Raw genomic sequence first — 87,869 nt, forward strand, 5'->3', positions numbered from 1 at the left:
AAAGCGACCCGCCCAGGTGGCCGGTTCTACGTTAAGTAGTACCACCTTCTTACCCTCGATCCGATCACGCAACCAATCTGTTGCGGCCTCACCCTTCACCCGTTCAATCTCACAATCCGGGCGGAATGTCTCTGGTGCTTGGATATCTGGCACGCGAATGCGCCCGTCGACGGTCAATCCCGGCCAGGGGGTGAGCCGCACGTCGAAGGTGTCGCCATCGACCACCCGTTCGACGACGGCCGCTAACTGCGTCTCAGCGGCAAAAGCCGAGGGCGCTAGAACTGTAAACAGGATGGCTAGAACGACCGCTTTCATGGCTCGCATTACATCTATGCTGGGTTGTGTCGTCAATAGGATGCAACCTAAGAGTGTGTCGATTTATGGCCCGGAAAGGTGCGACACACGAAATCCTAAGTATCTGGTGTTTTTGCGCGTTGTCAAACGCGGTGCGACACGCTAAACAATTGAAATATATAAATAATGGCGTCCCCGGCGGGATTCGAACCCACGGCACCAGGATTAGGAATCCTGTGCTCTATCCAGCTGAGCTACGGGGACGCGTGGGGTTCAGATACACCGGATTGAGGGGTCAAGCCAATGGGCTGTCTGGCAGCAACGCCTCGATTGGCCGCAACGGCCAGCCGGGGTTGTCATGCTCCCGCCTTGCTGGTCCTATGGCCCCGTAGCTGATCAAGCTGATCCCGGTTTAACCGATGTCCCCTAACTCATCACCGCCTGTCGGGTTTCCAGAGACGCCCTTTCAGATCGTGTCCTTTGGCGGTTGTGGATCGCAGGCACTTGCCGTCGGTCTGTTCGCTGCCCTCTGCGATGCTGAGGTGGATGATGTCGCAACGATGCATGGTCATCGCCGGGTGGCACCCGATGCCATACCGGCGGGGATGCATCTGATTTACATGTTTGGTGACCCAAGGGATGCGGTTGTGTCCTTCTTTGCCAGGCGCGAACGTCGGCATGAGCGTCACCACTTCTTCCTGTTGCCCAACCGGGCGGAGCCTCGTCCCAAATGGGTGATGTGGCATCTCGCGAATTTGGAGGTCTCACCCGAGCCAGTGACCGAGGCGTGGGATCTGGCCCGCTATCTTGGTCATGATCGTGATGTGTTTAAGCTGGAAGAGCATGCCACCAATTGGCTGCTCTGCGACCGACCGTATCGGATCACCTTCATCCGCTATGAGGCGCTGTGGGAGAACCTGGACGCGCTGGCCCAACATCTTGGATTGGCGGGGATCAATCTGGCGTCAAAGGTTGAGCGTGCGTCCAGCTGGCAGTCATTGCCGGTTGAGCAACAGCAGGCCATCAATCAGATGTATGGCCCGCTCACTGAGCGCTTAGATGCGCTGCCTGACCTGTTCTATTCAGAGGCAGGGCAGCATTTTGATGTCGTGGGAAATCCAATAAGCATTTGAATTGGCTCAAATAACTACCTGGCTTGATCGCGCTGGGTGGTAAGAAAGCGGTATCAATAATACGATACACAATACGTATTGTATTTGAGGAATGAACAATGGCGCCTAGGAGCGAGTATCAGGCCGCGCAAGATATGGCAGCAGGTCTGGGCCATAAGAAGCCACCGCCAGTTGAGGCAACTGCTGACGAACCATCGGTCACTGACCTGGTTCGTGAACGCCCCATCGAAGACCCAGAGGTCACCCGCCGTGCGACCGAGAATGTGAAGCGGATGATTGCTGAACGAAGGGCGCAAAAACCGGCCGGCCGCCTTGTGCTGCGCCCCGGTCAGTCCGGCACAGGCATGGCGCCCTAGCGGACCGCATCTAGTAATTTAGGCTGCCGCAACACCGCGTGGCAGAGTTTGTTCAGGCGCTGGCTTGCGCGTTTTCTGAAGCGTTAGATCACGCGCTTTTGGTGCTGCGATACCGTTGACCGTGATGCCGTGATTATCCATCCGCTCAGGCCGACCAGTTTTGACGCCTTCACTAATCATCTTGGCCGCCGCATCGACCAAGCGACCAAAGTTCCGTTCGCCCAGATCTTGGCGGGTTAGTACCTGCTCGGGCCAATCATCAGAGTTCTGATAGTTGATGCTGTCTACCTGCCAGACGGGGGTGTCACCCTCACGCTCAACCATGGTGAAGTTAAGCGCCAGCTTCTCAAAGCCGCGGCGGCGGGGAATATCCTTGCGAACGCTGAGCTGACGATGGCCGAGATCAAGTGAGAATTGGCCGTCATTCACCTGGGGCATTGAGGCGGTGACATGGCTTGTCACCCGGCCACGGCCGAGGCCACCATAACCCATATCCATCTTCAGCAAATCAGCCGATTGACCGGGGGCAAGTTCAACGCTGTCCTTGCCACTGAACGCTTTGATCGCGGCTTCCGGGCTGGTGAACTGTTGGTCGGCGAGGCTTTGGCCTCGAAGGCCCAGGCGCTCTGGAAACGCGAGGGAGAATAAACCGTCGGTCCGCAACATCGTCGGATCCTTCTGTTGAGGGGGCAGGGCCATCAGACAGCCTGACCGGCGTCACCTATTTCCAGGGCGCAACATCTACTCAATTCGCCAGCTATCACGGGGATTGGACAGTCAGAAGCTGCGCTTTCGCGATGCAGCGTTGTGTTTGGTGCATTGATCCGACCCAAACCCCTGGTTTCTGGGGATTTTCATCTTGGCTTGCATCGCATCTGCGCCAGCTATGCATCCACAGATCGATTTTAAGCTGTGATCTCAATGCCAGCTGGGCTGGAGACTGGGGGCCATTATCGCCTACACTCCGGCACGACTCGCAATGCCGCGCTTGCCACCACGCTATGTCTGAACCACCACTGCTATCGCTGCAGGATATTCACCTGACTTTCGGCGGCCCCTCACTGCTTGAGGGGGCAACGCTATTCGTGCATCCGCGCGACCGGGTTGGGTTGGTGGGGCGCAATGGTTCTGGCAAATCCACGCTGATGAAGGTGGCCGCCGGGATGATCCAGGCGGATGAGGGTGAGCGGTTCGTCCAGCCCGGCATCAATGTCCGGTATTTGGAGCAGGCACCAAACTTCTCACGCTTCAAAACCACGCTTGAGGCGGTTGAGGATGGGCTGACAGAAATCGACCTAAAGCACCAGGCGGCCCACATGCTGGAGCGCTTGCGGCTGCGCGGTGATGAAGACCCCAGCACCCTGTCCGGTGGTGAGTCCCGACGGCTGGCCCTAGCCCGGGCGCTGGCCTCTGACCCGGACGTGCTGTTGCTGGATGAGCCAACCAACCATTTGGACCTGCCCACCATTGCCTGGCTTGAGGAGACGTTGGGGGCCAGCCGCGCTGCGCTGGTTCTGATCAGTCATGACCGACGGTTTTTGGAAACACTGACCCGGCGGATGGTCTGGCTCGACCGTGGGGCCAGCCGCACCCTGGATCAGAGCTTCAAGGCCTTTGAGGGCTGGCGTGATGAGGTGCTGGATCAAGAGGCCGAGGCGCAGCACAAGCTGAAGCGCCAGATTGAGCGGGAAGAACACTGGCTGCGCCACGGCGTCAGTGGGCGCCGCAAACGCAATGTTCGCCGCCTAGGTGAGCTAAAGCAGCTGCGGGTTGAGAAGGTCGAGCGCCGGTCGCGGCAGATCAAAGACTACAAGTTGAATGTCAGCGAGGGGGAGACCAGCGGCCATCGGGTTATCCTTGCCCGCAACATCGCTAAGAGCTTTGACGACAAGGTAATCGTCGACGGTTTCGACACCATGATCATGCGGGGTGAGAGGGTTGGCCTGCTCGGCCCCAACGGTGCGGGTAAGACAACGCTGCTTAAGATCCTGACCGGTGAGATGAGGCCCGATGATGGCCGGGTGAAGCTGGGCACCAATCTTGAAATTATCTCTCTCGACCAACAACGCCGCCTGCTCGATCACCGCCTGACCATCTATGAGACCCTGACCGAGGGGCAGGGTGAGATGCTGCAGATCGGGGCTGAGAGCCGCCATGTCTATGGCTATATGCGGGACTTCCTATTCCCGCCGCATATGGCCCGTACCCCGGTAGCCGCTCTCTCAGGGGGTGAAAAGGGGCGCCTGGCGCTGGCCGTTGCCATGACCAAGCCATCGAACCTGTTGGTCTTGGATGAGCCGACCAATGATCTGGATTTAGAAACTCTAGACCTGCTTGAGGAGATGATCGCCGCCTATCAGGGGACGGTGCTCTTGGTCAGTCACGACCGTGATTTCCTCGACCGGACGGTGACCAGCGTTATCTCGCCTGACCCAGTTGCAGCGGTGAAGGGCAAGCAGGGTATCTGGGTTGAGTATGCCGGTGGCTACACCGACATGAAGGCGCAGCAACGGCGCGCCATGGAGAAGTTTGCCCCCGACGCGGTTGAGAGTGTCGCGCCTAAGAAGGCGAAGGCAAAATCCGGCGCACCAAAGCCCAAATCATCGGATACCGGTAAGCTATCCTATAAGGACAAGTACGCCCTTGAGAACTTGCCCAAGCAGATGGCCAAGCTGGGTGAAGAGATCACCAAGCTTGAGGCTGCACTGGCTATCGCTGATGCCTATGAGAAGGACCCAGAGGGGTTCCAGAAGAAGGCTGACCGCCTTAGCGCCGCCAAGGCGGAGCTAGACGCGGCGGAAGAGCAGTGGCTTGAGCTTGAGATCAAGCGCGAAGAGCTAGCGGGTGCCAGCTGAATGGCGCCAACAACCTGACGACGGTGATGAGACGCTTCGGACCCAATATCAGTCTTCTAACCCTGATGTTCATCGGCATAAGCGTGGTCATGGTGCTGACGTCCGGGGGTAGGCCAGGGCCAACCGACGACATGACCGCTGAAACTGCGACCCCAACCGTGTTTGAGGATGTTGAACATGGGTACCGCGCGGTTTTTCCAAACACGGTGCGGGCAAACACCAATCAGGTTTTTGAGGCACAGATTGAGGATCGAAGAACGGGCCAGATGATTGACTCGCCCGATGTTACCAAGGCTGTACATGGTCGCTGTGGGTACGCGGTCGCACTGATCGCCTGCGTCACCCATTTGACCCTGCTGGATCATAAGCAACCCAATCTTGCGAGGCTTAGAACCGACCCTGACGCCCGGGTTCAGTTTATGGCCGAGCCATTTCACAACATGCTCTGGATGCCACGGTTCTGGCATGAACGCGGAACCGCGAGGCCTGATGACATTACCTTCGCCGTTGAGATGGCCGAGCATTTCAGCATGGGCGATCATCCGGCAACCCGGCTGATTGGTGAGGCTCAAGTCTACGGTGAGACATTGCCGATTGCGCTGACACTCATTCTACGCGGCAATGAGGGGCTTGTTCTTCTGGCCGTAGATCATGCGGGTCAGGGCTGGGCCACTGATGCGGCCCGTGCCTTCAATGGTGAGTTCGCCCTGCTGGATCGGTGACCAGCCTTGAGTTTAACTCAACGCTCACCCGTCGATAATGGCATGGTTCAACGATTGCCGATCTGTCAGCCTGATCAGGTTCTTAACTCTGCATGATCCCAGGCAGCCATGACCGAACACGTCGCAAACCACCCCGCTTTAGCGCCCTTAGCGTGCGTGGTGACCGTTTTGGCCTGGGCGTCGGCTTTTCCATTGATCACCCACGGGCTGGCAGTTCTGGACCCTTTGCCATTGGCCGCCTGTCGGTTCTTTGTGGCCGGTGTGGTGGTTGGGCTTTGGTTGGTTTGGGCTAAACCGAAGCGACCCACCGTGCCGGATTTGGCTCGCTTCGCCCTTTGCGGTTTGATCGGCATTGGCGTTTACAACGCCCTGTTGAACATCGGTCAGCAGACCGTTAGCGCGGGGGCCAGTAGCTTCATCATCAACACAGCGCCCGTTATGACGGCGGTTCTGGCGACCCTATTCTTGGGGGAGCGTTTCGCCCGCTGGGCCTGGGTTGGCACCCTTATCAGTCTTGGCGGCATTGCGGTGATCGCCATGGGCCAGCCTGGTGGTTTAACCCTTGGCGGGGGCGCCAGCTTGATCTTAGGCAGCGCCGGCTGTGCTGCCATCTACTTCACCATCCAGCGCCCCATGGTTGCCCGTTATGGTTTCCTGGCATGCGCCGCTTACACCTTGCTTAGCGGTGGTATCTTCCTGCTGCCTTGGCTACCGGCGGGGGTGTCGTCTTTGGCTGCTGACGCATGGTCAATCAGCATCGTTATGGCGATCGTGCATCTGGGCGTCATCTCGGCGGCGCTGGGCTATGCGACCTGGACCTACGTTTTGGGTACCTACGGTGCCGCCCGTGCTGCCAACCTGCTTTACACCGTGCCACCAACGGCGGTGCTGCTATCGATCCTGCTGCTAGGCCATCGGCCGGATGTGCTGACCCTACTGGGCGGTGCCATTGCCTTGTTTGGTGTGGTGGTGGTTCAGCGGGCGCAGGCGCGCGCCACTATAAGGTCAGCGCAGAACTAGGGGTTAGCCAATCGCCGCAATAAGCGGGCGGTAGCTGCTCTCATGACTGCCCTCATGATTATCCATGCCGGGGCGGGTCAGGATGCCTTTCGGTGGGGCGTAGGATCTGATTAGGCGCATCGGGTTTTCCCGCCAGCCAAGGTTGAAGGCGGCCAGCTTTGGGAAGAAGCAAATCTCAGAATAGGGGAGATGATCGTGCAGCCACCAGGCGAGCGGCTGCCAGTCCTTGGTCTGCTGGTAGAGGGGCAGAAAGGACGGCACGACCACCGTGACCATGGCGCCCATGTTCCCGTCCGCGTCCCGCATATCCCAGATATGGTTGGCGGCCGTTGCCTCATTTCGTGCGCAGTTATGGCCGCCGGCGTTACAAAAGGCATTAAGCGCCGCCGTGCGATAGCCGGAGCGAAGGGCCAATGGGCCTAACCGCTTTTGCAGCGGCTCCAGCAACTCTTCGCAGAGCCGGGTGCCAGCGGCGATGGCGAGGTCGGGGTCATTGGGCACATTGGCGATGCCGTTCAGGGCAGCAACTTCAGAATACAGAAAGTCCCGAAGGAAGAAGTGCTTTGAGAGCTGCACGCGGCTCAGCTCTTCAAGGCCGCGCACGGATGTTGGGGAACGTCGTTTTGCCATGGCGGGCAGTCTGACGGTGATGCCCATTCAGTGGCCACCCGTTTCCAACCATTCGCGCAAAGAAAAGGACCTTTCCCGGGTTAAAACCACAGGAAAGGCCCAAAACTGGACGACAGGCTCTCCCCTTCCTACCGCCCAACGCATAACCGGCCGTCGCCGTACCAGTTATGCGAAACTGGATATGTCTTCTGACAATGGTGACCCGGTTACCAGCAGATGCTGGAACTTAAATGCGTGGGTCGCATTGTCGGGATCGGAGAAGAAACGCATGGGGGCTGAGCAGACTGCTCACATGCATCACGTTAACGTAAGCGTCACTGATCCTAGTGAAAGGCCAAAGCCTTATTAGGGCCGGAAGCCCAGGCCAGTTGGCTCTGGCTTAAACGGTGTTCCATCCACGCCACGCTCAACGTCTGGACGTTCAGCCTGATCCTTCACATAGGCCGCCACATCCGCGAGGTGCGCAGAGAAGGACATGTTCCGAACCGGGTCTGCCATATCGTAGACGATCTGGATCTCGTCGGGTTGGCCCTCAATATTGCTCGAGACCTTAATGATGAGGGATTCCTCTGGGACTGGGCTCTCTGGCAAGCCGCGCGTCCCATCGAATTGGATCATCCGGGCACCCGGTGGCAAGTTGGCTTCTGGGCGCTCTTCCCCACCACCAAGCTGTTCCTCAATCTCTTGGATCGTGACTGGTCGTGGCTCATCATCACCGGCTTGAGCACGTGGTGCGCCATCTTTGGCCATGCCCATGATGCCGTCATCATCGTCATCTGGTGCGTAGAGCGGGTGCATGCCCGGCATCTCATCATCGTCAGCCATCATTTGCTGAACGCGCTGGCCAGGGTGGGCTTGCGCAGCTGCTGCTTGTTGCTCAGCCAACACCTTTGCTGGGTACAGCATGATCGGCTGCATGCGCTCGATGGTCATTTCCACAACCTTCTCGCCTTCATCATTGCGAAGGGCAGCGGTATCGGAATTCACCCGTTCGAAGTTGATCGGGAAACCCTGGCCTTTCAGCGCATCAATGCTGTCGGCAACTTGGTCAAAGACCATGTCGACATTTGCGCGGTGCTGGCGGTACAGCGCCAGACGGTGCTGGGTCAGGCCGACAAAATCGTCGGGACCGCCCGCATCGAGGTCATCACCGGGGTTTTCTTGGGGTACCAAATTAGTCATAAGCAGTCGCAATCACCATCGAAGACATGAATCCTCTCCGAACCAACTTGATTGCTCTGGGAGCGCCGGGGGGAGAGGCGTATATGTTCGGCGAGAGCCAGCTATGCATCTGTGGCAGGGCTGTCCCTCACTCCTTGAATACCTACAGTGAAAATGGTCAATGAAAGCGACAATCTATTTATTTCATTTTGGTGACCAAAACCGTCTCAGATCGTGCGTCATGTTACTGAAACGCGATCAATTTGATCTTTGCGGGTTATAGGTATGATTAACACTAACCAATATCGTCCCAAGCTTTTGCTAATATGCTCGCCTGAGGCCGGCGGGAACCAAGGTGACGACGTAATTCTGCATGGCAACAACGACTTACGCCGTTTGATCGACCCCAGTTATTTCGATGTCGACAGCATCATTTTGCGCCCCCATCGGATGGAAGCGATCAACGAATTAGACTTCAGTAAGCATCGAATGATCATCAATGCGATCTCTGACCCTGATCTGAACCCCAATGGCCTGAAACTGGCGAAAGAGTTTTGTAAGCGACACAAACTGCCAGTGGTGAACCCACCGGAGCGGATTGTGCCCATGACGCGCGATTGGGTGTCACAGCACCTGGCCGATACGCCGAACCTGCTCATGCCGAAGACCGTTAAGCTGACGCGTAAGAAGCTGACGGTGAAAGAGATTGAGAAAGCGGAGCTAGAGTTTCCCGTCCTAGCGCGGCCCGTTGGCCGCCACGGTGCCATTGATTTGGTGAAACACGAGGATCCGCAATCCGTCGTTGATGCCATGGCGGATTATCCGAATGACGACGCATTCTACATTACGGAGTTTGTCGACTTCCGGGATGCTGAGGGTTTGTATTGGAAAACGCGCGTCATCTATGTCGGCGGTAGTTTGGCAATTCGCCACCACCTGCCGAGTGAGCATTGGATCGTCAATGCCAGTCAGCGGGAGCAGCTGATCGATAAGCGTCCGGACCTTTGGGATAAGGAGCTAGAGATGATCGCGAAGCCGGTTCAGTACTTCACTGAGCAGGGAATTGCGACCATCCGCGATGCGATGCACCGAATGCGACTCGACTATTGCGGGATGGATTGCGCGCGCATGCAAGATGGCCGGATTGTGGTTTTTGAGGCGAACCCGGCGATGAATCTGCTGCCCATCGCGAACAAGGGTTACGAGATAGCCCGCAGAAACATTCAGGGTATCACCAGGCGGATCGGCGACATGCTGGATTATCGTCTTGCCATGGCGCGGGTCGGCAACCGAGGTTGACGAGGATGATTGCTTCACCCGTTGCTCCCGATAGGCCTAACCGATGTCGTCTGCTTCCCTGTCGTCTGAACCGCTGCTTGATGATGCCACTGACGATATGAGCCGGGATCAAGCACGCCAAGCATTTGCGGAACAGCATCTGGGGGCTGGGGTTGAGCCCGTGGCCCTGCCTGCCGATGCCTCCTTCCGCCGCTACTACCGTGTGGTCAGCGATGGCGGCACATCCTGGCTATTAATGGATGCCCCGCCCGAGCATGAGAATTTGGCCGCCTATCTGCGTGTGGCCGGTTACCTCCACACCCATGGTTTCTCTGCCCCCGCCATCAAGGCCCAGGATTTGGCCCAAGGCTTTGCCCTGATCGAGGATTTCGGCGATCAAACCTATACCCGGCTGTTGAATGCGGGTGCCGAGGAAGCGCCACTCTATGCGTTGGCCATTGATGCCCTGGCGGCGCTGCATCAGAAGCCGCTGCCTAATTCAGACGCAGGGTTCGACCTTTACAATAAGGAGCGGCTGCTGACGGAGGCATCGCTGTTTCCAGACTGGTACTGGGCTTACATTAAGGGTGAGGGCCCAACATCAGCGGAACGGTCCACCTTTATGGGCCTGGTGGAAGCGCAGCTGGATGCGGTTGCCAATCGCCAGGTCTGTGTGGTCCTGCGCGATTACCATGTCGACAATCTGATGCTACGCCCGGATCAAGCGGCGGGCAGCTTGGAAAGCTGCGGCCTGCTAGATTTCCAGGACGCGCTGATCGGGGCTAAGGCCTATGATCTGATGTCCCTCTTGGAAGATGCGCGACGTGACCTGTCCGATGATTTGGTTGCGGCGATGATCGACCGGTACTGTGCGGCCCTGCCGGGCACTGATCGCGACGTCCTCATGGCTGACTATAAGATCCTCGGGATGACCCGGCACGCGAAGATCCTGGGGATCTTTGTTCGGCTGAACGAGCGGGACGGCAAGCCAAAATACCTGAAGCATCTACCGCGGGTGGCGCGGCTCCTCGCCCGCTCACTCACCGCGCCAAGCTTGGTGCCGATGGCTCAGTTCCTGGACGATGCCTGCCCTGGTTGGCGCAACCCACCACAGGTTTAGTGTGGCTGACTGATCGCCTAACAATGCACTCACATGCCGCTGTTGGTTACGTGATTGCGATGTTATGAGCGCCTAACGATCACAATCCCAATCTGTGTCTCATGCAAGCCGGTGGTGGTTCACCGGATGCCCAAACATTGGAGACACAAGACATGACCGTTAAGGCCCTTACTATTGCCCTCGCTACCTTTGCTGCTAGCAGCGTCTTTGCCGCCTCGGCCATCGCCAGCGATACGACGACCACCCATTACGGATCAGCCCGGGCGCTGAGCTTTGAGGATGCCACCCCGCAAGCCTCAATCCGGGGCAAGACCATCATTGAGCGGGCCGTCACCAACAATGGTTCGGCTAGCAAGCTTCGGTTTGAAGGTGTTGTGGCTGATGCCGGCGGCGTCGATGACGGCAAGACCGTCCATGCCGTAACCGAGCACAGCAATAGCGGCATCAGCCCATTGCTGCGTCGTAACTATGATTGGCGCTAACTAGCTATCACGGCGGGGTGGCCTGATCGGTTAGAAGGCCACCTTGCCGCGATACTCTTCATAACGGGGGCGGATGCCGTTCTCGTCATGGGAGTGGCGCATAAACTTTATGAACTTCTTGAAGCCCGGGCAGTCCTCATCGACTTCCGGGTTCCAGTATTTGAAGATCACGCCACAGCCGGAGCGGCAGACCCGATACTCATCACAGGTCCGGCACTCTTTCTTCGGCTTCGCAGCCTCAAGCACATGGGCACGGAAGCCCGGCGATTTCGCCACCTCGGCGACAGAGCTCTGCACCACATTGCCCAGCCATTCTGGGTTTAGGCCACCGCCAGCCTCAAGGCAGGTCGCGGTCTGACCATTCCAGTCGATATCCATTGAGCCCGCGATGATTGGGCAGACGATATCGTCCAACGGCTCACCTGACGTAATACCCGACAGCATACTTTCGACCGGGTTCACAAACAGGTCGGGATCATCGTCCCGCCGTTCGAAATACCAATGGGCGGCTTCGATCAGGAAGTTCGAGGTCTCAACAAACTCAGGGAACATCTCATCCCGGTTTACGAGCCCATCGCCCGATGGAATGAAGAAGCCGAAATGGATCTGCTTAATGCCCTGGTCATAATGGAAGTCGAGCAGACTAGCCGCACCACGCTCCACCACGTGTTTGGTCATCGCTGTGGTGACACCAACATCGAGGCCATTGTCTTTCAGGAGCGCCAGATTATCGCGCCACATCTGCTCCAGCTTCGGTTTAGGGAAGCGGGTCTCTGGCTCGTACGACGTGTTGATCCGGTCGAAGAATTTAGCGATCGGGAGGATATCTCGAGACAACAGGTTCGAGACCATAATGATCTCAAAGCTGAATGGCTTATCCATCCGGCTCGCGGCTTCCTCAATGGCTGCGCGTGCAGGTGGAATATTCTCTTCAAAGAACGGTAGGCCGAGAATGGTTGGTTCCCCGCCAATCACGTGGATCTCGGCGTGGTCATAACCAATCTGGGACATGTGCTCGCCGATATCCGCGAAAATCTTGCGGAAGTTCTGCGGCGCCATTTTGCCCGACGCTTTTTTGACGTCTGAGTGGATGTAGCAATGGGTGCAACGCAGGTTGCAGTCCCGTGTGATGTTCACCTGATAAAGATAGGTTTTACGCATGTAAGGCGTTTTCCCCCGTCTAAATTCAACCGCATCCCTCGTCCTGCCATCAACGCTCGTGGTGCCATCACGGCGTTTCGGTTCGGCGTGTACTGCCAACCCAAACTGGCAGTGAAACGAAGTAGCAGCCCCCGGTTTGAAACAATCGCCAACCTGTTAACCGTACGTTAGCAATTGCTTATCCAAATCCCTGTACTGTTTTGAAATATAGCTGAAATTTAGACTGCCAGCACCCGAAATCGGACTCCATCGATTGTGCTGTTTCGCCCAATCAACGAAATTGGCTGCCAATGGCATGCCGCCACTTCAAAAGAATAATCAAAATCTGAGGCCTTAACATGATCGATCTCTATTACTGGACCACACCGAACGGGCACAAAATCACCCTGTTCTTGGAAGAGGCGGGGCTGCCTTACACGGTCCATGGGATCAACATCAGTAAGGGCGAGCAGTTTGAGCCCGACTTCCTAAAAATCGCACCAAACAACAGGATTCCGGCGATTGTGGACAGGGAGCCCATGGGTGGCGGCGGTGAGCCGATCTCAATTTTTGAGAGCGGGGCGATCCTACTTTACCTGGCTGAGAAGACGGGCAAGCTCCTCGCCGCCGATCCGGCCGGCCGTTATGAGACGCTGCAATGGCTGATGTGGCAGATGGGCGGGTTGGGTCCCATGCTCGGCCAGAATCACCATTTTGTTACCTATGCCCCAGAGCAGGTTCCCTACGCCATTGATCGCTATGTTGGTGAGACCGGGCGGCTCTACGGCGTCCTAAACAAGCGTCTTAAGGATCGTGAGTTCATCGCCGGTGAGTACTCAATCGCCGATATGGCCTGTTATCCATGGATTGTGCCCCATGAACGCCAACGCATGGATTTGGCTGAATTTCCCCATGTGAAACGTTGGTTTGAGGCGATCAAGGAGCGCCCAGCCACGATCCGCGCTTATGCCAAGGCGGATGAGATCAATCAGGCCCCAACCGTGTCTGAGGATGCGAAGAAGGTTCTGTTCGGTCAGAGCGCATCAACGGTGACGGATGATTAACGCAGGCTGAATAAAACAAATAAGCCTTAACGATAGTGTATTGACCCTTGCCAGCACTGGAATTTGCCGCAACTCTATAAGGACCAAAACGGGTGTCGGAATATCGAGCAAGGAGCGTCGATCATGAAACACTGGTTCCCCCGTTTTGCTTTTGTGAGCGTTGTAATGACGGCTGTACTTGGGTTTGGAGGACCCAGCCCGGCAATTGCCAGCGAAAGTGCAGCCCATAAAACAGAACCGCTAAAGGCAGCAGCGACAAAGCAAGCGGAGCTTGTAAGCAACCTAACCGGGGAAGACGTAATCTCCTCGGACCAGACCCCTAGCAGCGCGCAAGGGGCCCTGCCTGCGCCCGCGACCCAGGAAGATCTGGGCGCCATCGAAACCGTGATCAACAGCCAGTTGGAAGCCTTCGCCCTAGATGATGCGGAGACGGCATTTGCGTTTGCCTCACCGGGCATTCAACGCCGCTTTGGCTCGGCCAACCTGTTTATCCGGATGGTTAAGTCCAGTTATGCGCCGCTAATCTCACCATCCCAGGTGTTCTTTGGTGAGGCCCAGCCCAGCAACAATCGCGATGCGATCGTACAGCGTGTGACCTTCCAGGATGATAATGGCCTACTGGTTGAGGCGCTGTATCGCATGGTGCAGATAGATGGCGGTGAATGGCGTATCGCGGGATGTGTCCTGCGTCAGTCAGCGGAGCGCGCGCTCTAGCCACGGCAGATTTATCGGCACGGGCGTATTGCAGCGCAGCGCTGGGTGGTTATAAGCATGGTCGACATTTCGACCTGCTTAACCATGCCGAGCTTGGCTATGCCTTCAGACGATACAACTCCCCAGCCCGATAAGAGCTTTCCCGTTTCCTGGGAAGAGCTGCACCGCAATGCCAAGGCGCTCGCTTGGCGCCTGATTGATGGCCATGACGGCGAACCCTGGAAGGGTGTGGTGGCCGTGACCCGTGGTGGTCTTGTGCCGGCAGCCGTTGTCGCGCGTGAGCTTGATATCCGGATGATTGAAACGGTCTGTATCTCATCCTATTCCGGCACAAAGTCAGGTGAGGCCAATATTCTGAAAGGCTTCGATGCCCCTGATGGTGGCAAGGGCTGGCTGATCGTTGATGATCTGGTCGACACCGGTAAGACCGCCAAGGTGCTGCGCGATATGCTGCCGAACGCTCATTTCGCCACCGTCTACGCCAAGCCCCAGGGCCGCCCCTTGGTTGATACCTTCGTGACCGAGGTTAGCCAGGACACCTGGATCTTCTTCCCCTGGGATGTCGACCTGCAATTTGCCAAGCCAATCGCTAGTCTGCGCGCCGGGTAAGCCAACCCGCCCAGCGTTCGCGCACGAAAAAAGCCCTCACCGGATATCGGCGAGGGCTTTTGTTTTGGGTCACTATTTCCGGTCGCCGATTACTCAGCGGCCTGCTGGCGTGGGTCGGTCCACTCAAACGGCTTAAACGCATCATTGAGCGGCGTATGCGCGAAGTGGTTGGTGTAGTTCGACAGCACCTTAAGGCCGACGAGCGTGACCACCTCCAGAATATGCGCCTGGGTATACCCGGCATCGAGGAAGGCTTGCGTGTCCGCATCGCTGACCCAGCCACGCTGGTCGATCACCTTGAAGGCGAACTGGCGCAGAGCCTCGAGTTTCGCATCGGCGAGCGGCTCTTCATTCCGCAGTGCTTCGATCACCGCATCATCGACCTTCTGACCTTTTGAGATCGCGGTATGCGCCGCCACGCAGAAGGTGCAGCCGTGATAGGTGTTGCCGGTGAAGAAGACCACCTGTTGTTCGGTGGGGGTGAAAGTCGACTTCTCACCGATTAGGGCGCTTAAGGTTGTGTAGGCTTCAAGCGCCAGTGGTGACTCTGCCTGGGCGGCGAAAAGATTGGGGGTGAAGCCAAGCTTCTTCGTAGCGCCTTCAAGGATCTTTGTTGAGCCTTCGGGCGCGCTCTCAACCGTGTGGAAGGTGAAATCAACCATGTCATATCTCCTGTTTGTTTGGTGTGGCCGACGGTGACGCCGTGGCCAAGGACTTGAAGGATGACTTGGGAAGTCTGGTCCCACCCCACAACCGGCAATCAGTGATGATCAGCGCACAAGGGCGTCACAGTCACGTGAGCGTCCGCTCCAACAGGTCACGCAAACCCCCAGGTAATGGGACTGGGCGGCGGCTTTTGGCATCCACATAGACATGGGTAAAAAACCCAGCAGCTTTTGCCAATTCGCCGCCAGGTTGATCCGCCTGGCCAAACACGCCCAGCTCATACCGGACGGAGGAGGTGCCAAGTTTGGCCACCTTGATCCCTAGCTCCAGCCGCTCCGGAAAGCTGGCGGGGGCAAAGAACTGGCAGCCGGTTTCGACCACCAGTCCGATGACCTCGCTCTCGACCGGGTTTAGAACCCCAGCCTCAATCAGGTAACGGTTCACGGCGGTATCAAAGAACCGGTAGAAGGCCGCGTTGTTAACATGGCCATACATGTCGTTATCCGACCAGCGGGTATCCACGGTCTCAAACTGCCGGAAATCGGCACGCTTCGGTGGGGTGGGGCGTTCGGCCAATTAGAGCGCTTCCTGATAGATGGCGAGCGCCTGCTCTTGGCTTACTTCCCGTGGGTTGTTCACCAGTAGGCGGGTTTGCAGCATGGCATCCTCGGCCATGCGTGGCAGGTCGTTATGGTTGATCCCGACCTGGGTCAGCTTACGATCGATCTCTACTGCATCGGCCAGCTTATCCAGCTCATCAATGAACACTTGGGTCAGGGCCTCATCGCTGCCCTCTGCACCGGGGCGGAGGATCGGCGCCAACTCAGCATAGAGTGAGGCTGCGACTGGCGCGTTGAAGCGCAGCACATGGGGCAGCACCAGCGCGTTTGAGAGACCGTGCGGCACATGGAAGATGCCGCCAATTGGATAGGCGAGGGCATGGACAGCCCCGACCGGTGCATTGGCAAAGGCCTGTCCGGCGAGCATCGAGCCGAGCAGCATGGCCTGCCGCGCTTCCAGGTTGCTGCCATCCTTACAAACGGTAACCAGATTCCCGCTCAACAGGCGCAGGGCCTCACGGGCCAGGGCATCGCTAACCGGGTTCTTTTTGATCTTGGAGGTGTAGGACTCAATTGCATGCACCATGGCATCGATGCCGGTGGCCGCCGTATGCCGGGCCGGTAGACCGGTGGTGAGGGCGGCATCCAGGATCGCCATATCGGCATAAAGCTGTGGGGAAACGACACCCATCTTGGTGGTCTCACCCGTGGTGATGATTGAGATCGGCGTGACCTCTGATCCCGTCCCCGCCGTGGTTGGGATTTGGACCAGCGGTAGGCGCTCCCCCGTCACATTGCCCACGCCATACATCTCAGACAGTGGCTGGCTGCTAATCGCCATCAGGGCCACCAACTTCGCCACATCCATGGATGAACCGCCGCCAAGGCCGATCACCAGGCCGCTAGCCGCTTCCTGTGCTTGCTTCACTGCATCGAGGAGGATCGTTTCCGGCGGGTCGGCAACCACCTTATCGAACACGGTCACCTCAAAACCGGCGGCCTTGAGGCTGTCTAGTACGGGGACTGTCACCCCGGCCTTCACCAGGCCCTCATCGGTCACCACCATCACCCGCCGGGTGTCGAAGTGATCGGCCATCATTTGGCCCAGTTCAGCGGTGCAGCCGGTGCGGCTGATGATATGTGGAACGGTGCGGAATTCGAAACTCATGGGTCTACTCCTCGGGCGTCCTCGTATTCCTGGATCGCTTCTTAGGGTGGCAGGCGCAGTTAAATCGGTTACCAAGGACCCAATCAAGCAAACACTCACATCTTCAAGCGGCGGAAACCTCATGAGCAAAATCACCCCAATCACCAGTGACAACCTCGAACTCGAAACCCTGCTGTTTGAGCGGGATGAGGCAACCAACGGTGCTGTGGCGATCATCACCATCAACCGGCCAGAGGCAGCCAACGCCCTGAACGACGCCATGACCAAGGATTTGTTCAAGGTGGCGATTGCCTGTGATGAGGACCCGACGATCCGCGCGGTGATCCTAACCGGGTCGGGGGATAAGCTGTTTTGCGCCGGCGGTGATTTGAAGGTGTTTGCCGAGGCAGGTGAACATGGCAGCGCCCTGATCAAAGAGATGGTGACCTTCCTCCACGGCGCCATTGCCCGCTTTGCCCGTATGGGTAAGCCGGTGATTGCAGCCGTGAACGGCAATGCCGGTGGCGCCGGGGTCAGCCTGACCGCCATGGCCGATCTCGCCATTGCCGCTGACAATGTGACGTTCACCATGGCCTACACCCGGGCGGGCCTTACCCCGGATGGCAGCTCCACCTATTTCCTTGCGCGCGCGGTCGGCCTGCGCCGTGCCTATGACATGGCGCTAACCAACCGCCCGGTGCCAGCCAAGCAAGCTGAGGCGTGGGGTTTGGTGAACTATCTGGTACCAGCGGAAGCGTTGAAGGATGAGGCATTAAAGCTGGCGCGACAGCTGGCCATGGGCCCGACAAATGTCTTTGCCATGACAAAAGCCTTGTTGGTGGATAGTTCGGTCACATCTCTAGAGACGCAAATGGAGCATGAGGCCCAGGCCATTGCATCCGCTGTCACCGCCGAGGATGGTAAGGAAGGCATTTCGGCCTTCCTAGAAAAGCGGATGCCCAACTACACCGGCAGGTAACCCGATATCGCCTGCCATTAATCACAGATAGGGGTTATCACCCGAGAACTGATCGGCTAGGTGGTCGATCAATGCCCTGATCCTTGCGGTTAGGTTGCGTGTGGGTGGGTATAGTGCGAAGAGGCTAAACTCTTCACTCCTGAACGCAGGTAATAGCGGCACAAGTGCGCCGCTCTCTAGATCCTTAGCAACTTGATAGAGCGGGCATCGAGCAATGCCTAACCCGGCTCGCGCAAATGTTGCTGACGCTGCTGGCGCATTGACGGTAACCGGGCCGCTAATTGAGATGCTGGTCCTCTCGCCATTTTTTGACCAGTAAGACCAGGCGCTGGGATTGCCCATATTCCGATCAATCATGCAGCGATGGGTGGCTAGTGCCTTTGGATGGCTGGGTGTGCCATGGGCCGCGAGGTAGCTTGGCGCTGCACAGGTTACCAGCGGCATGGGGGCCAAGTGGCGGACCATCAGCGTCGAATCTCTCGGTATGCCGACCCGCACCGCCAGGTCGAAGCCTTCCTCCACCAACGCCACCTGCAAATTGGTCAAATGCAGGTCGACAGAGATGTTTGGATGCGCGGCCATAAATCCAGCGAGCGCCTCTGATAACGGTCCAGCACCAAAGCCTGTGGGGGCGGTTATTCGGATGCTGCCACTAAGGCTCGTGTGCCCTTCGGTAACCAGGGCATCCAGCTCGTCGAACTCTTCAACCAGATGGCGACATCGGTTCAGATAAGCGGTGCCGGTTGCGGTTAAGGCGACGCTTCTGGTGGTACGGTTAAGCAGTTGGACCTGATACTCACTCTCCAGCGCAGCAACTTGTTTGCTGACCAGCTTGGTTGAGCGGCCGAGTTTGCGACCGGCGGCGGTGAAAGACCCCTCCTGCGCAACCGCCATAAAGGCGCGCATCATTTCAATCCGATCCATCTTTAGGCCAGGTCATAGAGTTGGAGCATCGCCAATCAGTTTAACGCTATTATGAACAGAATGTTCATACTAATTCGTTAAATTGATAAATTATCGCCAGAACGCGGTGGGGTTATATCCGATGACAGAACCGCGGTCTAAAGCGTCAATCACGACGGGGCCGCCCACATCATCAAGAAGGAATGACCCCATGACTAATACCCCAACCAATGCCATTCGAATTCACCGCCATGCCCTTTCTGGACATAGCCACCGCGTCCAGCTGTTCGCCGCGCTTACCGGGATTGCCTATGAAACCGTGGATGTTGATCTGGCCGTCGGTGAACATAAGGCCGAGCCGTTTCTAAGCTTAAACCCAGTTGGCCAAGTACCGGTTATCGAGGATGGCAGTACCGTCATTGCCGATTCAAACGCCATCCTGGTTTACCTGGCGCAATCCTATGCGCCGGATTGGTTGCCACAGGATCCGATCTCCCAGGCAGAGGTGCAGAAGTTCCTGTCGCTCGCTGCCGGTGACATCGCCTATGGCCCAGCTGCAGCGCGACTAATCACCGTTTTTGGTGCCGACCTTGATGCCGCCCGATCAAAAGCGATCGCGGCGCAGGCCTTCGCGCGGCTTGAGGCGCATCTAGATAGTCGTGAGTGGCTGGTCGGTGAGCGGCCAAGCATCGCTGATGTGGCGATCTACTCCTACACGGCGCATGCGCCGGAGGGGAATGTTCCCCTCGAGCCCTATCCGAACCTGCGCGCACTGCTTGGTCGCATTGAGGCTCTGCCCGGCTTTGTCCCAATGGCGCCAACGGCAATTGGGTTGGCTGCATAACCGGCCCCAATGAACGCTGTCTCCAAGACTGGGAGGTATCCAATGTCGCGATCATCTGAGTGCATTAGCCGAACTGAGCAGGCCACACCATTCCATGAGGGTGAGCGGGCGGTTCAGGAACAGGCCGGGGTGCGTGATATCGAGAACTGGGCCCGTAAGATCGTGCGGGATTACTTTCCGGATCAACATCTGGAATTTCACACCAACCTTCCATTCTTGGTGGCGGCGGCCCGAGACGTCCAACGACGCCCCTGGGTAACCCTTCTAACTGGCCCTGAGGGCTTCGTCTCTGCACCTGATCAGCGTCATTTGCGCATTGATGGTGCGCTCCCAGCCGGTGATGCGTTGAGCGATGGGCTGACCGACGGCGCAGATCTTGGGTTGCTGGGCATCGAGCTCGCGACCCGTCGGCGCAATCGGGCTAATGGCCGGGTTCAGCGCCAGGATGATGGCGCATTGCTGTTCTCTCTGGATCAGAGCTTTGGCAACTGCCCGCAATATATTCGGGAACGCGCGTGGCACCGGGTGCCAAACCACCAGCAGGGTCCGGTGATCAACGGGTCGGCTCTAACAGCCCTGCAGGTCCAATGGGTCAAACAAGCGGATACCTTCTTCATCGCCTCCGGCTATCGGGGTGAGGGTGCCGATGCGCGTTTTGGCATGGATGCATCGCATCGCGGCGGCGATCCTGGCTTTGTTGAAATACTCGAAAATGGGCGGCTCCGCTTTCCCGATTTTGCGGGCAACAACCACTTCAACACGATTGGCAATCTGCTGGTCGATCCTAGGGTTGGGCTGCTCTTTGTCGATTTTGCCACCGGCAGCCTTCTGCAGCTGACCGGCACCGCCGAGATTGTATGGGACGGCCCGATACTGGACCACTATCCCGGGGCTCAGCGTTTAGTCGATATCACGATTGAGGAAGTCATAGAGATGCGCGATGCCGTTCCGCTCCGTTGGGAGCAGGAGGCAGATTCAGTACGCTCGTTGCGGGTCCTCGATAAGGTTCAAGAGAGTGCGGATGTAACCTCCTTCTATCTTGGCGCGCGTGACGACGGACCGCTGGCAGATTTCGCCCCTGGTCAGCATCTGCCAATTGAGGTTGTCGATCCCGATACCGGTGAGCGACATGCACGGACCTACTCCCTCTCAAATGCCCCGGGGGATGGGGGGTATCGGATCAGCGTGAAGCGTGAACCCCAAGGTCGCGTCTCTAGGTTGCTGCACGACAAGATTGGTGTCGGCACGGTTCTTTCGGCCAGGAAACCGTCTGGCGACTTCATCTTGGATCACGGCACATCACCGCTTCTGCTGGTTAGTGCGGGGGTCGGCATAACGCCAATGCTAAGCATGCTGGAGAGCCTAGCCATTTCAGGCTCAACTCGGCCTGCAACCTTCCTGCACGCCGCCCGTGATGGGCTGCATCATCCCTTTAAGCGGGTCGTTGATGCGTTGGTTGGGGGGGCTTCCCCAGGCGCGCCGGGTGACGGCCTATACCAAGCCTATGTCAGCGGATCGGATTGGGAAGGACTATGACGTGGCGGGTCGTCCAGACCAAGATCTATTGGCCAGTCTACAGATTGATCCTGCGACGGAAGTCTATATCTGCGGCCCGACCCGCTTCATGGCCGATATTCAGGATATGCTTGAGGGTTTGGGGCTTCCAGCCAGCCAAATTCATACAGAGACCTTCGGCCCTTCCACCGGCGGCAACAGCGCGGCAACGGCCAGTCCAGTGTGCTTGGTCTAGGTTAAGCGTGATCACAGAATCGCAACGAATTTCGCCGATCCCCTGTTAATCCTGCTTGGCCTTCCCAAGTATCACCAGCGAACCTAGGATTCAGCCTAGGAAAACGTGCGGGCCAGGAAGAAGCCAATGCGCCAAGTGATGCTATGTTTGATCGTCGGATTTTTTGCTGCCGCTTGTACGGTGGTTGAGGGCCCGCCCAACACCTATACGGTTACCACCGGACAGCCGACCTTGGCGCCCGCCAATCAGCCGCCGCCACCTTACTTCTCGGGTCAGGCACCGAATACTGGCGTTGCCTCGCCCGAGTTCCAGACACCGGGACTTGAGACCGCACCGTCCGCGCCACCATCGACGGTTGCCGATACTGGCTACGCCCCACAAACACCGCCGCGCTATCGCTATGATGGCCCGGCAGTGCCTGGCTATGAGTATGACCGCTATGGCCGCCCACCACAGCCAAGTTCGCTACTCGCCTGCGGGATCACCGATGGTGACTTTATCTTCTTCAGCCGTCGCCCAAGACAGTATCAGCCAATTAGCTTTGCCGTTGCACCCGGTGAGACCCAGCGCATCCAGGTCACCCAAGACAATAACGACCGGCGTGAGAACATCTTCGTTCAGGGTGATTTAAGCGGCGTAGGTGTTCGGATCAGCCGCAACCAGCCACCAGAGCCAGGCAGTAATGGCCTGATCTTTGGCGCCAGCGGCGGCTTTGCCTCAAGCGAGCCCCAGCTCGTGAAGGGCGTACGGCAAAAGCTGAACATCAATGATCTGTTCCGCGACGCCACCATCTCTTGCGGCTTCCGCTCACCACCAGGTGTTTTGCCAGGCAGCCGCCAGATTTATCGATACTGATCTGGCGACTATTCGGCTGCGACGGCGGCTGCGTTGGCGCTTTGGAAGCGTTGCTCAGCCACCTGGTCGGCTGCTTTGGCTGTCGCCATGCCTTGCTTGTCGGCCAGGGTGAAGATCTCGGCCAGGGTGTCGCCGACACCGGCGACCCGGCGGTCAATCTCAGCCCGGTCGATGCCGTAATAGTCACCCCAGATTTGGATGACACCACCGGCATTGATCACATAGTCGGGGGCATAGAGCACACCAGCCGCATGCAGCGCATCGCCATCAGCGTCGCTCGCCAACTGGTTATTGGCGGCACCAGCGATCACCTGGGCTTGCAGTTTGGGCCGGGTATCCTCATTGATCACGGCACCCAGGGCGCAAGGGGCGAAGACATCACAGTCCACGCCGTAGATATCAGCCGGGGCAACAACCTTGGCGCCAAAGTCACGCTCGGCGATGTCCAGGGCATCGCGGTTGATGTCGGTGACGATCAGCTTGGCGCCAGCCTCGTGCAGATGCTTGGCAAGGCCAAAGCCGACATGGCCAAGACCCTGAACCGCGACGGTCATGCCGTCGACGCTCTCTTTACCCAGCTTGTGCTTCACCGCAGCCTTTAGGCCCAGGAAGCAGCCAAGGGCGGTGGAGGGGGATGGATCACCCAGGCCACCTTCAGACGCGGAAAGTCCGGCCACATGGGCGGTCGCAGAACCGATGGAGGTCATGTCCTCCGTCGAGGTGCCGACATCCTCAGCCGTGATGTAGAGGCCGTTCAGGTTCTCAATCGCCTGGCCGAGCGCCTGCATCATGGCTGGCGTCTTTGGCCGGTCTTCGGAAACCAGCACCACAGTCTTACCGCCACCTAAGGGCAGGTTGGCGATGGCGTTTTTATAGGTCATGCCACGGGAGAGGCGGAGGACATCAGTCAGCGCAGCCTCATCACTCTCATAGCTCCAGACCCGGCAGCCGCCGAGGGCAGGGCCGCGATTGGTGTTGTGCACACCAATAAGGGCGCGCAGGCCGGTCGCTTCGTCATGGGCCATCAGCACGCGCTCATGGCCTTTGAATTCTGGATGGTCAAACAGGCTGGTAATGCTGGTCATCGAGCAGTCCTCCCGGGACACCAAAAACGGCAAAAAACCCAATGACCTTAGGGTGATACGCAGATACGAAGGGGGCAACGCAAAATCTGCGCGTTTCCTTGCGTTTTTCAGTCTCGACGCAGCGTTTCTTTGCGCGGGCTAAGCCCTTGGTTTTGCAAAGATTTCCTTCGCAGCCGCAAAAAGTCAGATAAGTCGCTGAAATCGCGATTAAATCTGGTCTAGCCCTTGAATTAGGTCCGCGACCAGGTGATCCGCATGCTCAAGCCCGACGGACAGACGCAGTAGGTCTTCCGCCGCACCATAGTCTGGCCCCTCAATCGTGAAGCGATGCTCAATCAGGGTTTCGGGCCCACCAATTGAGGTGGCGGCCATGATCACCTGCAGCTTGTCGATCAGGGCGAGTGCTGCCGCCGCCCCGCCATCCACATGAAATGACATCAGGGAGCCGAAGCCGCCCGGCATCTGCTGCTTTGCAAGGTCATGCCCAGGGTGGCTGGCGAGGCCAGGGTAGTTGACCCGGTTGACCTTAGGGTGCGCTTGCAGCGCTTCGGCCACCGCCAGGGCGCTGGCACAGCTGCGTTCAGCGCGGAGGTCGAGGGTTCGGAGGCCACGGCCCAGTAGCCAGGCGCCAAACGGGTTCAGGACCGCGCCGCCAAGCTTCCGCTCTAACCGGATGGCATCCCAAAGGCTGCTGTCTTTTGCCCGTGTGACCAGCAGGCCCGCCAAGACATCCGAATGGCCGTTCAGCGATTTGGTCGCTGAGTGAAAAATGAGATCCGCACCATGGTCCAGAGGTTGGCTCAACACCGGTGGGGCCACCGTGCTGTCGACGGCAAGCAAGGCGCCCGCTTCATGCGCAGCGTCAGCGACAGCGGCGATATCAACCACATGGAGATAGGGGTTGGATGGTGTCTCCACCCAAACCAGATCGGCTTTCTGACCCAGCGCATCGGCCAGGGTGTTTAAATCCGACGGGTCAAACCAGGTGATCTCGGCACTCTGTCCGCCTTCCAACATCTCCGCCAGTTTCACGGTGCCGAAATACATGGAGCGCTGAATGACCAGCTTTGCCTTGTGGCCCTGTTTCCCAGCCTCTGCCGTCACCGCCCGGAACAGGGCGGCAATCCCGGCCATGCCAGAGCCGAAGAGGAAGGCATCGGTGGTTTCAACCGGGCCGCCATGCAGCTTGGCCAATACCTCTTCAACCTGACCGACTGTTGGGTCCTCATCCCGGATATAGGTGCCACCATGGCCGGGTAGGGCATAATCATCGCCCCTGGCATAGGTGGTGGCCGGGTTAATCGGTGGGATCACACCGCCGGATTGTGGATCGATGAAATGGTCGAGCTGGGCCAGCAAGGTCGCCTGCTCTGCCCTGGTAATCTTGCCTGATTTGGTCATGCTGTCGCGCTCAGTGTGTTCGGGGCTTGGTACGCTATCGGGCATTTTGCTATGCATCCTGACAAATCAATCGACGCGCCCAAGGGCGCCGGTATGACCTAAACGACGTTTGCTAGTTATGACTGTCCCATCCCCCCAGGACAACAACACACCGCCCGAGGAACAGGTGCCACCGGTGCTAATCCACCCGCCGGTGCTGGTTGCCGCCTGTGTCACCATGGCGGCGCTGCTGCAATGGCGCTGGCCCCTGGCCGATGCAACGGCGGTTCTGCCGCGCGTCCCGCTCGCCGTGATTGGTGCGGTTTGTATTGGTCTTGGTGGCTATCTGGTGGTGCGTGCGATCCTGACCATGCATCGGGCTGGTACCAATGTGCCGACCTTTAAGCCGGCCACCGCCCTTGTCACCCATGATGTTTTTGCCCGGACACGTAACCCGATCTACTTGGGGCTGGTCCTTGGCCTGCTTGGTGTTGCCATTGCCTGGCCATCGATTTGGCTGGTGATGTTCACCCTGCCCATACCGTTGATCCTGAATGTTGCCGTGATCCCGCAGGAAGAACGCTACATGTCCGCCAAGTTTGGGGCTGATTACACAGCCTATCGTGAGCGCACGCCCTGCTGGTTCTGACCCATTATGCGACGACCAAAATTGCGTGATCATGGCGGGCCTGCTAGCTTGTCAGCGTTATTTCTTTCGGCCACGAGCGTTGATTGTGATTTGGGGGCGGATAAGCCCACCCAAGAGTTCACAACCATCTGACGTCAAATACTTATCAGCCACGTCGCGCCCGCTTGATCACGGCCTGGGCGGCGCTCCCCTTCCAGCTATTGAGAGCATCAAACATCATGTCTGAGAACCAGGTTTCTACCGACACCCCGATCCCAGCCGGCACTTCTGTCACCGACCTTGCCACCGCAGAGGTTCAGGCCGCTGAGTCTTCGCTGTCGCCAGATCCGGCGGTGGTGGCAAAGATCCGTGCCGATATCGACCTGCAGGACCGGGCGCAGCTGATCTCGTTCGGTGATAATGCCCAGCGCGAAGTGGCGGCGTTCGCCGACCGTATCCTGTCGCAAACCCTGACCAAAGATTCCGGGCCGGTTGGCAACCTGCTGAACGACATGATGCTTAAGGTTAAGGGCCTGGACCCTAAGAGCCTTGAGAAGCTTGGCTTCTTCGAGCGGATCTTCGGCGGGGTGAAGGCCAAGGTTGAGAAGTTCAAATCCCAGTTCACCGATGTGGCAGCACAGATTGATCGGATCGCCCTAGAGCTCACCAGCCAGCAAGAGGTGTTGAAGCGCGATATCGCCATGCTTGATGGCCTTCATGAGAAGAATATGGAGCAGATGAAGGACCTTGAGGCCTACATCGTTGCCGGTACGGAGTATCTGGAAGAGGCCCGTAAGACCCTAATCCCAGAGCTTCAGAAAGCTTTCGAGGCGGCCGGTGAAGGCGCTGAAGGCCAGCTGGCAGCACAGAAGTTAAGCGATACCCGCCAGGCATTGGAGCGGTTTGAGAAGAAGATCCACGATCTAAAATTGAGCCGGGTAATCGCCTTGCAGGCGCTGCCGCAAATCCGTTTGGTTCAAAGCGGTAACGCTACCCTGGTTGAAAAGCTGCAAAGCTCGGTCGCGACCACCATTCCAACCTGGAAGAACCAGATGACCATTGCCCTGGCGATCCATCGCCAGCGCGAGGCGTTGGAGCTTCAGAAAAATGTGTCTGAGGCGACCAATAAGATGCTGCAAGAGAATGCCGAGACACTGCGCGCTGGTACGGTTGAGATCGAGCGTGAGAGCCAACGCGGCATCGTCGATATCGAGACCCTGACCAAGGTGAATGACGAGCTGATCGGCACGATCAACGATGTGCTGCGCATCCAGGAAGAGGGCCGCCAGCAACGTGCGACCGCTGAAACTGAGATGAAGCGCATCGAGGGTGAGCTGAAAGAGACCCTGGCCCAAGCCAAGTCTCGCCAGCTTGAGGGCGGTGATGAGGCCAGCGCCTAGGGATGTCTAACCAGGATCGGAATTTAGCGCGGAAGGGCGGTCGCCGTTCCCCACGTCTCTTGGTGTTGATGACCTTGGTCGCTGGTTTGGCCATCGCTGGCCCAGTTCTGGCCGACTTATTCGCCTCCCTAACCGCGCCCGGTCCGGGCAAGCTGGGACGTTCCTTCATCATCACCTCAGGCTCTGAGAATAAGAGCCTGGAACCCATCGTCATGGAGTTCTGTGACGATGCCGGCGTGATGTGTGAGGTGCAGTATCAGGGTTCCCTCGATATTGGGATGGGTGTCTCACAAGGTCAGGCCGTTGACGCGGTTTGGCCAGCCAATGGCATTTGGATTGACCTGTTCGACCGGGCCAGGCGGGTTAAGCATCTGGCCTCAATCAGCCGTTCGCCTGTGATCCTTGGTGTGCGCCGATCCAAGGCAGAGCAGTTGGGCTGGGTCGATAACCCAGTAAAGATGGCCGACATCGTTGCCGCGGTTGAGAGTGGCGATCTCCGCTTTCTCATGACCTCGGCAACCCAGTCGAATTCGGGTGCCGGTGCGTATCTCGCCATGCTGGCGGCGATGGCCAGTGGTGACCGGGCCCTGACAGCTGACGATTTGAATGCCGATGCAATTCAAGAAGAGGTGCGTGGTCTGTTGCGGGGTGTGGCAAGGACCTCTGGCTCCTCCGGTTGGCTGCGTGATCTGTTCCTAAAATCCGATGCTGAGGGCGTCCGCTATGACGCCATGTGGAATTACGAGGCGATCCTCGCCGAGACCAATCGTGAGCTGCGGCAACGTGGGGCCGAGCTGCTGTGGGCTGTCTATCCTGAGGATGGCGTCGCCTTTGCCGATAGCCCGCTAGGGTTTGTCGACCGGGAGCAGCCGCCCGAGTTTGAAGAGTTCTTTCTCGAGCTTCAGGCCTATCTGTTGAGTGAGCGGGTGCAGAACCAACTGGTCGCTGCTGATCGCCGTGTTGCCCTGGGTCGAGCCGATGCCATCGCTCAGCCGGATGAGAGCTGGAACTTTGATCCGACGCGGTTTGTTAATGCGATCCGGATGCCGGAGCCCGATGTGGTTCGTGAGGCCCTAACGCTTTATCAGGAAGCGCTGCGCCGGCCGTCACTAACCGCCTATTGCCTGGATTTCTCCGGCAGTATGCAGGGCCAGGGAGAGGCTGACCTTAAGCAGGCGATGAGCTTGTTGCTGCGGCCCGAGCGCGCTCGTGAGGTGTTGATCCAGGCTGGGTCCCGTGACCGCTTGATGGTTATTCCGTTTGATAACAGGCCACGCCAAGTGTGGACCGGTCGTGGCACTGAGGCTGATCAGGCGCAACTCCTCTCCCGGGTAAACCGGGAGGTCTCTGGCGGTGGTACGGATATCTACGCCTGTGCCGCGCGTGCGCTGGAAGAGATGCAGCAGATCGATGATTTTGAGAACTATCTACCGGCGATTGTGCTGATGACCGATGGGGCCTCCGATGGCAGCTTGGCCAGGGTCGCAAACGTTCGAACGGGTGTGGTCAGCCGGGTGCCAATCTTTGGCATCACCTTTGGCAACGCAGAGCGGGCGCAGCTTGACCAACTCGCGGTTGAGACGAGCGGCCGGGTTTTCGATGGCACTAAGTCGCTGGTCCGTGCGTTCCGTACGGCGAGGGGCTACAACTAACCCGGCTGGATAATCCGGCTTTACTCTCCTCTTTCCAATGCCAGGGACGGCATGGCGACACGTGGACCATTAGCAGACAACCGGGATCTGATTGCCGGGATTGGCGGTGGCGGCTTTGCCCCGTTGGCGACCTTTGTCTTCGATTTGCCGCTCTATGCCACGCTACCTGGTGCGATCTTAGTTTTCATCGGCCTTCGATTAATCCTGGCGCCTAAGACATTCTTTGAGGATTTGCCGACCGGCAAGTTTGCCAAGGCACGGGTTGATCTGGCGCGCGATGTCCTGGTGAAGGCCGATCGCGCCCTATCCGAATTGGCGCAAACCGCTGAGGTAATCCGGCAGGAGCATGTGCAAGAGCAATTGCTGCACCTTCACCGGATTGCGACCGATATCTCGATTGAGGTCGAGAAAGATCCAGGGCGCCTTAACCAGGTGCAGCGCCTGCTGACCTATTACCTCCCGGCGGCGAGCCGGGTGGCGACCGGCTATGCGGCACTGGAACGGAAGTTCTCACCCAATGAAGAGCGGGTGATTGAGGCGCAAGTGATGATTGAGCGCCTGGATCAGGTGTTTAGTGAATATGCCGATCGGTTGGTGATGCCAGAGGTTGAGAATTTGGATATCGATCTGCAGTTGCTGGATGATGCCATTCGCGATGAGGGCCTGGAACGGGTGCGATCATGAAGATAACGCGTCGACATATGGGTTTCGGCCTTCTGGCCGCTGGTATTGGCGGTACGGCAGCCTACTCCGTCCTTGATCAGGGCGGCGATTTTGGCGCGCTGATCGGCACCAGCCATGGCGACCCCGTTGATCTTTGGGGTTTCATCGGTGGTGAGAAATCGGACTTTGTCCGCAATCCTGAAATCACCCGTATCCTAGATCGTACCTATGGCATCAACCTCGATGCTCGCCGGGCCGGATCGGTTGAGATGGTCCGTGATCCGGGGCTGTTCAGCCAGCGTCCAGACTTCCTGTGGCCCTCCAGCGCCGTCATGGTCCAGATGGCACGACAGAGTGGCGTCGGCGTCCGCCGGGATCAGGTGATCTTTAACTCACCGATTGTGATCTATAGCTGGCTGCCGATCGCTCAGGCTCTAGTCGCAAGCGGTATCGCGGAAGAGCGGGCGCCTGACTTCTTTGTTGTTGACCCGGCCAGCCTGATTGATGCGGTAACCGGCGGTAAGGCCTGGTCAGCACTTGGCATTGATCAGCTGTTTGGTCAGGTGATTGTCAGCTCAACCGACCCAACCAAATCCAATAGTGGCTTCATGTTCGCCGGGTTGGTTGCGAACCTGCTGTCCGGTGGTGTGGCAACGCCGGATAGCATTGGCGGCCATCTCGACACCCTGGACGATCTGTTTGAGCGCATGGGCTACAAGGAGCATTCGAGCGGTAAGCTCTGGGATAGCTTCCTGAATGAGGGGATGGGCGGCCGCCCCATGGTGGTTGGCTATGAGAACCAGCTGATTGAATTTGTCCTCGGCCAGCCCGAGGCTTGGGCGCGGATCAAGAACTCACCCATGCGTCCAGTGACGCTTTATCCAGAACCAACCGTCTACTCTGCCCATCCGTTGATCAGCTTGAATGAGCCAGCCGACCGTCTGATTGCCGCGCTTGAGGATGATGCAGTTCAATCCCTAGCGTGGTCGGCTCATGGTTTCCGGGGCAAGCTGGGTGGGGCCGGTAGTGCCGATCTCGGTATTGCGGGTGTTCCGCAGCAGCTGAACCAGATTGCGCCAATGCCCGATGCGGCGGTGATGATGACCATCCTCGAGCGCCTCTCACGCCGGGCCTAATCTAAGCTTTGATCGCATGATTGGCGGTTTTGCTTGCGTGTAACCGCTGTCACCCCGTTGTGACACCCTGGTGATTGTCGTTTGGAATCCGCGCGATATGATCCATAATGTGCCTCAATAAGAATAAGAAAAGGCAGAGGGAACACGGGAAGCGCATGGCGGTATAATGCCAACGGGACGTACGGATCAGGAATATTATGACTGACGATCACCGAGCGACTGACCAAGAGACGCCTGATGCTTCGGCTAGCAGCGACGCAGCGAATGTGCCTGCCGATAATACTTCCGATAGCGATGAACCAACCTTTGAGGTGATACCCGCCCAGGGCGATCTGAAGATGCGCATGGGCGGCCGACCCGGTCGTCGTGGCCGGATCAGCGAAGAGGTGATCGAGAATGCCGAGCGTGCCATTGGCAAGCTCGGCGACAACTATATCGAGGTTGCCCGGTCAAGCGTGGCCACCCTGATTGGCCAGTTCAACGCGGTGAAACAGCCAGAGTGCCCTGACCTGCCCGGCGCCATCATGCAGGTCGCCATGACCGCCCGCGAAGTGAAGGGCCAGGCCAAGACCTGTGGCTACGATCTCCTGACCGAGGTCGCCAACTCTCTCTATAAATTTCTGAGTGAGCGGGAAGCCCTAACCCCGCTTGAGATTAAGTTTGCCGAGGCGCATTTGGGCGTCATGCAGAACGTTGTTGCCCATGACCTTCGCGGCAATGGTGGACCCGTCGGCACCGAACTGGCCCGCTCACTGGCAGTTGCGAAGCAGAAGCTCGACGCTGGTTAACCGGTCCTAGTCGGCGCTCTCGCCCTTATCACCGTTCTTTGGAACCATCAGCGGCCCCTGCGGTGGGATTGGCTGCTCACCATGCTTTTTGTAAGTGCGTGCCAGATTGTTGATATCTGGATTTGGCAGTGCCACCAGACCTATGGTCATCTTTACCGCCTCACCCAGATCGCGCAGCAGGTGTAGGTCCTGCTCCTCCAGAGAGTCCCAGCGGCGCGCGATAGTCTGGATCTGCTGGCGTAGGGTTTTGGCTAGCTCAATCATGGCGATGTTATCGACCTGATCGCCAATCCGCTGGATGTCGCGCATCAAGCTCAGCATCACGTTGAACCAGGCACGCATCTGCATCGAGTTCGTGCCTGCCGAGTTTTTGCCGTCGAGATGCGCCTCAATCAACAGATGGCTAAGCACACCAAGGGATTGGGCGTGCTGCTCAAGGCGGGCAGCGATGATGGCCTCAACCGTCTCGCGGATATGATCATCGGCGACAACATTGCTGCCTGGGTTGCCGGTCAAATGCTGCAGCAGCGTGTTTGGTACCTCTAATTGGCTGATCGTCGAGGGACGGTCATCATCCTGCCGGCGATCGGGGCCGACATAGTTGCTGGTTACGACAAAGGGTCGCCGGTGAATGGCAACATACTCAATTCGCTCACTGAGCGTTTTTGAGGTGATGGGCTGCACCACAACATCATCAGCGCCCTGTCGGATCAAACCGGCAATATGGCGAGCATCCGCGCGGGCGGTTGTGACGATCACCACAACAAACGGGTTACGACCCACCCGGCCGTGGCGAACCGCATCGATAAATTTGATTGATTGATCGGAGAAATCATCGGCGATGACCAGCAGGTCAGGGGTGGTTAAATCCCCGTCAGCATCAGCGCGGTCCGCAAGCTCTGCGTCGCCCTGCATGGCTTTGCGTAGATCGGCCAGCTCATCAAAGGCCGTAATCCGTTCACAGCCAAGCTCACCAAATGCCCAAACAAGGGCGTTGCGGTGGCTGGCATCGGCCTCCGCGATCATTATCTGTGCATTCTGCAGATTGCCATATTCAGGGCCTATTGCCCCGTTGATGATGGCCAAGTCTTCCCCCACCCGTACCAAACAAACCAGCTAGGGTTTAATGTAGCACAAAGCCGCCCAAACTGGAGTCTCGAACCGGGCGTTAAGGTTTGGGCTAGGGGCGCGATAGGGCCCTATCGGCCAGGGCAGCCTTTAGCGAGGCGCGGTCATCGATATCTCCCGCCGGGCGAATAAGGCCAACCCGTGTACGGCTTCTGCCGTGTGTTGAGAGACGTGCGGCCGTCGCATCCCGGGTTGTTTTTGCTGACCACTGAATGCCGTCCAGCGATGGCAGCTTGGTCAAGGCGCCACCACGCCAACCGATCAGCCAGAAACCTCCATCATCAGCAGGTCCCAGCACAAAATCGTTCCGTCTAAGGCTGTCTAGCGCAGCAGAAATATCGGTTGCCCTAATCCCCGGCAGATCGCTGCCGATGATGAGGGTGGGGCGCCCCAATTCACCAAACTGGGCTAGCAAGCTGCGCATTCGGTGGCCGAGATCGCCATCGGCCTGGATCATCACCGGCAGGGCTTGGAACCGGGGGTGTGAAACCGCTGTCCGGTATTCCTTTGAGCTCGCTAACGCGATCACTAGCTGAGTTGAAGGCAGGCGCCGTAATCGATGGGTTAGGCGATCCAGGCTATGGCGTTGGACCCTAGCGGCCGTGGCTGGTGAGGTTTCAGCCGCCAATCGGCTTTTACCCTGCCCCAGCTTTGGCCAGCGGGCCATGATGACCAGCGTCGCTCTATGCCGACTAGCCACGGGCAGTCCCTTTGCCTTTGTAGCGGTTGGCGATCCTCTCTACCGGAACGCCGCGCCAATGGTCGAACAGGCAGCGCAGGTTGCGAAGCACACGCCTGGCATAGCCATCACGCTGGTAGCGATCGGCGGATGTCATAATCTCAGTTGGTAGTTGCCGGATAACCCGCCGCCCGGCCTTCTCTTTCAGCGCGTTGATGAGCATCACATCCTCCATAAGGAGCGCCGGCTGAAACCCGCCGCTGGCATGGTAGAGGCTCATCTCAATCAGTAGGCCTTGGTCGCCATAGGGCAGGCCAAACCATTTGGTTCGCCAGTTGGCCCCAGCGGCAACGAGTGCCGGGCGCCACCCCTTCGCATCAAACCGTAGCTTGGCTACGCCAGCCTGTCCTTGATGCGCCTCGGTGTGTTCTATGACAGCCGCGCCAAATCCCGCGGGCAAATGACTATCCGCATGCAAGACTAGCGTCCAATCAGTGCTGATGTCTTTCGCGCCCACCTTTAGCTGAATGCCCCGCCCCGCAGCGCTGGTGGTCAAGGTTGCGCGGCCCTCGCAAAGCGCCTGGGTGCCGTCGCTTGAGCCACCATCCACCACCATCACAGGTTGGCCTGGTAGTTCTCGCGACAGATCATCCAGCAGCCTTGGCAGCTGCTTGGCGGCATTCAGTGTCGGGATCAGAATTGTTACCTGGCTCATCAAGACCTGGTCTTCGGGGTGGTAAAGCCGTGAAGGCAACGCCATTCTATACCCATGCGCGACACCGATCTGAACCAACTTTATAGCCGCCAAATTCTTGACCTTGCGGCGTCGATCGACCGGACCGATCCATTGACGGATGCCGATGCGAGTGCGCGGGTGACGAGCCCGGTCTGTGGCTCGCGGATTGAGGTCTCCCTTAACCTCACCAATGGGCGGATATCTGATTACGGGCAGAAGTTGCAGGCCTGTGCCCTGGGGCAGGCCTCGGCCGCCATTATGGCCCGCCATGTGATCGGCAGCGACAGGGTAGCGGTGGAGGCGGCCCTGGACGATCTCGACGGTATCTTGGCCGGTAAGGCCGATGCTGATCAGATGGATTGGCCAGAGCTTGCGCTGCTCGCGCCGGTTCATGAGTTTCCGGCACGGCATGGCGCTGTTCGGCTGCCATTCCTGGCAACCCTAAAGGCGCTGGATAGCGTTACTCGCTAGCTGGCGTCTCGAGTGAGTAGCCACGACGCTCCAGGTGGTCACCGGCAACGCTGTGGATCAGTTCAATGTGGCGGGGCTCAAACGTATTGACCCAATCGCCAACCACGCCTTTGCGGAAGAAGCTGTCACGGTTCTCTTCACCGCGCTTGCGACCCTCTGACAGGCGCTCGAAAGAGCCGCCATAGACGCATTTACCGACCGCTTCCTCGCTCGTATCCACCTCGAGGAACTCAAGGACGGTCTTCATGGTCTCTTCAGGGTTTTGATGCAGATCTTCATAACGGATCTGATGCATCGTGCCGGGGTGGTTTTTGTCATAGCGAGCGCAGTCATCTTGGACTTTGACCCAGTTCTTTACGAACGGCTCAACAACCTGGTCCGGATCCTCACGCTTATTCGGGTTCAAGCCCTCGCGGTACAGGCGCTGAGCCTGGTGGAAGGTCGAGGCGCAGGCATCGCGAACGTCACGGGTGATGGTGACGAACTTGGCCTGTGGGAACACCAGTTTGAAATACTCAAGGGAGGCGGTGTAGAGCGGTGTCTTATCGCCAATCCATTTGGCGGTTGGCTTGATGTCAGCACTCAAAATCACCATGCCGATCATGGTGCGCAGAATGAACTGCATATCCCGCTGACGCAGCGCCTCGGTGTAGGTCGCATCGCCGTCCTTGTAGATGAAGCCGTTGGTCTGCTTCATCTTCGCATTATAGGCGCGCAACAGGTCGTGCAGCGGACGACCGAGCCAATCTGAGAAGTGCCCCTCACCACCACAATGGATTTCTGGATGGTGGTTCAGTGATAGCTGCAGCCAGGTGGTTCCGCTCTTCGGGGCGCCGCAGACAAACAGCATCGGTCGCTTCAGGATCTCGGCGATCTGTTCTTGATAGGCATCAAAAAAGGCTGGGAAATCTTTATTGCTGTTGGGCAGTTCTTGCATGGCGCTGGCTTGGTCTAAAGGCATGGGTTAACGGGCCTGTTTAACAAAGTTGGTCTGCTGCGACTCGGTGGCTGGGCGTGGCGTCTTGCTGGCTTATGCCTGCCGGTCAGCGGCTGACAAACATGGTTGCTGGGTGGCTTACACGGCAGAATCGTTCTAGTCGAGTGCGATTTCGTGGCGATTTATACACACCACCCTCCGCTGTTGCCGTTACCGCGGGCTCACCTATCGATGGTCCAGGGCGAATCGTATCTTGGAACCGTGCTAACAGCGGAATTGTTCCGTTTGCGTTATAATCTGACGATCAGCGCGTAATTTGGCCGGGATGGCTACGTCGATGTTGATTAGCGTCAACCAACCGAACAGGTGCGGTTATGAGTGGAACGATCGGTAACGATACCATTGCAGGAACCAGCGGTGCTGACATCCTGAACGGCCTTGCTGGCTTTGACAGCATCGTCGGCGGTGACGGCAATGACACGATTGATGGTGGCGCTGACGGCGACACGATCCGCGCTGGCGCCGACGCAGACAGCGTCAACGGTGGTTCTGGTAACGATAGTCTGGATGGCAGCACTGGCGCTGACACGATGATCGGTGGCACCGGCTCCGACATCATTGATGGCGGCGACGGCGATGACATTTTCGATCCAAACACTGGTGTCGATAATGATGGTGGTAATGACACCATCTATGGCGGTGCCGGTAATGACCTAATCACCAGCCGAGAGGGCGATGACCTCGTCTTTGGTGGCACCGGCAATGACGCCATCACCATCGGTGATAACGACACTGTCTATGGCGATGATGGTAATGACATCATTACCGAGTTTGTTGAGACCCCGGGCTTCGACAACCAGATTATCTATGGCGGCGCGGGCAACGACACGATCAACCTGGCGAATGATGCTGACACCGTTTTCGGTGACGCTGGCGCAGACCTAATCAACGGTTCCAGCGACGGTGATGTGCTTTACGGCGGCGATAATGTGACCTTCGCCGATGCCTTTGATGTCATCGTCACCGAGGGCGACACCATCTATGGCGGCGCCGGTAATGATCTAATCTTCGGCGGTGGTGGCTCTGACACCCTCTATGGTGGTGACGATATCGACACCTTCGCCGGTACGCTGGCGGAGTTTGATGGCGATCGCCTGGCCGATTATTCGGCTGCTGACGCGCCTAATTTCCTGCCCGCTGAGGTGATCCGTATTACCGATCAAACCTCTCTCAGTGCGGCGGATATTGATTTCAGTCGCTCTGGTGGTGTGACCACACTGACCATCAATGACGGGGTCGCAGATCGTGAGATCAACATTGTCGGTGATTTCAGCCTGGAATCGATCGTCAATGGCGAGATTCGCCTGCAAGGGCCGAGTGCTACCGCCAATGAGTTTTCAAACATTCTCGATGGAACCGGTGCCGCTGACACAATCAATGGTGAGGGCGGAAACGACCTGATCTATGGCTTTGATGGCAATGACTCCCTGATCGGTGGTGAGGGCAATGACGAGGCCTATGGCGGCAATGACGCCGATGTCCTTACCGGTGGTTCCGGCGATGACCGGCTGTTTGGTGATGCCGATGCCGACATTCTGATCGGTGGCACTGGCAATGACGTGCTCGACGGTGGCGCAGGTGCTGACAATCTGGATGGTGGAACCGGTGCCGACGTCCTGAATGGCGGCGGTGGTGCCGATACCATTGTGGCCGGCGATGCGGATACCCTTTCCGGTGGTGCCGGGGCTGACACCTTCGCCCCAGATGCGGCCACGGTGAACGCCACGATTGACGATTTTGCCATTGGCGATGTCATCGACTTCTCAGTCCTGGGCCAATCGGTCGAAGATGTGAATGATATCGACATCACGGTGATACCCGGGGCGGTTCAGATCTCCTTTGAATCGCTGGTGCTGACCTTGCTGTCGGCGTCCCCTTCCACATTGGCGACATCGATTGCCGCCAACGCATCGACGACCTTCCAATTGGCCCCTGATGGCCCACCGCCGAGTGGCACGCCAACCGATGGTGATGATGTCATCATCCTGCCCGATGGTACCACCTCCATTGATGGTGGCGCTGGCAATGACGACATCACCGGCGGCACCACCGCAGACAGCATTCTGGGTGGTGACGGTGAGGACACCGTGAACAGCGGTGACGGCAATGACACCGTATTCGGTCAGGAAGATAGCGACGTTATCGACGGTGGTGCGGGTGCTGATGTTGCCTATGGCAACACTGATGAGGACACGCTGAACGGCGGTGACGGCAATGACAGCCTGTTCGGTGGTCAGGATGATGACGCCATTAGTGGCGGCGTCGGCGATGATCGCCTGTTTGGTAACAAGGGCGAGGACAATATCGCCGGCCAGGACGGCAACGATGTCGCCTATGGTAACCAGGGCAATGACACCCTAGACGGCACCGTTGGGGCCGATACGCTCTTCGGTGGTCAGGGCAATGACAACCTGTTCGGTAATGTCGGCAGCGACCAACTCTTCGGCAATAAGGGCGATGACACGCTGGTCGGTGGTGACGGCAATGACTTCCTGTTCGGTCAGGTTGGCAATGACGTCCTAACCGGCAATTCCGGCGGTGATGTCTTTGTCGTCAATGGCAGCGGCGCGCAGACGGATCGGGTTACCGACTTCAATGCTGCTGAAGGTGACCGCATTGATGATGGTGGCGTCGCAATCAACGGTATCATCGAAACCGGCGGTGACACGGTCATCAACTTTGCTGGTGATGTGACTGTGATCCTTGAGGGGGTCCTCGGCTTCGACACGGCCTTCATCATCTAGTTCGGCTAACCAAGACCAGTGTTCGACGATCCCAGCTTGCCGACCCATTTACGGGTCGGTGGCATCGTTCGACGCCTGAACTCTGACGGCCAGCCAGCCTACATCCTCGCCAAGGGTGATCCCGATCGCGGCACGCTGCTTATCAAGCTGATTGGTCGTGATCGATCCTGCCGCTTAGAGCTCGAACAGCGGGATATTGAGGGGGTGCTGCGCTGGATGCCGGCACTGCCTGACGCAAGCCCTGATGAAGCCAAGGCCGACGCCTATATTGAGCGCACACGGGCCCGCGACCCCGACGTCTGGGTGATTGAGATTGAGGTGGCGGACGCCACCACCCCCAACCCGTTCGCCGACTAGTCCGCTGGCCTAGCTAGTCTCTGCTGTGGCCGGCGGTTCACTTGGCTCACCGGTGGCTGGCGCTGCAGGTTTCCGCAGATTAATCACCATAAGGCCGATTGCCAGGGCCGCACCGGCGGCATGTACTGCCAGCGTGGTTGGCCATAGGCAAAGAATCGCCGCGACCGCTAGCAGTAGCCGCTCAATCAGGTTTACCGGCTTCTCCATATGTCCGGCCAGTACGGCAGTGAAGCAGTAGAGGCCGATCAGGGCAAAGCCAGCAACGGTAATGGCGGCCCCCCAATCACCGGACAGGATCGGCGTATAGGCAAAGAGCAGGGGCACGATGTAGAGGCCCTTGGCGATCTTCCACGACATCACACCGGTTGCCATGGGCGGTGTCTTCGCAATCGCAGCCACGGTAAAGGCGGTAAGGCAGACCGGCGGTGTCACGTTACTATCCTGGCTCAACCAGAAGATGATCAGGTGTGCGGCCAGTAGCGCCGTTGCGGCTGCAGCTGGGTCCAGGGCGATATCTCGGACACTGCCTTTCAGATCAATCGGTACAGCCTCCCAAAGGGCGGCAGCCTCTGCTGCCGACATCGGCGAGGCCAGGGTTATCAGGGCGTTGGGATCAGCCAACATCATGACAGCCCGGGCCTGTTCGACCAGCGTGCCATTGGTCATCGCTTCAACGATGAGGCCATCGGCAATCAGGTTGTAGAGCGCCGGTGCTGAGAGGGTGCCCAGGACGATGTACGCTGCCGTCACCGGTAGGCCCATGCCCAAGATCAGGGAGGCAAGGGCGATCAGCGCAATCGCGATGATCAAGCTAGACCCCGCCCATTCAGTGATCATGAGGGAGAAGGTGTTACCAACCCCTGCTGTCGCAATCACATTCACGATCAGGCCGACAGAGCAGAGCAGCACCGCCGTCATCGCCATGTTGCGGGCGCCAAGGGCAAGGGCCTCAACCACCTCTTTCGGGCCCATCTTGTTCGGCGTCAGCCAAGACGCAGCGACAACTGAGATGATGGCGAGACCAGCCGCATAGGTTGGGGTGAAACCAGCGATCAGAAGGGCGATCAGCACGACAATCGGGATCAGGAAGGCAATACCGCCACGCCGCATCACATCGATGAAGCTAACAGTGTCATCGGTGTCAGCGACAACACCGGTCTTCTTCGCCTCAACCCGGACAAAGAACGCGACACTGGCAAAGTACAGAATGGCTGGCAGGACCGAGGCCGCGACGATGGTCGTGTACGGGATCTGCGTATAGCTCGCCATCACGAAGGCGCCGGCGCCCATAATCGGTGGCATCAACTGCCCGCCGGTTGAAGACGCGGCCTCAACACCGGCAGCAAACTTTGCGCGGAACCCAGCCTTCTTCATCAGCGGGATTGTGACCACGCCGGTGGATGCTGAGTTGGCGACGGCGGAGCCGGAGATCGTGCCGGTTAGGCCGGAGGCAATAACGGCCACAAGGCCGGGACCGCCAACCAGGCGACCAGCCACAGCCCTGGCCATATCAATCACAAAGTCACCACCGCCGGAGCGCATCAGGAACGCACCGAACAGGATGAACATGAAAACGAAGGTGGAGGAGATCAGGGCGATCGTGCCGAAGATGCCCTCGTCATTATAGACGCTTCGGAACAGCACGCTCTCAAGCGATAGGCCCCGGAAGCCAAAGACACCGGGCACATACTGGCCCCAGAACGCGACATAAGTCAGCGCGATGACAATCAGTGCGGGGATGATCCAGCCGGTTGTCCGGCGGGTCAGCTCAAGGGCGCAGAGGATCAGGATGATCGCAGCACCCAGCTCCGTCGTCGTCATGGTGGAGCCGCGGGCGTAGATCGCATCCTCGCTCAACACCAGGAAGATGGCGGTGCCAGCCGCTAGCACACCGATCAGCACATCGATGATGACCGTCCATCGGAAACGGCCGGCGAGAAGGTCACCCCGGGACAGGGGATAGACCATCACGCAAAGCAGGGCGAAGGTCGCAAAGTGGATGCCGTTCTGCAGAAGAGTGGACGGGATCGGCAGGGCATCGATCAGCGTCGTGAGGGTGTTGAAGTAGATATGAACCAGGGAGACGAGGGCGCCGAGGATCAGCAGGGTCATCCGCAGCCAGCCGGTCTCAACAAAGCCGGGCATGCGGGTGTCTTCCGCGGGCTCTGCATCATCCATATCGGTCACGCTTGGGTTGCTTGCCTCACTCATGCCCGTGCTCTCCCTAATCGGCGTTATCGCCTTGTTATAGATACAAAAAGGGCCGTGCCGGGATGTCCCGAACACGGCCCTTGGAAGTAGACGATTAGTTTGTGATCAGGCGCGCTGGGATGTCCAGGCCAACCTCACGGTAGTAGCGCACAGCACCGGGGTGCAGTGGCATTGGCAGGCCGGCAACCGCCTTCGAGATGTCCATCGCCTTAGTCGCGGCGTGGATCGCATTCAGGAATGGCAGGTTCTCATAAATCGTCTTGGTGATCATGTAGACGTCTTCCTCAGACATGTCCGCACGGACGGCGAGGAAGTTTGGCTGTGCGACGGTGATCACATCCTCATCCTGACCAGGATAGGTACCAGCCGCGATCACATACTCAGTCCAGAGGCCAAAGCCGCCATCGGCTTGCTTCATCTGGTCTGGGGTGAAGGACAGCATGGTGATGTCATCGCCCATGGCCGCGAAGGCGCGGGTGACGGCACCGGTTGGCACACCAGCAGGGGTGTTCATGCCAACAACTTGACCGTTCTGTAGGGCGTCAGCGCTTGGGCCATAGCCAGCATGGACCAGTTCATAGTCGCTGTTGATGTCGATGCCCAGGTTGCGCAGCAGCACCTCATTAGAACCGATGGTGCCAGAGTTCTTACGACCCAGGGCCATCCGCTCACCGGTCACGCCAGCAAGGTCAGCGACGGTGCCGGTCTTGGCATCTTCTGAGCGAACGATGAACTGCTCAACATTCTGCCAAAGCATGGAGACGGAGCGCAGACCTTCTTGTGGGCCGTCAGCCTCAACCGGGCCTTCGCCATTCCACGCGAAATAGCCATAGAGGCCCTGCATGATGGCAAACTGTGCTTCGTTCTCACGCAGTAGCTTCACATTCTCGCCGGAACCGGCGGAGTTGATCGCGGACATGCCGATCTTGTGCTTCGGCTCGAGCTTGACCTTCACCAGGGTGGAGAGGGCCACGCCCACGGGATAGTAGGTGCCGCCGGTGGAAGCAGTGGCGAGCAGGTAGCTGCCTTCGGCTTTAGCGGTCAGTGGGGCAAAGGCGGTGGCAGCGGCGAGGGCTGCGGCGCCGATAATGCCGCCCAGTGTGCGGCGTGATACGCGAGATGACATCATAATCCTCCCTTGGAAGTTGTCATGGCGGTTCCGGGGTGCCCAGAACCTGCATTGCGATGATTGTTGTTTCTTCTTCGGCACTTGCATGCCGTGTATAGCGCGGGCCACTATCCCGAAACCAACGCCGCCTGCCAAGTCTTTCCGGCATAAACTGCTGTTTTGAGTGGAATTCCCATGACGATACCTGCTTTGGCCGATCTCCACGGTGCCTTGAGGGCTGGGACGGAAGACCCGGTGCAACTGTTAGAAGCTTGCCAGGCCAAGAACAGTCACGGCGCCTATGTCACCCGATTGGACACCGCCGCCCGCGCGCAGGCGGAGGCTGCCAGTGCGGCGTTCCGGGGAAGCGTTGATTTGGGCCCGCTTCAAGGCATGCCATTCGCCGCGAAGGATTTGTTTGGCACGGGCGCTGGCCATCCGATTGCGGCTGGTAATCCGCAACCGCTACCGGCGATTTGGGATCGGGCCGGGCCGGTGATGCAGGACTTAACCGACCAGCTCTCGGTCTGTGTTGGGAAATCCCATACCGTGTGCTTTGCCTTCGGCGGCGTTGGTGCAAATACCCATATTCCCGTGCCACGCAACCCGTTCTCGAAAGATGTGCACCGTGCACCGGGTGGCTCATCCAGTGGCAGCGGCGTTAGCGTCGCTGAGGGATCTTCGCTTTTTGCCCTTGGCTCTGACACCGCCGGTTCGGTGCGCATTCCGGCCAGCGTCAATGGGATTGCCGGCTACAAATCCACTAAGGAGTTCCTGTCCACCGACGGGGTGGTGCCATTGAGTACGACCCTCGACAGCACTGGTATTCTGGCACGCTCGGTCGAGGATGTTGCCTTTGTGATGGAGGGCTTGGTGCCCGCCAACTTCCGCCTGCCATTACCCACCCAGGATCTGTGTCTGCATGTGGTCACCGGCAGCTACGCGACGGAAACCGATGACGATATCGCCGCCGCGTTTGGCAAAGCGGTGGAGGCGCTGGCCAAGGTCGTAGACCGTGTCAAAACCGGACCGCTTGACCCGGCAGAGGAGGGGCTGGAGCTATTCCGCACCGGACCTATTGCCGGGGTTGAGCTGGCCGCGCGGTTGGACAATGACTTGCCAGAGTTCTGGGAAGGGTTGGACCCGCTCGTCAGGCGGCGGATTGAGCAAACTAGGTCCATGACGGCGAGTGACTATCTGAACCGCCGCTATCAGGTGCTGGATCTTGAGCAGCGGATGAATGAGGTGATGATGACCTCTGGCATCGATCTGTTGATCCTGCCAACCGTGCCGATTAGCCCGCCCGAGATACCGCCCCTGCTCGATCCCGCCAATGCGGACACCTATAACCGGGTTAATGGCCTGATGCTGCGCAACACCTGCTTTGCCAATATCTCTGGCATGTGCGGGCTTAGCATTCCGATTGGGCTGGATGGTCATGGCATGCCAATTGGCCTGCAAGTGCTGGCCATGGGCGGTATGGATCAGGAGCTGATCGGCATTGGTATCAGTCTTGAGAGAGCCTTGTGGGATGCCGGCCTTGCGGTCGACACCCCGGTATAACCCTTAAGGCTTGGACGCCACCGCCGTTGATAGGCTGGTGCTGCCGCTCAAAGTTGGTTCTTCCGCAACGTCACTGCGTTGAGGCTCTGTCGCCCCTGGCGTTGGTAGGCCATCGCGGTCCAGTACCGCATGGGCAATTGCCGTCAGGTGCGAGTGGATGCGGCGCAGATCGCGGATGATGTCGACATGCAGGCTTGAGCTCTCAATCGTCGCACTGTTACCGGAGACGAGGCGCTGAAGGTGCGCATCATAGCTCTCCCGCTCCATCTGCCGCATGGCTGCCTTACGCTCCAATAGATCATGCGCCAGATCCCGGTCCCGGGTGGTGAACACACCAATGGCCAGATCAAGGCTTGAGCAGACATTCATGTGCAGCGCTTCAATCTCGGCGATCCCAGCATCTGAGAAATCGACCCCGGCCTTACGCTTCTTCTCAGCGAGGTCCATCAGGTTCTTATCGATGATGTCGCCAGCATGTTCGAGATTGGTGACGAAGGTGATGATCTCCATCGCCCGCTCGCTCTCTTCAGGTTCCAATTCCTCAAATGAGATTTGTGTGACGAAGAGTTTGATACGCCCATAGAGCTGATCGAGGGCGTCATCTGCCTCCCGGATGCGGTCGACGGTGGCGGCATCATTGGTGCGGATGGCGGCCATGCTTTGGTGCAGCATGCCGGATAGTTGGTCAGCCATGCGTCGGCTTTCCCGCGTGGCACCGGCAATCGCGACCACAGGCGCATCCAGCGTGCGTTCATCCAGATAGAGCGGTGTGCCAGGGGTTTCGCCAATCGGCTCATCCGGCATCATCTTGGTCAGGATGCGGGCCACGGCAAAGCACCAGGGCAGGGCGATCAGGGACAAGATCAGGTTAAAGCCAGTGTGGAAGTTCACGACCTGGCGCGCTGGGTCAGCCTCGATAAGAGGCAGGTAGTTGAGCGCGATAGGTAGCAGCGGCAGGGCGATGACAACGCCAATAATCCGAACCAGGGCGTTGGCTGCTGGCACACGGCGACCCGCTGTCTCGTAAGAGCTGCTGGCAACAATCGGGGCAATCACGCCGCCCAGATTGGCACCTAGGACCAGCATCAGGGCTGCTTCCATTGGCAGGGCACCGCCGGCACTGATCGACATAACCAGCAGCACGGTCGCCAGGCTGGAATGGGCAAGCCAGGTAACAATCGCGGCAAAGACCAGGCACAGCAGCGGCTCACCTGCCATGGCTTGCAGCAGTTGCACCATGATTGGGTGACTGCGCAGCGGATCGGTCGCCTCGGTAATCAGGCCGAGGGCGAGGATTAGAAGGCCCAGGCCAATGGCAATCCGGCCAAAGTGGCGCTTGGGGTCATGCTCATACCGGCGATAGACGATGTAGCCGACGAGAATACAAACCGGGGCCAGCCAATCGACCTTGAACGACAAAATCTGGGCAGCCAGCGTCGTGCCCACATCCGCACCCAGCATAATCGCCAGGCCAGCCGCCGTGGTAACGGCGCCCTGCCGGGCGAGGGAGGCAACGATGAGGGAGGTTGCGGTGCTGCTTTGCAGGCCACAGGTCACCACCACACCACTGAGATAGGCAGTGATGGGATTGCGGGCGGCAATGCCGACGAGATCATGCAGACGGCTGCCCATGGCGCGGGTCATGCCGGTGCGGATCATGCGGATCGACCATAGAATCAGGACGATGCCACCTAGAAGCCAGATTAGAGTCTCAGAGCCGTTCATACTTGCCCTTGTTATTGTTGCGGCGTTGGGTTTTGGAGATCAGCGGCGCCAAGTCGTTGCTTGAAAACGGAAAAGCTGACCTTCAAATCACTTCGTCAATAATAATGACCAAAAATGCAACGCATTTTTCATCTAAGTCATTGCAAAACGCGAATTTATTAGTCGCGTCAATTGACGATTTAAGATGTCAGCTTCTTATGAATGTTACAAGTTTGTGACAAGCATTTTTTTGAAAAAGTGCTGGGATAAGTGGCGAAACCGATGCTGGAAACGCGCACTGGCATCCGGCGGTGGAACGGGCTAAAACCCGCGCCATGAATGATCTAGCGACCGATAACAACCCCATCGCCAAGCGCCGGACTTTTGCGATCATCTCGCACCCCGATGCCGGTAAGACGACCCTGACTGAGAAGCTGCTGTTGTTCGGCGGTGCTATTCAGCTGGCCGGCGCCGTTAAGGCGCGGGGTGAGCAGCGACGCGCTCGCTCTGACTGGATGAAGGTTGAAAAAGAGCGCGGTATCTCGGTCGCTTCATCGGTCATGACCTATGAGTATGAGGGTTGCACCTTCAACCTGCTCGACACCCCGGGTCACGAGGACTTCTCCGAAGATACCTATCGAACCCTGACGGCGGTCGATAGCGCGGTGATGGTTATCGATGCCGCGAAGGGGATCGAGCCACAGACCCGCAAGCTGTTCGAGGTATGTCGCCTGCGCGATGTGCCGATTATGACCTTCATCAACAAGATGGACCGGGAAGCCCGTGATCCGTTTGAGTTGATCGATCAGATTGAGCAAGAGCTGGCGCTGGACGTCACGCCTGCCTCCTGGCCCATTGGCATGGGGCCCCTGTTCCGCGGCTGCTATGACCTGATCAATGACCAGCTGGTCTTGATGGAGCGTGGCGAGAAGAAGAAGGGTGGCACGGCTATCGGCGGTGTTCGTGAGACCGTCAAGGGATTGGACGACCCCCGTTTGGAGGAATTGGTCGATCCGGACCAGGTGGCCCAACTTCGTGAAGAGGTTGAGATGGCGCGCGGGCTGATGCAGCCGCTTGAGGTGCAAGGCTACCGCGAAGGGCATCTAAGCCCCTGCTACTTTGGCTCTGCCGTCAACGCCTTTGGTGTTCGGGAATTGCTGGATGGTTTGGTGGCCATGGCACCGCCGCCGCGCCCACAACCGGCCGAGGGTCGTGCCATCGAGCCGGAAGAAAAGAAGGTCTCTGGCTTCGTCTTCAAGATCCAGGCGAATATGGACCCGAAGCACCGGGACCGCATTGCCTTCATGCGCCTCTGCTCTGGCCACTTCAAACGGGGCATGAAGCTGAAGCACCCGCGATCCGGCAAAATGGTCAACATGCACAACCCTGTGCTGTTCCTGGCCCAGGACCGGGAGTTGGCCGAGGAAGCCTTCCCCGGCGACATCATCGGCCTGCCGAACCATGGCAATTTGCGTATCGGTGACGCCCTAACCGAGGGTGAGGACATCAAATTCACCGGGATCCCAAGCTTCGCCCCCGAACTACTGCAGCGGGTGCGACCAGAGGATCCGATGAAGGCTAAGCATTTGGGCCGCGCGCTACAGCAGATCGCAGAAGAGGGCGGCGCCCGGGTGTTTAAGCCACGCATGGATAGTGACTGGGTGGTCGGCGTCGTTGGTGCCCTGCAGTTTGACGTGCTCGCCGACCGTGTGCGGACGGAGTACGACATCCCGGTGAAGTTTGAGGCGACGACGCTCTACACCGCGCGGTGGGTTGAAGCTGATGATCATCAGCAACTGAAGAAATTCATCGACGCCCAACCCTCGGCCATCGCCGATGATCATGATGAGCAGCCGGTCTTCATGGCGAGGAACGCCTGGCATTTGGATGACACAACATCCAACTGGCCTGATATCCGTCTGCTTAAGACCAAGGGCTGATCGCCCGAGGGGGGATGGTTTGCTGTCAGTTTGGGATGGTGAGGATTTTGCGGGCGCTAAGCTGGCGCTGATCCTAGAGGATCAGATCCTGACATATCGTCGGGATGATAAGCCCGATATTCCGTTTCCCAATTGTTGGGACCTGCCCGGCGGCGGGCGCGAGGGGGATGAGGCGCCCACCGACTGCGCTTTACGGGAGCTGGCCGAGGAGTTCGGCCTTAATCTGCCGTACTCTCGGCTAACGCTGGGACGGCGTTATGAGCGGGCGGACCGGCTGCCAGCCTATTTCTTTATTGGCGATCTATCCGCCGATGATGTCGATGCCATCGAGTTTGGTGATGAGGGTCAGTACTGGCGCCTGATGCCGATAGGCGATTTCCTCGCAGAAACACAGGCTGTAAGCGCACTCCAAGAGCGTCTGCGCGATTGTCTCTCGTTGGAATATAATTTCTTAAAATAGATATTCTTTGTCACTTTCTTAGATACGAACGATCCTAAACATATCAGCTATTGCGTGGGGCAGTGGCTGTGTGGGGACGTTGTATACTGGGGAAGATTTATGGGGGCTTTAGCTACCTTCGAACGCACGATGGATCGCTGGACTGGCGGTTGGGTTAATCATGAGCCCACCCGGTCAACCGGTGCCGTTGACCGCAATAAACTGGTCAATCTGCGTGAGGTGCAAACCTACTGGGAAGGCCGCCAAAACGGCACGCCATTCGGCCGCGATGAAGAGAACAATCTCGACGAGCTTGGCCGCCACCAAACCATGGCTGCCCTGAACCACGCGATCGAGAATGGTCGGGTCGGAGTCTACTTCTCAACCGGCCTGCCCAACCAAACTTACAATGCCCGTATGCTGAAATTCGCCTATGTGCAGGCGGGGGACGTGATTGATGCTGCCGATGCGGCTGGCCTGGGCAGTGACCGTCGGACCGAGCGTGGGCGCTATCGCCTGGAAACTGGCTTGATTGAGAGCCGGGACGCAACCGGCCTAATCTCAGCCGGCCAAGTTAAGCTGGCTACTTAAGCTCTAATCATAATCAGCGAGTTTTGATAACAGCGTGGCTTTAACCGCCGCGCTGTCTTGCTGTGCCATCTGCATTCTTACCGGCGGCCTCGTTAGCCAGGTGGATGGCCTGCTGTTCCATGAAGGAGTTCAGCATATGCAGCTTGCCCGCCCGAATGTATTGGCGCGCCGGGTCGGCGCCGCTCGGGTTCGGGAAGATGTATGAAATCTCTGGCCCGGTGGGCGTTAAGGTTTGGTGCAGGACGGCAGAAATGCCCTCGGCCACCAGCTCTTGCGCCCGGCTGCCAATCTCTGTTTCCGCGACCTGGATCATGGCCTGGATGCCCTTCTCAACCGACCCGGCATGCAGGGTGGTGATGACCAGGTGGCCAGAGGTTGCGGCACGTAACACCTGCGCAGCGGCTGCGCCCGAGCGGATTTCGCCCACCAGCATATAGCGCGGGTGCCACCGAAGGGCCCGTTTCAATGATGGGGCCCAGGCCTCATCATCTTCCACCTCAACCTGGAAGCAATAGCCGCCATTGCCCCGTTCACCGCTCATGTTGAATTCAACCGGGTCCTCAATCGTCATGGCAACATGGCCAAGGCGGTCGAGATAATCGGCAAGGATGGCATTGGCAGTGGTTGATTTACCCTGACCCGTACCACCACAAACGATGATCAGCCCGTTGCGGCGGCCAAGGCCACGCAGCACAGGCAGCAGAAGCTCATCAACCTTTAACTCTTCCAGCGTGGGCACTTGGCCAGAAATCCGCCGCAGGCAAACCCAATGCTCGCCATTGGCCAACCGGGCGCGGGATCCACGATACCGAACCTCATCATGGGCGAGGCTGAAGTCTTCTTTTTTGATTAGGTGCAGCTGTTCGCGTAGGCGGGCGAGGTCAGCCTCATATTCCCTGGTGACATCCACATTGCCAGGTTCACCAACCCGAACATCCTTCGGGTTGTAGCGGGCAACGCCATTGGCGTGCAGTGGTACGTAGAGATCAACGAACTCAAGCTCACGAAGCCTGCTGGCCTTCGATGGGGCGGCCGCTGCCTTCTTGTTCGGTGCTGCGCCTGGAGGGCGTTGTCGACGGCGCTGCTCTGGGTTGGGGCGATCGCCCTTACCTTCTGGGCGCGCCTCATCTACTGCGGCGTTGACCACGTTACGGGCCGATAGAACCGGACCCCGTCGCTCAGCTTCGGCGGCTGGTCGCTCCCCCTCGGCAGATTGCTCACGCTGTTGGCGTTTGGCCTGCGCGGTACGGCGTTGGGCCATGGCCTGCGCTTTGGCGCGCGCCTCCGGGTCATTCGTGGCAGGCCGCATTGTGCGGGCGTCTTCACCCCCGCCAGGACCCTGTTCGTCATCGGAAGCTTTGGGTGGCCCCATAGTGTCCCGCATCTATGTCTTTTGAGTTCTTATTTGGTGTTTCGCAGTCAAATGCCGAGACCGGCACCCCCCCCAACGAACCGGCACAATATCGCATTTAGCCGTTTGAGGCCACGGGGCTGAGCCGAGCAGGCAGATTTCAGCCAATTTTCGGGGTCACGTTTTGTTGCGCGGTACTACGCAGTCGCTTTTAAGCGTCCGCGGCAGCGCTAGTGCCATCGGCGGGAATGCCGACACCAATGCCGCTTTCAACGGGCATTGAGAAGGCGATGCCGCGCCCTGGCATATCGAGGGAAACGCGCTTGCGCAGGCTGTCATAGGCCGCTTCTTGCTGGCTCTTGTTGATCACGCTCATGAAGACGATTTTCTCTGGGTTCACCCAGCGATCAACTTGCTGCCAGATACCGGTGCCGGTCCCGTGCAGACAGGTGAAGGCGGTAATGCTGGAGGCTTCCAAAGCCTCGCAAACATCCAGAAAAAAGTCCTTCTCGACGATCACTACCAGCAGCGATTGCGCCATCAAAATCCTCCGCGCGGTCTTTGGCCGCTTATTACGCGACCAACTCCAAGCCGCCAACTACATATTGGGTTATTGCTTGGTCACGTGCTCGTCTTGCGGTTGACTGATTGGTCAGCGCAAACCGAATCAGGCAGTAAATACCTGTAACTCTGTCATAAGTGAAATAGATTGCGGGCGGCAAGAGCTTCCGACCTGTTGCAAATACAAGCCGCCAACGGCGTAACATTGGCAATACAGCGCGTTTTTATGCTACTTTTGCGTCAATAGGTCGGGATGTTCACGCGTCTCCCCTGGGCAGGGCAGGTCAATTTGAGGCAGATTTGGTTGAGCGGGTTACCGCTCAGCCTACTTCGGCGTTTGGCATTTTGCTTACTAATCCGTTGAAGTGAAATGGGCCGGTGATCCGTCCGGGTACTTACCCGGGGTTAGGGCGGATTGCTTGAATTGACTGGTTGTCTTTGGGGGTAAAAATCATGGACGGTGTGCTCGACGGGATCAAAGGATCCAGCGATGGCAACACGGATACCGATGCACTGCTGAGCCAGGCGTCATCCGTCACCTCTTCCACCGATACAGAGTCGTTGAGCGCGCTTCAGCAGGTTGCCCAGGCAACTGACAGCGCTGATCCGGCAATTCAGGCCCTTATCGACCAGTATGGTGAGCCAATTGGCGTCGTCACCGAATTGACCGGTGAGGTGATTGCCCTCCAGGTTGATGACAGCGAGCGTCCCCTTAGCATCGGCAGCCCAATCTTCCTCGATGATGAGGTTGAGACCTTTGCCGATGGTGCCCTAACCATCCAATTCGCAGATGAGACGACCTTTGCCCTCGGTCCGGATGCTGCGCTGTTGGTGGACGAGTATGTCTACGACCCGACGACTAACGAAGGTCAGCACAAGTTTTCTGCCCTGAAAGGTGTATTCGTCTTCGTCAGTGGTTTGGTGGCGGAAGACACCCCAGAGAACGTCTCAATTGAGACGCCTGCCGGTACGCTCGGTATTCGCGGTACCGTCGTTGTTGGCTCGATTGAGGCCAGTGTTGGCGCCGATGGTCAGATCCAACTGACCTTCCTGCAGGGTGCAGGTGTGTTCGGTGATCAGTTTGGTGGCATCACTGAGATTAGCGGGCTTTATGCCGGTATTAGCTCATCCAACGGCCAAACCAATCAGGTCGAGCTGTCGCCCATTCAGATTGGCGCGCTGCTGAATGAGATTGGGCCAGAGATCATTAGCAGCCTGCAAGATCAGTTGCAGGATGCCGATTGGGACTCCTTCCTCGAGCCGCTGCAAGCCTTCCAGGAAGACCAAGGCAACGCGCCTGATGATGAGGGCGAGGAAGAGGATGACGGCACCTTAACGGAAACCGGTGACGGCACAACCAACCGTCAGTTCCAAGATAATGGTGAGAGTAACGAGACCGACGGTGATGGGGATGACGACACCACCAGCGGCGGTACGACTGAAGATACAACGGCCGGTGGCACCGGTGGTGGCAGCAGCAACGACACCGTGGCAGGGGCTGGCGCCGGTGACGATGATGGCAATGATGATGACGAGTTTCTTGAGATCCTGCTGGATGGCACCGGCGACGATGGCACGGGCGACGGCACCGACGGCAATGACACCCTAGGCCAAGATACCCAGGGTGAGGATACCCAAGGTGAAGACACGCTCGGTGAGGACACTAGCGGTCAGGATACCATTGGTGAGGACACGGCCGTTGTTGATCTAGGCGGTGGTGGCGGTGGCACTGACTCTGTCGGCATTGTCGGCCCAGATGGTGAGGCGATCCTCCCGGTTCCATCTGTTGAGCCACTTGGCATTCTCGCCGGAACGAACAGCGGCGACAGCAGCTCAGACTTCGATACCACCGGCAGTGATGACGAGATTTTTGGCCTCGGCTCAACTGATAACATCGATGCCGGCGGTGGTGATGACACCCTCTATGGCGGTGGCGGTTCAGATAACCTGACCGGTGGTAGTGGCGCTGATGTTTTTGCCGGGTTTGTTGGCGATTTTAACGGCGATACGATCGCGGATTTCAGCTTCTCAACCGATCAGCTGTTGGTGACTGATTTCGACCAGAGTGTCGACTCAATCGGTTTCCTGAATTCTAGCGGTGATCTCTCTGTCACCCTTACCAACACACAAGGCTCATCGACCTTCACCCTGACGGGTAATGCAGTTGCTGGTACAGCGGTTGCCACCATTACCCCAACCGCGGCACAGGTTAGTCTGGGTGGACCCAATCTGTTCCTGGGCGATGTCACGCCGAATACGTTCACCGGTTCAGCTGCCGATGAGGTGTTCTTAGGTTTCGACAACAACGACACCCTTGATGGTGCGGGCGGCAATGACCTAATCGAGGGCGGCGATGGCGACGACATTCTGTATGGCAATGGCGGGAATGACGTCATCGATGACGGTGATGGGGTGGACCTGGTCTATGGTGGCCCGGGTGACGATACGATCTATGGCAGTGATTCCGGCGATATTCTCTATGGTGGTGATGGCCTGGATTACATTGAGCTCAATGATGGCGGCATTGTCGCCTATGGCGGTGCCAATGATGATGACATCGTCTCCGCTGGCTTTAACAACATCATCTACGGTGGTGATGGCCAAGATACGGTTGTTGTAAGCTTCGGTAATACAACAATTTTTGGCGATAATGGTGATGACAGCATCTCTGGCAGCAGCGGCGCTGATCTGATCTATGGTGGCGCTGATTTCGATACCATCGACGGCAATGGCAATAACGACATCATCTATGGTGGTGATGGCGGTGATTCCATCGATGGCGGCTTCGAGAATGACCAGATCTATGGCGATGCGGGCGATGACCGCCTGTATGGCGGGTTCGGTAATGACCAGGTCTATGGTGGTGCCAATGACGATACGCTCGAGGGCGGTGACGGTGCCGATAGCCTCGATGGCGGTGCCGGTGTTAACCAGCTAACCGGTGGCGATGGCGCTGACGTATTCATCGTCGGCTCAGCAACGGGTGCAACAACCAACATCACCGATTTCGACCTGTTCGAAGACGACAAGATCTTTATTGAGGGTGGTTACGGTGGCTCTCTGGTCACCGTTACCCCTGCGGGCTCTGACTTATTCACGATTGATGTCGATCCTGGCGGTGATGGTCCTGGCGTGGATAACTTCTCGCTGACCCTCGATATCAGTGGCACAACCCCAGGGCTGGCCTTGGATACTGGCGGTATCTCCGTAACAGCTGCTGGTTCTGGCGCTTTCATCGACCTGAGTTCCCCATCAGTTCTGATCGGTACCAGCGGTGTCGACAACTTTACCGGCACCAGCGGTGGCGATCGGATAATCGGCAATGGCGGTGCTGACCAATTGGATGGCGCCGGCGGTAATGACAGCATTTACGGTGGTAATGACGCTGAGACGATCCAGGGCGGCAACGGCAATGACAGCATCGATGCCCAGGGTGGTGCCGATAGTCTTGTTGCTGGATTTGGAGAGGATACGGTTTTCTCTGGCGCGGGCAATGATACGGTGTCCGGCGGTGACGGTAATGATCGCATTACCAACAATTCAGGTGATGATTCCATTGATGGCGGTGCCGGTGATGACAGCATCTTCGGTAGCTCCGGCAATGAGACCTTCATCGGTGGAACTGGTAATGACCGCATCTCCAGCAGCTCTGGTAATGACAGCCTGAGCGGTGGCGCCGGCAACGATAACCTTCAGGCGTCCAGCGGCACCAACACCATTGATGGTGGTGCGGATAACGACACCATCTTCGGTGGTAACCAGGCTGACTCGATTGGTGGCGGCGATGGTGTTGATTCCCTGTTCGGCGGGAATGGCAACGACACCTTCTTCTTCTCTGGTACCGATAGTGGCGACATCATCAGTGATTTCAGCATCGGTTCCGACCGCATCTTCATTGCTGGCGCCAGCACCGGCTCACTGCCAACCCTGGGCAATAGCGGTAGCGACGTAACTGTCTCCTTCGGTGGCATTAGCTTTACCGTTAATAACCTCGACTTTACCCCGGGCGTCTTCGATGCCCAGGACACCATGGGTGGCCTGCTGTTCGGCATTGGTCCGGATGGCGCGATTGTTGGTACAGATGGTGCCGATGTCCTTACTGGTACGTCTGGCAATGACACCATTCTTGCCCTGGGCGGCATCGATAACATCGACGGTTTGGGCGGTGCTGATGTCCTTTACGGTGGCAGCAGTTTTGACGTCATCTATGGTGGCGATCAGGATGATGTTATCTATGGTGAGGGTAGCAGCGATTACCTTTATGGCCAGGCGGGTAGCGATACGCTCTACGGTGGCTCTGACTTCAGTTCAGATCGCTTTGTTGGCACTGTGTCTGAGCTTGATGGCGATGTTATTGCCGACTTCAGCCTGTTCAGTGAAACCATCATCGTCGATGGCGTTGACCTAACTGACAGTGATGTCTCGGTCTCCGTCAGCGGCAGTGATCTGCTGCTGCAAATCGATGAGGATGGCAACGGATCAACCGACGCAACCATCCGCCTGCTTGGTCTTGGTAGCAGCGGCGCAGTTGCCGATGTTTACGGCTATGGTGGCTCAACCGATATTGGCCTGACGTCGGAGATTGCCGTTGTTGACTCTGGTCTGCTGATCTATGGCGACAGCTCTGGCAGCCCGACCGATGACAACCTGACCGGTTCACCCGGTGATGACAGCATCTACGGCCTTGAAGGCAATGACCAACTCTACGGTGGTGCCGGTAACGACAACATCATCGGTGATGAGAGCATGAGCGGCACCGGTGCCGACTCCCTCTTCGGTCAGCAGGGTGATGACAGCATTCAGGGTTATGGCGGTCCCGACCTTATTGATGGCGGCAGCGATAACGACACCATCAGTGGCGATGACGGTTCCGATATTCTGATCGGTGGTGCCGGCAATGATTTCGTCAATGGTGGCAATGAGGGTGACACCATTTTCGGTGGCGATGGCAACGACGACCTGAATGGTGGGAACGGCAATGACATCGTCCAAGGTGATGCGGGCGATGACTTTATCACCCACAGCAATGGTGGTTTCGACACCCTGATTGGTGGCGAGGGGCAGGACTCCTTCTTCATCTCCACCGGCAGTGGCGCGCTTATCGTTGGCGGGGACGGCAATGATACCGTAAATGCCTTTGGCTCTGGTGAGATCCTTGCGGATATGGGATCCGGCAACGACAGATTCACTGGCACCAGCTTTACCGGCAAACTCGATGTGTTCGGTGGTTCTGGCACTGACACAATTCGCGGCGGCGCAGGTAACGACCTGATTGCTGGCGGTGATGGTGGTGATTTCCTAGTTGGCGGTGATGGCCGCGATACCTTTATCGGTACCGCTAGCGAGCTCTCCGGCGATTTCATTAGCGACTTCAGCCTTGACGATGGCGACGTAATCATTGTCGAGGGCGCGGATCCAAGCGTCTCTGGTCTGATTTCGGTTGTCAGCTTCTCTGGTGGTCTTCACACGCTGGGCATTGATTTGGATGGCTCCGGCGGCCCTGACTTTACCCTTACGGTGGACGGTCTGCCCGCCGAACTGGATCCGGTAATCAATGAAGCGCTCAGCGTCATCACGCTTGAGGATGATACCAATGGCGGTGCGACGTCTGGTGATGACACGTTGGAGGGTGACTCTGGTGGCAACACCATCTTTGGTCTTGCTGGCAACGACATCATTCTGGGCCTTGCTGGCAATGACAACCTGATCGGTGACGCCGATAACGACACCATTGATGGTAATGAAGGTGACGACACCATCACTGGTAGCTCGGGCAATGATCAGCTTAGTGGCGGTACTGGGAATGACAGTGTCACCGGCACGTTGGGTTCAGATACGCTGCTAGGCGGTCAGGGTAACGACACCCTTGATGGTGGTGCTGACGATGATCTCGTTGGTGGCGGCCCGGGTGATGACAGCATCATTGCTGGCAATGGTTCCGATACGATCTATGGCAACGCCGGTGACGATACTCTGGACGGTGGTAATAACAACGACATCGTCTTGGGTGCTTCAGGTGCCGACAATCTGTCGGGTGGCTCTGGGAATGACATTCTGGTTGGTGGCCTGGGCGATGAGACCATCGATGGCGGCTCTGGAAATGACATCCTTTATGATGGCGATGGCAATGCAAGGCTAACCGGTGGCAGCGGTAGCGACGTGTTCGTTCTGTCTGCCATTGTTGGGTCAAGTCATACAGTCTTCATCGATGATTTTGACAATAGTGTCGACACGCTGTTCTTAGATCCGACCTTTAATACTGAGACTGTCGGCCTGATCGAGACATCGATCAGTGTCGGCTCCTTCGACGTCACAACCATTGATATTGATCTTGAGGCTGATGGCTCGGTTGAACTGACCATTGATCTCGAGGGTGTAGCGATTGTCGGTGATGTTACCTTCGGTGGTATCACCTCGGTCGATCTCGGCTTTGACACCGTTAATGGTGAAGCACTGGTGTTCACCGCGATGGAGTTGATCGAGAGCACCTCGGGTACCAGCGCCGATGAATACCTGCTGATTGATGATACGGTCATCAATGGCGGCGGCGGTGGCGACATCGTCGATGGCCGCGATGCCGGCGGCAGTATCACCCTGAATGGTGATGCCGGTGCTGACATTCTCTATGGCAGCAGCAGCAGCGATATCCTCTATGGTGGTAACTTCAGCACGCTAACAGAGACTGAGGCCGACCTGTTCTATGGTGGCGCCGGTGGCGACATCCTCTATGGCGGCGATAACGACACCTTCTATGGCGGTGACGGCGGCGATACCGCCGTGGTTGAGCTGCTGCCGGGCGGTGGTGTTATCCGCTTAGGTGACTTTGGTACCGGTGATGCACTGGTTATCTTTGCCGGTGGCCTGGACACATCATTAATTGTTGGAACCCCGACATTTGATAGCTCGACGGGCTTCAGCACCTTCCGACTGACCGGCAATACATCTAACAACTTCATTGATGTTCAGATTGCCGGTGACCTGGTTTCGGCTGGTCTTGGGCCAACAATCGCACTGGTAGCTAGTCAAGCAACGATAGCTGGCGCCTCTCTTATCGATGTTGACAACACTCCAACAGATGGCCTCACAGCGGTTACAGCGGGCAGTAATGATGGTGACGATATTGAAGAGATGGGGCTGACCTCCATTTCTGGTGGCGACACTATCCTCGGCTTCTTCGGTGATGACACCATTGAAATTGGAGGCCTCAGCAACTTCGTCGATGCTGGTCCGGGCGATGACCGGGTGTATGGCGTGGGGACGACAGCAGGTGACGACACCATTTATGGCGGCGACGGCGATGACTCGATCTATGGTGAGTATTTCGGCTTCAGCAGTGTTGCCGGTGCCAATGGTGATGATCTGCTCTATGGCGGTGATGGTGATGATCTGATTCTTGGTGATGATAGCACCGGCTCTGGAACCGGTGCGGACACTGCCTTTGGTGAGGCCGGGGATGACCATATCGATGGCAGTGTCGGTGATGACCTACTCTACGGTAACCAGGGTCAAGATTTGCTCTATGGCGGTGACGGCCAGGACACCCTCTATGGTGGCCGAGAGGCTGACACCATCTATGGCGGCTTTGCGGAAGATACTATCTTCGGCGGTGCCGGCGCTGACCTGATCGACCTCGATGATGACGGTTTCGCCGACGATGTTACCGACATTCTGGTCAGTAACTTTGCCGGTGACACTATCGCGGGCTTCGGTCTTGCGGAGGATGAGGTCATTCTGCCTGGCGTTTATAATGTTGAGGATATCTCAATCACCGCAACATCAGATGGCGCAGTTGTTAACGTTGATACTGATGGGGATGGGGTTGGTGATGTTCAATTCCAGATTGTCACCGGCACGGGTGATGAGATCTATGGTTTCACCGTCTCCACATCGACCGACACGACGCTAACTTTCTCAACCACACTTATGACTAGCGGGTTAGGCAGCGCTAATTCGGACAGCCTGACAGGCGGTGCTTCCAATGACACGTTTGTTGGCAGCGCTCAGCAGGACACCATTTATGGCGGTGGCGGCGATGACGAGATCTTCGGTGATGATTCTGTCACCGGCGGCTTCGGCTATGATGACCTCCTCTATGGTGGCACCGAGAATGATAGTGTGGCCGGTGGCTTCGGTGATGACGCTCTCTATGGCGGCGACGATGATGATGTGATCACAGGTGGCTTCCTCTTCTCAGATGGGGAGAGTGGAAGTACTGGCAATGACATTCTCGTCGGCGGCGGTGGCCAAGATACCCTCTATGGTGGCGATGGTAATGACGTCCTTGACGGTGTGACCCATACCAGCGGTATCCGATCTGACCTTCTCTATGGTGGTTCCGGTGATGATCAGATCACGGGTGACGAAGGTGACGTCATTTATGGCGGTGCCGGTGATGATCAGATCACCATTAATCCGAGCTTCTTCTATGGCGGTATTATCGCCGGGGATGGTGAGGATACGATCACGCTAGACCTAACCTCACCTGGCCAGGTCGGCACCGGACCTGATGGTGTCTCCGGTGGCAACAACTTTGACACCGTCGTGCTGAAGAATGATGGGCTGGATTACAACTTCAGTGGCTCTTCAGAGAACGTGGCCTCTACCCTATTTGACCAGATCGAACGGATTGAGCTGGGTGAAGCGGGTAGCAGCGGCTCCGGTAGTGCGACCATTAATATTCAGGATGTCATCGATATGACGGATGGCTCGAACTCACTCGAGGTTGTCCTGCATAGCTCCAACGGCACCCTGAACCTTGATGACAACTTTGAGGATACGGGTATCGATCAGATTGGTGAGGGTGGCTACACCTTCAGCAAGTATGTCGATGATCTAAGCTCGCCGAGCGTGTCGATCTATGTCGCTAACGACACGGGTGCGACGGTCAATCTGACGACGATCGCTTAAGGCTTTTAGGGCCTTCACAGAAAAAGCCGCGGGGCCATCCGGTCGCCGCGGCTTTTTGTTTGTAAGTGGTGGTGTGCGTTACTTGGTGGTGGCCACGAATACCCCGTCCCAATCATCTCCCGGCGGTTCTGCCCGGTAAGATGAAATCCGCTCAGCGTAGAGGTCGTAAAGCACCTGGATATTCGTGCCGCGTGGTAGCCGCTCGCCTAGGGCTTCGGCTTCTGATTTCATCTGATCCAGCAGGGTTAGGGCGCCGTCCCAGTTCTGGCTGCGATAGGCAATCAGCATGTCATCAACGGTCTTGTTCAACTGTTGGAAGGCAGGGTCAGCGCCCTCGGCCTCAGCACCCAGTAGGCCATAAATCGTAACTGGCTGCAGCTTACCCTTCACCCGGATCAGGTCGAGCTCGATCGTCGCAAAGCCATCAATCTGCTCTTTCGTGGTCTCACCCACAATCATGGCCATGCCATAGGACTTGGTCTGGCCCTCAAGCCGTGCCGCCAGGTTCACCGCATCGCCGAGGACAGAGTAAGCAAAGCGCTGCTCTGACCCCATATTGCCAACACTACAAGGACCGGTGTTCATGCCGATACCGGCATTGAGTGGGATGAACTTCCGTCCCGCTTCCTTGGCCTGCCTCTCCAACTCCACATTTAGCGGGCCAAGTAGGGCGGTCATTTCAATCGCTGAGCGGCAGGCCTGTTTCGCATGTTCATCCACGTCCAGCGGGGCGTTCCAGAACGCCATCAAGGCATCGCCCATGTACTTATCAATGGTGCCACGCTTCTCTAGAACCGAGGCGGTCATAGGCGTTAGGAACGCATTGATCAGCTTGGTCAGGCTCTCAGGATCATACTGCTCTGAGATCGAGGTGAAGCCCCGAATGTCTGAGAACAGGATGGTCAGCTCGCGCATCTCACCGCCCAGCTTCAGCCGCTCTGGGTTCTCTGACAGCTCATCCACCAGTTCGGGTGAGAGGTAGAGGCCAAAGGCGCCGCGCAGCTCCGCCTTCTCAGACTGGGTGCGCCAAAGATTGAGGGCGAGGGCGGAGAGATACGACAGGGTCAGCGCCGTGATTGGCATAATCGGATCGACGAACAGCAACTCGTTCTTGAATGCCATCACCGACCCACCATAGATGCCGGCGGCGGTGCTCAACGCGATTACACCTGAGATAATTGAGCCCGCCACCTGCAACAGCAGCACGGCGCCAATCCCCAGTAACATCGCGCCCGCCCATTCAAGCAGCTGGATTTCTGCTGGTCGGGTGATGAACTTGCCCTGGAGGATCTGCTCCAACGCCTCGACATGGACCTCAACCCCCGCGATTAGGGCATTGAGGGGGGTGGATCGCAAATCCTTAAGGCCCGCGGCGCTCGTCCCGATGAACGCATATTTTCCCGCAATCTTCTCTGGATCTACCGAGCCATCAAGAATGTGGGCAGCTGACACGTATCGCTGTTCTTTATAGTTCTTGCCTGCGTCATCGGGTTTTGGGCCCAAATGACCAGCAAAATAGACAATCATCTCCCCTCGCTCGAGGAGTGAGATTTCATGTTCCCCCACCTTTGCGCTCAGATAGCCAAGGTTGTTCAGGGTGACCTGCTGCTCTTGACCCTGATCGCCGAAACTAATGGTGCGGCGGTGATTGGGGTCCTCAAAAATATTGGCGATAATCCGTCCCCGGCGCCCGCCCTCGCCGATGCGCAAGGCTTGCAGGCTTAAGCCTGGGTAATAGAGCCCGCCCTCGCCACTGATCATTCCGGCTTCTGATTCAGGGTGGAAGGCATGGATCATCGGGATCCGTCTGACCAACCCATCCACCCCTGGGTTCATATTGAAGTGGCCGGTGCCACGTGCAGCCTGTTCAATAACGTCTAGGTTCTTAACGATCCCGTTCGTCGCCCGCTGCAAGCGCCAGATGCCAAGATCATCATTTCGCTGCCCGCCCGCCGCGACGGTTGCGTTGTCAAATCGAACACCGCCGCGCTTGTCTTGGTGGGCAGGGATTTTGCCGCCCTCACTATCAAGAGTAATGCCAGCGACCACCCGGCGCGACGCCTTGATCGCCTCGCCAAACTGCTCATCATTATCCGGTAGACCGGCGACGACGGCGGCCAGGTTTTCGGTATCAACACTGCCGTCAAAACTGGCCAGCTGGGACAGCATCCGTTGCGGTGAGAGGCGATCCGGTTCTGCGAACACCATATCGAAGACGATCACTTTGGCATCAAGCTCGGTCAGGCGATCAACCAGCTCTGCCATTACCGCGCGGGACCATGGCCATTGCCCCACCTTGGCTAGGGCCTTTTCATCGATATCGATAATCTTAACCGGCCATTCGGGGTCGGGTTCACGTGGCATGGCACGCAGGTAGAAATCGAAATTGAGGCGGGTCAGGCGGTCCATGATGCCCGCACTGTCGCTATAGCCCCGTTCCCAGACTGGTAGGAAGGCGAGCAGGATCGGCAAGATCAGCTCAAGCCGCCGTTTCTTGATGAACCGCCCTGCGGCGATAAAGAAGCCCCCACGCTCTGCCATAACCCGTACCCTTACGCCTCGGTCAGGGCCCGCTCTTTGATGCGGGTCAGGGGTTTCAGCAGATAATCAAGGATGGTGCGCTTACCGGTCAGGATCTCAACCTCGGCCACCATGCCTGGTCGGATCGGCAGTTGCTCACCAGCGGTGCGGCCATCCAGATAATTGCGATCGGTACGAACCTCGATCTCGTAATACCGTTCATTGTCATCACCAAGCACGGTATCGGCGCCAATCCGCTCCAGCCGGGCGGGGAGGGAGCCATAGATGGTGAAGTCATAGGCGGTGATCTTCACCCGCACATCCTGGCCGGGGTGCAGGAACGCAATATCGGCGGGCCGGATGCGCGCCGCGATCTTCAGGTCATCTTCCTGTGGCACAATCTCGATAAAGTCGGTGGCAGAGCGGAGCACCGCGCCCTCTGTCTTAACCGCAACCGATTTGATCTCACCGGCAACCGGCGCGCGCAGCTCAGTCCGGCGGACCCGGTCATCTGCGGAGACCTGACGTTCAATCATGGCCGCCCGCTCAACCTGCCGTGCATTGAGGTTTTCCTGCGCCGTCGCCCGGAATGAGGATTCTAGCTCTGCCTGTCGGTTGCGGTTACCGCTCAGGCTGGCCTCAAGCCCCTGGATGGCCTCTCGCGCCTGGCGTAGTTCACCGGCGGTTTCTGTTAGTTTCTGACGAAGGCGAATTTCCTCAACCGCCGCCACAACACCATCGGCCACCAATTCCGCCGTGATATTGAGCTCCTGCCGGACGAGACCGGTATTGGTGCTGAGCTGGCCGATCTTGGCCTGCATCTCACTGATGTTGAAGTTGGTCTGCTGTTCTTCATCTTTAAGCACAGCGAGGGCTTTGCCCAGCTGGGCTTGGCGTTCATCGAACAGCGCCCGTTCGGCGGCCACAAACTCCGGCCGGTTGGCGCTTAGTTCATCCGGGAATGATAGTTCCAAACCCGTTGCTTCTGCCGTCAACCGCGCGATGGCGGTATCGAGGCCAGCGATTTCAGCCTCACTCCCGCGTTGCTCAGCAGAGAAGGCAACATCATCGATTCTTGCCAGAACCTGGCCTGCCTGGACGAGGTCACCTTCCTGAACCAGCAGTTGTGCCAGAAGACCACCTTCAAGGCTTTGCACCACCTGAACTTCGCTGGACGGGATGACCTGGCCACTACCACGGGTAACCTCATCAACCTCGGTCGTACCGGCCCAAATCACCACCCAAACAAAGAAGGCAAAGATCGCCAGCAGTAGCAGGTTGACGGCCACAGCGGGCTTGGTCTCAGCCAGGGCGCGGTCGATGATATGCGGCAGGTCGCGACCGCTCTCAATGGCCGGTTGCTTGGCTTCTAGATCGCTGGGTTTGGCGTCCATTAGGCACCTCCCTCAGCTTGGCCAGGTACCTTAACCTTACCGCTGCTAAGGGCCGTTAGTACCTCTTGCTTAGGGCCGCTAATGGCGATCTGGCCATGGTCCACGACGATCAGGTGGTCCACCAATGCCAGCATGCTCTGCCGGTGGGTGATCAGGACCAGGGTGCGGTCTTTCAAGTAAGGCTCAAGCCGTTTGCAAAGGGCGGTCTCACCCTGCTGATCCATGGCATTGGTTGCCTCATCAAGGATCAGGGTGTTGGCCTGGCCCAGTAGGGCACGGGCAATCGCAACCGCTTGTCGCTGACCACCGGAGAGGCCCTGGCCACGCTCGCCTAAGGGCATATCATAGCCTTGCGGATGCCGGGCGGCGAACTCGTGCACGCCGGCAATGGTCGCGGCCTCCAGGATCTGCTCATCCGTGGCATCGGGGCGGCTGGCGGCGATGTTATCCCGCAAGCTACCGCGCATCAGGAACACATCCTGTGGAACCAGAGCGATGTTGCGGCGAAGGTCAGCGGGGTCGAGCTGCGCGATATCCGTCTGATCAATGCGGATCAGGCCAGAACGCGGTGGTGACAGACCGGCAATTAGGCGGGCCAGCGTACTCTTACCGGAGCCGACACGCCCAATAACACCAACCTTCTGTCCGGCCTCAATCGATATGCTGATCTGGTTTAGGGCGGGCCGCTCAGCACCCGGATAGTGATAGGTGACGTCCTCAAACGCGATGTGACCATCCAGCTTGTCACGATGCAGGAAGCGGCGATCCGCCGGGCGCTCAACCGGCTCTTCCATCAGGCCGTTTAGGCCGATCAAGGCATGCCGGGCTTGTTGGAACCGGGTGGCGAGCTGGGCAACCTGGCCGAGCGGCGCAATCGACCGGGTGCCAAGGATGACACAGGCGATCAGGCCACCAACGGTGAGCGTACCATCGGCCACCAGATACATGCCGGATAGGATGACAAAAACCGATGCCACCTGCTGCATGAACATGGCCGTGTGCAGGCCCTGCATCGCCCAGAGGCGGGATCGTTGACCAAACCAGGTGCTGGTCGCCAGCAGGTCCGCATAACGGGCCCGCAAACGCCGATCTGCGCCGGTGCTGCGGATCGTCTCAATGCCATTGATGGTCTCAACCATCAGGCCGTGACGGGTGTCGTCCGCCACCTGTGCCCGCTCAATCAACCGGCGTAGTGGCCATTGAATGGCCAGACCTACAAGCGCGATGACAAAGACGCAGAGCGCCAGACCAAAGGCGATGGGCCCACCAATCAGGTAGATGACGCCAAGGAACAGGAAGACAAAGGGCAGGTCGACCATGGCGGCGAGCGTGGCGGAGGTGAAGAACTCACGCACGCTCTCAAACTCACGCAGCATGTTGGCGAGCGCCCCAGAGGCACGCCCTTGCAGCCGGTCGAGTTGAATATCCAGCATCTGGTCAAACAGGCGGCCCGCGAGCTTCAAATCTGCCCGGCGTCCGGCGACATCAATGAAGTACCCGCGCAGGCCTCGCAGTAAGAAATCGAAGCCGAATACGACCAGTGCGCCAAGGCCCAAAGCCCAGCCGGTTTCTAACGCTGCGTTGGGCAGCACCCGGTCATAGACATTCATAATGAAGAGCGGCGTTGCCAGACCAAACAGATTGATCATTAGCGAGGCGAGTGCCACCTGGGCATAGATCCAGCGGTTCTGGCTAACGGGTCCCCAGAACCAATGATCAGCCATGGTCTTTGTGACGTCTGGCCGGGCAGAGGCCGTGCCCATCGCCTCCCATTCCATCACGGGCTGTACGATCAGTGGCGGATGTTTGAGCTTAAGACTGTCGAGCTTGCTACGGCCCATCCGCGTCCGGCTCTCATCATTACCTGAGGTGCCGATGCGCTTAATCTCTGCGGTGTCCTCATCCCAGGACAGCAGTACGAGGACACCTTTCTCTGTGTGGATGAGGGCGGGTAGCTCGGCCGCGGTCAACTGGCCCGGGCGCTTGCCGCTCAGCCTGGCATCGAAGCCGGCACGTTCAGCGGCGCGAATGACTAGATCAATATCGGGTTTGCCCTCGGCATCAGCCGGGCGCCAGGGCAGGCCAGCGGTCAAGCTTGCCAGGCTGCGCGGTTTACCGGCCCAGCGCGTCACATAGGCAAGGGCGTCCAGCAATGGGGCCGTTTCACCATCGGAATTGCGCACAGCATCAGTGGTAGCCCCACCCGCTTTCGCGGCGGTGCGATCATTTGACGGCAAATCAACGGTTTTGGCCTCGCTCATGACGGCCATGGTAGTGGGTTTGTGCGCGCAATGAAACGTTGGGCTGCGCTTTGAGAGCCCAACAGCTTCAATGATTTAGCAAGCGTGACCTGTTGGCCCGGCCCGGCTGACGCTTACTCGGCGTCAACCTCAACCAGGGTGCTGTCGATATCCAGCACATGGCGCAGGCGCCCCATGGCGGTGAACAGACGGTAATTCGCGCGGATTAGGTCGCTTTGGCCGTTGTTCAGAGAGACGCGAGCGAGGAAGCGCTCATTCTCACTATCGAGCAGGTCGAGAAGAGTCCGGCGACCAGCTTCAAACTGGCGTTGATAGGCATCAACGACCGCATTGGCTGACTCAACTCGCTCAGCGAGCTGCTCAATCTGCTTCTGGGTGATGGTGACTTCAGCATAGCTGGAGCGCACCTCTTCCTCGATCAGGCGGAACCGCTCTTCCGTCTCTTGGTCAGCGGCGTCCTTCTCACGCATCAGGCGCTTGCGCGCAGCGTACTCGGCACCACCGGTTGGAAAATCCCAAACCATGCGCACCAGGGCGCGGGTCTCTTCCTCACCGCCACCCAGGCCATCAACATCAGAGCCACGGTTGTAGCTGATGTCAGCGTCAAAACGTGGGTAGAGGTCACCCTCGGCTGCCTCGACCTCATGGGACAGGCTGTGGGCGTTGAACCGGCTAGCGGTAATGAAGGGGTTCTCTTCGGTTGCGATCGCAACTGCCTCACCAATGGTGGTGGGGATTGGCTCAGCGGGTGGGTTTAGTGGGCCCAACTCACCAGGCATGGAACCAACAGCTTCCTTAAAGTCAGCGCTAGCAATCGCCAGCTGCTCTTCAAAGCCAAGCAGGACCTCACGGGCAAGGGCCAGGCGGCTCTCAGTTTGTGAGACATCGCCGCTATCACCAGCGCCCGCCTCAGCCCGGCGTTGAATGTCGGACAGGGTTTGGACGTGGAAATCGACGTTATCGCGGGCAAAGCTGGCATTGCGGCGTGATTGCTGAACCAGTAGGTACGCTTCAATCGCGCGCAGACCAATCTGCTCTTGGCTGTCGGACTCGACAAACTGGGACTGGCTCAAACGCTGGCGCGCGGCTTCAACCAGATTTGGGGTCGCGAAGAAATCAAACAGCAGCTGGCGCAGGCGAACCGTACCCTCATTGGCAAAGCCGGTGACATCTGGGTCACCGCCTGGGCCACGGGTTGGGCGTGCGCGGGTTGTGCGGTTGTCGGTGTTGCGATAGCCGCTGGACGCCTCAAGTGAGACGGTTGGGAAGAAGTCAGAGCGCTGCTCACGCAAGGCCTCGCGGGTAGCCAGGATCGATGCCCGGTCACCAAGCACACGCGGGTGGTTTTCAATGGCTAGGTGAATGATCGCCTTCACATCACCATTGGCTTCACCGGCAACGACGGTTGCGGCTTCTGCCACCTGAACAAAGTCACGGGATAGGCCACTGGCGGTTGCCAGGACGCTTTCGGAGTCGCTGCTAGCCACTTCAACAGCCTCAACCGGTGCCGTGTCGGCTTCCATGGTCTCAATGGCGTCCGCGGTCTCAACTGTCTCTACATCAATGGTCAGGCCGGTCGTCTTGGCTTCCACTGGTGCTTCTGGCTTCGCAGAAGGCACGGGCACTGGGGACAGGATGATGATTTCGGTTCGAACCGGAACGTCACCGGAGAAGATCTCCGTTGCGCCTTCGGTTTCTGCAGCGTCGGCGGTTTCAACCGCTTCATCAGAAATCTCAGCAACTTCAGCGGGCGTTTCGGTTGCTGCAACGTCGGTTTCAGCCGCAACCGGCTCAACGGCTTCCGCGAGCGGGGCGGTCAGGGTTGCCGGGACAACCTCTTCGGTCTGCTCAGCGGTTGTCTCGGCAGTGTCACCGGCAAGCTCGGCCAACTGGTCGGCGAGCCATTCTTTGGAATCTGTGATCTGGGTATCGGTTAGCGCGGCAGCCATGGCCTCGGCTTTGGCATAGGCCTCGGCCAGTTGGTCATCGCTATCGGCGCTGACTGCCTCTGCCTGCTGTTCACCAAGCCATTCGGGGGCCTGTTCGGCACCGACGGGCGCGATACTGTCGAGGCGGCCAATGACCGGACCATCAGCGGTGGCGTCTTCTGCGGTTGCGGTTTGCGGCTCAGCGGCGATGAGGCCGATGGCGAGCGCGACGGTTGCTGCCCCAGACAGCAGGAAATGCTTAAACGGTGTGGTCATCCTAAACACCAACCCCAGGCGCCTGGCGGGCGCGTTGAATTACTTATGGTTGCTCTGGACTAGCTAAGGATCAAATGGCCTGTAAAGCGCTGTCCCGGCCCTGCCCGACCGGTAGCCCCCTTGAAGGCGGCTATGTACCGCAAAAAACAAGCGCTTTGCAAACCTGCCACAGGGTTGAGGTATTAGGGTAAACCTACCCCAGAATGCAGTGAGTCGCCGAAATTAGGCCAAAACCGCAGAAAACTGCGCCCGATTCGTTGGAGGTCCAAGGGTGCTTAAGCCTGTGGATTTATCGCTTCCGCGGCACCAACACCGCTCAAAAACGCGCTTTCTGCCCGATTGCCGAGGCACCAATCCCCGGCCAGGGTCAGGCCCAGCGAGGCGTCGTGAACGCATGGTTTGCCGTAGGCATCAGGCGCGAAGGCATAGCGCCAACGATGCGCGGTTTTATGCACGATGGGTGGTAGGTCGGTTTTCAAAGTCTCTGCAACCAAGCCCAACATCTGCTCGATCACGGTGTCATTGCCCTCTTCTAGATGCGTAGCAGACCAGTCGGGGGCTGCATGCACCACATAGCCATGCCAGGCAGCACCGGCGTCAGAGCTGGCGCTCTTGCCGATCCAGGCCAGAGGATGATCCTTAAATTGCCGCGCTTCCGCGTCTAACGGCAGCGCCTGTTCAAAGGCAATCATCAGGGACCAGCAGGGCACCATCGGCGTGGAGGCCGCGGTGATCATTCGCTCAAGCCGATTGGCATCCTCGATATCGGCGGCGGTTAATAGGTCTTTTGCTTGGGGCGCTGGGATGGCCATCAAGAGGTGGTCGTAGGGCCCGTGCTGATCACCCAGCTGATCTTCCAGCAGCCAGCCATGCAGCGCTTTGGAAATCTTGGTGATCTGGGTCTGGCGGTACCGCTCAACGGTCAGCCGTTGTTGTTTTGCCTGTTTATCGACGGCGGCCATCATGACCCGGCCAAGGGCACTCATCCCGGGTGTGCCAACGAAGCGCGGGCGCTGTGCGTCGACTGATACCGGCGGACCGTCTGCGATTGGCGCGGTCCATTCTTCCGCCTGCCCGGCGGCGATTGCGTCCCGCAGAATGCCCTGAAGCCTTGGGTCGGATGCCCGGACATATTGGGCGCCATGGTTGAAGGATCGATCATTAGGTAGGCGCCGGGTGGCCAGCCGACCACCCAACCCGCGTGACTTATCAAAGATGGTCAGCTGCGGCGCTGGTTTGCCATTGGCAATCAGGTGCCACGCGGCGGCCAGGCCGGCGAGGCCGGCGCCGATAATGGCGATCGATGGCGCATCGGATGGGAACGCATCGGACATAGTTCAGTAATTCGCTGGGTTTCGGTAAGTGGGTGGTCAACTTACAGGCTCGGCAGGGGCCTTACCACTTACGCACCTTACCGACATCAAAATGCACATGGGTCGAGTATCGACCCACCCCACCGATATGGAGGTCGTTGAGGTAGTTACAAATGCTCCTCGGGCTCCGCTCGGGGATTTGGAAATCCACCGCCTTGCCGCTGATATGGAGGCTATTGCTCGCCACACCGGGGATCCGCTCGGCCAGGCGCTCATTCGTGCTGCGGGTTCGATAGCCGCTGGTGATTAGCAGTGGGCGGTCCGCGCCAAAGCGTTGCTGCACGACGTAGAGCACATCGAACAGCTTGCGGTTCATCTGATGGTAGCGCTGCACATGATGGTCGCGCAGATGCCAGTCGAGACGCCGTAAAGCATTGCGGTCGTAAAAACCGTTGCGCACATGGGCCAGACGCAAATGCTCGTCAGTATTTTTGTTGTAGAGCCAAAGGCCACGGGTGCGTGGCAGGCGAATGGCACGGGTGGCGGCCGCCGCGTCACGTAAGGGCACGCTTGCCATGGCCAGCGCCAAACCTGATAGGCCAGCCAGCAGGTGCCGCCGATCCAACTTGGGATCGGTCGTCTGCTCAGATGCCGCAAAGGCCTCTGCCAGATTGTTGGGTGCCGCTTGCTCGCCCATGTGCCCGAATGGCTAACGCATTCTCAGTTAAAACAGATGAACTGAAGCTGGCAGCGGCGGGCGCTTGGCTCAACAAAACCCGGTAACCGGTCATTCTTTAGACAGGTAGCGTGTTGCCCCCGTCACGCCTGTATTAAGCGGGGCATCAAAAGTGCGGATTAGCTGATCGTGTCGCCTAGCTGGCGGTAGGCGCCATCATGATAAATCAGCGGCTGCCGTGTTGGGTCGGCGAGGGCGGCCGTCACGTCTGCGATCACCACTGTGTGGGTTCCGTGATCTGTGGTTGATGCAATGCGGGCAACCACATGACCCAGCGCATCAGCGAGATAGGGCACGCCGTCGGGGTCGGTTTGCCAATCCCCGTGGCGGAACCGATCACCAGGTTCTGGCTCGGTCGCGAAGGCGTTGCTAATCGCCGATTGATCATCACCCAGAATGTTGATGCTTAACAGCGTGCCAACCTCAATATGCGGGCTGATCTTGGCGTCCCGGTTGATGCAGGCAACCAGGCTCGGTGGCTCCATCGATAGGGAGGTGACGGAAGAGGCGGTCAACCCATAGCGCTCGCCACTCTCAGGGTCCGCCATTGCGATTACCGTAACCGTCTGCCCGCAGCTACGCATGGCCAGGCGAAAGGCGTTGGCGGTTTGGTTCAGCTGGGGCGCTATGGCGGCGGCGGGATCGGGCATCGCTTGAAAGTCTCAAAAATCACGCGTTCATCGGTTGATGGCCATGACATAGGGCGATTCAGGGTCAGCGACAAATTCTTCTGACGCCTTGACCGTTTCAGAAGTTTTTTCAAAACCAGCGCAGGTTCTTCGCCAACTGGACCGTGTTGAACAGTAATCTAGGCAAAGACTAACAGCGGGCGTTGGCAAAGGTTGCGGAATGAGCGGGTCTTGGATGGTGCGGTCGGGGGCTGCTTGATGGCAGGAACGGCGGCACTGAACACAGCAGATGACCGGGGTGAGGAGGCCTCGGATCATGAGCTGATGGCAGCCATTGCCCGTGGCGACCGCAACGCCTTTGGCGTGTTGGTGGCCCGGCATTTGGGGCGTGCCATGGTCATTGCCCGCGGTTTTGATGGGTTAGAGGCGGATGCCGAGGATGTGGTCCAAGAGGCATTCACCAAGGTTTGGACGAGTGCCGCGGATTGGCAGCCACCGGCGGAAGGGTCCGTTGAGGACCGAAAACAGGCCGGGCGGGCGCGGTTCACCACCTGGTTCCACCGGGTTCTGGTCAATCGATGCATTGACCGGCAGCGTCAGGTGAAGCGCGGTGGCCGTGGTCGGCATGCGGCGTTGGATAGTATTGCCGAGCCTGCGGATGACCGACCCAGTGTCACTGATCGGCTTGAGGCTGATGATCGTGACCGGCTGGTTCGGGACGCGATTGCGACACTGCCAGAGCGGCAGCGGATTGCCCTGACCCTCTGTGCGTTTGAGGGACACAGCAATGCCGAGGCCGGTGAGATTATGGGGCTGGGCGTTAAGGCGGTGGAAGCGCTGCTGGTAAGGGCCCGGCGGCAATTACGAGAGGTTCTGGATCCCAACCTGCTGACAATGGCGGGCTAGGGCAATCCGATGGGGATGATGGTTTAAGATGTGGGAAGCAGAGTGATGACAAAAGACAACGCTTCAGATCAGGCGCTTGATCAACTGATCAGGCAAGCCATGGCCCAAGAGGCTAGAGACCTAGGCACTGCTGACTTGGCGAGCCGGATTGCCCTAGACGCGGCGGCTGGGCCACAACAAGTGCCTGCCAACACCCGTCAGGTGGCACGACAGGGATCATTTGGCTGGTTGCCACGCCCGAACTGGTTGATTTGGCCATCGGCAGCGGCCCTGGCGGCCAGTGCCGCGATTGGGTTCTTCGCCGGTGCCGGCACCCTGCCATTTGCAGACTACCTGCCTTTCCAAGACCCGCTGGCCACCATTGATCAGCAGTTTGCCAGCCTCACCGGCAGCGTCGATAGCGGCTTTGGCGGTATCGGGACGGAGGATCAATCATGAGTGATAGCGCAGAGAAACCCGATATGGATGATGCTCCCCTGCCGGGCGCGGATGGGCAAGACAGTCAGCCAAAGAAGCAGCGGCGTTGGCCGTTATGGACACTGGTTGGTGCCTTGCTTTTCTCGCTCAGTATCAACCTCGCTTTAGGTGGCTTCATCGCTGGCCGCTTGAGTGGCGGCGGTGGTGGTGGCGGTGTAGAGGGCAATCTGCGCCGTGTTGCCATGACCATGGAGCATCAGGATCGCAAGATCCTGCGTCAGGCCTTCATGGGGCAGGCCCGGGAGTTTCGGCAGCTGCGGCAGAGCCGTCGCATGGTGATGCGAGAAGTTCGTCAGGCCTTGGAAGCGGAGCCGTTTGACCGGCAAGCGCTAGAAACTGCGATGGCCAAGGTGCAGACCCATATCGTGCGAGGCAGTGACCTGTTCCAAGGTGCGATTGTGGACGCGGCGACCAACCTGTCACCCGATGCGCGCGGAAAACTCGCAGGGTTACGGCTGCCATCACCGTGAGAGTTGGTGTGACTGATCCCAACCAACATCTGAGGTGCCCATGACCAGCATTCAGGCAAGTATTGCGGCCTCCCGCTTTGGCCTTGGTGTGCGGCCCGGCGAATTGGATGGGATCGCCCGTGACCATCGCGGCTGGATCTTGAGCCAGATACAGCAGCCTGCTGCTGTGCCTAGGCAGATCGCGGCGATGCCTAGCTCGGCCCAACTTGGCAATACGGTGGTTGAGATGCTGACCCGCGGCCGTCGGATGCGGGGCATGTCAGAAGATGTTCGCCGAACCAACCGGCAGCAGATGACCCGCAACGCGCTGCAGATGTATCGGAATGAGGCGATTGCCCGGACTCAATCGGCGATCCAGACCACTACGCCGGTTTATGAACGGCTGGTCCATTTTTGGTCCAACCACTTCACCGTCTCCGCCAGTAAGAATGAGGCGCGGCCATTTCTAGGTGGCTTTGAGCGTGAGGTTATCCGTCCTAATGTGCTGGGTAAGTTTGGCGACATGCTGCTTGCCTCCACTCGCCATGTGGCAATGCTCCTCTACCTCGATCAGGCACAATCGATTGGTCCTAACTCTATTGCCGGGCGGTTTGGTGATCGGGGCCTGAATGAGAATTTGGCCCGCGAGATTTTAGAGCTGCATACCCTGGGTGTGGATGGTGGCTATGGCCAAGACGATGTGTTGGCCCTGTCCAAGATGCTCACCGGCTGGACGGTTGGTGGTATCCGTGCCGTGCTGCCTGAACGTGCACAATCACGCCTCCCGGAAGCCAATGGCGGTGACTTCATCTTTGCCGAGTTGTTTCACGAGCCGGGGGCAAAGACCCTATTGGGCAAGAGCTTCCCTGAAGCAGGAGAGGGGGAGGCGAGAGCCGCCCTCGCCATGCTGGCCACCCATCCCTCAACGGCGCGGTTCATTGCGACCAAGCTGGCCCGGCATTTCATCGCGGATGATCCACCGCAGCGTGCCATCGACCAGCTGGCGGCTGTCTTCCTTAATACTGGCGGCGACTTGCGCGCGGTGACCATGGCCCTGGTTGACCTGCCAGAGGTGTGGGCCGACCCCCTGCCAAAGGTTCGTAGCCCAAACGACTTTGTAATCGCCCTGGCCCGGGCCGCGAATGTGCCCGTGCCCGATCAGGATCTACTGAAAGGCATGCGGGATTTTGGCCAGCCGGTTTGGTCGGCCCCGTCGCCCGCCGGATGGCCGGATACGGCGCAGGCCTGGTTGGCACCAGAGTCCCTGATGCGCCGGGTTGATGCGGCCCGCAGTGTCGCGCAGGCGATCCCAAACTCAATTGAGCCAATGGCGTTCCTAGAGGACACGATAGGCCCGGTGGCCAATGCCGATACGGCGATCTGGACGGCACGGGCCCCAGACCGGGTTGAGGCGATTGGTTTGGTCCTGGCCTCACCAGAGTTTCAACGGCGCTAAGGAGGGGATGATGTCTAACGATGATCTAAACCAAACTGGTGCCCATGAATGTGCCGATTGCCGGAGGGCTGCTGCTGCCGCTGCCCAGCCGATCAGTGTCTCACGCCGCGGCGTGTTGGCTGGTGGTGCCGGGTTAGCCCTCGCGGCGCTTGGCATGCCTGGCCTCTCCCTTGCTGCCCTGCCCACCGATCACCGGCTGATCTTTGTGCTGCTGCGTGGTGGTATGGATGGCCTTGCGGCGGTTCCGGCCTATGCCGACCCGGCCTATAAGGCCGCGCGCGGTCAGCTGGCGATTGATGACCCGAACGGTGAGCAAGGGGCGCTGGACCTTAATGGCTTCTTTGGCCTGCACCCCTCGCTTAAGAACCTGCATGGCATGTATCGCGACGGCGATCTGGCTGTCTTCCACGCCGTTGCTACCCCGTACCGCGAGCGGTCGCATTTCGATGCGCAGAAGCTGCTGGAAGTTGGCGGCAATCAGCTAGGCCAGGTGCGCGATGGCTGGATGAACCGAATGCTGGGCCTCTATGGCGCGGCCGGTGGCAATCTTGGGATCGCGTTCAACCAAACTATTCCACTGATCTTAAGTGGTGAGGTCCCGGTTGCCTCCTGGGCGCCAGGGGGTGGTGAGGCGCCACCTGAATTCCTGGAGCGGTTGAGCCATGTTTATGCCAGTGATCCACTCTTCTCCCGCCTGCTAAACCAGGCTGTCGCCGCTGATGCCCTTGCCGATCAGGCGGGTGCCGAAATGGCCGGGCGTGGCATGACCGGGCGTGGTCCGCGTCAGGTGCTGCAACGGACCTTGGCCACAGCGGTTGAGATGCTGAAGGCAGAGAATGGCCATCGCATGGCGGTGGTTGAGGTTGGTGGCTGGGACACCCATGCCAATCAAGGTGCCGCCGCTGGCGGTTTGGCAAATCAACTTGGTCAGCTTGATGAAGGTCTTGGCACCTTAAACCGGGAGCTGCAGCCGATCTGGAATAAGACCGCCATCGTGGTGATGACCGAGTTTGGGCGCACGGTGGCGATTAACGGCACGCGCGGGACCGACCACGGAACCGGTGGCGTTGCCTTCCTCGCCGGTGGGGCGGTCAATGGTGGCCATGTCCTGACCAACTGGCCTGGTCTCGATCAGTCCCAGCTTTATGAGGGGCGGGACCTGATGCCGACCTTAGATAGCCGCAGCATATTGAAAAGCGTCATGACGCAGCATTTGGGCCTCCCAGCGGGCGATATTGATCGTTTTGTTCTGCCCAATAGCGGTGCCGCCACCCAGATCAGGCAGCTGTTCGCCACTGCCTAAAGCGTCCGCCGCGCAATGATTTGCCATCACCCGCGTATGGGTTGCGCTGGTTTGTCCGACAAATTGAGGGGCAATACCGCCCGTTTTGCGACCGGGGCGCAATGGCTGGGGATAGGTCCGGATTATGCCGCAACGCGTCATAGGATTGACTGGACTTTCATGCCAATCGGACGCTGACTAACAATATCAAGCGCTGATCCATAAGCTGGTGTGCATCAACTACCGCTAGCAAGCTCAGCGTGAGCACCGACACCGCCTAAAAAGGTCAATAAAGGCCATAAAGAAAAAGGCGGGAAGGGGAGGATATGAACGGTTGGAAAACCGAAGACGGCTCGTCTTTGGCCGGTATGGCTAGTGGCGACACGGTCGAACGGTCGGCAGACACATCGGCAAGCCATCAGATGGGCGCTACCCATGACTCATCCGGCGCATCGCCGATGAGCGATGCTGATCTGTTGGGCGAGTTCAGCCTGGATGATGAGGTTGGTTTCCTGGTTCGCCGGGTGCATCAACGCGTTACCGCCCTGTTTCAGGAGCGGATGCGTGATCATGATTTGACGCCCACGCAGTTTTCCTCGCTCTGCAAAATGGCAGAAACCGGGGAGGTATCGCAGAACCAGCTGGGTCGCTTGGTCAATCTAGACCCGGCAACCAATCAGGGTGTGGTTCGACGTTTGCAGAAACGTGGCCTCATCCAACGTCGTGACGACCCGAACGATCGCCGCCGTTCCTTGCTAACGCTGACCGATACCGGCCGCGAGGTTTTGACCGCCTGCTTGCCCGCAGCCTCCCGCATTACCCCATCCGTGCTAAAGCCGCTCAATAGTGAAGAGCGGGTGCTGCTGATGGATATGTTGCGGCGCCTCGGCTAGCGAAAACCGAAAATGTGATGCTGACTTGCGGCCAAGCTGATCGCTTGGGGGTACCCTCATGCCTTGCCCCCTGCTATGACCGTCGCCACGTTCCGGTGTAGCCCACCAAACCCGCATGAGGAGCCCGCGCCATGGTCGCCGCGCCCACCCGTTTTTCTTTTGCTATCACCCGTCGTCAGGTTCTTGGCGCACTCGTTGGTCTTGCCGCTGCCATCACCATGGCGCCCGCCCCCGTTCAAGCCGCTGAGCCGGTGATCATTGGTGAGCTGAACAGCTATACCCGCTTGCCTGCCTTTACCGAGCCCTACCGCAAGGGTTGGCAGTTGGCGTTGGATGAGATCAATGAGGCAGGTGGAGTTCTAGGCGGTCGCCCCCTCGAGGTCATAAGTCGCGATGACGGCGGTACCCCCGCCGATGCCCAGCGTGTTGCTGGTGAGCTTGTGAAAGCCCAGGGTGCAGTGATGATTGCAGGCACCTTCTTCAGCCATGTTGGCCTCGCCGTTGCGGACTATGCCGCGCGTAATGAGGTGCCATTCCTCGCCGCCGAACCACTGACCGATGCCATCGTCTGGGAAAAGGGCAACGCCTATACCTTCCGGCTGCGCCCCAGCACTTATATGCAGGCGCAAATGCTGGCTGAGGAAGCCGCCAAGCTGCCGGCCAAGCGTTGGGTCACCGTCGCGCCAAACTACGAGTATGGCCGCTCCGCCGTTGAGAACTTCAAGGCCGCCCTGAAAGAGCGCCGCCCCGATGTTGAGTTCGTGGGTGAGCAATGGCCCGCCCTCGGCAAGATTGAGGCTGGTGTCACCGTTCAGGCCCTGCTGCGCCATCAACCCGATGCCGTCTACAACGTCACCTTTGGCGCCGACCTTGCGAAGTTCGTGCGTGAGGGCACGTTGCGTGGCCTGTTTGATGACCGCGATGTGGTCAGCCTGCTGACCGGTGAGCCTGAGTATCTGCTGCCACTGGCCGATGAGGCGCCAGAGGGCTGGATCGTCACCGGCTACCCGTTCGATCAGATCGAAACTGACGCCCACACCGCCTTTGCCACCGCTTATGAGGCGAAGTTTGATGAAGCGCCCAAGCTTGGCTCAATCGTCGGTTATGCGACCATGAAGTCGATTGCGGGCGCCCTGGATCGGGCAGGCTCAACCGAGGCTGACGCGATTGCGACCGCATTCCAGGATCTTCAAGTGGACACGCCTTTCGGCCCGATCAGCTATCGCAGCGCTGATCATCAGTCGACCCTGGGTGCCTATGTTGGGCGTACCGGTATGGTTGATGGTGAGCCACGGATGGTTGATTGGCGTTATGCACCGGGTGCCGAGTACCTGCCCGGTGGTGACGAGGCCGCAGCACGCCGTCCGGCGAACTAATCCAACCGCTAAGCAACCACCAGGCGTCCGCTAACTTAGAAGAGCCCATATGACCCGTCCTATTCTCGTCGCCCATACCGATCCATCTGAGGTGTCATCGGTGTTGAGCGAGCGCTTCCCCGATCAAGCGTTTGAGTATGTGACCCATGGGTCGATGGTGGCGGATGCCCTGGCGGCCCATGAGCCAGAGGTGATCTTCGCCGTTGCGGGCCCATCCTTCAGGCGCGATGTGCATGAGGTGATGCTGAACCACCCATCGGTTAAGTGGCTCCAGGTTGGTGGCTCGGGCTATGACCATTTGCCGTTTGAGTGGGATCGGGAGCGGGTTGCGGTGACCCATTGTGCCGGGGTTCTCTCGCAATATCTGGCGGAGACGGTCACCGGTGCCATGCTGGCGCTCAACGGTCATTTCCTACGCTATCGGGCCTTGCAATCTATTGCGGAATGGCGGCCGATCCCGTTTAGGCCCATCGCGGGGCAGACGCTTCTGGTGGTCGGTTTTGGTGCGATTGGCCAACGTCTTGCCCATAACGCCCGCGCCCTTGGCATGAACGTCATTGCCACCCGTAATACACCGGCAGAGCATCCGCTGGCTGATGAGGTGCATGGCCCGGATCGTGAGACCTTGTTAAGCCTGCTGCCAAAAGCCGATGTGGTCAGCCTGCACCTCCGCCTTAACCACGATACCAAGCGTAGTTTTGATGCCGAATGCTTCGCCGCGATGAAGCAGGGCGCGATGTTTATCAATACCGCCCGTGGTCGCGTGGTCGACAGCGATGCCCTCTTGGCCGCGCTAAACGATGGCAAGCTGATGGGGGCTTATCTCGATGTATTTGAGAAAGAGCCACTGCCGCCGGAGCATCCGCTTTGGCAGGCGCCCAACACGCTGATCACCCCCCATACCGCCGACAATGTGCTGAAGTTCCCGGCCTATTATGCTGAGTTCTTCGCCGATAATCTGGCGCGGTTTAAGGCCGGTTCAGAGCTAAAGAACCGGATCAAGTAACCAGCCCATGTGCGGTCGCTTCACCCTCCGAAAAGATGCCGATAAATTGGCTGCAGATGTGTCCGGCATCTTAGAAGATGTGGTAATCGCGCCTGATCTTTTGTCCCTTTCAGGACGCTACAACATTCGCCCATCGGAACCGGCCTTACTGATCCGCGCCAACGGTAGTGCTCGGCAAGCTGGTTATGCCCACTGGGGCTTTCGCCCGCCTTGGATGACCGACGCCTATATGCGCGAGGCAAAGCGGGGGCCGTTTATCAATGCCCGTTCGGAAACCCTGTTTGAGGCCCGGGCCTTTTCGGATGCTGGTCGTCAGGAGCGTTGTCTGATCCTCGCAGATGGTTTCTATGAACCGAAGGGGGAGAAGGGCACAAAGCGTGAGCAGCACTATTTCGATGCTGGCGGCCTAGTTGCCTTTGCCGGGATTGAAACCGCGTTTCCAGAACCGACGCCAGATCATCGCACCGCTAATTTTGCCATCCTGACCTGTATGCCCAACGCCCAGGTTGAGCCTGTACATGGCCGGATGCCGGTAATCCTGCCCCAGGCAAGCTGGGCGGACTGGCTTTCGCCTAACACGAGTGCTGATGCGCTGAACGCCATGATGCAACCATGGTCGGGTGCACCGCTTGATACCTGGCAGGTGTCGACGTTGATCAACCAACGCGATGCCGAGGGGCCAGGCTGTATCGCGCCTTATAAACCGCCACCGGCCGCTGAGGCGCCAGCATCAGCGCAAGGGTCCCTGTTCTAACTAGCCCTGGACAAACAGGCCGGGACAGCTGGCCTCGTCATGCCGATAGCCCTGGGTGACCAAGGCCGCCTTAGCTTGCCCGATTGCGGCTTGATCGCCCTCGCGTTTCCAATCGGTCAGCAGAACCGTTTTGGGCAGAGAGCCATCAAGCCCCTCACCGTTGATATGTTTCGAACCGGTAATCAAGGTGTCCGCATCATTGGCGCTGTTGGGGCTGGCCTGACCGACCTGATCGGCAACCCCGGCCTCGGTGAAGAGCGATGGTGCAGCATCCCCTAGCCAGTCAATCTGAAGTCGGTGTAAATCAACCAAATCGCAGACCAAGCGCGGGTCTGCCTCCGCCGTTGCGACGGCCTTCAAGACTGGTGTTGTGCGGTGCCATTCTTGGAAGAGTTCATATTGCTCAACCCGGATCAGCAGGTCGTCAAAGCCATCGCTCTCAAGCGCGGTTGAACGCTTTTCAAGACGGCCATCATAGCCATCTGGAACAATATGGTTGTCGATCAACTCCATGAATTGCTGTTGCTTAACAGCGGGGCTGTGCTTTGCCTTGGCAAGATCCTGTGCTTGCTGGCTGATGCGGATCGCTTCTTCCGGGTTTGATAGGTAATGCCGAATGCGCTCGATCAATTCGTCAACGCTATTGTAAGTGACGATTGTCTTACCCTCTTCGAACAGCATTGACTGTCCCGACTGGGGCGATAGGCGATCGGCGATGGCGCATCCACCGGATAGCGGTATTTCAAAACTCCTGAGGTTTAGATCCCCATTAAGGCTTGGGTTCAGGGTGACAATCGATCGCCCATAGATGTCGGCTGCTCGCTCCTGTGGGACGATGCCGGTGATGATCTCAATGCCAGCCCTCTGAACTGCTTCAATTGCCGCGGTGCGGACCGGGTGTATCGACCCCGCCTGTCCGGCGAAGGTCACAGGAAAATGCTTCTCATCGTAGAGCGGGATTTGCCAGTCCCTGACCAGAAGGCCCGGCATCCAATGGGCATTGGTGGCGCCAGCCTCAATGAAGTAGTGCAGGTGATGCCGCTTGTGATCTGAGATCAGCAGATCAAACTTATTCTCATTGGCGTATCGCAACATGGTGCGGAGGGGGGTCTGCTGGTGCTGCGTGTCGCCAATAATCAGGACTTTTGGAATGTCCAGATGGTCAAAGCCAACTGGAAGATTGATGCCTGATGCATCCCCTTTAACGATGATTAAGTCGGGCTGCTGATCCTTGGGCAGCTTGGCTAACACCTCCCCCAGATCATAGCTTCCGGCCGGGGTGTTCAGCATCATGACACGCCCATCTGGATGCCAGTTGTCAGCCGTGTTTGGTCCAATCACCACCTGCCGTGCACTGTATTGCGGCGCGGGCATGTATTGCGGGGCGTTTTGGTAAGCAAAGACAATGTTGCGTTGATCGGATGCTGCCATCTCTAGCCCTCTTGCCTGGATTGGGCGCCTAGTAGGCGATCCTGAAGTGCCGTGTCGGCATTGAACACATCCATATCGTCATCGAAGGCTATCACGCCCTGATCCAAGATAATGACACGGTTGGCGATGTCCTTGGCAAAGCGCCAATTCTGTTCGGCCATCAGGATAGTTAAGCCACTTGATGCCATGCTCTTTAGAGAGTTAGAGAGGCTGTTGACGACCAGCGGCGCTAGCCCCTCTGACGCCTCATCGAGCAATAGCAGTTTTGGCTGGCCTGCCAGTGTGCGGGCAATGCTCAACATCTGTTGCTCACCGCCTGAGAGTGCGCCAGCACGCCGTGCCATAAGTGGCGTCAACGGTGGAAAAAGCTCAAGCAATGCCTGGATTGACCAGCGAGGTCCCTGGCCATCTCTACGGCCTGCCTCTAGGTTCTCGGCAACTGTTAGGCTCGCAAAAATTCGTCGTGTCTCTGGCACATATCCAAGACCCAGCCGTGCGGTGTCCACAACATCGCTTTGCTGGTTCGGGCCAGATATAGTTTCATTATTAAATGTAATGGTGCCGCCGACATCGGTCAGTAAGCCCATAATCCCCTTCAGCAACGTGCTCTTGCCGGCGCCATTCCGACCGCCGAGTAAGGTTACCGTGCCAGTCTCGAGGGCCAAATCAATGTCCGATAGAATTGGTGTATCGCTGTATCCCACCGATACCTTCGACAGGTTCAGAAGCTGATTGCTCAAAGTGCCAACTCCTCACCTAGATAAACCGCGCGTACCAGGTCGTCATTTGCGACTTGGTCCGGTTTGCCATCGGCAATCAAGCTGCCTTGGTCCAGAACCAAAATCCGTGTCGCCTGATCAAATACAACATCCATATCGTGTTCGGTGAACAGTAGGGCCCTATTGCCCCCCCCCTCTTTAAGCAGAGCATCCGTCGCTGTTGCGACCAGGTTGGTTTCACCATCCCGACCCACACCGGCCATTGGTTCATCAAGCAGCAGTAAGCGAGGCTCGCTTGCCAAGGCAATGGCAAGCTCAAGCCGCTTTGTCTCGCCATAGGCAAGGGCGCTGACCATTGTCCCGTCGGGCTTATTGAGGTCAACCCGGTCTAAGATATCGCGTGCTTTGCCATAGGTAGGTGCGGGTAGCCCGGCAAATGGGTTCCAGGTTGCCTGCCCATCATATTCGGCGATGGCTAGCGCGACGTTTGTGATCACATCTAACTGACCAAACGCACTCGCGATTTGGAACGTGCGCGCCATGCCAGCCTTGCATCGCGCCTGGGCACTGGCGGCACTAATGTCCTGGGCGTTCAGCTGCGCTGTTCCGCCATCTGGCCGAAGCAGGCCACTTATCAGGTTGATAAGGGTGGTCTTACCAGCGCCGTTCGGCCCGATGAGGGCAACCCGCTCCCCAGGGTTGATTGCAAAACTGACCTCATTAACGGCCAGCACACCGCCGAATGATTTCGTCAGGTTTCTGACTGCCAAGACGGGATCAGGCATGGCCGCTGCCCCCCCTTAACTTCTGCCTTAGGCCGGTTAAGGCGGCGGCGACACCACCAGGTGCCGCAACACAGGTCAGGATGATCAGCGCCCCTAAGATGAAGCGCCAGAAATCGATGATTTGGAAGCCGACCTTAATGCCAAAGAATAGGGCGGCCCCAATGATTGGTCCGGTCACCGTGCCGATACCGCCCAATAGCAGCATGGCCAGTGCATCGACCGAAAGCGGAATGCCGAGATCATTGGGAAACACGGACCCTTTCAAAAGGGCGTGCAGTGCACCCGCCAGCCCGGCAAAGGCGCCGGCGATGGCAAAGATCAAGACATGACGCGGCCAGGCCTTTAGCCCACTCATCGCTGCCCGCTGCGGGGCGTCTGCGATGGCGCGAAGGCTCAAGCCTAAACCGCTTCGATCCACCCGTCGGATCAGCAATAGGCCGACAAGGCTAATGGCCGCCATGAACCAATATGTGCCGGCCGGGTGTCGGAGAGCATCTGGCAGCCATAGGCCCAGAATGCCGTTGTCGCCACCCGTCACCTCTAGCCATTGGGTGGCAAGGGACCAGAGGATCTGTGCCGCTGCCAGGGTCAGCATGGCGAGGTAAACCCCCTGTCGTCGGGTGGCGATAGCGCCGATGATCATGCCCATGGCGGCGCTGCTGACCACTGCCAACAAGAGGCCGGACCACCAGGCATGGACGGCACCGCCCGTCCAAACGCTGATAAAGGCGAGTGTGTAGGCGCCGGTGCCAAACAGTGCGGCATGGCCGAAGGAGACGAGGCCACCGGTTCCCATGATCAGGTACAGGCTGCTGGCGAACAGGGCGAGTACCCAAAATTCAGCGATTACGGATACTAGGTAATCTGAGGCGTAGAGCGGTGCAGCCAGCAGTAAGAGAGCTAGGACACCAAGCAGCGGTTTTGGGATTGGGTCTACCTGCCAGCCGATGCCGCGATGGTGGGCGGTAGCGCCATGGTCCAATGGCCGTCCCAACAAGCCATTGGGCCTGACGGCAAGCACCACCGCCATGATCAGGAAAATCAGGACCAGCGTGGCCTCAGGGATAAAGAGCAGGCCATAAGCCTGCACCAATCCAACCAGTAAGGCCGCGAGAAATGCCCCGGTGATGGAGCCCATGCCACCGATCACCACCACAACAAAAACCTCGGCGATGATCGCCAAATCCATCTCAAGATTGGCGGTACCGCGCGGCAGTTGAAGGGCGCCGCCTAGGCCGGCCAATGCCGCGCCGAGGAAGAAAACCAGGGTGAAGAGCAGTTTCTGATCGGTGCCGAGGGCAGCCAACATCTCGCGATCATCGGTGGCGGCCCGCACCAAAACCCCGAACCGTGTTCGATGGAAAAGTAACCAGAGGGCACCTAGCACCAGCGGCGCCAGGACGATCAAAAAGATGTCATAGGTCGGCAAGCGGCCCCCCAACATCCGAATGCTGCCATCCAACAGCGGGGCACGCGGGCCTAAAACCTCCTCCGGTCCCCAGGTAAGGCGGGTCACGTCCTGCAACATGAGGACGAGGGCAAAGCTGGCAAGGAGCGGCAGCAGCTCATCACCACGATAAAGGCGGCGTAGGACCGCAACTTCAAAGATGACACCAATTGCACCGACGGCGATGGCGGCAATCGGTAGGGCCAACCAGAACCCCAAGCCGGGCCCCAGAGGTGAGGCCATGAGCCACTGCATCAAGCTTACGCCGATATAGGCACCCAGCATGAAGAATGAGCCATGGGCGAAGTTAACGACCCGAGCGACGCCGAAGATGATCGTCAGCCCGGCCGCCACCAAAAACAGTGAGGCAGCGCTGGCTAAACCGGTCAGGCCCTGTAGGAGGTAGAAATCCATCGATCGCTTGGCTGGGTGTCGGGAACGTTATCTGGGGCGTCATTCACGCGCCACAACCATAGGGCGCGCGGCTGGGAGTCGGGCAGCAAAGGTTACAAGTCAACCAACAATCGTCATGATGGGGTTGGAATAAGGGCCGTAAAGGCCGCCAAGGGTGACATTTTTGATGTTCAAGCGCCTGCCAATCGCACTCCTCGCCATGGCCATGATGATGGCCATGATCGCACTCGTGACCCCCAACCAAACCTATGCCCAGGATCCGGTGACGGCGGCCATTATCGGCGCCGCTGCGGGTGGTGGCGAGAGTGCGCCCGAAGAACCGACCACAACCGAGGAAGCCCGCGATACCGTCGCGCGGTTGAGCGATCAGGAGGTGCGGGAACGCCTGCTGGCGGAGTTGGATGCCAAGCTGGGTGCTGAAGATAGCAAAGGCCAAACCTGGCAGGAGTTGGTTACCTCAGCCACGGAAACCACGGTTCTCCTCACTGACCATTTTGTTCATGTCTGGAATGACACCACCAACATCTTCACTGATGTTGGCGGCACCTTGGCTGCCTATGGCGCCCATACTGATATCTCACTGGTCGAGTTCTGGAGTGTGATCATCTTCAGCCTGGCCATTGGCCTCGGGATCGAGGCAGCGGTCCGCAAGTTACGGCCGGAACGGCGACCACACCAAATGCTGCCGCAGGAAGAACGCCTGGCTGCCACGATGCGGATTGCCGGGCATCGTTTGTTCTTGATGACCCTGTCGCTCGGCATCGCAAGCGGCATCGGCACGCTCTATTTCGGCATCTACACCTTCGAATGGCGTGGGTTCCTGTTGGTCATGGCGGGGGCCATGATCATCAGGGTAAGCCGGTGGAGCTCACAATTCTTCCAACTGCCCGACGTGCCTGAGGCAAGACTGACCCCGGTTAGCACCTATTGGGCGCGCTTCATGGTGCAGCAGACGACGGTGATTGCCGCCATCGGTGCCGCTGGTTTCGTCACCTACAACTTCCGGGTTGGCGTCGGCATGATTGAGGCGGCGCTGACCATCAGCTTCTGGATCATCGCGGCCATGTTCGCCGCCATCATCTACTCAATCTGGCGGGGGCGTCATGCCTTCACCGATATGATCATGGCGGGCAGTCCGCACCCCACGCCAACCTGGACAAAGCTGGCGAAGGTTTGGCCCTGGATTGCGATGATCCTGGCGGTCGGCGAGTTCCTGTTCATTCATTATTACAGTGCTACTGGCCGGGCGAGTGACATCTCAATCGGTGGGATCTTCCTGACGCTGATGATCTTGCTGTTCCTGCCGCCCATGCTGAATGCGGTGGTGCCGCTGGTGGCCAAGCTGCTGCCGGTGGATGACATTGAAGACGACACGGTTAAGGCAAAGCGCCTGGCCACCCGCCCACCGGTTGAGCGGATCGGCCGGATTGTGATGCTGTTTGTCCTGTTCACTGTGGTGGCTGCCCTTTGGAATGTGGATCTGGTTTCCCTGCTCAGCCTGCGGATCGGCAGTGCCACGGTCGACATCCTGATTGAGCTATTCTGGATTGGTGTTGGCACCTTCCTGATTTGGCAGCTGTTCGATATCTGGCTGAACCGCATGCAGGCCGCGGATGAGGGGCTCGGCGGTGCTGAGGAAGTGGAACTGGGTGAAATGGGCGGCCAGGGCGGTACGCGCCTTGCCACGAACCTGCCGCTATTCCGTAAGACGGGTCATACCCTGATCGCCGTGACCGCGATCCTGGTGGCGTTGAGCGAGCTGGGCGTCAATATCGCGCCGTTCATCGCCGGTTTCGGGATCATCGGTTTGGCACTCGGTTTCGGTGCCCAGACCCTGGTGCGGGATGTGGTCTCCGGCCTGTTCTTCCTGATCGATGATGCGTTCCGGATCGGTGAGTATGTGGATATTGGCGGCACTGTCGGGACGGTTGAGAAGATCTCTGCCCGTTCCCTCCGCCTTCGCCATCACCGGGGCCCGCTGCATACTGTGCCCTATGGTGAGATTGCCAAGCTGACCAACTACTCCCGCGATTGGGTGATTGTGAAGCTGAAGTTCCGGGTGCCCTTCGACACTGAGATCAACAAGGTGAAGAAGATCTTCAAACAGATTGGCCGCGACCTGCTTGAGCATGAAGAGTTGGGTAAGGATTTCATCCAGCCATTTAAGAGCCAGGGCGTCTTCGATGTGGATGACAGCGCCATCATCGTGCGCGGCAAATTCATGTCCAAGCCGGGCAAGCAGTTCCTGATCAAGCGCGAGGTCTATGTTCGCGTACAGAAGGCATTTGAGGAGAACGGGATCGAGTTTGCCCGCCGCTCTGTCATTGTGCAGGTGGCCGGTGAAGATGCTGAGATGCCGAGCGATGAGGTAAAGCAAAAGGCCGCCATCGCCGCCGCTGAGCAGGCGATGGAGGAAGAGCAGCAGGCTGCCGATGATGCGGCCAATGATGATTTCGCCATGGCCGGTGACGGCCCCGCCGATGGACCGGATAGTCGCTAATGGCCTGCCGTACCATCGCTCACAAAGTGCTCACTCGCTTGGGAATTGCCGTGCGTGACCGGCACACCAAATCCGCTGATAGCACCACCGCTGTCAGGAGCTTTGTCATGCGTAGTCACCTCACCACCTCATCCACCGCGATGGCCATGGCAGCCGCCACCATGCTGCTGGCCGCCCCGATTGAGGCGCGGGCCGATATCAGCCTGAATATCGGCAGCGGCGACCACTATGTGGATGTGCCCTTCGATTATAAGACCGTGGCGGTGAACTACGCCGTCGGTGAGCTGGGTATCAATCAGCAGCGCATTCAGTCGGTCCAGATCGTCACCATTCGACAGGGCCGGTTCCATGACCAGGTCACCCGCATTCAAGCGGTGATCAAGCTGCGCGGGAATTTGGGCGGGCCGGAGGAACACCTGGTTGTGGTGATGCGTCGGTCCGGATCGGTTGTCACCCATTTCACCCAGGGGTAGGCTGTTCCGGCACCACTAATTCAACTGGCTTTCCAAAGATGCGCGCACTTCTATTCCTTGCCCTGATTACAGTCATTGCCGCGTTCGGCAACGCCGCCCCCGCTGTCGCGCAGGAGGGTAACCTGCCTAATCTGCTGGGTGAGACGTGGGTGCGTAGCTTTGACCTCGCCCCGGCCAATCTGGCTGTGCCGGATGGGTTGACCCAAACCATCGCCTTTAACCCCGATGGCACCATGGGTGGGAATACCGGCTGCAATGGCTTTGGTGGCACGGTGGCGCTTGAGAAGGGGCTGTTTAAACCAGGCCCAACGCGGATGAGCCGCCGCGCCTGCCTGAACACCGTTATGGCAGCAGAGCAGGATTACATGACCCGCATCGGTGCCGCCCGACAGTGGTGGGTTCGGCAGAATGAACTGCATCTGGCCGATGGTCAGGGGCGCCCCTTACTTCGTTTCCACCGACAGTAGGTCAGGCCCGGCCCAACCCAACGTTGGCGTGTAGCAAACCGACCCATCCTGCGACGTTTGCGGCGCTTTCTCTTCACATTTTCCTTTTCTGTTTGGTCCTGTCGGCACAGGGCTGTATGCGCTGTGGCGAGATTAAGGCAGGGGGTAAACCTGCGTGGGCGTGGCCGGGGGGCGACGCCATTTTTCAAGACCACCAGTTTAACCAGGGCACCGGCCAGGCCGGGCAGCCCATAGAAGCGCTGAGGCAATCATCATGAGCTCCATCGACAACACGCTGCCCACCTCCGGCAATGACACGCTTTACGGCGGTGCTGGCAACGACCTGCTTTTCGGCCTGGATGGCGCCGATAGCCTGTTTGGCGGTGCTGGTGGCAACGATGACATCTACGGTAATGCCGGTGATGACACTCTAAACGCATCCGGCTCAAACAGCGGTGACCTATTCGGTGGCAGCGGCAACGACAGCCTGATCGGCGGGACCAGCAATGACGACCTGGATGGCGGCGCCGGCAATGACGTCATCTATGGTGAAGAGCTGTCCAGCACGATCGGTGGCGGTGACTTCATCGAGGGTGAGGCTGGCTTTGACCTTATCTATGGCGGTGAGGGTGATGACACCATTGGCGGTGATGATGATGACGACACCATCTATGGCGGTAATGGCAATGACAACCTCGATGGTGACGCTGGCAGCGACCTGATTTATGGCGGCGATGACCTGCTCAACGGTGGTGCCGGGAATGACCGCCTCTATGGCGGCGAGGGCAATGACACACTCGCTGCTGAGGCTGGCTTTGACACCGTTTATGGTGGTGAGGGCGACGACCTGATCCTATCCGGTGCCGATAGCGATCTGATCTATGGTGGCATTGGCGACGATACCTTCCAGGGCAGCCTGGCCGAGTTGAGCGGCGATACCTATCACCGGGTTGATGACGGCGATGTTTTCATCGTCGATGGCCAAAGCACGGTTTCCGTGAACACGCTGTTTAACACCAGCACTGACTTCACGGCCGTTACGATCTCTGGTGGCGGCTCCGATGCTACCTTTAACGTGCTTGGCAACGTCTCGGTCACGGGCGGTGCAGCCACCGGTAACTCAGTCAGCTTCACCAATGTTCTAGACACTGATGGAGCGCAGCTTTTCGGTACCGCTGGTAACGACACGGTTTCGTTCTTTGGTGGTGGAGCGTTTTATGGTGGGCAGGGTGATGATTTGTTTGGTCCCTCAACCGCTAGCGGCACGATTTTCGGTGAAGAAGGCAGTGACACTCTTCAGGGAAGTAGTGGCGGCGATGTCATTGTTCCCCGTCAGCAACCATGAGACATATCGGCGAAATTGCCTAAGGAGGATTTCTGGCACATCGTAGCCCGCCAAGGGAGCGAAGATGAGACAGAAATCCGGGCCGCAGGAGTCGGCCGAAAAGCATGTAAAAGACATTCGCCGGAAAACCCGGCGCAAATTCTCAGCCGAGG

General features: G+C 58.3%; 74 protein-coding genes and 1 tRNA gene (1 of these 75 only partly in view). 43 read left to right on the forward strand and 32 right to left on the reverse strand.

The annotated features are described in order from the left end of the window. Both KI792_12745 and KI792_12750 read right to left on the reverse strand, forming a co-directional pair. Positions 1-315, reverse strand: the 5' portion of a protein-coding gene (locus KI792_12745; GenBank protein MBV6633886.1) for a thermonuclease family protein. 117 nt of this gene lie to the left of the window's left edge; 315 of the gene's 432 nt are visible here — the first part of the coding sequence; the start codon lies at positions 313-315; its stop codon lies off the left edge, out of view. 166 nt (positions 316-481) lie between these two features. Further along, positions 482-558, reverse strand: a tRNA-Arg gene (locus KI792_12750). Positions 559-713: 155 nt separating this feature from the next. Between KI792_12750 and KI792_12755 the strand changes: the two genes are divergently transcribed. Together KI792_12755 and KI792_12760 are read left to right on the forward strand one after the other, a co-directional pair. Next, positions 714-1,427 carry a hypothetical protein gene (locus tag KI792_12755; GenBank protein MBV6633887.1) on the forward strand — a complete coding sequence of 238 codons (714 nt, stop codon included), beginning with the start codon at positions 714-716 and terminating at the stop codon, positions 1,425-1,427. A 98-nt stretch (positions 1,428-1,525) separates the two neighbouring features. Beyond that, entirely contained in the window at positions 1,526-1,783 is a 258-nt protein-coding gene (locus KI792_12760; protein ID MBV6633888.1) for a hypothetical protein, read from the forward strand. Between the two features lie 18 nt (positions 1,784-1,801). Here KI792_12760 and KI792_12765 read toward each other — a convergent pair whose 3' ends face one another. Further along, positions 1,802-2,449 (reverse strand): hypothetical protein, encoded by a 648-nt coding sequence (locus tag KI792_12765; protein ID MBV6633889.1) that lies wholly within the window; start codon positions 2,447-2,449, stop codon positions 1,802-1,804. Between the two features lie 335 nt (positions 2,450-2,784). Between KI792_12765 and KI792_12770 the strand changes: the two genes are divergently transcribed. The 3 genes from KI792_12770 (at position 2,785) to KI792_12780 (ending at position 6,380) form a co-directional block, all read left to right on the forward strand. Then, positions 2,785-4,638: an ATP-binding cassette domain-containing protein gene (locus tag KI792_12770; protein MBV6633890.1), complete on the forward strand. Its 1,854-nt coding sequence runs from the start codon at positions 2,785-2,787 to the stop codon at positions 4,636-4,638. 131 nt (positions 4,639-4,769) lie between these two features. Beyond that, positions 4,770-5,360, forward strand: coding sequence for a hypothetical protein (locus tag KI792_12775; protein MBV6633891.1), 591 nt, complete (start codon positions 4,770-4,772; stop codon positions 5,358-5,360). Between the two features lie 108 nt (positions 5,361-5,468). Further along, positions 5,469-6,380, forward strand: a complete 912-nt coding sequence (locus KI792_12780) for a DMT family transporter (GenBank protein ID MBV6633892.1) — start codon at positions 5,469-5,471, stop codon at positions 6,378-6,380. Positions 6,381-6,383: 3 nt separating this feature from the next. Here the strand turns inward: KI792_12780 and KI792_12785 are convergent, their stop codons facing one another. Continuing rightward, the gene (locus KI792_12785) at positions 6,384-7,010 is read right to left on the reverse strand and encodes a hypothetical protein (GenBank protein MBV6633893.1); all 627 of its coding nucleotides are present in this window, start codon (positions 7,008-7,010) and stop codon (positions 6,384-6,386) included. A gap of 345 nt (positions 7,011-7,355) precedes the next feature. Further along, complete coding sequence (locus KI792_12790; protein ID MBV6633894.1) at positions 7,356-8,192, reverse strand: hypothetical protein; 837 nt, start codon at positions 8,190-8,192, stop codon at positions 7,356-7,358. A gap of 375 nt (positions 8,193-8,567) precedes the next feature. Here KI792_12790 and KI792_12795 point away from each other — a divergent pair, with 375 nt between their 5' ends. The 3 genes from KI792_12795 (at position 8,568) to KI792_12805 (ending at position 11,051) form a co-directional block, all read left to right on the forward strand. Continuing rightward, entirely contained in the window at positions 8,568-9,470 is a 903-nt protein-coding gene (locus tag KI792_12795; GenBank protein MBV6633895.1) for a hypothetical protein, read from the forward strand. A gap of 43 nt (positions 9,471-9,513) precedes the next feature. Further along, positions 9,514-10,569: a phosphotransferase gene (locus KI792_12800; GenBank protein MBV6633896.1), complete on the forward strand. Its 1,056-nt coding sequence runs from the start codon at positions 9,514-9,516 to the stop codon at positions 10,567-10,569. Between the two features lie 152 nt (positions 10,570-10,721). Then, positions 10,722-11,051 carry a hypothetical protein gene (locus KI792_12805; GenBank protein MBV6633897.1) on the forward strand — a complete coding sequence of 110 codons (330 nt, stop codon included), beginning with the start codon at positions 10,722-10,724 and terminating at the stop codon, positions 11,049-11,051. A 30-nt stretch (positions 11,052-11,081) separates the two neighbouring features. On the opposite strand, the gene KI792_12810 is transcribed toward KI792_12805, so the two are convergent. Continuing rightward, positions 11,082-12,212, reverse strand: coding sequence for a radical SAM protein (locus KI792_12810; GenBank protein ID MBV6633898.1), 1,131 nt, complete (start codon positions 12,210-12,212; stop codon positions 11,082-11,084). 338 nt (positions 12,213-12,550) lie between these two features. Here KI792_12810 and KI792_12815 point away from each other — a divergent pair, with 338 nt between their 5' ends. From KI792_12815 to gpt, 3 genes are all read left to right on the forward strand, one after another. Continuing rightward, positions 12,551-13,255: a glutathione S-transferase N-terminal domain-containing protein gene (locus KI792_12815; GenBank protein ID MBV6633899.1), complete on the forward strand. Its 705-nt coding sequence runs from the start codon at positions 12,551-12,553 to the stop codon at positions 13,253-13,255. A gap of 165 nt (positions 13,256-13,420) precedes the next feature. Then, on the forward strand, positions 13,421-13,969 hold the full coding sequence (locus tag KI792_12820) for a DUF4864 domain-containing protein (protein ID MBV6633900.1): 549 nt from the start codon (positions 13,421-13,423) through the stop codon (positions 13,967-13,969). Between the two features lie 99 nt (positions 13,970-14,068). Then, the gene (gene gpt, locus KI792_12825; GenBank protein ID MBV6633901.1) at positions 14,069-14,578 is read left to right on the forward strand and encodes a xanthine phosphoribosyltransferase; all 510 of its coding nucleotides are present in this window, start codon (positions 14,069-14,071) and stop codon (positions 14,576-14,578) included. 89 nt (positions 14,579-14,667) lie between these two features. Here gpt and KI792_12830 read toward each other — a convergent pair whose 3' ends face one another. From KI792_12830 to KI792_12840, 3 genes are all read right to left on the reverse strand, one after another. Beyond that, positions 14,668-15,240, reverse strand: a complete 573-nt coding sequence (locus tag KI792_12830; protein MBV6633902.1) for a carboxymuconolactone decarboxylase family protein — start codon at positions 15,238-15,240, stop codon at positions 14,668-14,670. Positions 15,241-15,370: 130 nt separating this feature from the next. Further along, a complete protein-coding gene (locus KI792_12835; protein ID MBV6633903.1) occupies positions 15,371-15,820 on the reverse strand; it encodes an acyl-CoA thioesterase in 450 nt (149 codons plus the stop codon). Continuing rightward, positions 15,821-16,972, reverse strand: coding sequence for an iron-containing alcohol dehydrogenase (locus KI792_12840; protein ID MBV6633904.1), 1,152 nt, complete (start codon positions 16,970-16,972; stop codon positions 15,821-15,823). Positions 16,973-17,093: 121 nt separating this feature from the next. On the opposite strand from KI792_12840, the gene KI792_12845 reads away from it, so the two are divergent. Next, positions 17,094-17,930, forward strand: a complete 837-nt coding sequence (locus KI792_12845) for an enoyl-CoA hydratase/isomerase family protein (GenBank protein MBV6633905.1) — start codon at positions 17,094-17,096, stop codon at positions 17,928-17,930. A gap of 21 nt (positions 17,931-17,951) precedes the next feature. Here the strand turns inward: KI792_12845 and KI792_12850 are convergent, their stop codons facing one another. Then, on the reverse strand, positions 17,952-18,854 hold the full coding sequence (locus tag KI792_12850; protein MBV6633906.1) for a LysR family transcriptional regulator: 903 nt from the start codon (positions 18,852-18,854) through the stop codon (positions 17,952-17,954). 190 nt (positions 18,855-19,044) lie between these two features. On the opposite strand from KI792_12850, the gene KI792_12855 reads away from it, so the two are divergent. The 4 genes from KI792_12855 to KI792_12870 all read left to right on the forward strand — a co-directional run bounded on the left by KI792_12855 (position 19,045) and on the right by KI792_12870 (position 22,282). Continuing rightward, complete coding sequence (locus KI792_12855; protein ID MBV6633907.1) at positions 19,045-19,677, forward strand: glutathione S-transferase; 633 nt, start codon at positions 19,045-19,047, stop codon at positions 19,675-19,677. Positions 19,678-19,719: 42 nt separating this feature from the next. Then, positions 19,720-21,213 carry a pyridoxamine 5'-phosphate oxidase family protein gene (locus tag KI792_12860; GenBank protein MBV6633908.1) on the forward strand — a complete coding sequence of 498 codons (1,494 nt, stop codon included), beginning with the start codon at positions 19,720-19,722 and terminating at the stop codon, positions 21,211-21,213. A 1-nt stretch (position 21,214) separates the two neighbouring features. Further along, on the forward strand, positions 21,215-21,427 hold the full coding sequence (locus KI792_12865; protein ID MBV6633909.1) for a hypothetical protein: 213 nt from the start codon (positions 21,215-21,217) through the stop codon (positions 21,425-21,427). A gap of 126 nt (positions 21,428-21,553) precedes the next feature. Continuing rightward, positions 21,554-22,282 (forward strand): hypothetical protein, encoded by a 729-nt coding sequence (locus KI792_12870; protein MBV6633910.1) that lies wholly within the window; start codon positions 21,554-21,556, stop codon positions 22,280-22,282. Between the two features lie 8 nt (positions 22,283-22,290). Here the strand turns inward: KI792_12870 and KI792_12875 are convergent, their stop codons facing one another. Beyond that, positions 22,291-23,367, reverse strand: a complete 1,077-nt coding sequence (locus KI792_12875) for a Glu/Leu/Phe/Val dehydrogenase (GenBank protein MBV6633911.1) — start codon at positions 23,365-23,367, stop codon at positions 22,291-22,293. A 207-nt stretch (positions 23,368-23,574) separates the two neighbouring features. Further along, positions 23,575-24,825, reverse strand: a complete 1,251-nt coding sequence (locus KI792_12880; protein ID MBV6633912.1) for an aminotransferase class V-fold PLP-dependent enzyme — start codon at positions 24,823-24,825, stop codon at positions 23,575-23,577. A 61-nt stretch (positions 24,826-24,886) separates the two neighbouring features. Between KI792_12880 and KI792_12885 the strand changes: the two genes are divergently transcribed. The 6 genes from KI792_12885 (at position 24,887) to KI792_12910 (ending at position 31,014) form a co-directional block, all read left to right on the forward strand. Next, positions 24,887-25,396 carry an isoprenylcysteine carboxylmethyltransferase family protein gene (locus KI792_12885; protein MBV6633913.1) on the forward strand — a complete coding sequence of 170 codons (510 nt, stop codon included), beginning with the start codon at positions 24,887-24,889 and terminating at the stop codon, positions 25,394-25,396. A 218-nt stretch (positions 25,397-25,614) separates the two neighbouring features. Beyond that, positions 25,615-26,775, forward strand: a complete 1,161-nt coding sequence (locus KI792_12890) for a toxic anion resistance protein (GenBank protein MBV6633914.1) — start codon at positions 25,615-25,617, stop codon at positions 26,773-26,775. Positions 26,776-26,843: 68 nt separating this feature from the next. Then, a complete protein-coding gene (locus tag KI792_12895; protein ID MBV6633915.1) occupies positions 26,844-28,427 on the forward strand; it encodes a substrate-binding domain-containing protein in 1,584 nt (527 codons plus the stop codon). Between the two features lie 51 nt (positions 28,428-28,478). Continuing rightward, positions 28,479-29,111 carry a 5-bromo-4-chloroindolyl phosphate hydrolysis family protein gene (locus KI792_12900; GenBank protein ID MBV6633916.1) on the forward strand — a complete coding sequence of 211 codons (633 nt, stop codon included), beginning with the start codon at positions 28,479-28,481 and terminating at the stop codon, positions 29,109-29,111. Continuing rightward, on the forward strand, positions 29,108-30,226 hold the full coding sequence (locus tag KI792_12905; protein MBV6633917.1) for a substrate-binding domain-containing protein: 1,119 nt from the start codon (positions 29,108-29,110) through the stop codon (positions 30,224-30,226). The genes KI792_12900 and KI792_12905 overlap by 4 nt, the downstream gene beginning before the upstream one ends. Positions 30,227-30,423: 197 nt before the next feature. Beyond that, positions 30,424-31,014, forward strand: a complete 591-nt coding sequence (locus tag KI792_12910; GenBank protein ID MBV6633918.1) for a hypothetical protein — start codon at positions 30,424-30,426, stop codon at positions 31,012-31,014. A gap of 6 nt (positions 31,015-31,020) precedes the next feature. Here KI792_12910 and KI792_12915 read toward each other — a convergent pair whose 3' ends face one another. The 3 genes from KI792_12915 to KI792_12925 form a co-directional block, all read right to left on the reverse strand. Continuing rightward, entirely contained in the window at positions 31,021-32,100 is a 1,080-nt protein-coding gene (locus KI792_12915; GenBank protein MBV6633919.1) for a response regulator transcription factor, read from the reverse strand. Between the two features lie 94 nt (positions 32,101-32,194). Then, positions 32,195-32,809, reverse strand: coding sequence for a DUF2064 domain-containing protein (locus KI792_12920; protein MBV6633920.1), 615 nt, complete (start codon positions 32,807-32,809; stop codon positions 32,195-32,197). 25 nt (positions 32,810-32,834) lie between these two features. Then, a complete protein-coding gene (locus KI792_12925) occupies positions 32,835-33,536 on the reverse strand; it encodes a TIGR04283 family arsenosugar biosynthesis glycosyltransferase (GenBank protein MBV6633921.1) in 702 nt (233 codons plus the stop codon). A gap of 54 nt (positions 33,537-33,590) precedes the next feature. Here KI792_12925 and KI792_12930 point away from each other — a divergent pair, with 54 nt between their 5' ends. Beyond that, on the forward strand, positions 33,591-34,028 hold the full coding sequence (locus KI792_12930; protein MBV6633922.1) for an iron-sulfur cluster assembly scaffold protein: 438 nt from the start codon (positions 33,591-33,593) through the stop codon (positions 34,026-34,028). Here the strand turns inward: KI792_12930 and KI792_12935 are convergent. Further along, on the reverse strand, positions 34,018-34,989 hold the full coding sequence (locus tag KI792_12935; protein ID MBV6633923.1) for a sulfotransferase: 972 nt from the start codon (positions 34,987-34,989) through the stop codon (positions 34,018-34,020). The genes KI792_12930 and KI792_12935 overlap by 11 nt on opposite strands. Positions 34,990-35,339: 350 nt before the next feature. Here KI792_12935 and KI792_12940 point away from each other — a divergent pair, with 350 nt between their 5' ends. Both KI792_12940 and KI792_12945 read left to right on the forward strand, forming a co-directional pair. Continuing rightward, the gene (locus tag KI792_12940) at positions 35,340-37,769 is read left to right on the forward strand and encodes a calcium-binding protein (protein ID MBV6633924.1); all 2,430 of its coding nucleotides are present in this window, start codon (positions 35,340-35,342) and stop codon (positions 37,767-37,769) included. 18 nt (positions 37,770-37,787) lie between these two features. Beyond that, a complete protein-coding gene (locus KI792_12945; protein MBV6633925.1) occupies positions 37,788-38,126 on the forward strand; it encodes a DUF1491 family protein in 339 nt (112 codons plus the stop codon). A 9-nt stretch (positions 38,127-38,135) separates the two neighbouring features. Here KI792_12945 and KI792_12950 read toward each other — a convergent pair whose 3' ends face one another. After that, the gene (locus KI792_12950; GenBank protein MBV6633926.1) at positions 38,136-40,271 is read right to left on the reverse strand and encodes a TRAP transporter fused permease subunit; all 2,136 of its coding nucleotides are present in this window, start codon (positions 40,269-40,271) and stop codon (positions 38,136-38,138) included. Positions 40,272-40,431: 160 nt separating this feature from the next. Continuing rightward, complete coding sequence (locus KI792_12955; protein MBV6633927.1) at positions 40,432-41,466, reverse strand: TAXI family TRAP transporter solute-binding subunit; 1,035 nt, start codon at positions 41,464-41,466, stop codon at positions 40,432-40,434. Between the two features lie 174 nt (positions 41,467-41,640). Here KI792_12955 and KI792_12960 point away from each other — a divergent pair, with 174 nt between their 5' ends. Next, positions 41,641-43,008, forward strand: a complete 1,368-nt coding sequence (locus KI792_12960; protein MBV6633928.1) for an amidase — start codon at positions 41,641-41,643, stop codon at positions 43,006-43,008. A gap of 3 nt (positions 43,009-43,011) precedes the next feature. Here KI792_12960 and KI792_12965 read toward each other — a convergent pair whose 3' ends face one another. After that, positions 43,012-44,733, reverse strand: coding sequence for a Na/Pi cotransporter family protein (locus KI792_12965; GenBank protein MBV6633929.1), 1,722 nt, complete (start codon positions 44,731-44,733; stop codon positions 43,012-43,014). Between the two features lie 314 nt (positions 44,734-45,047). Between KI792_12965 and KI792_12970 the strand changes: the two genes are divergently transcribed. The 3 genes from KI792_12970 (at position 45,048) to KI792_12980 (ending at position 47,682) form a co-directional block, all read left to right on the forward strand. After that, entirely contained in the window at positions 45,048-46,652 is a 1,605-nt protein-coding gene (locus KI792_12970) for a peptide chain release factor 3 (protein MBV6633930.1), read from the forward strand. Next, positions 46,600-47,112, forward strand: a complete 513-nt coding sequence (locus KI792_12975; protein MBV6633931.1) for an NUDIX hydrolase — start codon at positions 46,600-46,602, stop codon at positions 47,110-47,112. Before KI792_12970 ends, KI792_12975 begins: the two co-directional genes overlap by 53 nt. A gap of 99 nt (positions 47,113-47,211) precedes the next feature. Further along, positions 47,212-47,682: a hypothetical protein gene (locus tag KI792_12980; protein MBV6633932.1), complete on the forward strand. Its 471-nt coding sequence runs from the start codon at positions 47,212-47,214 to the stop codon at positions 47,680-47,682. A 40-nt stretch (positions 47,683-47,722) separates the two neighbouring features. Here the strand turns inward: KI792_12980 and tadA are convergent, their stop codons facing one another. Beyond that, the gene (gene tadA / locus KI792_12985) at positions 47,723-49,054 is read right to left on the reverse strand and encodes a Flp pilus assembly complex ATPase component TadA (GenBank protein ID MBV6633933.1); all 1,332 of its coding nucleotides are present in this window, start codon (positions 49,052-49,054) and stop codon (positions 47,723-47,725) included. Between the two features lie 190 nt (positions 49,055-49,244). Then, a complete protein-coding gene (locus KI792_12990; protein ID MBV6633934.1) occupies positions 49,245-49,574 on the reverse strand; it encodes a hypothetical protein in 330 nt (109 codons plus the stop codon). A 473-nt stretch (positions 49,575-50,047) separates the two neighbouring features. Here KI792_12990 and KI792_12995 point away from each other — a divergent pair, with 473 nt between their 5' ends. After that, entirely contained in the window at positions 50,048-58,501 is an 8,454-nt protein-coding gene (locus KI792_12995; protein ID MBV6633935.1) for a FecR domain-containing protein, read from the forward strand. A 78-nt stretch (positions 58,502-58,579) separates the two neighbouring features. On the opposite strand, the gene KI792_13000 is transcribed toward KI792_12995, so the two are convergent. From KI792_13000 to KI792_13030, 7 genes are all read right to left on the reverse strand, one after another. Further along, positions 58,580-61,042, reverse strand: a complete 2,463-nt coding sequence (locus KI792_13000; protein MBV6633936.1) for an adenylate/guanylate cyclase domain-containing protein — start codon at positions 61,040-61,042, stop codon at positions 58,580-58,582. Between the two features lie 11 nt (positions 61,043-61,053). Then, positions 61,054-62,415: an HlyD family type I secretion periplasmic adaptor subunit gene (locus KI792_13005; GenBank protein MBV6633937.1), complete on the reverse strand. Its 1,362-nt coding sequence runs from the start codon at positions 62,413-62,415 to the stop codon at positions 61,054-61,056. Next, complete coding sequence (locus KI792_13010; GenBank protein ID MBV6633938.1) at positions 62,415-64,676, reverse strand: type I secretion system permease/ATPase; 2,262 nt, start codon at positions 64,674-64,676, stop codon at positions 62,415-62,417. Before KI792_13010 ends, KI792_13005 begins: the two co-directional genes overlap by 1 nt. 113 nt (positions 64,677-64,789) lie before the next feature. Then, positions 64,790-66,880, reverse strand: a complete 2,091-nt coding sequence (locus KI792_13015; protein ID MBV6633939.1) for a TolC family outer membrane protein — start codon at positions 66,878-66,880, stop codon at positions 64,790-64,792. A 275-nt stretch (positions 66,881-67,155) separates the two neighbouring features. Then, on the reverse strand, positions 67,156-68,214 hold the full coding sequence (locus KI792_13020; protein ID MBV6633940.1) for an oleate hydratase: 1,059 nt from the start codon (positions 68,212-68,214) through the stop codon (positions 67,156-67,158). Positions 68,215-68,275: 61 nt separating this feature from the next. Continuing rightward, complete coding sequence (locus KI792_13025) at positions 68,276-68,890, reverse strand: DUF882 domain-containing protein (GenBank protein MBV6633941.1); 615 nt, start codon at positions 68,888-68,890, stop codon at positions 68,276-68,278. 158 nt (positions 68,891-69,048) lie between these two features. Further along, a complete protein-coding gene (locus KI792_13030) occupies positions 69,049-69,579 on the reverse strand; it encodes a flavin reductase family protein (GenBank protein ID MBV6633942.1) in 531 nt (176 codons plus the stop codon). A 303-nt stretch (positions 69,580-69,882) separates the two neighbouring features. Here KI792_13030 and KI792_13035 point away from each other — a divergent pair, with 303 nt between their 5' ends. The 9 genes from KI792_13035 to KI792_13075 all read left to right on the forward strand — a co-directional run bounded on the left by KI792_13035 (position 69,883) and on the right by KI792_13075 (position 78,157). Then, complete coding sequence (locus KI792_13035) at positions 69,883-70,464, forward strand: sigma-70 family RNA polymerase sigma factor (GenBank protein ID MBV6633943.1); 582 nt, start codon at positions 69,883-69,885, stop codon at positions 70,462-70,464. A gap of 45 nt (positions 70,465-70,509) precedes the next feature. Next, positions 70,510-70,902, forward strand: coding sequence for a hypothetical protein (locus KI792_13040; GenBank protein ID MBV6633944.1), 393 nt, complete (start codon positions 70,510-70,512; stop codon positions 70,900-70,902). Further along, positions 70,899-71,411 (forward strand): periplasmic heavy metal sensor, encoded by a 513-nt coding sequence (locus KI792_13045; GenBank protein MBV6633945.1) that lies wholly within the window; start codon positions 70,899-70,901, stop codon positions 71,409-71,411. Before KI792_13040 ends, KI792_13045 begins: the two co-directional genes overlap by 4 nt. 40 nt (positions 71,412-71,451) lie before the next feature. Then, the gene (locus tag KI792_13050; GenBank protein ID MBV6633946.1) at positions 71,452-72,846 is read left to right on the forward strand and encodes a DUF1800 domain-containing protein; all 1,395 of its coding nucleotides are present in this window, start codon (positions 71,452-71,454) and stop codon (positions 72,844-72,846) included. A gap of 10 nt (positions 72,847-72,856) precedes the next feature. Then, a complete protein-coding gene (locus KI792_13055) occupies positions 72,857-74,149 on the forward strand; it encodes a DUF1501 domain-containing protein (GenBank protein ID MBV6633947.1) in 1,293 nt (430 codons plus the stop codon). A 305-nt stretch (positions 74,150-74,454) separates the two neighbouring features. After that, on the forward strand, positions 74,455-75,021 hold the full coding sequence (locus KI792_13060; GenBank protein MBV6633948.1) for a MarR family transcriptional regulator: 567 nt from the start codon (positions 74,455-74,457) through the stop codon (positions 75,019-75,021). A 131-nt stretch (positions 75,022-75,152) separates the two neighbouring features. Next, positions 75,153-76,397, forward strand: coding sequence for an ABC transporter substrate-binding protein (locus tag KI792_13065; protein ID MBV6633949.1), 1,245 nt, complete (start codon positions 75,153-75,155; stop codon positions 76,395-76,397). Between the two features lie 49 nt (positions 76,398-76,446). Continuing rightward, positions 76,447-77,403, forward strand: a complete 957-nt coding sequence (locus KI792_13070; GenBank protein MBV6633950.1) for a D-2-hydroxyacid dehydrogenase — start codon at positions 76,447-76,449, stop codon at positions 77,401-77,403. A 46-nt stretch (positions 77,404-77,449) separates the two neighbouring features. After that, positions 77,450-78,157, forward strand: coding sequence for an SOS response-associated peptidase (locus KI792_13075; GenBank protein ID MBV6633951.1), 708 nt, complete (start codon positions 77,450-77,452; stop codon positions 78,155-78,157). Here the strand turns inward: KI792_13075 and KI792_13080 are convergent, their stop codons facing one another. From KI792_13080 to KI792_13095, 4 genes are read right to left on the reverse strand one after another with little or no spacing between them, the layout of a single operon-like run. Beyond that, positions 78,158-79,588: a glycosyltransferase family 1 protein gene (locus KI792_13080; protein ID MBV6633952.1), complete on the reverse strand. Its 1,431-nt coding sequence runs from the start codon at positions 79,586-79,588 to the stop codon at positions 78,158-78,160. Between the two features lie 2 nt (positions 79,589-79,590). Then, positions 79,591-80,328, reverse strand: a complete 738-nt coding sequence (locus KI792_13085; protein ID MBV6633953.1) for an ABC transporter ATP-binding protein — start codon at positions 80,326-80,328, stop codon at positions 79,591-79,593. Continuing rightward, a complete protein-coding gene (locus tag KI792_13090) occupies positions 80,325-81,092 on the reverse strand; it encodes an ABC transporter ATP-binding protein (GenBank protein ID MBV6633954.1) in 768 nt (255 codons plus the stop codon). Before KI792_13090 ends, KI792_13085 begins: the two co-directional genes overlap by 4 nt. Then, entirely contained in the window at positions 81,085-82,953 is a 1,869-nt protein-coding gene (locus KI792_13095; protein ID MBV6633955.1) for an ABC transporter permease, read from the reverse strand. The genes KI792_13090 and KI792_13095 overlap by 8 nt, the downstream gene beginning before the upstream one ends. Before the next feature lie 166 nt (positions 82,954-83,119). On the opposite strand from KI792_13095, the gene KI792_13100 reads away from it, so the two are divergent. The 4 genes from KI792_13100 (at position 83,120) to KI792_13115 (ending at position 87,717) form a co-directional block, all read left to right on the forward strand. Then, positions 83,120-85,453 (forward strand): mechanosensitive ion channel family protein, encoded by a 2,334-nt coding sequence (locus KI792_13100; GenBank protein MBV6633956.1) that lies wholly within the window; start codon positions 83,120-83,122, stop codon positions 85,451-85,453. 107 nt (positions 85,454-85,560) lie between these two features. Continuing rightward, on the forward strand, positions 85,561-85,926 hold the full coding sequence (locus KI792_13105; GenBank protein ID MBV6633957.1) for a hypothetical protein: 366 nt from the start codon (positions 85,561-85,563) through the stop codon (positions 85,924-85,926). Between the two features lie 38 nt (positions 85,927-85,964). Continuing rightward, a complete protein-coding gene (locus KI792_13110; GenBank protein ID MBV6633958.1) occupies positions 85,965-86,393 on the forward strand; it encodes an META domain-containing protein in 429 nt (142 codons plus the stop codon). Positions 86,394-86,646: 253 nt separating this feature from the next. After that, positions 86,647-87,717, forward strand: a complete 1,071-nt coding sequence (locus tag KI792_13115; protein ID MBV6633959.1) for a hypothetical protein — start codon at positions 86,647-86,649, stop codon at positions 87,715-87,717. The last annotated feature ends 152 nt before the right edge of the window (positions 87,718-87,869 follow it).

It is taken from the genome of Alphaproteobacteria bacterium SS10, assembly GCA_019192455.1.
Lineage (GTDB): Bacteria > Pseudomonadota > Alphaproteobacteria > TMED2 > TMED2 > TMED2.

Bases quoted from the DNA above. Each gene is read 5' to 3' on its own strand.
- KI792_12755 (MBV6633887.1), top strand. From the start codon at position 714: ATGTCCCCTAACTCATCACCGCCTGTCGGGTTTCCAGAGACGCCCTTT.
- KI792_12760 (MBV6633888.1), top strand. From the start codon at position 1,526: ATGGCGCCTAGGAGCGAGTATCAGGCCGCGCAAGATATGGCAGCAGGT.
- KI792_12765 (MBV6633889.1), bottom strand. From the start codon at position 2,449: ATGTTGCGGACCGACGGTTTATTCTCCCTCGCGTTTCCAGAGCGCCTG.
- KI792_12770 (MBV6633890.1), top strand. From the start codon at position 2,785: ATGTCTGAACCACCACTGCTATCGCTGCAGGATATTCACCTGACTTTC.
- KI792_12775 (MBV6633891.1), top strand. From the start codon at position 4,770: ATGACCGCTGAAACTGCGACCCCAACCGTGTTTGAGGATGTTGAACAT.
- KI792_12780 (MBV6633892.1), top strand. From the start codon at position 5,469: ATGACCGAACACGTCGCAAACCACCCCGCTTTAGCGCCCTTAGCGTGC.
- KI792_12785 (MBV6633893.1), bottom strand. From the start codon at position 7,010: ATGGCAAAACGACGTTCCCCAACATCCGTGCGCGGCCTTGAAGAGCTG.
- KI792_12790 (MBV6633894.1), bottom strand. From the start codon at position 8,192: ATGACTAATTTGGTACCCCAAGAAAACCCCGGTGATGACCTCGATGCG.
- KI792_12800 (MBV6633896.1), top strand. From the start codon at position 9,514: ATGTCGTCTGCTTCCCTGTCGTCTGAACCGCTGCTTGATGATGCCACT.
- KI792_12805 (MBV6633897.1), top strand. From the start codon at position 10,722: ATGACCGTTAAGGCCCTTACTATTGCCCTCGCTACCTTTGCTGCTAGC.
- KI792_12810 (MBV6633898.1), bottom strand. From the start codon at position 12,212: ATGCGTAAAACCTATCTTTATCAGGTGAACATCACACGGGACTGCAAC.
- KI792_12815 (MBV6633899.1), top strand. From the start codon at position 12,551: ATGATCGATCTCTATTACTGGACCACACCGAACGGGCACAAAATCACC.
- KI792_12820 (MBV6633900.1), top strand. From the start codon at position 13,421: ATGACGGCTGTACTTGGGTTTGGAGGACCCAGCCCGGCAATTGCCAGC.
- gpt (MBV6633901.1), top strand. From the start codon at position 14,069: ATGCCTTCAGACGATACAACTCCCCAGCCCGATAAGAGCTTTCCCGTT.
- KI792_12830 (MBV6633902.1), bottom strand. From the start codon at position 15,240: ATGGTTGATTTCACCTTCCACACGGTTGAGAGCGCGCCCGAAGGCTCA.
- KI792_12840 (MBV6633904.1), bottom strand. From the start codon at position 16,972: ATGAGTTTCGAATTCCGCACCGTTCCACATATCATCAGCCGCACCGGC.
- KI792_12845 (MBV6633905.1), top strand. From the start codon at position 17,094: ATGAGCAAAATCACCCCAATCACCAGTGACAACCTCGAACTCGAAACC.
- KI792_12850 (MBV6633906.1), bottom strand. From the start codon at position 18,854: ATGGATCGGATTGAAATGATGCGCGCCTTTATGGCGGTTGCGCAGGAG.
- KI792_12855 (MBV6633907.1), top strand. From the start codon at position 19,045: ATGACTAATACCCCAACCAATGCCATTCGAATTCACCGCCATGCCCTT.
- KI792_12860 (MBV6633908.1), top strand. From the start codon at position 19,720: ATGTCGCGATCATCTGAGTGCATTAGCCGAACTGAGCAGGCCACACCA.
- KI792_12870 (MBV6633910.1), top strand. From the start codon at position 21,554: ATGCGCCAAGTGATGCTATGTTTGATCGTCGGATTTTTTGCTGCCGCT.
- KI792_12875 (MBV6633911.1), bottom strand. From the start codon at position 23,367: ATGACCAGCATTACCAGCCTGTTTGACCATCCAGAATTCAAAGGCCAT.
- KI792_12880 (MBV6633912.1), bottom strand. From the start codon at position 24,825: ATGCATAGCAAAATGCCCGATAGCGTACCAAGCCCCGAACACACTGAG.
- KI792_12885 (MBV6633913.1), top strand. From the start codon at position 24,887: ATGACTGTCCCATCCCCCCAGGACAACAACACACCGCCCGAGGAACAG.
- KI792_12890 (MBV6633914.1), top strand. From the start codon at position 25,615: ATGTCTGAGAACCAGGTTTCTACCGACACCCCGATCCCAGCCGGCACT.
- KI792_12895 (MBV6633915.1), top strand. From the start codon at position 26,844: ATGACCTTGGTCGCTGGTTTGGCCATCGCTGGCCCAGTTCTGGCCGAC.
- KI792_12900 (MBV6633916.1), top strand. From the start codon at position 28,479: ATGGCGACACGTGGACCATTAGCAGACAACCGGGATCTGATTGCCGGG.
- KI792_12905 (MBV6633917.1), top strand. From the start codon at position 29,108: ATGAAGATAACGCGTCGACATATGGGTTTCGGCCTTCTGGCCGCTGGT.
- KI792_12910 (MBV6633918.1), top strand. From the start codon at position 30,424: ATGACTGACGATCACCGAGCGACTGACCAAGAGACGCCTGATGCTTCG.
- KI792_12920 (MBV6633920.1), bottom strand. From the start codon at position 32,809: ATGGCCCGCTGGCCAAAGCTGGGGCAGGGTAAAAGCCGATTGGCGGCT.
- KI792_12925 (MBV6633921.1), bottom strand. From the start codon at position 33,536: ATGAGCCAGGTAACAATTCTGATCCCGACACTGAATGCCGCCAAGCAG.
- KI792_12930 (MBV6633922.1), top strand. From the start codon at position 33,591: ATGCGCGACACCGATCTGAACCAACTTTATAGCCGCCAAATTCTTGAC.
- KI792_12935 (MBV6633923.1), bottom strand. From the start codon at position 34,989: ATGCCTTTAGACCAAGCCAGCGCCATGCAAGAACTGCCCAACAGCAAT.
- KI792_12940 (MBV6633924.1), top strand. From the start codon at position 35,340: ATGAGTGGAACGATCGGTAACGATACCATTGCAGGAACCAGCGGTGCT.
- KI792_12950 (MBV6633926.1), bottom strand. From the start codon at position 40,271: ATGCCCGGCTTTGTTGAGACCGGCTGGCTGCGGATGACCCTGCTGATC.
- KI792_12955 (MBV6633927.1), bottom strand. From the start codon at position 41,466: ATGATGTCATCTCGCGTATCACGCCGCACACTGGGCGGCATTATCGGC.
- KI792_12960 (MBV6633928.1), top strand. From the start codon at position 41,641: ATGACGATACCTGCTTTGGCCGATCTCCACGGTGCCTTGAGGGCTGGG.
- KI792_12965 (MBV6633929.1), bottom strand. From the start codon at position 44,733: ATGAACGGCTCTGAGACTCTAATCTGGCTTCTAGGTGGCATCGTCCTG.
- KI792_12970 (MBV6633930.1), top strand. From the start codon at position 45,048: ATGAATGATCTAGCGACCGATAACAACCCCATCGCCAAGCGCCGGACT.
- KI792_12975 (MBV6633931.1), top strand. From the start codon at position 46,600: ATGACACAACATCCAACTGGCCTGATATCCGTCTGCTTAAGACCAAGG.
- KI792_12980 (MBV6633932.1), top strand. From the start codon at position 47,212: ATGGGGGCTTTAGCTACCTTCGAACGCACGATGGATCGCTGGACTGGC.
- tadA (MBV6633933.1), bottom strand. From the start codon at position 49,054: ATGGGGCCACCCAAAGCTTCCGATGACGAACAGGGTCCTGGCGGGGGT.
- KI792_12990 (MBV6633934.1), bottom strand. From the start codon at position 49,574: ATGGCGCAATCGCTGCTGGTAGTGATCGTCGAGAAGGACTTTTTTCTG.
- KI792_12995 (MBV6633935.1), top strand. From the start codon at position 50,048: ATGGACGGTGTGCTCGACGGGATCAAAGGATCCAGCGATGGCAACACG.
- KI792_13000 (MBV6633936.1), bottom strand. From the start codon at position 61,042: ATGGCAGAGCGTGGGGGCTTCTTTATCGCCGCAGGGCGGTTCATCAAG.
- KI792_13005 (MBV6633937.1), bottom strand. From the start codon at position 62,415: ATGGACGCCAAACCCAGCGATCTAGAAGCCAAGCAACCGGCCATTGAG.
- KI792_13010 (MBV6633938.1), bottom strand. From the start codon at position 64,676: ATGAGCGAGGCCAAAACCGTTGATTTGCCGTCAAATGATCGCACCGCC.
- KI792_13015 (MBV6633939.1), bottom strand. From the start codon at position 66,880: ATGACCACACCGTTTAAGCATTTCCTGCTGTCTGGGGCAGCAACCGTC.
- KI792_13020 (MBV6633940.1), bottom strand. From the start codon at position 68,214: ATGTCCGATGCGTTCCCATCCGATGCGCCATCGATCGCCATTATCGGC.
- KI792_13025 (MBV6633941.1), bottom strand. From the start codon at position 68,890: ATGGGCGAGCAAGCGGCACCCAACAATCTGGCAGAGGCCTTTGCGGCA.
- KI792_13030 (MBV6633942.1), bottom strand. From the start codon at position 69,579: ATGCCCGATCCCGCCGCCGCCATAGCGCCCCAGCTGAACCAAACCGCC.
- KI792_13035 (MBV6633943.1), top strand. From the start codon at position 69,883: ATGGCAGCCATTGCCCGTGGCGACCGCAACGCCTTTGGCGTGTTGGTG.
- KI792_13040 (MBV6633944.1), top strand. From the start codon at position 70,510: ATGACAAAAGACAACGCTTCAGATCAGGCGCTTGATCAACTGATCAGG.
- KI792_13045 (MBV6633945.1), top strand. From the start codon at position 70,899: ATGAGTGATAGCGCAGAGAAACCCGATATGGATGATGCTCCCCTGCCG.
- KI792_13050 (MBV6633946.1), top strand. From the start codon at position 71,452: ATGACCAGCATTCAGGCAAGTATTGCGGCCTCCCGCTTTGGCCTTGGT.
- KI792_13055 (MBV6633947.1), top strand. From the start codon at position 72,857: ATGTCTAACGATGATCTAAACCAAACTGGTGCCCATGAATGTGCCGAT.
- KI792_13060 (MBV6633948.1), top strand. From the start codon at position 74,455: ATGAACGGTTGGAAAACCGAAGACGGCTCGTCTTTGGCCGGTATGGCT.
- KI792_13065 (MBV6633949.1), top strand. From the start codon at position 75,153: ATGGTCGCCGCGCCCACCCGTTTTTCTTTTGCTATCACCCGTCGTCAG.
- KI792_13070 (MBV6633950.1), top strand. From the start codon at position 76,447: ATGACCCGTCCTATTCTCGTCGCCCATACCGATCCATCTGAGGTGTCA.
- KI792_13080 (MBV6633952.1), bottom strand. From the start codon at position 79,588: ATGGCAGCATCCGATCAACGCAACATTGTCTTTGCTTACCAAAACGCC.
- KI792_13090 (MBV6633954.1), bottom strand. From the start codon at position 81,092: ATGCCTGATCCCGTCTTGGCAGTCAGAAACCTGACGAAATCATTCGGC.
- KI792_13095 (MBV6633955.1), bottom strand. From the start codon at position 82,953: ATGGATTTCTACCTCCTACAGGGCCTGACCGGTTTAGCCAGCGCTGCC.
- KI792_13100 (MBV6633956.1), top strand. From the start codon at position 83,120: ATGTTCAAGCGCCTGCCAATCGCACTCCTCGCCATGGCCATGATGATG.
- KI792_13105 (MBV6633957.1), top strand. From the start codon at position 85,561: ATGCGTAGTCACCTCACCACCTCATCCACCGCGATGGCCATGGCAGCC.
- KI792_13110 (MBV6633958.1), top strand. From the start codon at position 85,965: ATGCGCGCACTTCTATTCCTTGCCCTGATTACAGTCATTGCCGCGTTC.
- KI792_13115 (MBV6633959.1), top strand. From the start codon at position 86,647: ATGAGCTCCATCGACAACACGCTGCCCACCTCCGGCAATGACACGCTT.